This is a genomic window from Micromonospora sp. M42 (assembly GCF_000568915.1).
GTDB lineage: Bacteria > Actinomycetota > Actinomycetes > Mycobacteriales > Micromonosporaceae > Micromonospora > Micromonospora chalcea.
Window position 1 is genome coordinate 3,563,143 of record NZ_KK037233.1, and the last position, 113,164, is coordinate 3,676,306.

Annotated in this window: 107 protein-coding genes, 2 tRNA genes and 8 pseudogenes (1 of these 117 cut by a window edge); 47 read left to right on the top strand and 70 right to left on the bottom strand. The window is 72.1% G+C overall.

Annotated features, from left to right (window positions below; genetic code table 11):
- From MCBG_RS33035 to MCBG_RS16135, 4 genes and pseudogenes are all read left to right on the top strand, one after another.
- Window positions 1-219: pseudogene (locus MCBG_RS33035) on the top strand (cytochrome d ubiquinol oxidase subunit II); the annotation flags it as partial.
- A pseudogene (cydD, locus tag MCBG_RS16125) lies at window positions 216-1,662 on the top strand (thiol reductant ABC exporter subunit CydD); the annotation flags it as partial. The pseudogenes MCBG_RS33035 and cydD, both read left to right, overlap by 4 nt.
- Window positions 1,655-2,389: pseudogene (locus tag MCBG_RS32540) on the top strand (ATP-binding cassette domain-containing protein); the annotation flags it as partial. The pseudogenes cydD and MCBG_RS32540, both read left to right, overlap by 8 nt.
- A 68-nt stretch (window positions 2,390-2,457) precedes the next feature.
- The gene (locus tag MCBG_RS16135) at window positions 2,458-3,141 is read left to right on the top strand and encodes a permease prefix domain 1-containing protein (RefSeq protein WP_043326744.1); all 684 of its coding nucleotides are present in this window, start codon (window positions 2,458-2,460) and stop codon (window positions 3,139-3,141) included.
- Between the two features lie 48 nt (window positions 3,142-3,189).
- On the opposite strand, the gene MCBG_RS16140 is transcribed toward MCBG_RS16135, so the two are convergent.
- Window positions 3,190-3,531: a PadR family transcriptional regulator gene (locus tag MCBG_RS16140; RefSeq protein ID WP_043326746.1), complete on the bottom strand. Its 342-nt coding sequence runs from the start codon at window positions 3,529-3,531 to the stop codon at window positions 3,190-3,192.
- A gap of 115 nt (window positions 3,532-3,646) precedes the next feature.
- Here MCBG_RS16140 and MCBG_RS16145 point away from each other — a divergent pair, with 115 nt between their 5' ends.
- The 3 genes from MCBG_RS16145 (at window position 3,647) to MCBG_RS16155 (ending at window position 8,434) form a co-directional block, all read left to right on the top strand.
- Window positions 3,647-4,636 carry a hypothetical protein gene (locus MCBG_RS16145; protein WP_043326748.1) on the top strand — a complete coding sequence of 330 codons (990 nt, stop codon included), beginning with the start codon at window positions 3,647-3,649 and terminating at the stop codon, window positions 4,634-4,636.
- A 40-nt stretch (window positions 4,637-4,676) separates the two neighbouring features.
- A complete protein-coding gene (locus MCBG_RS16150; RefSeq protein WP_043326750.1) occupies window positions 4,677-7,079 on the top strand; it encodes a hypothetical protein in 2,403 nt (800 codons plus the stop codon).
- A gap of 134 nt (window positions 7,080-7,213) precedes the next feature.
- On the top strand, window positions 7,214-8,434 hold the full coding sequence (locus MCBG_RS16155) for an ABC transporter substrate-binding protein (protein ID WP_043326752.1): 1,221 nt from the start codon (window positions 7,214-7,216) through the stop codon (window positions 8,432-8,434).
- Between the two features lie 120 nt (window positions 8,435-8,554).
- On the opposite strand, the gene MCBG_RS16160 is transcribed toward MCBG_RS16155, so the two are convergent.
- From MCBG_RS16160 to MCBG_RS16175, 4 genes and pseudogenes are all read right to left on the bottom strand, one after another.
- Entirely contained in the window at window positions 8,555-9,148 is a 594-nt protein-coding gene (locus tag MCBG_RS16160; protein WP_030501201.1) for a GTP-binding protein, read from the bottom strand.
- Window position 9,149: 1 nt separating this feature from the next.
- Window positions 9,150-9,527, bottom strand: coding sequence for a DUF742 domain-containing protein (locus MCBG_RS16165; RefSeq protein ID WP_030501200.1), 378 nt, complete (start codon window positions 9,525-9,527; stop codon window positions 9,150-9,152).
- A gap of 100 nt (window positions 9,528-9,627) precedes the next feature.
- The gene (locus tag MCBG_RS16170) at window positions 9,628-10,032 is read right to left on the bottom strand and encodes a roadblock/LC7 domain-containing protein (RefSeq protein WP_013283992.1); all 405 of its coding nucleotides are present in this window, start codon (window positions 10,030-10,032) and stop codon (window positions 9,628-9,630) included.
- Window positions 10,029-13,690 (bottom strand): annotated as a pseudogene (locus MCBG_RS16175) (nitrate- and nitrite sensing domain-containing protein). The gene MCBG_RS16170 and the pseudogene MCBG_RS16175 overlap by 4 nt, the downstream one beginning before the upstream one ends.
- A gap of 459 nt (window positions 13,691-14,149) precedes the next feature.
- Between MCBG_RS16175 and MCBG_RS34120 the strand changes: the two are divergent.
- A complete protein-coding gene (locus MCBG_RS34120; RefSeq protein WP_223201242.1) occupies window positions 14,150-14,488 on the top strand; it encodes a hypothetical protein in 339 nt (112 codons plus the stop codon).
- Here the strand turns inward: MCBG_RS34120 and MCBG_RS16185 are convergent, their stop codons facing one another.
- The 4 genes and pseudogenes from MCBG_RS16185 to MCBG_RS16200 form a co-directional block, all read right to left on the bottom strand.
- Window positions 14,489-15,565, bottom strand: coding sequence for an adenosine deaminase (locus tag MCBG_RS16185; protein ID WP_043326756.1), 1,077 nt, complete (start codon window positions 15,563-15,565; stop codon window positions 14,489-14,491). It lies immediately after the preceding gene.
- Between the two features lie 51 nt (window positions 15,566-15,616).
- Window positions 15,617-16,030: a PPOX class F420-dependent oxidoreductase gene (locus MCBG_RS16190; RefSeq protein ID WP_043326758.1), complete on the bottom strand. Its 414-nt coding sequence runs from the start codon at window positions 16,028-16,030 to the stop codon at window positions 15,617-15,619.
- Window positions 16,027-16,596, bottom strand: coding sequence for an NADPH-dependent FMN reductase (locus tag MCBG_RS16195; protein ID WP_043326759.1), 570 nt, complete (start codon window positions 16,594-16,596; stop codon window positions 16,027-16,029). Before MCBG_RS16195 ends, MCBG_RS16190 begins: the two co-directional genes overlap by 4 nt.
- Window positions 16,584-17,211, bottom strand: a pseudogene (locus MCBG_RS16200) (YitT family protein). The gene MCBG_RS16195 and the pseudogene MCBG_RS16200 overlap by 13 nt, the downstream one beginning before the upstream one ends.
- Before the next feature lie 57 nt (window positions 17,212-17,268).
- On the opposite strand from MCBG_RS16200, the gene MCBG_RS16205 reads away from it, so the two are divergent.
- Window positions 17,269-17,754 carry a MarR family winged helix-turn-helix transcriptional regulator gene (locus MCBG_RS16205; protein ID WP_043326762.1) on the top strand — a complete coding sequence of 162 codons (486 nt, stop codon included), beginning with the start codon at window positions 17,269-17,271 and terminating at the stop codon, window positions 17,752-17,754.
- A gap of 3 nt (window positions 17,755-17,757) precedes the next feature.
- Window positions 17,758-18,609: a putative RNA methyltransferase gene (locus MCBG_RS16210; protein ID WP_043326764.1), complete on the top strand. Its 852-nt coding sequence runs from the start codon at window positions 17,758-17,760 to the stop codon at window positions 18,607-18,609.
- Window positions 18,610-18,615: 6 nt separating this feature from the next.
- Here MCBG_RS16210 and MCBG_RS16215 read toward each other — a convergent pair whose 3' ends face one another.
- The 12 genes from MCBG_RS16215 to MCBG_RS16270 form a co-directional block, all read right to left on the bottom strand.
- Entirely contained in the window at window positions 18,616-19,296 is a 681-nt protein-coding gene (locus MCBG_RS16215) for a DUF4272 domain-containing protein (RefSeq protein WP_043326765.1), read from the bottom strand.
- An 88-nt stretch (window positions 19,297-19,384) separates the two neighbouring features.
- On the bottom strand, window positions 19,385-20,665 hold the full coding sequence (locus MCBG_RS16220) for a thymidine phosphorylase (protein ID WP_043326767.1): 1,281 nt from the start codon (window positions 20,663-20,665) through the stop codon (window positions 19,385-19,387).
- Window positions 20,666-20,806: 141 nt separating this feature from the next.
- Complete coding sequence (locus MCBG_RS16225; RefSeq protein ID WP_223201243.1) at window positions 20,807-21,520, bottom strand: cytidine deaminase; 714 nt, start codon at window positions 21,518-21,520, stop codon at window positions 20,807-20,809.
- A 91-nt stretch (window positions 21,521-21,611) separates the two neighbouring features.
- Window positions 21,612-22,892, bottom strand: coding sequence for an ABC transporter permease (locus MCBG_RS16230; RefSeq protein ID WP_043326769.1), 1,281 nt, complete (start codon window positions 22,890-22,892; stop codon window positions 21,612-21,614).
- A 2-nt stretch (window positions 22,893-22,894) separates the two neighbouring features.
- Window positions 22,895-24,082: an ABC transporter permease gene (locus MCBG_RS16235; RefSeq protein ID WP_369799364.1), complete on the bottom strand. Its 1,188-nt coding sequence runs from the start codon at window positions 24,080-24,082 to the stop codon at window positions 22,895-22,897.
- 173 nt (window positions 24,083-24,255) lie between these two features.
- A complete protein-coding gene (locus MCBG_RS16240) occupies window positions 24,256-25,911 on the bottom strand; it encodes an ABC transporter ATP-binding protein (RefSeq protein ID WP_043326773.1) in 1,656 nt (551 codons plus the stop codon).
- A gap of 122 nt (window positions 25,912-26,033) precedes the next feature.
- Window positions 26,034-27,104, bottom strand: coding sequence for a BMP family lipoprotein (locus MCBG_RS16245; protein WP_043326775.1), 1,071 nt, complete (start codon window positions 27,102-27,104; stop codon window positions 26,034-26,036).
- A 277-nt stretch (window positions 27,105-27,381) separates the two neighbouring features.
- Window positions 27,382-27,723, bottom strand: a complete 342-nt coding sequence (locus MCBG_RS16250; RefSeq protein WP_043330653.1) for a hypothetical protein — start codon at window positions 27,721-27,723, stop codon at window positions 27,382-27,384.
- A gap of 162 nt (window positions 27,724-27,885) precedes the next feature.
- Window positions 27,886-29,697, bottom strand: a complete 1,812-nt coding sequence (locus tag MCBG_RS16255) for a glycoside hydrolase family 13 protein (RefSeq protein ID WP_043326777.1) — start codon at window positions 29,695-29,697, stop codon at window positions 27,886-27,888.
- Window positions 29,698-29,839: 142 nt separating this feature from the next.
- Window positions 29,840-30,739, bottom strand: a complete 900-nt coding sequence (locus MCBG_RS16260; RefSeq protein WP_043326779.1) for a sugar ABC transporter permease — start codon at window positions 30,737-30,739, stop codon at window positions 29,840-29,842.
- Window positions 30,736-32,379, bottom strand: coding sequence for an ABC transporter permease subunit (locus MCBG_RS16265; protein WP_043326781.1), 1,644 nt, complete (start codon window positions 32,377-32,379; stop codon window positions 30,736-30,738). Before MCBG_RS16265 ends, MCBG_RS16260 begins: the two co-directional genes overlap by 4 nt.
- On the bottom strand, window positions 32,379-33,632 hold the full coding sequence (locus tag MCBG_RS16270) for a sugar ABC transporter substrate-binding protein (protein ID WP_043326783.1): 1,254 nt from the start codon (window positions 33,630-33,632) through the stop codon (window positions 32,379-32,381). The genes MCBG_RS16265 and MCBG_RS16270 overlap by 1 nt, the downstream gene beginning before the upstream one ends.
- A gap of 199 nt (window positions 33,633-33,831) precedes the next feature.
- Between MCBG_RS16270 and MCBG_RS16275 the strand changes: the two genes are divergently transcribed.
- The 3 genes from MCBG_RS16275 (at window position 33,832) to MCBG_RS16285 (ending at window position 37,360) form a co-directional block, all read left to right on the top strand.
- Complete coding sequence (locus MCBG_RS16275; protein WP_043326785.1) at window positions 33,832-34,911, top strand: LacI family DNA-binding transcriptional regulator; 1,080 nt, start codon at window positions 33,832-33,834, stop codon at window positions 34,909-34,911.
- 289 nt (window positions 34,912-35,200) lie between these two features.
- A complete protein-coding gene (locus MCBG_RS16280; protein WP_043326786.1) occupies window positions 35,201-36,835 on the top strand; it encodes a glycoside hydrolase family 13 protein in 1,635 nt (544 codons plus the stop codon).
- Window positions 36,836-36,997: 162 nt separating this feature from the next.
- A complete protein-coding gene (locus MCBG_RS16285) occupies window positions 36,998-37,360 on the top strand; it encodes a VOC family protein (RefSeq protein ID WP_043326789.1) in 363 nt (120 codons plus the stop codon).
- A 6-nt stretch (window positions 37,361-37,366) separates the two neighbouring features.
- Here the strand turns inward: MCBG_RS16285 and MCBG_RS16290 are convergent, their stop codons facing one another.
- From MCBG_RS16290 to MCBG_RS16315, 6 genes are all read right to left on the bottom strand, one after another.
- Window positions 37,367-37,810, bottom strand: a complete 444-nt coding sequence (locus MCBG_RS16290) for a hypothetical protein (RefSeq protein ID WP_043326791.1) — start codon at window positions 37,808-37,810, stop codon at window positions 37,367-37,369.
- A gap of 73 nt (window positions 37,811-37,883) precedes the next feature.
- Entirely contained in the window at window positions 37,884-38,258 is a 375-nt protein-coding gene (locus tag MCBG_RS16295; RefSeq protein ID WP_043326793.1) for a GntR family transcriptional regulator, read from the bottom strand.
- Complete coding sequence (locus MCBG_RS16300) at window positions 38,255-39,196, bottom strand: YhjD/YihY/BrkB family envelope integrity protein (RefSeq protein ID WP_043326794.1); 942 nt, start codon at window positions 39,194-39,196, stop codon at window positions 38,255-38,257. The genes MCBG_RS16295 and MCBG_RS16300 overlap by 4 nt, the downstream gene beginning before the upstream one ends.
- A gap of 56 nt (window positions 39,197-39,252) precedes the next feature.
- Complete coding sequence (locus tag MCBG_RS16305; RefSeq protein WP_043326796.1) at window positions 39,253-39,840, bottom strand: 2'-5' RNA ligase family protein; 588 nt, start codon at window positions 39,838-39,840, stop codon at window positions 39,253-39,255.
- Window positions 39,841-39,857: 17 nt separating this feature from the next.
- The gene (trpS, locus tag MCBG_RS16310; RefSeq protein ID WP_043326798.1) at window positions 39,858-40,883 is read right to left on the bottom strand and encodes a tryptophan--tRNA ligase; all 1,026 of its coding nucleotides are present in this window, start codon (window positions 40,881-40,883) and stop codon (window positions 39,858-39,860) included.
- A gap of 33 nt (window positions 40,884-40,916) precedes the next feature.
- The gene (locus tag MCBG_RS16315; RefSeq protein WP_223201244.1) at window positions 40,917-41,933 is read right to left on the bottom strand and encodes a hemolysin family protein; all 1,017 of its coding nucleotides are present in this window, start codon (window positions 41,931-41,933) and stop codon (window positions 40,917-40,919) included.
- A gap of 177 nt (window positions 41,934-42,110) precedes the next feature.
- Here MCBG_RS16315 and galE point away from each other — a divergent pair, with 177 nt between their 5' ends.
- Window positions 42,111-43,097 (top strand): UDP-glucose 4-epimerase GalE, encoded by a 987-nt coding sequence (gene galE / locus MCBG_RS16320; protein WP_043326801.1) that lies wholly within the window; start codon window positions 42,111-42,113, stop codon window positions 43,095-43,097.
- Complete coding sequence (galK, locus tag MCBG_RS16325; RefSeq protein WP_043326802.1) at window positions 43,094-44,248, top strand: galactokinase; 1,155 nt, start codon at window positions 43,094-43,096, stop codon at window positions 44,246-44,248. Before galE ends, galK begins: the two co-directional genes overlap by 4 nt.
- Window positions 44,249-44,347: 99 nt before the next feature.
- Here galK and MCBG_RS16330 read toward each other — a convergent pair whose 3' ends face one another.
- From MCBG_RS16330 to MCBG_RS16370, 9 genes and pseudogenes are all read right to left on the bottom strand, one after another.
- Window positions 44,348-45,649, bottom strand: coding sequence for a sulfate adenylyltransferase subunit 1 (locus MCBG_RS16330; protein ID WP_030501168.1), 1,302 nt, complete (start codon window positions 45,647-45,649; stop codon window positions 44,348-44,350).
- Window positions 45,649-46,560, bottom strand: coding sequence for a sulfate adenylyltransferase subunit CysD (cysD, locus tag MCBG_RS16335; RefSeq protein ID WP_030501167.1), 912 nt, complete (start codon window positions 46,558-46,560; stop codon window positions 45,649-45,651). The genes MCBG_RS16330 and cysD overlap by 1 nt, the downstream gene beginning before the upstream one ends.
- Window positions 46,561-46,639: 79 nt before the next feature.
- Window positions 46,640-47,473: an inositol monophosphatase family protein gene (locus MCBG_RS16340; RefSeq protein WP_043326804.1), complete on the bottom strand. Its 834-nt coding sequence runs from the start codon at window positions 47,471-47,473 to the stop codon at window positions 46,640-46,642.
- A gap of 39 nt (window positions 47,474-47,512) precedes the next feature.
- Window positions 47,513-48,103, bottom strand: coding sequence for an aminoacyl-tRNA hydrolase (gene pth, locus MCBG_RS16345; RefSeq protein WP_043326805.1), 591 nt, complete (start codon window positions 48,101-48,103; stop codon window positions 47,513-47,515).
- 100 nt (window positions 48,104-48,203) lie between these two features.
- The gene (locus tag MCBG_RS16350) at window positions 48,204-48,899 is read right to left on the bottom strand and encodes a 50S ribosomal protein L25/general stress protein Ctc (RefSeq protein ID WP_013283957.1); all 696 of its coding nucleotides are present in this window, start codon (window positions 48,897-48,899) and stop codon (window positions 48,204-48,206) included.
- Between the two features lie 284 nt (window positions 48,900-49,183).
- Complete coding sequence (locus MCBG_RS16355; protein ID WP_030501163.1) at window positions 49,184-50,164, bottom strand: ribose-phosphate diphosphokinase; 981 nt, start codon at window positions 50,162-50,164, stop codon at window positions 49,184-49,186.
- A 56-nt stretch (window positions 50,165-50,220) separates the two neighbouring features.
- Window positions 50,221-51,786: pseudogene (gene glmU / locus MCBG_RS16360) on the bottom strand (bifunctional UDP-N-acetylglucosamine diphosphorylase/glucosamine-1-phosphate N-acetyltransferase GlmU); the annotation flags it as partial.
- Window positions 51,787-51,819: 33 nt separating this feature from the next.
- Window positions 51,820-51,890, bottom strand: a tRNA-Gln gene (locus tag MCBG_RS16365).
- A 47-nt stretch (window positions 51,891-51,937) separates the two neighbouring features.
- Window positions 51,938-52,675: a helix-turn-helix domain-containing protein gene (locus tag MCBG_RS16370; protein WP_051611235.1), complete on the bottom strand. Its 738-nt coding sequence runs from the start codon at window positions 52,673-52,675 to the stop codon at window positions 51,938-51,940.
- Between the two features lie 69 nt (window positions 52,676-52,744).
- Between MCBG_RS16370 and MCBG_RS16375 the strand changes: the two genes are divergently transcribed.
- Window positions 52,745-53,422, top strand: a complete 678-nt coding sequence (locus tag MCBG_RS16375; protein WP_174534858.1) for a TetR/AcrR family transcriptional regulator — start codon at window positions 52,745-52,747, stop codon at window positions 53,420-53,422.
- Between the two features lie 24 nt (window positions 53,423-53,446).
- On the opposite strand, the gene MCBG_RS16380 is transcribed toward MCBG_RS16375, so the two are convergent.
- From MCBG_RS16380 to MCBG_RS16405, 6 genes are all read right to left on the bottom strand, one after another.
- A complete protein-coding gene (locus MCBG_RS16380; protein WP_043326810.1) occupies window positions 53,447-53,914 on the bottom strand; it encodes a DUF4383 domain-containing protein in 468 nt (155 codons plus the stop codon).
- 116 nt (window positions 53,915-54,030) lie between these two features.
- A complete protein-coding gene (locus tag MCBG_RS16385; RefSeq protein WP_043326811.1) occupies window positions 54,031-54,486 on the bottom strand; it encodes a DUF4383 domain-containing protein in 456 nt (151 codons plus the stop codon).
- Window positions 54,487-54,583: 97 nt separating this feature from the next.
- The gene (locus MCBG_RS16390) at window positions 54,584-56,383 is read right to left on the bottom strand and encodes an ABC-F family ATP-binding cassette domain-containing protein (RefSeq protein ID WP_043326813.1); all 1,800 of its coding nucleotides are present in this window, start codon (window positions 56,381-56,383) and stop codon (window positions 54,584-54,586) included.
- A 63-nt stretch (window positions 56,384-56,446) separates the two neighbouring features.
- Window positions 56,447-57,400: a 4-(cytidine 5'-diphospho)-2-C-methyl-D-erythritol kinase gene (locus MCBG_RS16395; protein WP_043326815.1), complete on the bottom strand. Its 954-nt coding sequence runs from the start codon at window positions 57,398-57,400 to the stop codon at window positions 56,447-56,449.
- An 84-nt stretch (window positions 57,401-57,484) separates the two neighbouring features.
- Complete coding sequence (rsmA, locus tag MCBG_RS16400; protein WP_030501155.1) at window positions 57,485-58,354, bottom strand: 16S rRNA (adenine(1518)-N(6)/adenine(1519)-N(6))-dimethyltransferase RsmA; 870 nt, start codon at window positions 58,352-58,354, stop codon at window positions 57,485-57,487.
- 79 nt (window positions 58,355-58,433) lie between these two features.
- On the bottom strand, window positions 58,434-59,339 hold the full coding sequence (locus MCBG_RS16405) for a TatD family hydrolase (RefSeq protein WP_043330656.1): 906 nt from the start codon (window positions 59,337-59,339) through the stop codon (window positions 58,434-58,436).
- A gap of 81 nt (window positions 59,340-59,420) precedes the next feature.
- On the opposite strand from MCBG_RS16405, the gene MCBG_RS16410 reads away from it, so the two are divergent.
- Together MCBG_RS16410 and MCBG_RS16415 are read left to right on the top strand one after the other, a co-directional pair.
- Window positions 59,421-60,665 (top strand): hypothetical protein, encoded by a 1,245-nt coding sequence (locus tag MCBG_RS16410; RefSeq protein ID WP_043326818.1) that lies wholly within the window; start codon window positions 59,421-59,423, stop codon window positions 60,663-60,665.
- 61 nt (window positions 60,666-60,726) lie between these two features.
- Window positions 60,727-61,578, top strand: coding sequence for an alpha/beta fold hydrolase (locus MCBG_RS16415; RefSeq protein WP_043326820.1), 852 nt, complete (start codon window positions 60,727-60,729; stop codon window positions 61,576-61,578).
- A gap of 57 nt (window positions 61,579-61,635) precedes the next feature.
- Here the strand turns inward: MCBG_RS16415 and metG are convergent, their stop codons facing one another.
- Complete coding sequence (metG, locus tag MCBG_RS16420) at window positions 61,636-63,438, bottom strand: methionine--tRNA ligase (RefSeq protein WP_043330658.1); 1,803 nt, start codon at window positions 63,436-63,438, stop codon at window positions 61,636-61,638.
- A 127-nt stretch (window positions 63,439-63,565) separates the two neighbouring features.
- On the opposite strand from metG, the gene MCBG_RS16425 reads away from it, so the two are divergent.
- On the top strand, window positions 63,566-64,393 hold the full coding sequence (locus tag MCBG_RS16425; protein WP_223201245.1) for a hypothetical protein: 828 nt from the start codon (window positions 63,566-63,568) through the stop codon (window positions 64,391-64,393).
- A gap of 60 nt (window positions 64,394-64,453) precedes the next feature.
- On the opposite strand, the gene rsmI is transcribed toward MCBG_RS16425, so the two are convergent.
- Window positions 64,454-65,293, bottom strand: coding sequence for a 16S rRNA (cytidine(1402)-2'-O)-methyltransferase (gene rsmI, locus MCBG_RS16430; RefSeq protein WP_043326822.1), 840 nt, complete (start codon window positions 65,291-65,293; stop codon window positions 64,454-64,456).
- 92 nt (window positions 65,294-65,385) lie between these two features.
- Here rsmI and MCBG_RS16435 point away from each other — a divergent pair, with 92 nt between their 5' ends.
- The 3 genes from MCBG_RS16435 (at window position 65,386) to MCBG_RS16445 (ending at window position 69,423) form a co-directional block, all read left to right on the top strand.
- The gene (locus MCBG_RS16435; RefSeq protein WP_043326824.1) at window positions 65,386-67,065 is read left to right on the top strand and encodes a dolichyl-phosphate-mannose--protein mannosyltransferase; all 1,680 of its coding nucleotides are present in this window, start codon (window positions 65,386-65,388) and stop codon (window positions 67,063-67,065) included.
- 286 nt (window positions 67,066-67,351) lie between these two features.
- Window positions 67,352-68,647, top strand: coding sequence for a VWA domain-containing protein (locus MCBG_RS16440; RefSeq protein ID WP_043326826.1), 1,296 nt, complete (start codon window positions 67,352-67,354; stop codon window positions 68,645-68,647).
- A gap of 2 nt (window positions 68,648-68,649) precedes the next feature.
- Window positions 68,650-69,423, top strand: coding sequence for a hypothetical protein (locus MCBG_RS16445; RefSeq protein WP_043326828.1), 774 nt, complete (start codon window positions 68,650-68,652; stop codon window positions 69,421-69,423).
- Window positions 69,424-69,474: 51 nt separating this feature from the next.
- On the opposite strand, the gene MCBG_RS16450 is transcribed toward MCBG_RS16445, so the two are convergent.
- Entirely contained in the window at window positions 69,475-69,744 is a 270-nt protein-coding gene (locus MCBG_RS16450; RefSeq protein WP_043326829.1) for a hypothetical protein, read from the bottom strand.
- 129 nt (window positions 69,745-69,873) lie between these two features.
- On the opposite strand from MCBG_RS16450, the gene MCBG_RS16455 reads away from it, so the two are divergent.
- The 4 genes from MCBG_RS16455 to MCBG_RS16470 all read left to right on the top strand — a co-directional run bounded on the left by MCBG_RS16455 (window position 69,874) and on the right by MCBG_RS16470 (window position 72,995).
- Window positions 69,874-70,530 carry a 4'-phosphopantetheinyl transferase family protein gene (locus tag MCBG_RS16455; protein ID WP_043326831.1) on the top strand — a complete coding sequence of 219 codons (657 nt, stop codon included), beginning with the start codon at window positions 69,874-69,876 and terminating at the stop codon, window positions 70,528-70,530.
- A 75-nt stretch (window positions 70,531-70,605) separates the two neighbouring features.
- Window positions 70,606-71,838: a DUF4352 domain-containing protein gene (locus MCBG_RS16460; RefSeq protein WP_084789546.1), complete on the top strand. Its 1,233-nt coding sequence runs from the start codon at window positions 70,606-70,608 to the stop codon at window positions 71,836-71,838.
- Window positions 71,839-71,966: 128 nt separating this feature from the next.
- The gene (locus MCBG_RS16465) at window positions 71,967-72,686 is read left to right on the top strand and encodes a VOC family protein (protein ID WP_043326833.1); all 720 of its coding nucleotides are present in this window, start codon (window positions 71,967-71,969) and stop codon (window positions 72,684-72,686) included.
- Window positions 72,687-72,803: 117 nt separating this feature from the next.
- Window positions 72,804-72,995: a hypothetical protein gene (locus MCBG_RS16470; protein ID WP_043326835.1), complete on the top strand. Its 192-nt coding sequence runs from the start codon at window positions 72,804-72,806 to the stop codon at window positions 72,993-72,995.
- Window positions 72,996-73,220: 225 nt separating this feature from the next.
- Here MCBG_RS16470 and MCBG_RS16475 read toward each other — a convergent pair whose 3' ends face one another.
- Entirely contained in the window at window positions 73,221-73,676 is a 456-nt protein-coding gene (locus tag MCBG_RS16475) for a hypothetical protein (protein WP_140946430.1), read from the bottom strand.
- A gap of 103 nt (window positions 73,677-73,779) precedes the next feature.
- Here MCBG_RS16475 and MCBG_RS16480 point away from each other — a divergent pair, with 103 nt between their 5' ends.
- Window positions 73,780-74,244: a DUF1579 domain-containing protein gene (locus tag MCBG_RS16480; RefSeq protein WP_043326839.1), complete on the top strand. Its 465-nt coding sequence runs from the start codon at window positions 73,780-73,782 to the stop codon at window positions 74,242-74,244.
- A 6-nt stretch (window positions 74,245-74,250) separates the two neighbouring features.
- On the opposite strand, the gene MCBG_RS16485 is transcribed toward MCBG_RS16480, so the two are convergent.
- Window positions 74,251-75,120, bottom strand: a complete 870-nt coding sequence (locus tag MCBG_RS16485; protein WP_043326841.1) for an alpha/beta fold hydrolase — start codon at window positions 75,118-75,120, stop codon at window positions 74,251-74,253.
- 110 nt (window positions 75,121-75,230) lie between these two features.
- Window positions 75,231-77,321 carry a cellulase family glycosylhydrolase gene (locus MCBG_RS16490; protein WP_043326843.1) on the bottom strand — a complete coding sequence of 697 codons (2,091 nt, stop codon included), beginning with the start codon at window positions 77,319-77,321 and terminating at the stop codon, window positions 75,231-75,233.
- A 289-nt stretch (window positions 77,322-77,610) separates the two neighbouring features.
- Between MCBG_RS16490 and MCBG_RS16495 the strand changes: the two genes are divergently transcribed.
- Entirely contained in the window at window positions 77,611-78,069 is a 459-nt protein-coding gene (locus MCBG_RS16495) for a lamin tail domain-containing protein (RefSeq protein WP_051611237.1), read from the top strand.
- A 55-nt stretch (window positions 78,070-78,124) separates the two neighbouring features.
- Here MCBG_RS16495 and MCBG_RS16500 read toward each other — a convergent pair whose 3' ends face one another.
- Complete coding sequence (locus MCBG_RS16500; protein WP_043326845.1) at window positions 78,125-79,132, bottom strand: saccharopine dehydrogenase family protein; 1,008 nt, start codon at window positions 79,130-79,132, stop codon at window positions 78,125-78,127.
- 93 nt (window positions 79,133-79,225) lie between these two features.
- On the opposite strand from MCBG_RS16500, the gene MCBG_RS16505 reads away from it, so the two are divergent.
- The 9 genes from MCBG_RS16505 (at window position 79,226) to MCBG_RS16540 (ending at window position 89,932) form a co-directional block, all read left to right on the top strand.
- Window positions 79,226-80,164 carry a helix-turn-helix domain-containing protein gene (locus tag MCBG_RS16505; protein ID WP_043326847.1) on the top strand — a complete coding sequence of 313 codons (939 nt, stop codon included), beginning with the start codon at window positions 79,226-79,228 and terminating at the stop codon, window positions 80,162-80,164.
- A gap of 72 nt (window positions 80,165-80,236) precedes the next feature.
- Window positions 80,237-81,670, top strand: coding sequence for a rifampin monooxygenase (gene rox / locus MCBG_RS16510; RefSeq protein ID WP_043326849.1), 1,434 nt, complete (start codon window positions 80,237-80,239; stop codon window positions 81,668-81,670).
- Window positions 81,671-81,703: 33 nt separating this feature from the next.
- On the top strand, window positions 81,704-82,087 hold the full coding sequence (locus MCBG_RS16515) for a hypothetical protein (protein WP_181373821.1): 384 nt from the start codon (window positions 81,704-81,706) through the stop codon (window positions 82,085-82,087).
- Window positions 82,088-82,139: 52 nt separating this feature from the next.
- Entirely contained in the window at window positions 82,140-82,940 is an 801-nt protein-coding gene (locus tag MCBG_RS16520; protein ID WP_043326851.1) for a methyltransferase domain-containing protein, read from the top strand.
- A gap of 36 nt (window positions 82,941-82,976) precedes the next feature.
- The gene (locus MCBG_RS16525; protein WP_140946572.1) at window positions 82,977-83,420 is read left to right on the top strand and encodes a DUF3592 domain-containing protein; all 444 of its coding nucleotides are present in this window, start codon (window positions 82,977-82,979) and stop codon (window positions 83,418-83,420) included.
- A 122-nt stretch (window positions 83,421-83,542) separates the two neighbouring features.
- Window positions 83,543-84,238 (top strand): Ntn hydrolase family protein, encoded by a 696-nt coding sequence (locus tag MCBG_RS16530; protein ID WP_043326855.1) that lies wholly within the window; start codon window positions 83,543-83,545, stop codon window positions 84,236-84,238.
- A 901-nt stretch (window positions 84,239-85,139) separates the two neighbouring features.
- The gene (locus MCBG_RS32545) at window positions 85,140-86,177 is read left to right on the top strand and encodes a hypothetical protein (protein WP_140946573.1); all 1,038 of its coding nucleotides are present in this window, start codon (window positions 85,140-85,142) and stop codon (window positions 86,175-86,177) included.
- A 391-nt stretch (window positions 86,178-86,568) separates the two neighbouring features.
- Entirely contained in the window at window positions 86,569-89,034 is a 2,466-nt protein-coding gene (locus tag MCBG_RS32550) for a hypothetical protein (protein ID WP_140946574.1), read from the top strand.
- A gap of 286 nt (window positions 89,035-89,320) precedes the next feature.
- Entirely contained in the window at window positions 89,321-89,932 is a 612-nt protein-coding gene (locus tag MCBG_RS16540; protein WP_223201246.1) for a tyrosine-type recombinase/integrase, read from the top strand.
- A gap of 62 nt (window positions 89,933-89,994) precedes the next feature.
- Here the strand turns inward: MCBG_RS16540 and MCBG_RS16545 are convergent.
- The 6 genes and pseudogenes from MCBG_RS16545 to MCBG_RS16570 all read right to left on the bottom strand — a co-directional run bounded on the left by MCBG_RS16545 (window position 89,995) and on the right by MCBG_RS16570 (window position 96,456).
- A tRNA-Ala gene (locus MCBG_RS16545) sits at window positions 89,995-90,071 on the bottom strand.
- 185 nt (window positions 90,072-90,256) lie between these two features.
- The gene (locus tag MCBG_RS16550; protein ID WP_181373822.1) at window positions 90,257-91,039 is read right to left on the bottom strand and encodes a divisome protein SepX/GlpR; all 783 of its coding nucleotides are present in this window, start codon (window positions 91,037-91,039) and stop codon (window positions 90,257-90,259) included.
- 169 nt (window positions 91,040-91,208) lie between these two features.
- Window positions 91,209-91,850 (bottom strand): GNAT family N-acetyltransferase, encoded by a 642-nt coding sequence (locus MCBG_RS16555; protein ID WP_030501124.1) that lies wholly within the window; start codon window positions 91,848-91,850, stop codon window positions 91,209-91,211.
- A 108-nt stretch (window positions 91,851-91,958) separates the two neighbouring features.
- Window positions 91,959-93,272, bottom strand: a complete 1,314-nt coding sequence (gene glp / locus MCBG_RS16560) for a molybdopterin molybdotransferase MoeA (protein WP_043326858.1) — start codon at window positions 93,270-93,272, stop codon at window positions 91,959-91,961.
- Window positions 93,269-94,258, bottom strand: coding sequence for a UTP--glucose-1-phosphate uridylyltransferase (locus tag MCBG_RS16565; protein WP_043326860.1), 990 nt, complete (start codon window positions 94,256-94,258; stop codon window positions 93,269-93,271). The genes glp and MCBG_RS16565 overlap by 4 nt, the downstream gene beginning before the upstream one ends.
- A 9-nt stretch (window positions 94,259-94,267) precedes the next feature.
- Window positions 94,268-96,456, bottom strand: a pseudogene (locus MCBG_RS16570) (diguanylate cyclase).
- A gap of 83 nt (window positions 96,457-96,539) precedes the next feature.
- On the opposite strand from MCBG_RS16570, the gene MCBG_RS16575 reads away from it, so the two are divergent.
- Window positions 96,540-97,187, top strand: a complete 648-nt coding sequence (locus MCBG_RS16575) for a 5-formyltetrahydrofolate cyclo-ligase (RefSeq protein WP_043326862.1) — start codon at window positions 96,540-96,542, stop codon at window positions 97,185-97,187.
- A pseudogene (locus tag MCBG_RS34125) lies at window positions 97,184-97,390 on the top strand (FmdB family zinc ribbon protein); the annotation flags it as partial. The gene MCBG_RS16575 and the pseudogene MCBG_RS34125, both read left to right, overlap by 4 nt.
- A gap of 14 nt (window positions 97,391-97,404) precedes the next feature.
- On the opposite strand, the gene MCBG_RS34130 reads toward MCBG_RS34125, so the two are convergent.
- Complete coding sequence (locus tag MCBG_RS34130) at window positions 97,405-97,734, bottom strand: hypothetical protein (RefSeq protein ID WP_223201476.1); 330 nt, start codon at window positions 97,732-97,734, stop codon at window positions 97,405-97,407.
- 304 nt (window positions 97,735-98,038) lie between these two features.
- Here MCBG_RS34130 and MCBG_RS16585 point away from each other — a divergent pair, with 304 nt between their 5' ends.
- Window positions 98,039-98,446 (top strand): flagellar biosynthesis protein FlgA, encoded by a 408-nt coding sequence (locus MCBG_RS16585; protein WP_223201247.1) that lies wholly within the window; start codon window positions 98,039-98,041, stop codon window positions 98,444-98,446.
- Window positions 98,447-98,459: 13 nt separating this feature from the next.
- Here MCBG_RS16585 and MCBG_RS33040 read toward each other — a convergent pair whose 3' ends face one another.
- Window positions 98,460-98,636 carry a hypothetical protein gene (locus tag MCBG_RS33040; protein WP_166455806.1) on the bottom strand — a complete coding sequence of 59 codons (177 nt, stop codon included), beginning with the start codon at window positions 98,634-98,636 and terminating at the stop codon, window positions 98,460-98,462.
- A 464-nt stretch (window positions 98,637-99,100) separates the two neighbouring features.
- Here MCBG_RS33040 and MCBG_RS16595 point away from each other — a divergent pair, with 464 nt between their 5' ends.
- Complete coding sequence (locus MCBG_RS16595) at window positions 99,101-99,571, top strand: hypothetical protein (RefSeq protein WP_083296906.1); 471 nt, start codon at window positions 99,101-99,103, stop codon at window positions 99,569-99,571.
- 10 nt (window positions 99,572-99,581) lie between these two features.
- On the opposite strand, the gene MCBG_RS16600 is transcribed toward MCBG_RS16595, so the two are convergent.
- Window positions 99,582-100,064, bottom strand: coding sequence for a DUF2231 domain-containing protein (locus MCBG_RS16600; RefSeq protein WP_043330667.1), 483 nt, complete (start codon window positions 100,062-100,064; stop codon window positions 99,582-99,584).
- 161 nt (window positions 100,065-100,225) lie between these two features.
- On the opposite strand from MCBG_RS16600, the gene MCBG_RS16605 reads away from it, so the two are divergent.
- Window positions 100,226-100,654: a Fur family transcriptional regulator gene (locus MCBG_RS16605; protein WP_030501115.1), complete on the top strand. Its 429-nt coding sequence runs from the start codon at window positions 100,226-100,228 to the stop codon at window positions 100,652-100,654.
- 73 nt (window positions 100,655-100,727) lie between these two features.
- The gene (locus MCBG_RS16610; protein WP_043326868.1) at window positions 100,728-101,579 is read left to right on the top strand and encodes an oxygenase MpaB family protein; all 852 of its coding nucleotides are present in this window, start codon (window positions 100,728-100,730) and stop codon (window positions 101,577-101,579) included.
- A gap of 13 nt (window positions 101,580-101,592) precedes the next feature.
- Here MCBG_RS16610 and MCBG_RS16615 read toward each other — a convergent pair whose 3' ends face one another.
- The 11 genes from MCBG_RS16615 to MCBG_RS16660 form a co-directional block, all read right to left on the bottom strand.
- Window positions 101,593-102,426 (bottom strand): RecB family exonuclease, encoded by an 834-nt coding sequence (locus MCBG_RS16615; RefSeq protein WP_223201448.1) that lies wholly within the window; start codon window positions 102,424-102,426, stop codon window positions 101,593-101,595.
- 123 nt (window positions 102,427-102,549) lie between these two features.
- A complete protein-coding gene (locus MCBG_RS16620; RefSeq protein ID WP_043326872.1) occupies window positions 102,550-103,164 on the bottom strand; it encodes a MarC family protein in 615 nt (204 codons plus the stop codon).
- Window positions 103,165-103,195: 31 nt separating this feature from the next.
- Window positions 103,196-104,062, bottom strand: coding sequence for a PHP domain-containing protein (locus MCBG_RS16625; RefSeq protein ID WP_043326874.1), 867 nt, complete (start codon window positions 104,060-104,062; stop codon window positions 103,196-103,198).
- 10 nt (window positions 104,063-104,072) lie between these two features.
- A complete protein-coding gene (locus tag MCBG_RS16630; protein ID WP_223201248.1) occupies window positions 104,073-105,290 on the bottom strand; it encodes a TolB-like translocation protein in 1,218 nt (405 codons plus the stop codon).
- Window positions 105,291-105,346: 56 nt separating this feature from the next.
- On the bottom strand, window positions 105,347-106,039 hold the full coding sequence (locus MCBG_RS16635) for a SigE family RNA polymerase sigma factor (RefSeq protein WP_043326878.1): 693 nt from the start codon (window positions 106,037-106,039) through the stop codon (window positions 105,347-105,349).
- Between the two features lie 93 nt (window positions 106,040-106,132).
- Window positions 106,133-106,987, bottom strand: a complete 855-nt coding sequence (locus MCBG_RS16640; RefSeq protein WP_043326880.1) for a PH domain-containing protein — start codon at window positions 106,985-106,987, stop codon at window positions 106,133-106,135.
- A 6-nt stretch (window positions 106,988-106,993) separates the two neighbouring features.
- Window positions 106,994-107,152: a hypothetical protein gene (locus tag MCBG_RS34135; protein ID WP_013283898.1), complete on the bottom strand. Its 159-nt coding sequence runs from the start codon at window positions 107,150-107,152 to the stop codon at window positions 106,994-106,996.
- A gap of 117 nt (window positions 107,153-107,269) precedes the next feature.
- Window positions 107,270-107,956, bottom strand: a complete 687-nt coding sequence (locus tag MCBG_RS16645; RefSeq protein WP_307189064.1) for a TFIIB-type zinc ribbon-containing protein — start codon at window positions 107,954-107,956, stop codon at window positions 107,270-107,272.
- Window positions 107,957-108,055: 99 nt separating this feature from the next.
- On the bottom strand, window positions 108,056-108,679 hold the full coding sequence (locus MCBG_RS16650) for a TrmH family RNA methyltransferase (RefSeq protein WP_043326883.1): 624 nt from the start codon (window positions 108,677-108,679) through the stop codon (window positions 108,056-108,058).
- A 34-nt stretch (window positions 108,680-108,713) separates the two neighbouring features.
- Entirely contained in the window at window positions 108,714-109,205 is a 492-nt protein-coding gene (locus MCBG_RS16655) for a hypothetical protein (RefSeq protein ID WP_043330668.1), read from the bottom strand.
- Window positions 109,206-109,300: 95 nt separating this feature from the next.
- On the bottom strand, window positions 109,301-109,834 hold the full coding sequence (locus tag MCBG_RS16660; protein ID WP_338013367.1) for a MaoC family dehydratase: 534 nt from the start codon (window positions 109,832-109,834) through the stop codon (window positions 109,301-109,303).
- 528 nt (window positions 109,835-110,362) lie between these two features.
- On the opposite strand from MCBG_RS16660, the gene trxA reads away from it, so the two are divergent.
- The 3 genes from trxA to MCBG_RS16675 all read left to right on the top strand — a co-directional run bounded on the left by trxA (window position 110,363) and on the right by MCBG_RS16675 (window position 112,211).
- Complete coding sequence (gene trxA / locus MCBG_RS16665; protein WP_018789069.1) at window positions 110,363-110,725, top strand: thioredoxin; 363 nt, start codon at window positions 110,363-110,365, stop codon at window positions 110,723-110,725.
- A gap of 140 nt (window positions 110,726-110,865) precedes the next feature.
- Window positions 110,866-111,306, top strand: a complete 441-nt coding sequence (locus MCBG_RS16670) for a hypothetical protein (RefSeq protein ID WP_043326886.1) — start codon at window positions 110,866-110,868, stop codon at window positions 111,304-111,306.
- Window positions 111,303-112,211, top strand: a complete 909-nt coding sequence (locus tag MCBG_RS16675; RefSeq protein WP_043326888.1) for an HTTM domain-containing protein — start codon at window positions 111,303-111,305, stop codon at window positions 112,209-112,211. The genes MCBG_RS16670 and MCBG_RS16675 overlap by 4 nt, the downstream gene beginning before the upstream one ends.
- Window positions 112,212-112,229: 18 nt before the next feature.
- Here the strand turns inward: MCBG_RS16675 and MCBG_RS16680 are convergent, their stop codons facing one another.
- Window positions 112,230-112,649, bottom strand: a complete 420-nt coding sequence (locus MCBG_RS16680) for a thiol-disulfide oxidoreductase DCC family protein (protein WP_043326890.1) — start codon at window positions 112,647-112,649, stop codon at window positions 112,230-112,232.
- Window positions 112,650-112,740: 91 nt separating this feature from the next.
- Between MCBG_RS16680 and MCBG_RS16685 the strand changes: the two genes are divergently transcribed.
- Window positions 112,741-113,164 carry the 5' end (the start) of an intein-containing Rv2578c family radical SAM protein gene (locus MCBG_RS16685; RefSeq protein ID WP_043330669.1) on the top strand. Its footprint extends 1,610 nt past the window's final position, so the window shows 424 of its 2,034 coding nt (coding positions 1-424); it begins with the start codon at window positions 112,741-112,743; its stop codon lies off the right edge, out of view.

Consider the following 113,164-nt stretch of genomic DNA (forward strand, 5'->3'; position numbering starts at 1 on the left):
GCGCCGCTGGTCGGGGCCGCGCTCTGGCCCCGGATCCTGGTCTCCACGGCCGACCCGGCAGCCTCGCTGACGGTGGCCGAGGCGGCCGCCGGCCGTCCGACGCTGGCACTGTTGGGATGGCTCGCGTTACCGCTCGTGCCGGCCCTACTAGGCTTTCAGGCGATGTGCTGGTGGGTGTTCCGGGGACGGATCGACGGCAGGGCACCGGTGTACTGGTGAACCGCCGCCCGTTCGACCCGCGTCTGCTGCGTCGGGTCCCCGCGGCCCGGCGCGACCTCGCCGTGCTCGCGGCGCTGGGCGGGCTGACCGCGCTGCTGGTGATCGCCCAGGCGACCGCGCTGGCGACGCTGCTGGCCACCGCGTTCGACGGGCGGCTGCACCGGCCGGCGCTGGCCGGTCTCGTGGCGGCGGTCGCCGGGCGGGCGCTGGTGAGCTGGGCGCAGGGCACAGTGGCGGCGCGGGCCGCCGCGACGGTCAAGGCGGCGCTGCGCGCCGACCTGCTGGGCGCGGTCGGCCGGCACGGACCCACCTGGGTCGCCGGGCAGCGGGCCGGGCAGCTCGCCACGCTGGCCGGGCGCGGGCTGGACGCGCTGGACCCCTACTTCACCGGCTACCTGCCGCAGCTCGTGCTGAGCGTCACGGTGCCGGTGGCGGTGCTGGCCCGGATCGTGTTCGCCGACTGGAGCTCGGCGCTGATCATCGCGCTCACCATCCCGCTCATCCCGATCTTCGGCGCGCTGCTCGGCTGGCAGGCGCAGGCCGCCACCGAACGGCAGTGGCGCCGGTTGTCGCTGCTCGGCGGGCACTTCCTCGACATGGTGGCCGGGCTGCCCACGCTGCGCGCGTTCGGCCGGTCCAAGGGGCAGGTCGACGTGGTACGCCGGATGGCCGACGGCCACCGCCAGGCCACCATGAAGACGCTGCGCATCGCGTTCCTGTCCGCGCTGGTGCTGGAACTGGTCGCCACGCTCTCCGTCGCGCTCGTCGCGGTGCCGGTCGGCATCCGGCTGCTCGGCGGCGGCCTCACGCTCTCCACCGCGCTGCTGGTGCTGCTGCTCACCCCGGAGGCGTACCTGCCGTTGCGTGCGGCGGGCAGCCGGTTCCACGCCAGCATGGAGGGACTCACCGCGCTGGACGAGGCGCTCACGCTCTCCGCCACCGACGCGCCCGCCACCGCCGAACCCCGCCGTCCCACGCCGCGCGGCCGGGGCGAGATCCGCTTCGAGGGCGTGAGCGTCGCGTACGACCGGACCACAGCGCTGCGCGACGTCACGCTGACCATCCGGCCCGGCGACCGGATCGCCGTCATCGGGCCCAGCGGCGCGGGCAAGAGCACGCTGCTCAACCTGCTGCTCGGCTTCGTCGCACCGACCTCCGGCCGGGTCACCGTCGACGGCGTGGACCTGGCCGGGGCCGACCTGGACGCCTGGCGGCGCGAACTGGCGTGGGTGCCGCAGCGGGCGCACCTGTTCGCCGGGTCGCTCGCCGACAACATCCGCCTCGGCGCGCCGGACACCCCGGACGACGTGCCAGCGCGCCCAGCTCCGGACCGGGCTGGCCCGGGTGGCCGACCTGCTGGCCGACGGGCTGGACACCCGCCTCGGTGAACGCGGCCACGGCCTGTCCAGCGGTCAGCGGCAGCGGGTCGCGCTCGCCCGCGCGTTACCGGACCGGGGCCGCCCCCGCGCTGGCCGATTTCGACCTCGACCTGCCGGCCGGCCGGCGGGTGGCGGTGGTCGGGCCGAGCGGCGCCGGCAAGAGCACGCTCGCCGCCGTGCTCACCGGCGCGGTACGCCCCGACACCGGCCGGGTCACCGTCGGCGGCGTGCCGGTGGCCGGGATCCCGGACGAGCACCTGCCCCGGGTGGTCGGCGGCCTGCTCGCCGAGGCATACGTCTTCCACGCCACGGTCAAGGAGAACCTGCTCCTCGGCCGTCCGGACGCCACCGAGGCGGACCTGGTCGCCGCGACCCGGGCGGCCGGCCTGCTCGACTGGGTACGCGAACAGCCCGACGGCTGGGACACAGTGGTCGGCGAGCAGGGCGGGCAGCTCTCCGGCGGGCAGCGGCAGCGCCTCGCGCTGGCCCGCGCGCTGCTGGCCGCCCCGCCGGTGCTGGTGCTCGACGAGCCGACCGAAGGGCTCGACCCGTCCGCCGCCGACGCGGTGCTGGACTCCACGCTCGCCGCCACCCCGGCCGGGCACTCGGTGCTGCTGATCAGCCACCGGCTCAGCGGCCTGGCCGGGCTGGACGAGATCGTGGTGCTCGACGGCGGCCGGGTGGTACAGCGCGGCCGGCACGACGAGCTGGTGGCACGCCCCGGGTGGTACCGGGAGCAGTGGCTGCGGCAGCAGACGGCCGAACGCGGCTACCTGGCGGTCACGCCGTAGCGCGCACTGAATCCGATCGGGGTTTTCCCTGACGCGGTAGCCCGTCCCCCGATGGCAGGCTTGTGCGCATGCGGGTCCATGACGAGGCGGTGGTCGACCGCCGGCTGCGCGAGCTGTCCGGACGCCTGTACGGGCCGGACCGGCTCAAGGCCGACCTGCTGACCGAGACGCGGCACGCGCTGGAGGACGCCGTCGAGGCGTACCGGGAGGAGGGCCTGCCGCGCGCGGAGGCGGAGCGGCGGGCGGTCGCCGAGTTCGGCAGCGACCGGCAGCTCGTGCCGGAGTTCCAGGCCGAGCTGGCCACCGGCGCGCTGCGCGGGCTGGCGCTGCGCACGCTCCTGATCTCGGTGGTGCTGATCGCCGCCGGTGACCTGACCTGGCAGGGGTCGAGCTGGAGCGGCGGTCCCCCGCCGCCGGCGAGCTACCTGCTGCTCTCCGCCGGGCTGAACGTCATCTGGGGCGTGATCGCCGCGCTGGCGCTGGCCGCGTTGCTCGTCGGCCCGCTCACCGCCCGGTGGGGGTCGCCCCGGCTCGTCCGTCCGGCCCGACTGATCGGTTTCGGTCTGACCGGCGCCCTGGCGCTCGGCGTGACCGCCGGCGGCGCGCTGTTCGGCTGGTCGGTCGGGCTGTGGGACGCCGCGCTCACCTGGCCCCCGATGATCATCGGGGCGACGGTGGTGTCCGCGGCCTGGTTCGCACTGGTCCGGGCCGCCCGCTGCTGGGTGCTCGCCGAGCGGCGGTTGGCCGGCTGAGCCGGTCGGCCGCCTGAGCGGCCGGCCCACCGGTCCGGCCGGCGGGGTTCAGGCCGGGGCCGTGGGCGGTTCGTCCGCCCCGAGGAACCGGCCGACGGTGGCGCTGAACTCGCGCCAGCCGGCCCGCTCCCCCACCAGCGCCCGGCCACCGGCCTCGGTCAGCTCGTAGGTGCGGCGTTCCCGGCCGTTGACTGTGCTCCACGTGCTCGCCACCAGCCCGGCCCGCTCCAGCCGGCGCAGCGCCGGATAGATGGTGCCGGTGGGCAGATCCAGCGTCCCGCCGCTGCGGGCACGCAACGCCTCGATGATCGCGTAGCCGTGTCTCGGGCCCTGTTCCAGCACGGCGAGCAGCAGCGCGTCGAGGTGGCCGTGCAGCGCCTGCGCCTTCATGCGTAGCAACGCTACTTGTCGATCCTCCGGAACGCCAAGGGGTGCGGCTCCCGGCCGCAACGGTTCGCCCACTAGGGTATGTGCGCAGAGTCACTCGGCGGCGCGACGCCGCCGGGTGGGCAACCGAACGCACACGGAGGTCAGCGTGGCCCGCCAGTCGCCCCAACGGCCCGACGCCGACGAGCCCGAGCTCGACGACACCGACGCGCCCGCCGCAGCCGACGAGGTCGAGGCGGACCGCCCGCCGGCGGACCGCGCGCTCTGGGACGAGGTGGGGATCGACCCGGTGGAGATCGCGCTGCCCGCCGGCACCGGCTTCACGCTGCGGGCGTACCGGCCGGCGCGCGAGCTGACCCCGACCGACGTCGCCGAGCGCGACCAGGACGACCCCTTCCTGGCCCGCCGCCAGGTCGTCGAGACCGAGGACGACGAGGAGGTGGTGATCCTCGACGAGGAGTTCGCCGCCCTCTCCGCCGAGGAGGACGACGAGGACGACGACAAGGCCGAGAAGGCCGCCAAGGGGCGCCGCAAGGGCGAGGCGGACGACGACGCGACCGAGGACAAGGCCGAGTCCGAGGACGAAGAGGACGACGACGAGGACGAGGACGCCGCGGGCGACGAGGAGGTGCCGGTCTTCCTCACCCACAAGGGCCGGCTCCTGCTGTTCAAGACCCCGGAGTCATTGGTCTCTTTCATCCGTTCCGGCGCGCCCAACGACCTGTCCCAACTGGACAGCTGGAATGAATTGTCCGAACGGCTGGAACCGGCCGACATCGCCCCGCTGGACGAGGACACCTACGAACTCGACCTGGTGGTGGAGAACCTGCGCGGCGGCCACGACGCATGGGACCACGAGCTACTCATCGAAGCTGGTGAGATCGCCCGTGACCTGGCGTACGCGCTGCGGCTACCGGCCGTGCTGGACATGCTCTCCGCCGGCTCGAGCCTGGACGATCTGGACGAGGCGCTGCGGGCTTCCGTCAACGGCGGAATCGGTGGTTTCCTGGGTCGGCGCCGGCTGAAGAAAATCGGGGCACAAACCGCAAGTTTGGGTTGGCGCACCATTGTCGGCAAGATCTCTGCGGTTGTGGACTGGCGCGACTGACCCGGAGCGGGGAGCATCAGTCTCTGGCAGAGCAAGACCTGTGTCCCGGGAGGAGGACGACGCCGTGGCGCTCGTGCGCGTGTACTGCGGTCTGGCCTCGGCAGATCCGGCCGACCGAACGGCTTCGGCCGGAACGACGCTGACGTCCGCTGTGGTCGACGACGCAGGCCGTCTGCTGCACGTCTGTGAGATCGCCGACGAGGCCGCCGGGTACGCCCAGCTGGTCGCGCTGCTGGTGGAGCGGTCCGGCGGTCCGAGCGGCGCGGCCATCGCCGCGGACAGCGACGACCACATCGTCACCTCGCTGCTGAGCGCCGCCGGCCGTCCGCTGGCGATCGCCGACGACGACTCGGTCGACGACTTCGCCGAGCGCTTCGCCGACGACGACTCCCTGGAGGAGATGCAGTCCCCGCCCGCCGAGCGCCGCGCGGTCGGGCTGGCCCGCGCGCTGCAGGCCGGCGCGCTCTCCGCGGTGACCCTCCCGGCGCCGCGTGAGCTAGCCGGATACACGCAGGTCCTGGCCGCGCACGCGGCGCTGGCGAGCGGCCGGCACTCGGCCGCGGTGACGCTGCGCGAGGTGCTCCGCGAGCTCTACCCGGCCGCGCTGCGCGCGTATCCGGACCCGGCGGACCGGGTCGCCCTCGCGGTTCTCGACGCGCTGCCCGAGCCGGGGATGCTCACCGGTTCCGCGGCCCGTGGCCGCGACGGCGGGCTGACCGCCGACGCGGTGGTCGCGCAGCTGGCCGCCGAGGGTCTGGCGGACGCGGGCGACATCTCCGACGCGGTGACCGCGCTGCGGGTCGCCATCTCCGAGACACCCCGGCGGGCCACCGTCAACCGGACGCTCACCGCCGCCGTCGCCGAGACGGTACGGCAGGCGGTCGCCTCGGTCCGGACCTGTGACGCCGGATGCGACGCGCTCGTGGGCGCGCTCGCCGAACGCACCGCTCCCGCGCCCGCCACCGGCCGCCGGGCCGCCGCCCGACGCGGTGAGCAGGTCGACGAGCTGGCCCCGGCCACCGACCTGCGCGCGGTGCGGCCGGTCCAGCCGGAGCCGGCCGCCGAGCCGGCACACCGTGGTCGTCCCGAGCCGGCCGGCGCACCCGAGCCGGCCGGACGGCGCAGCCGCCCGGAGCCGATTCCCGGCGGGCGCCGCGGCCGGCCCGAGCCGGTCTCCGGCCCGGCCGCCACGACGACGCCCCGGCCGCTCGCCCCGCCACCCGTCGCTCCCGCCCCGGTCACGCCTCCGCCGGTCGCTCCGGCCCCGGTGACTCCCGTGGCTCCGGCTGCCTCGCTGGGCCGTCCGGCCTCCGCGCCGCCGTCCCGGCCCGAGCCGACCGGCGCGCCGCTGCCGTCGCGGGTGGACGGACCCACCAACCGGCCCATCTCCGCGCCGCCTCCGCCGCCGCCCGGCATCACCCCGATCGCCCCGTCGCCGCGCGGCGCCGTGCCGCCGGCCGAGGCCGGCGAGCCGTTCCGGCCGACGCTGACCACCGCGGCGATCAACAAGGCGCGGGCGGAGCGGCAGCGCACCGTCATCCCGCCCCGCCCGAAGACCAATCCGCACCAGGAACCGCCGACCGGCGGGTTCAGCGCCACCGACCTGAGCATCCCGGTGCCGGCCCCGCGCCCACCGGCGCCGGAGGCAGCCCCGCCGGGTTCCCGGGCGAACTGGCCGCTCGTGAACAACGAGGACGACACCGCCCGGGAGCGGGAGGGCACCACCTACCCGTACGGACGGGGCGTGGACGCGCCGAGCGACCCGGGCCGGGTCACGCCGCCGTGGCTCGCCGACGACCTTCCGCAGGAGCCGCCGATGCTGCGGCTGGTGGAGCCTCCGCCGCTGGCCGACCGGGCGCTGCGCGACGAGATGAGCCGGCAGGCCGATCCCGGGCTGGACACGCCGCCGCTGCGTCTGGTCGACCAGGGCGACCCGGGCCGCGTGCCCATGACCGCCCCGCCCGAGCGGCGTCCGGCGCCGAAGGAGCACCGCCCGCCGCCGGTCTCCGACGACGGCGACGGTGACCTGCTGATCTTCGCGCAGGCCAAGTCCGCCTGGTTCGTCGGGCACGGGGACGAGGCCGACCTGGAGTGGTCCAGCACCGCTGACACCGGCTGGCAGGCGGCCGAACAGGCCGCCCGCCCGTCCGTCGGCGCGGAGACCAAGGCCGGCCTGCCGAAGCGGGTGCCGCAGGCCAACCTGGTGCCGGGCTCCCCGCTGCGCGAGGAGCGTCCCCTGCGGATCGTCCGGAACGCGGCGAGCCTGGCCGAGAACACCACCGGATACTTCCGGGGCTGGCGACGCGGCCAGGAGATCGGCGGCTTCGCCGTGGGCGGCCGTCCGGGCCGCGAGGCGGCCGGCGGCTGGGACTTCACCCGCGACACCGGGGACCGCGAGGACGACCGGGAGTACGAGTACCGCTCGGCCGGTTACCGCTCCTGATCAGAGTCCGCCAGGCCCACGAGTGGGGTGTTTCATCCCACACCTGGGCGATTTGACGCTGGGCTGGACCGGCCGGGAACATACCCGGCGGACCAGCGGCGGCGCCTGTTCGCCGGGGTGGGAAGGCGATTCCAATGGCGACACCGGCGTTCGACTCCACTGTGCTCACCCGGCGGGGCGTCCTCGCCGCCGCAGCCGGGAGCGTGCTGCTGGCAGGCTGCGCGCCGCAGGGCCAGCGGCCGGAGGACGGCCCGTCCAGCAGCGCGCCGAGCGACCAGGATCTGATCGTCGGGGCGAGCCTGGAGCTGACCGGCGCGGGGTCGGTGCTCGGCGTCGCCCAGCGGCAGGCCCTGCAGCTCACCGCCGACTCGCTCAACCGCACCGGCCTCCCGGTCGGGAACCTGGTCCGGTCGGTCCGGCTCCAGATCCTGGACAACGGCAGCAATCCTGAGGTCGCGGCCCGCCACGCCGCCGAGCTGACCCGGGCCGGGGCGCAGGCCCTGATCGGCGGCGTGCTCGGCGAGACCTCCGTGGCCCTGGCGACGGCCGCCCAGCAGGTCAAGACGCCCTTCCTTTCGCTCGGCTACGGTGACCGCATCGTGCTGCCGCTCGACGAGCGCACGTTCACCTACAAGCTCACGCCGGACGCCGTGGACATGGCACGCCGCCTGGTGGAGCTGTTCGAGTCCATGAAGGTCCGGAAGGTGTCCCTGCTGGCCGCCGACGGGCTGCACGGCGACTCGGGTGTGCGGGCGATGCGGGAGGCGCTCGCGGACAGCAGCACCGACCTGGCCCGCACGGTGCGCCTGCCGGCGACCGGCCGGCGCTTCCGTGCCGCCGCCGAGCGCGTCGCGGGTGGCGAGCGGGACGGCGTGGTCGTCTGGGCCACCGCGCCGGACTCCGGTGCCGCGGCACGGGAGCTGCGCGCCGCCGGGCACCGCGGCCCGATCTTCTTCGACGCCGGCGCGGTCGCCGACGACACCGTGCAGGGGGCCAACGCCGCCGCCGTGGAGGGCGCATACGCCGTGCACCCGGCCTGCCTGGACATCTCCGCGGTGACCGCCACCACCACGGCGCAGCTGGCCCGGCGGGACTTCGCCACCCGCTACACCCAGCGGCACGGCGGCAGCCCCGGCTTCGCCCCGTACGCCTCGGACGCCCTCCAGCTCCTCGCGTGGTCGGCGCGGATGGCGACGAGCCTGGACCGGGGCCGCCTGCGGGCGCTGCTCCAGGCGCAGGCGGTCCAGGGCATCGCGGGCGGGTACGCGTTCACCGCCGCGCGGCACGGTGGCATGGAACCCGACTCGCTCGCCGTCTACCAGGTCTACCGGGGCGGCTGGACGCGTCTCGGCTGACCCGGAGCGCCGCCCGGCGATTCCTTCCTGGAGGTCACCGGGCGACCGCGTACCGTGTCCGTCCCCGGACGGCAAGAAGCGCCCGGTGGCCTCAGGCCGCCGGGCGCTTCCGCGCGTCGGTCAGGCGGGTGCGACGGCCCGCGAGCGCCGCATGGTGAGCACGTACTCGACCAGCGAGATCAGCACGTGCTTCGTGGACTCCCGGTTACGGGCGTCGCACGGCACCACCGGCACGTCGCGGGAGATCGCCAGCGCGTCCCGGACGTCCTGCGGATCGTGGTACTGCATGCCGTCGAAGCAGTTGATGGCCACCAGGTACGGCAGCCGCCGGTGCTCGAAGAAGTCGATGGCGGCGAAGCAGTCGGCGAGCCGCCGGGTGTCGACCAGCACCACAGCGCCGATCGCACCCCGAACCAACTCGTCCCACATGAACCAGAACCGCGTCTGACCCGGCGTACCGAACAGGTACAGGATCAGATCCCGGTCGATCGAGATACGACCGAAGTCCATCGCCACCGTGGTCGTCGTCTTGCCCGGCACCTGCCGGGTGTCGTCGACGCCGACACCGGCGGAGGTCATGATCGCCTCGGTGGTCAGCGGCGTGATCTCGGAGACCGAGCCGACCAGCGTCGTCTTGCCGACGCCGAACCCACCGGCGATAACGATCTTCGCCGACGTCACTCGGCCGCTCGGGGCCGGCGGCCGGTGCGACATGTCAGAGCCTGCGAAGTCCACTCAGCACCCTCTCCAGCAGTTCAGTGCCCACCGCGTCGTCGGAGTCGTCCAAAATGGTCGGCTCGTGGACCGCGACCAGGCCGTCCGTCGCCATGTCGGCGATGAGCACCCGGGCCACGCCGAGCGGAAGCTGCATCCGCGCCGCGATTTCGGCGAGCGACTGCACACGTCCGTCACACAACGCGGCGATGTACTGGTGTTCACGACCGTGGCCACCATTGCCAGTGGCAACCGCTCGGCCGCGCACCGTCGTCTCGACGAGCGCCTCCAGGGCGATGTCGAGCCGGGGACGGGTACGACCACGGGTGACGGCGTACGGCCGGACCAATGCGCCGGTCGGCTCGTCACGATCCGCCATGTCGCCGCTCACCTCCCTCGTACCCGGCACCGGCTCGCCCCGGTGACATCCGTCGCTGTCGTTGTTGTTCCCGCACCTGACCCACCGGCCAGCGCGTCATTCAGCCCATCATCCCCACAGCCGTGCGCGGCTGCGGCGTCAGGGCATCGCCCACCCGGTCCACGAGCAGGGCCATCTCGTACCCGACCTGACCCACGTCGCAGCTCCGCGCCGCCAGCACCGCGAACGACGAACCGTCGGAGATGGACATCAGGAACAGGAATCCGTTGTCCATCTCGACGACTGTCTGCAACACCGCTCCGCCCTCGAAGCAGCGGGCCGCGCCCTGGGTCAGGCTGACCAGACCGGACGCGATCGCGGCGAGCTGGTCGGCGCGGTCCCGCGGAAGGTCACGGGACGAGGCGAGAAGCAGGCCGTCGGCCGAGACCGCGACCGCGTGCGCCACACCGGGCACCCGGTCGGCGAAGTTGGCGAGCAGCCATCCGAGATCCTGCGTAGTAGTCATCCTTGTTGCTCCTTCTGCCCGCTCCCGGCCACCGGGCCTGAGCCAGACTGCGAGGACTGCTGCCCGCCCGGAGTGCCCTCCGGGCCGGTCGTGTTGCTGTCGGTGTTACGCCCGCGCTGCACGCCCCGATGGTAGGCCGACAGCAGGCCCCGGACGCCTTCCGGCGTCCGCCGCTGCACCGAGGCAGAAGGCTTGTCGATGCTGCCGGGCACGAGCTGCGCCATCGGCTTCCGCTTCGGCAGGCCCTTCTGGGTGGTCTCCGCGACCGGCACCTCGGTGGCCGCCGAGGCGGCGCGCCAGCCGTCGTCGGCCGCGGTCTGCCAGGGCGAGGACTGCGGCGACGCGGTCGGCTGCCGGGTGGGCAGCCCTCCGCCGTACGCGGGACGGGTGTTCCCGTTCGCCGCGCCGTTGTCACGCGGTGCTCCGCCGGCCGTCGGAGTGTGTGCCATCGGTGCGTTACCTGTCGTTGCGGGTGTCGGCTGCGGCACGGGCCGGCCGGCGGTGTCCACCTTGGCGAACTGCTGGGTGGCGTCGCCGCCGTTCGTCGTCGGGGCCGGGGCCGCCCCTCCTCGTGGGGCCCGGGCCGGCGGGTACGGAACCACGCCGACTCGAGCTCCCGGAAGATCGGCAGCCCAAGTCTCGTCGGCGTACGCTGGCGGTTGCCCTGCTGAATGCACTGCCGGGCCCGGTCGCGCCGCCGGGGCGGCACCGGCCGGTTGGTCGCCGGGGTGGTAGCCGGCTGGTTCGTCGCCGGGCCGGCGGCCGACGGCTGGCCGGTCGCGGGCTGCGCGGTGGCCGGCATCTCCGTGCGCGGCACCCGGGGCAGCTCGGTGGTCATGTCCATGCCGCTGGTGGGCCGTTCCGGCGCCGCGGGGGCCGGGGCCGGAGTGACCGGCGGCCAGACCGGCGGCGCACCGACGCCCGGCCCGGGCGTCACCGGTCGCGCCGGCAGCTGGTTCGCCGGCGGCGCGGAGACCTGGTAACCGGCGGCCGGCTGGCCGGAGACCGGCGCGGCCGACGTGGGCTGCCCGGAGACCGGCGTGGCGGAGACCGGACGGCCCGTGTACGGGTCGCCGGAGACCGGCGCCGCGGAGACCGGACGGCCGGAGAACGGGTCGCCGGAGACCGGAGCGGCCGAGACCGGACGGTACGGCAGCGGGTTGCCGGCGGCCGGGGCGCCGGAGACCGGCGGCAGCGGCGGCGCCGACACCGGCGGGACCGGCGGCGCGGAGACCGGCGGCGGGCTGTAGGGCCGCGCCTCGGGGCTGCTCGGCAGCTGGCGCGGGATCGCCGGCTGCTGGCCGCTGGTGCCCGGGTCGCCCTCGGACGGGTTGCGCCGCTGGGGCAGCGGCTCGAATCCGGAGCCGGACGAGGGCCGGGAGCCGAACCCGCCGTCCCCGTCGCCCGGGTTGGAGCCGGTCAGGTCGGACCAGGCCGGCATGGCGCGAGCGCCACCGGCGTTCGCCGGGGTGCCCGAGCCGTTGCGCGGCGCCGGGTCGAAGGCGCGTCCGCCGAGCGTGACCTGGTTGCCGGAGGCGCCCGGGTGCGGGGCCGGCGGCAGGCTCTGCGGGTTGTTGTTGCCGAAAGCGGCCAGGGCGCCGAAGGCGGGCGTCGGTCCGCTCTGCTGCGGGGCGGCGGGCGGCAGGGCCGGCGCGCCCGGACCACGGCCGGCCAGGGCACGCGGCACCAGGACCGTGGTGGGCAGCGTCACGTCGGCGACGGTGCCCCGGTCGGTGCCCGGTCGCAGCTCGACCCGGACGCCGTGGCGGGCGGCCAGCCGCGCCACCACGACCAGGCCCATCATCCGGGAGACCGCGACGTCCACCTGCGGCGGCGTGGCCAGCCGCTCGTTGAGGTCCCGGAGCTGCTCCGGGCTGATGCCGATGCCCCGGTCCTCCACGTAGAGGGAGGCACGGTCGCCGACCCGGCGGGCCTCCACCATGACCTGGGAGTCGGGCGGGGAGAACGCGGTCGCGTTGTCGAACAGCTCGGCGACCAGGTGCACGAGGTCGTTCACCGCGTGGGCGGCGACCTCGATGTCCCGGTCGATCACCCCGAACTCGATCCGGGTGTAGTGCTCGACCTCGGACTGGGCGGCGCGGAGCACGTCGATCAGGGCGGCGGGCTCGCGCTGCACACGCGTGGAGTCCGCGCCGGCGAGCACCAGCAGGTTCTCGTCGTTGCGGCGCATCCGGGTGGCGAGGTGGTCGAGCTGGAACAGCTCGGCCAGCCGGTCCGGGTCCTCCTCGCCGCGCTCCAGCCGGTCGAGGTGGCCGATCAGCCGGTCGACCAGGATCTGCGAGCGGCGGGCCAGGTTGACGAACATGGTCGCGACGGACGCCCGCAGGGCGGCCTGCTCGGCGGCGGTCCGGACGGCCTCCAGGTGGACGGCGTTGAACGCCTCGGTCACCTGGCCGAACTCGTCCTTGCTACGCACCGGCAGCGGCTCGGCGATCTGGTTGGCCAGCTGCACCGGGGTGAGCTGGCCGGTCACCTGCGGGTCACGCAGCCGGGCGACGGCCTGCGGCAGCCCGTACTGGGCCACCGCCAGGGCGCCCTGGCGCAGGTCGCGCAGCGAGCGGGCCATCGAGCGGGCGACCAGGTACGCGAACAGGATGGCCAGCAGCAGCATGGTGAGCAGCAGGCCGGTCTCCAGGAACACCTGGCGCTGGGTGTCCGAGCGCAGCGCGTCGGCCTGCCGGACCACGTTGCCGTCGAGGCGGGACTCCACCGTCCGCATCAGCTTCGCGTTGGCGACCATGGCCTGGTCCCACTGGTCCGCGCCGAACTGGGCGTTCTCCATCGAGCCGCTGTTGTTGCCCGAGATGAAACTCGTGTAGAGCTCCGCCCGGCGCAGGTCCGGCCCGGAGACGGTCTGGTCGTAGAACAGCTTGTCCGGGTCGGTGGCTACCGCCTGGAACGTCGCGAACGCCTGCGACTGGCCGGTGCCGCTGGCGATGAACTGCTCGCGCAGCGCGGGGGTGTACTGGTTCTGGGTGATCGCCTGGTGGACGACCACGCGGCGCTGGGTCAGGAATTCCTTCTGCCGGGCGACAGCGGCCGCCGCGCGCATCCGGTCACTCAGGTCGTTGTCGCCGGCGAGCTGGGTGGCGGAGTCGCGGATCGCGAGCAGGTCCTCGATCAGCTGCCGGTAGGTCAGGTCGGCGTCATTGATCTTGAGCTTGCCGTTCAGCACCTGGCTGCGCGTCGCCGGGAGGTCCTTCAGCTGGGTGTCGATCGCGTCCAGCAGCCCGACGAAGTTGCGCGGCAGGTCGTCGATCTCGCCACGCTGCCGCAGGTACGGCGACTTCGCCTGGTCCACCCGCTGGTTGGCCCGGTTGTAGCCCTCCTGGTACTGCGCCCGGGTCTGGAACTCCTTCGCGCCGAGGAAGAGCACGGCGCCGACCCGCTCGTCCTGCACCGTGTCGATCAGGTCACCCGAGTAGCCGATCAGATTGGCCAGGTCCCCCGCACGGTTGGCATTGTTGAGCGTCTCCAGGTGGTCGACCAGACCACTGGTGCCCACCACGACCGTGGCGATGGTCGGCACGATCATGATCAGACCGAGCTTGGACCAGATCGGCATGTCGCGCAGCCGACTCATCGGCCGGCGCAGCCGCGACAGGAAGGAGCCCGCCGTCGTTGGCCGTTTGCTCACGTCACCGCCCTCGCATTACCGCGCCCGACGTCACCTGAGGGCAACGCCGAGCGACCGACCCGGCGGGTCGGACCTCCGAGATTCCATCACGCCGCCCCGCAAAGAGAAAGACCAGGTTGTCCCTCACCGGAGGTGTGATGAGATGTTGATGCAATTTGATAGCTATCCGTCTGGCCGGAGTCACTGAAGGTAATGGAACACCCGCATCGCGTTGTCCTGCTCGCTGGCCCCTCCGGGTCAGGAAAGTCATACATAGCGCAGCGAACCGGACTTCCGGTGCTCTGCCTGGACGACTTCTACAAGGACGGCGACGACCCTACGTGTCCGCGTCGGAACGGACAGGTGGATTGGGAGTCCCCACTGTCCTGGGATGCGGACATGGCGGTGCAAACAATCACCCGACTGGCTCGGGAGGGCAAGGCCGAAGTGCCGGTTTATGCGATCGGCGCGGACCGCAGGGTGGCCACCCGGCCATTCGACATCGACGGATCGCCAATCTTTGTCGCCGAGGGGATCTTCGCCGCCGAGATCGTGGCCGAGTGCCGCCGGCAGGGCGTGCTCGCCGGCGCGTACGCGCTACGCCGCCCACGCGGCGCGACGTTCCTGCGCCGCCTCGCCCGGGACCTCGCCGAGCAGCGCAAGGCGCCCCGGGTGCTGCTCCGGCGCGGGGTCGCGCTGCTGCGCGCCGAGCCGGCCGTGCTGCGCCGGCAGACCGGGCTCGGCGCCGAGGCGGCCCGGGCCGGTCAGGTGCTGCGCGGGGTGGCCGCGCTGCTCTCCGGCCACCCCCGCCAGTCGTGATCAGCCGATCAGCTCGGCGTACGCCGGCTTGATCACCTCGTCGATGATCCGCAGCCGCTCGTCGAACGGGATGAACGCGCTCTTCATCGCGTTGATGGTGAACCACTGGAGTTCCTTCCAGCCGTAGCCGAAGGCCTCCACCAGCAGCGCCATCTCCCGCGACATCGAGGTGCCGCTCATCAGCCGGTTGTCGGTGTTCACAGTCACCCGGAACCGCAGGTCGCGCAGCAGCCCGATCGGGTGGTCGGCGATCGAGGCCGCGGCACCGGTCTGCACGTTCGACGACGGGCACAGCTCCAGCGGGATGCGCTTGTCCCGCACGTACGCGGCCAGCCGGCCCAGCACCGGCGGGTTGCCGGGGGTGATGTCGTCGACGATGCGTACGCCGTGGCCGAGCCGGTCGGCGCCGCACCACTGGATCGCCTGCCAGATGGACGGCAGGCCGAACGCCTCACCGGCGTGGATGGTGAAGTGGAAGTTCTCCCGCTGGAGGTACTCGAACGCGTCCAGGTGCCGGGTGGGCGGGAAGCCCGCCTCGGCGCCGGCGATGTCGAAGCCGACCACCCCGGTGTCGCGGTGCCGCACGGCCAGCTCGGCGATCTCCTGCGACCGGGCGGCGTGCCGCATCGCGGTGAGCAGCGTGCCGATCCGGATCGGGGTGCCCGCCTCGGCGGCCAGCGCGCTGCCCTCCCGGAACCCGGTGACCACCGCGTCGACCACCTCGTCCAGCGTCAGGTTCTGCTCCAGGTGCTGTTCCGGGGCGAACCGCACCTCGGCGTAGACCACGCCGTCGGCGGCCAGGTCCAGCGCGCACTCGCGGGCGACCCGGCGCAACGCGCCGGCGGTCTGCATGACCGCCACCGTGTGCGCGAACGTCTCCAGGTAGCGCTCCAGCGAGCCGGAGTTCGCCGCCTCGGTGAACCAGACGCCGAGCGCCGCCGGGTCGGTGGTGGGCAGTTCGTGGCCGACCTCGGCGGCCAGCTCGACGATCGTCGCGGGCCGCAGGCCGCCGTCGAGGTGATCGTGCAGCAGCGCCTTCGGGACCTTGACGATGTCCTCGTACGAGATTGCGACCATGCTCCGACCCTAGTCACCCCCGGTACGGGCGCGACGGTGGACCGGGCCGGTTCAGGGCCGCCAGCCGTACACCCGCTCCACCGCCAGCCGCAGGACCACCCGCCCGTCGGCCACCATGGCGGCCCGGTAGTCGGCCCAGTCCGGGTGCTCGCCGCGGATGCGCCGGTACACCTCGACCAGCTCGTCGACCGTCGCGTCGTCGATGGCGGCGGCCGGCGGGGTGAGCGTCACGGTGCCCTCGGCCACGGCGTACGCCCCGCCGTCGGCGGTGGTCACGTGGAAGCTGGCCCGGGGATCGCGGCGCAGGTTGCGCACCTTCGCCCGGCCGTCGGTGGTGGAGCAGCGGATCAGGCCGGGCTCGGCCAGGTAGTCGAGGTTGGACAGCTGGGGCCGGCCGTCGCGGCGCAGGGTGACGAGCACCCCGCGCCCGCGCTCGCCGAACAGCTCCCACAGCCGGGCGCTCATGCGGTCACCCGCAGCGGGGCGAGCGCGGCGGCCAGCCGGGCGAGCTGATCCAGCATGAGCGCGGCGGCCTCCTCGCGGCCGGGGTCGGGTCGCAGCTCGCCCGACTCGTCCAGCGCCTGCCGGAGGAAGACGACCACCTGGTCGTTGACCGGGGTCATGTTCAGCGTGGTCACCACCTGCTTGATCATCTGCACCGCGCGCAGGCCCCCGGAGGTCATGCCGTAGCTGACGAAGCCCACCGGCTTGTGCTGCCACTCGTGGTAGAGGTAGTCGATCGCGTTCTTCAGCGGCGCGCTGAAGCCGTAGTTGTACTCCGGCATCACCAGCACGAAGGCGTCCCCGGCGTCGATCTCGGCGCTCCAGGCGCGGGTGTGCTCGTGCACGTAGTTCCGCTCGGACGGGTGGTGCGGCTCGTCGTGGAAGGGCAGCCCGACCTCGGCCAGGTCGAGCAGGCGCACCTCGTCGAAGCCGGCGTGGCGGACGGCGGCGGCGGTGAACCAGTCACCGATGCGACGGCCGACCCGGCCGGGGCGGGTGCTGGCGACGACGACGTTCAGGCGGGGCATGGTGAGGTCACTCCTGTCGGGGCGGCGGCCGGGGCCGGCGCGGTGAGCCGGGGAACGAGCCAGGCGACGATCGGCCCGATGCCGATCGCATAGAGCAGGGTGCCGGGGCCGACGGCGCCGCCGAGCAGCCAGCCGACGGCCAGCACAGTCACCTCGATCGCGGTGCGGGCCGGGGCCGAGCGGCAGGCCGCGGGCGGCCAGGCCGGTCATCAGCCCGTCCCGCGGGCCGGGGCCGAGGCGGGCGCCGAGGTAGAGCGCGGTGGCGAGGCCGTTGAGCAGGACGCCCGCGACCAGCAGGCCGATCCGGCCGGCGAGCGGGGCGACCGGCGGCAGGAGCGCCAGCGTCGCGTCGAGGGCCAGGCCGACGAGCGCGACGTTCGCCACGGTGCCGACGCCCGGGCGCTGCCGCAGCGGGATCCACAGCAGCAGCACCAGCAGCGCCACGCCGTTGACCAGCACGCCCATCGGCAGGCCGGTGCGCTCGGCGAGCCCCTGGTGCAGCACGTCCCAGGACGCGAGCCCGAGGTCGGCGCGGACCATCAGCGCGACGCTGACGCCGAACAGGGCCAGGCCGGCGAACAGCCGCACCAGCCGCGACGGCAGTTTGGTTGACATGTCATCAAGCTAGACCGCAACTTGGTGACATGTCAACAACACCGGTAGGATCGGCCCGTGGACGAACCGCGTTGGCTGGACGAGCAGGAGGACCGCGCGTGGCGCGGCTACCGCCGCATGCGCCGCCTGCTCGACCTGGAACTGGCCCGGGAACTGATGCAGGACGCCGGCCTCTCCGAGCCGGACTACGACGTCCTGAGCGACCTGTCCGAGACCCCGGAGCAGCGGCTGCGGCTCAGCGAGCTGGCCGACCGCATGCTCTGGTCCCGCAGCCGCCTGTCCCACCACATCTCCCGGATGCAGCAGCGTGGCCTGGTCACCCGGGAGGAGTGCGCCACCGACGGCCGCGGCTCGGTCGTCACGCTCACCCCGGCCGGGCGCCAGGCCGTCGAAGCCGCCGCGCCCGGGCACGTCGCCGCCGTACGCCGGCACCTGATCGACCTGCTCACCCCGGCGGAGCTGGCCGCGCTCGGCACGCTCAGCCACCGGGTGGTCGACCACCTCACCGGCCGCCCCACCGGCCGCCCGGAAGCGAAGGACTGAGGCGTGGACGACCGCATCCTCGCCCGGCTGCGCTGCCCGGTCTGCGCCGAACCGCTGACCGCCGCCACCGCCGGCACCACCCGCGCCCTGCGCTGCCCCCGCGGGCACAGCTTCGACACCGCCCGGCAGGGGTACGTCAACCTGCTCGCCGGCCGCTCCCCGCACACCGGGGACAGCTCCGAGATGGTCGCCGCCCGCGCCGACTTCCTCGCCGCCGGCCACTACGACGCCGTCGCCGCCGCGCTCGCGACCACAGCGGTACGCGTCGCGGGCGTCGACCCGTACCCGCTGGTGGTCGATGCCGGCGCCGGGACCGGGCATTACCTCGCGGCGGTGCTGGCGGCGCTGCCGGAGGCCGCCGGCCTGGCCCTGGACGTCTCCAAGCCGGCGCTGCGCCGCGCGGCCCGCGCCCACCCGCGGGCCGCCGCCGCGCTCGCCGACACCTGGCAGCGCCTGCCGCTGGCCGACCGGTCGGTGGCCGTGCTGCTGAACGTGTTCGCGCCGCGCAACGGCCCGGAGTTCCACCGGGTGCTCGACCCCGGCGGCGCGTTGCTCGTCGTCACCCCGGCCGCCGACCACCTGGCCGAACTGGTCGAGGCGCTGGACCTGCTGCGGGTGGACCCGGACAAGGCCGACCGGGTCGCCGGCAGCCTCGGCGCCCACTTCGCCGAGGAGTCCGCGACCGGGCACCGGGCCCGCCTCGCGCTGACCCGCGCCGAGGTCACCACGCTCGTCGGGATGGGACCGAGCGCCTGGCACGCCGAACCGGAACGGCTCGCCGCGCGCATCGCCGCGCTGCCCGAGCCGGTCCCGGTCACGCTCTCGGTCCGGCTCGGCGTGCACCGCCCGCGCTGACCCGGCTCAGGTGGAGAGGTCGACCTCTTCCCAGCCCGGCGGCTCGTCGTGGTACGGCCCGCGCAGCACCACCGCCCACTCCAGCGCCCACCGGCGCTGACCGATCGCGTTGGCGTCCACCAGGCCCGGCAGCGCGCCGCCGGCCTTCTCCGTCTCCAGGTACGCCCAGTCCAGGCAGTAGTGCAGGTCGAGCAGCGCGGCGGCGTCCCCGGGGTGCTGCGGCGCGGCCAGGATCCGGGCCTGCCACTGGGCGAACGTCTCCCCCGCCACCAGGTTCGGCATCCGCTCGACCAGCCGCTCGTCCACCGGCACCGTCGGGTCCAGCTCCTTGGCCAGCCCGAGCACCCAGGCCAGCGAGAACAGCGCGTCGTGGTGCAGCACGAACGACCTGTGGTCACCCCGGCCGCCCATCACGAACTGCCACTCCGGCGGCGTCACCGAGTCGACCAGGTGCGACTCCAGCAGCCAGCTCATCGCCGCCTGCGCGGGCATGCCGAAGCAGCGGGCCAGGATCACGTGCAGAACCGCGATCCGGGCCTCGACCTCCGGCGTCGGACGCAGCTCGATCTCGTCGCCCGGCTCCCAGACCAGCGGGAACTGCGGCGGGGGCAGCGGCAGGCCCAGCCGGGACAGCTCGTCCAGGCTCGCCTCCCGGACGGCCCGGGGGTCGGGGGCGGATACTCGCACGGTCAGTCCCTGTCTGTTCGGGTCCTCGCCGGTCGGTCCCCCCTGGCCTGGGAGGATAGCGACTCCGACCGGCCCGGCACCATGGCCCTCAGCCGATCCGCTCGATGACGAGCGGCGTCGCCTCCGGCGCGTCCGGCGCGATCCGCACCGCCTCGCGCGCCTCGGCCAGCGCGGCCGGGATCCGCTCGGCGTGCTCGGCGCGCAGCTCGAACAACGGGTCGCCGACACGTACCCGGTCACCCCGTCGCTTGTGCAGCACCACGCCGGACGGGATGCTCACCGGGTCCTCCTTGCGGGCCCGGCCCGCGCCGAGCCGCCAGGCGGCCACCCCGATCGCGTACGCGTCCAGTTCCGCGACCCAGCCGTCCTCGGCCGCGGTGACCACCTCGACCTCGTTCGCGGTGGGCATCGGCGCGTCCGGGTCGCCGCCCTGCGCCCGGATCATCGTCCGCCAGGCGTCCATCGCCCGGCCGTCGCGCAGCGCCGCCTCCGGGTCGGCGTCGGGCAGCCCGGCCGCGTGGAGCATCTCCCGGGCCAGCGCCAGCGTCAGCTCCACCACGTCGGCCGGGCCGCCACCGGCCAGCACCTCCACCGACTCGGTCACCTCGACCGCGTTGCCGACGGCCAGGCCGAGCGGCGTGGACATGTCGGTGAGCAGGGCGACGGTCCGTACGCCGTGCGCGCCGCCCAGCTCGACCATGGTGCGGGCCAGTTCGCGGGCGTCGTCGGCGTTCTTCATGAACGCGCCGGAGCCGACCTTCACGTCGAGCACCAGCGCGCCCGTGCCCTCGGCGATCTTCTTGCTCATGATCGAGCTGGCGATCAACGGGATCGCCTCGACGGTGCCGGTGACGTCGCGCAGCGCGTACAGCTTGCGGTCGGCCGGGGCGAGCCCGTCGCCGGCCGCGCAGATCACCGCGCCCACGTCGCGGAGCTGCGCGATGAACTCGTCGTTCGTGAGCGCCGCCCGCCAGCCCGGGATCGACTCCAGCTTGTCCAGCGTGCCGCCGGTGTGGCCCAGGCCCCGGCCGGACAGTTGCGGGACGGCCGCGCCGCAGGCGGCGACCAGCGGGGTCAGCGGCAGGGTGATCTTGTCACCGACACCGCCGGTGGAGTGCTTGTCCACTGTCGGGCGGGCCACCGGCGACAGGTCGAGCCGTTCGCCGCTGGCGATCATGGCGGCGGTCCACCGGGCGATCTCCGGCGCGGTCATGCCGCGCAGCAGGATCGCCATGGCCAGCGCGGACATCTGCTCGTCTGCGACCAGACCCTTCGTGTACGCGTCGACCACCCAGTCGATCTGCCCCTCGCTCAGCACACCCCCGTCCCGCTTGGCCCGAATGACGTCAACCGCCGTAAAAGCACTCACTTACAAGATCCAATCAGTAATCGCGCTTGGCCGCACCCACCAGCGAACGGTGACCGTCGAGGAATCGGGCCGAGGGTGACCGGCGGAGGGATCAAGCCTGACCGCCCGGAGCCGGGCACCCTCGGCCCGATTCCCCCCAGCTCAACCCCAACGAACCGGAATCTCCGAGGGAGGCTCACCCTCACCGGCCCAGAAGACAGTGCCCGAAGCATCCACCACCACCACGCGCGGCGTACGCGCCAACCCCCACTCGATCGCGCTCGCCGGGTCGTCCCAGGTGGAGCCCTCCTCCAGCACGCCGGTCTCGGCGTCCTCGGCGCCGCCGGAGGACCGCTCCCAGTACGCCGTCCAGACCTGCTGCCCGGCCGAGAGGTCGGGGTGCACGAACACGGTGCCCCGGCCCCGCCAGGCGGCCAGCCGGTCCGGCACCACCGGCACCGGGTGCTCGCCGGTCACCGCCTCGATGTCGGCCACGTCGAAGGCGTGCGGCAGCAGCTCGGCCATCCGCAGCGGCCCGCCCTTCGACTCGACCAGGCACTCCGGCCCGCCCTGCTCCCACAGCAACTGCCGGCACCTGCCGCACGGCATCAGCGGCTCGCCGGTGGCGTCGACGCAGGACAGCGCCACGATCCGGCCCCCGCCGGTCGCGTGCAGCTGCGACACCACGCCGCACTCGGCGCAGAGCGTCACGCCGTATCCGGCGTTCTCCACGTTGCAGCCGACCACGACGCGGCCGTCGTCGACGAGCGCGGCGGCGCCCACCGGGAACTTCGAGTACGGCACGTAGGCGTGCCGCATGACCTCGGTGGCGGCGGCCCGCAGCCGCTCCCAGTCGATCTCCATCACGACTCCCATTCTGCCCAATTTGCGCCGATCGGTCGCGGCGCGGCCGGAGACGACGATGCCCGGCGGGTCGCCCCGCCGGGCACGGTGTCGCGGCGGGCGGTCAGCCCTTGATGTACGGCTTGCCGTCGGCGGCCGGCGCCCGGACCTTGCCGACCAGCCCGGCCACGGCCAGGATCGTCGCCAGGTACGGCAGCATCGCCAGGAACTGGCTCGGGATGCTGCTGCCGATCGCGCCCAGGTAGGTGGCGAGCTGGTCGGCGAAGCCGAAGAAGAGCGCCGCGAGCAGCGCGCCGGTCGGGCTCCACCGGCCGAAGATCAGCGCGGCCAGGGCGATGAAGCCCTTACCGCCGATCATGTTCTTGGTGAACGAGTAGAGCGCCAGCGTGTACGAGGCGCCGCCGACACCGGCCACCAGACCGGCCAGGATCACGTTGCGGTAGCGCAGCCGCAGCACCTTCACGCCCAGCGTGTCGGCGGCGGTCGGGTGCTCGCCGACCGAGCGGGTCCGCAGGCCCCACCGGGTACGGAACAGCGCCAGGTGGATGACCAGCACCAGCAGCAGGCCGAGGTAGAGGAAGATGTTGCCCCGGAACAGCGCCGGACCGATCAGCGGGATGTCGGACAGCAGCGGGATCTCCCAGTTGCCGAACCGGGGCGCGCTGTTGTACTTCGCCGCGTCGGTCTGCATCAGCCGCTCGTAGAGGAAGCCGGTGATGCCGACCGCGAGCAGGTTGAGCACGATGCCCATGACCACCTGGTCGACCAGGTAGCGGATGGAGAACACGGCCAGCAGGAACGAGATGAACGCGCCACCGATGGCGGCGGCCACCAGGCCGACCCAGACGCTGCCGGACATGCTGCCGAACAGCGCGCCGGAGAACGCGCCCATCAGGAGCTGGCCCTCGATCGCCACGTTCACCACGCCGGAGCGCTCGCAGAGCACACCGGCGAGCGCGCCGAAGATCAGCGGCAGGGCCAGGATGAACGTGCCGCGCACGACGTTCACCAGCGGCATGAAGTTGCGGCCCTCGGGCGCGGCGGAGACCTGCCAGCACAGGAAGCTCAGCACGAAGGCGACCAGCCCGGCGCCGAGCAGCAGCGCGAACCAGCGCTTCGGCACACCGGCCAGCAGCGCGCCTCCGGCCGCGGCGGTGATCAGCCCGAACAGGATCGCGCCGACCGTACCGTTGATCTCCAGGGCGGCGCCGCCCTCGGTCTCGCTGAGCGTGAACCGGGCGTGCTGGTCGGTCGCGAGCGCGCCGAACAGCACCGCCGCGAGCACGCCGAGCGCCAGCAGGACCACGCCGATCTTCCGGTTACGGGTCCAGAAACCCTCGTCGACCGCGGTAACGGCGACCTCGGGGACAGCGGTGGTGGACATGCTCACCAGCCCTTCGCGAGGCTCGTCTGCAACCGGGCGGCGCGGGCCGCCCGGAGCTGGAAGATCGTCTTCACCAGGGCAGGCGCGGCGATGAAGATGACGATGAGCGCCTGGAGCACGGTGACCAGTTCCAGCGAGATGCCGGAGTACGACTGCATCCGGTTGCCACCGGCCTGGAGCGCGCCGAACAGCAGCGCGGCCAGCAGCACACCCCACGGCTTCACGCGGCCGAGCAGCGCGACCAGGATGCCGTCGAAGCCGATCTGAGCGATCACCAGCGGGGTCAGCGCGGTAGCGGTGGTGCCGAGCACCATGGTCGAGCCGCCCAGGCCGGCCAGCATGCCCGCGAACACCATCACCAGCACGTACGTCTTGGTCACGCTGATGCCGGCGGTGCGGGCCGCGTCCGGGTTCGCGCCCACGGCCCGCAGCTCGAAGCCGAGCGTGGAGCGGTTGAGCAGCCAGGCGATGAACCAGGTGGCCGCCACCGCGAGCAGGATGCCGGCGTGCACCCGCAGGTCGTCGCCGAGCAGGCGGGGCAACTGCGCGGAGGAGTCGACCGGCTTGCTGATGGCGTCCGACCGGTTCGGGTTCTGCACCCCGTTCTGCACGATGATCCAGGACAGGAAGTAGACCGCCACGTAGTTGAGCATGATCGTGTTGATCACCTCGTGCGCCCCGGCCCGGGCCTTGAGGATGCCGGGGATGAAACCCCAGAGCGCGCCGCCGAGCGCGCCGGCGATCAGCGCCACCAGCAGGTGCACGACGGGCGGCAGCGGCAGCGCGAAGCCGGCCACGGCGGCCAGGATGACGGCGATCGTCGCCTGGCCCTGGGCGCCGATGTTGAACAGGCCGCCGCGGAAGGCCAGCGCCACCGACAGGCCGGTGAAGACGAGCGGCGCGGCGTAGGTGAGCGTCTCCGAGATCGGGCTCATGACGGCGGTGAAGCCGACCGCGTCCGGGTCGAAGATCGCGCCCTTGAACAGGTTCGCGTACGCCTCGCTGACCACAGTCCAGCTGGCGTTCAGCGCGTCCGTGGGGCGAGCCGTGATGTAGCTGTAGGTGGCCAGCACCTCCGGGTCGGACACGATGATCAGCACCGCGCCGACCACCATGGCCAGCAGCACCGCGAGCACCGTCACGGTGACCGTGTTTGCCGCCCAGAGGTTGTCCAGGAACATCCGGCCCATGCCGGGACGGGACTCCCCGGCCGGGTCCGGCCTCTTCGCGGTCGCGGTGGCGGGCACCGTCTGCTCGGTGTCACCGGCCGGCTGCGTCGGCGTCGCCCGGGCCTCGCTCAGCGACTCCTGCGCCTCGGTCGCCGGTTCCTTGTCCGGCGAGCCCGAGACGGGGTTCGGGTTGGTCATGCCTCGTCCTCGTTGCCAGGGCCGCCCTCGGTCGCGGTGGCGGCGTCCGGGGTGGCGGCGTCCGGGGTGATGCCGGCCATCAGCAGGCCGATCTCCTCGCGCGGGGTGTCCGGGCCGACGATGCCGATGATCCGGCCGCGGTACATGACCGCGATCCGGTCGGCCAGGCCGATCACCTCGTCCAGTTCGCTGGAGACCACCATCACCGCGGTGCCGATGTCCCGCTCGCGGATGACCCGGCTGTGGATGAACTCGATCGAGCCGACGTCCACGCCCCGGGTGGGCTGGGCGGCGATGAAGAGCTTCAGCGGCCGGGACAGCTCCCGGGCCACGATCACCTTCTGCTGGTTGCCGCCGGAGAGCGTGCCGACCGCGGCGTCGGCCGAGGAGGTACGGACGTCGAACTGCTCGATCCGCTCCCGGGCCGATTTCGCGATGGCCTCGGGCTTCAGCGACAGGCCCTTGCCGAAGGGCGGCCGGTCGTAGATGTCCAGCACCAGGTTCTCCGCCACGGAGAACTCCTTGACCAGGCCGTCCACGCTGCGGTCCTCCGGCACGTAGCCGACGCCGGCGTGGAGCACCTTCTTGGTCGACCAGCCGTGCGTCGGCTCGCCGTCCAGGCTGATCGTGCCGGCGAGCACCGGGCGCAGGCCCATGATCGCCTCGATCAGCTCGGTCTGGCCGTTGCCCTGCACGCCCGCGACACCGAGCACCTCACCGGCGTGCACGGTCAGGTCGACGCCGTCGACCGCGCGTACCTGCCGGTCGTCGTCCACGACCAGGCCGGAGACCTCCAGGACCGGCTTGCCGGGGGTGGCCGGCTTCTTGTCCACGGTCAGCCGGACGCTGCGGCCCACCATCAGCGCGGCCAGTTCGTCCCGGCTGGCGCTCGGCTCGGCGGTGCCGACCGTCTTCCCGCGCCGGATCACGGTGATCCGGTCGGCGATGGCCTTCACCTCGCCCAGCTTGTGGGTGATGAACACGATCGACTTGCCGGCGGCCTTGAGCGACCGCATGACCGCGAGCAGCTCCTCGGTCTCCTGCGGGGTGAGCACGGCGGTCGGCTCGTCGAGGATCAGCAGGTCGACGTCGCGGGTGAGGGCCTTGACGATCTCCACCCGCTGCTGGATGCCGACCGGCAGGTCCTCGATCACCGCGTCCGGGTCGACCCGCAGGTTGTACCGCTCGGACACCTCGGCGACCTCGCGGCGGGCCCGTCGCCGGTCGAGGATGCCGGCGAACGGCCCCCGGACCTGCTCGGCGCCGAGCATCACGTTCTCCGCCACGGTGAAGACCGGCACCAGCATGAAGTGCTGGTGCACCATGCCGATCCCGGCGGCGATCGCGTCCGACGGGCCCTTCAGCTTCAGCGGCTTGCCGTCGACCAGGATCTCGCCCTCGTCCGGCTGGTAGAGGCCGTAGAGCACGTTCATCAGGGTCGACTTGCCGGCACCGTTCTCGCCGAGCAGGGCGTGGATCTCTCCAGGCTCCACCGTCAGGTCGATGTGGTCGTTGGCGACCAGATCACCGAACCGTTTGGTGATGCCGCGCAGTTCGAGTCTCAGCGCAACCTCCTGGAGTGCGAGCGATGGTGCAGCGTAGCGACCTGCCGCGCCGCCACCACGCCGGGTGGGGATGTCGGGGGGAGTCAAGCTGATCGGCCGCCCCGGCGCTCGGGGTACCTTCCCCGTTGCGCCGGGACGGCCGGATCGTCAAACCTGGTGCCCGCCGGCCCCCGCTGCCGATGATCGCATCGCGGCGGCCGGCGGAACCGTCACTTGGTCGGCTGGGCCTTCGAGGTGACGGTGATGGTGCCCGCGGCGATGTCCGCCTTGATCTTGTCGACCTCGGCCTTCAGGTCCGCCGGGACCTTGCTGTCGAAGTCGTGGTACGGGGCGATCGAGACGCCGTTGTTGGCGAGCGTGCCCACGAAGCCCGGCGTGGCCTGGAGCTTCTCGCCACTGGCGGCCTTCAGCGCGGCCTCCTTGACGGCGTCCGGGATGTTCTTGACGACGGTGGTCAGGATCGCCGAGCAGTCCGGGGTGCTCTCGCAGCCGTCGATGTCCACCCAGACGACCGAGTACTTGCCGCCCGAGGCCTTGGCCGCGGAGGTGGTGCCGAGACCGGCGCCACCGGCGACCGGCATCACGATGTCGGCGCCCTGCGCGACGAGCGCGTCGGAGACCTTCTTGCCCTCGTCCTGCTTCTCGAACGAGTTGGCGAAGGAGCCCTTCTGGGTGGCCTTGTCCCAGCCCAGCACCTGGACGTTCTTGCTCTTGGCCTTGTTGAAGTACGCCACGCCGTCGGCGAAGCCGTCCATGAAGATGGTGACCGGCGGGATCGGCAGGCCGCCGTAGGTGCCGACCTTGCCGGACTTGCTCATCCCGGCGGCCAGGTAGCCGGCCTGGAACCCGGCCTGCGCGGTGTCGAACTGCATCGGGTAGACGTTCGACACACCCGGGTTGGCGTCGACGATCGCGAACTGCTGGTTCGGGTTCTTCTCAGCCGCCGCCTTGGTGGCGTCCGACATCAGGCCACCGACGGCCAGGATGAAGTCGCACTTCTGGTTGACGAACCCGGTCAGGTTGACCTCGTAGTCCGCCTCGGCCTTCGACTGGACGTACTTGATGTCGATCTTGTCGTTCTCCTTCTTCGCCTCCTGCAGGCCCTTCCAGGCCGAGGCGTTGAAGGACTTGTCGTCGACGCCGCCGACGTCGGTCACCATGCAGGCGCTGAACTTCTTGCCGCCGTCGCCGCCGGCGTTGTTGTCGTCGTCCGGAGCCTCACCACACGCGGCAGCGCCCAGCACGAGTCCACCCGCCGCAATGACGGAGGCAATCCGCATCCCACGCACAGAGCGCAAGACGTCTCCTTCCCCTTGCACACCGCGTTGTGCGCGGTGCGCAGCCCTTGCGCCGGCCTGCGATGTGCGGCCGGCGTCCCACGTTACGGACGGGAGCGTACGCCCGCGCCCACCCACCGGCCGACAATCGTGCACGACTGTTGAGCGTCCGTTACCCCGGTGTAACCCTTGGGTGGGGCAGGTCACTTATCCGGCCGGTGGGCGTGCGCGATGGTGTCGCGAACGTCCGTTTCCCGCAGCTTCCCCGACTGGCGGCGAACTAACGCCAGAACACCGCGACGGCAGCGTTGACCAGCGTCAACCCGACGATCGCGAGGAAGTGGCCGCGGTTGACGGTCTCCCGCTTACGGGAGAAGAAGACCATGACGAAGATGAGCAGCGCGAGCACCAACTTGGTAACAAGTTTCGCCGGGGCCGGCTCGTCCCCGTCCCGCAGCGGGGCGGACAGCCCGATGCCGGTGAGGATCTGGATGATCGCGCCCCAGAGCATGGCCGCGTTGATGCGCAGCTTGCCGGAGACGTACTGGGCGATCGCGCCGCCGAGCAGCAGCGCGAAACCGATCAGATGGACGTAGAGAAGAATCAGTCGAAGAGCTTCCACGCGGCCCATCCTCCCCCATCAACGACGCTTTGTAGTAATGACCCGGCCGACCTGCCGTCATACCGTGACCCCTCCCCCGCGATCTTGCAGTTTCCGCCCCGGCACAACGGGACGAAAGGCGCGGCACACGGGCCGAAACCGCAAGATCGCGAGGGCCCGGGGTCAGCGGAGGCGCCAGACCTGGAACGTGGGGCCCTCGGCGGGGAGGGTCACCTTGTTGTCGGCGTCGGGGTGGAGAGCTGGGGCGTTGCCGTAGACGTTCTCTGCGGCGCCCACGCCTTGCAGGCGTACCGGGGTGCCTGCGGCTCGCCTTGCCAGCACCAGCACCGTCGACGTGGGCGCCTCGCGCAGGAAGACGAGCGTGTCCGCGTCCGCGTACACCCAGCGCAGGCCGCCGTGCCGCAGCGCCGGCTCGTCGCGGCGCAGCGTCAGCAACGACCGGTACGCCTCGAACGTGCGCCGGTCCCAGCTCTGGCGCCGGTGCCACGGCATCGGCGTACGCGAGCCCTCCCCGTTGGTGCCGGTCAGGCCCAGCTCGTCCCCGGCGAAGACCACGGGCGTGCCGGGCATGGTGGCGAGCAGTCCGGCCGCCACCTCCTGCCGGGCCGCGTCGCCGACCACGGTGCGGATCCGGGCCGAGTCGTGCGAGCCGAGCAGCTGCCACGAGTGCGTGTACGAGCGCCACGACACCAGCGACCGGTACGTGTTCATGGTGGCGAGCACCGCGCCCGCGTCGCGCCGCCGTACCCCGCCCGGGGTGCCGAGGAAGTTCGGCACCGGGTCGTCGCCGTGCCGCAGCCAGGACCAGACCGGGTCGGTGAAGCCGACGTAGTTCATCGTCCCGTGCCAGCCGTCGCGGTCCAGGTCACCGGTGTGGTCGTGGCCGTGCTCGGCCAGCAGCAGCCCGTCCGGCCGGGTTTCGGCCACCACCTCGCGCAGCAGCCGCGCCACCTCGTGGGTGTACGCGTCAGCGCCCCGCCGCCCGGTCATGTTCGCCACGTCGACCCGCCAGCCGTCCAGCCCGTACGGCGGGCGCAGCCAGCGGCGCAGCAGCGAGTCCTCGGCGGTGGCGAACCGGCGGCGCAGTTCGGCGCTGCCCCAGTTCAGCTTCGGCAGCGACTTCACCCCGTTCCACGACTCGTAGTCCGAGCCGGGCAGGTCGAAGTAGTACAGCTCGCGTTCCGGCGCGTTGACGTCGGAGACGGCGGCGGTGAACCAGTCGTGGGCGTCGCCGGTGTGGTTGCTGGTGATGTCGCCGAGCAGCCGCCAGCCCCGGGCGTGCACCGCGTCGGCGAGCCGGGCCAGCGCCGCGTCGCCGCCGAGCAGCGGGTCGACGGTGTCGAAGCTCGACGCGTCGTACCTGTGGTTGGAGCGCGCCGGGAACACCGGCGTCAGGTAGACGGTGTTGACGCCGAGCCGGTCCAGGTGGTCCAGGTGTTCGGTGACGCCGTCGAGGTCGCCGCCGTAGAACTGGCGGGGCGTCTCCGGGCCGCGGCCGACGACCGGGGTGTCCCAGTCACACGGGATGGCCCAGTCCGGCACGGTCCGGCCGTCGGCGGCGGCCGAGCGGGCGAACCGGTCCGGGAAGATCTGGTAGATCACCGCGTCCCGGGCCCAGGCCGGCGGCGGGGCGTAGCTGACCAGCTTGAAGTCGCCGTTGTCCGGCACGTCGTGCCCGGCCAGGCCGGCGGCGTTGAGCCAGCGGGCGCCGCGTTCGCCGTCGAGCAGGAAGCGGTAGTTGCTGACCGGGTTGCGGACCTCGACATCGGCCCGCCACCACACGTCGCCGTCGTCGGTGCGGTCGACCCGCGCCTCGGCGAAGCGCGGCTCGCCGTCGCCGGTGGTGCGCACGTGCACCTGGGAGACGCCGGATCCGGCCGGCACCCGGACGAAGACGGGGACGGTCTGCCCGAGCGCGGGCTCCTGCTCCGGGACGTAGGTGGCGGAGCCGTCGTGGTGCGGCTGAAGGGACATGGTGCTGCCTTTCGCGTCGTACCGACAGGGAGAGGGGCGGGCACCCGCCGCGATCGGTTTCACCCGACCGCGGCGGTCCGCCCGAGAACCGCTCCGGTGTACGCCGACACGACGCCCTTGCCGCAGCGTGAGCCGAGGAGGCTCAGCCCTTTACCGCTCCGGAGGTGAGTCCGGAGACGATGTAGCGCTGGAGCAGTTGGAACACCAGCACCGTCGGGATCGCGGTGAGCAGGGTGCCCGCCGCGAACATCCCGAAGTTGTTGTTGCGCTCGCCGGCCACCAGGCCGTACATGCCGACCGCGAGCGTCTTCGCCTCGGGTTCGGTGAGGAACACGTTGGCGATGATGAACTCGTTGATCGATCCGATGAAGGCGAGCAGGCCGGTCACCGCCAGGATCGGCGCCACCAGCGGCAGCATGATCCGGAAGAAGACCTGCACGTGCGACGCGCCGTCCATGGTCGCCGACTCGTCCAGCTCCTTCGGCAGCGTGTCGAAGAAGCCCTTCATCAGCCAGGTGTTCGCGCCGAGCGCGCCACCCATGTAGAGCAGGAACAGGCCCCACGGGGTGTTGAACCCGATCGCCGGGTAGAGGTCGGTGAGCGTGGTGAAGATCAGGAAGATCGCCACGATCGCCAGGAACTGCGGGAACATCTGGATCAGCAGCAGCGCGAGCAGGCCGACCCGGCGCCCGGCGAAGCGCATCCGGGAGAACGCGTACGCCGCGAGCGACGACAGGAAGATCGACGCGAAGCTGGCCACGCCCGCCAGCAGCAGCGAGTTGAGGAACCAGTGGCCGAACGCGGTCCGGTCGAACAGGTTCGTGAAGTTCTCCAGCGACGCGCCGGTCGGCAGCAACTCGGTGGAGGAGAGCGTGCCGAGCGGGTTGAGCGCCGCCGAGATCACGAACAGGATCGGGAAGAGGCTGAACGCCACCGCCAGCACGCCCACCACGTGCCGCCAGCCGACCTGCGCGAACCAGCGTCCACGCGAGCGGCGGGCCGGCGTGCGGGTGGCCGTGGGCTTCCGCGCGATTGTGGTCACGAGTACACCTCCTCCTGCTTACGGGTCCGCCGGAAGCTGATCGCCGACACCGTCGCCACGATCGCGAAGATGAAGATCGAGACGGTGGCGGCCAGGCCGAACTCGGCGCCCTGCGCGCCGAACGCGAGCCGGTACGTGTAGGTGATCAGCAGGTCGGTGGCGCCGTTCGTCGGGTTGTCCGGCGCGAACGGGCCGCCCTCGGTGGTGAACAGGATCGCGTTGACGTTGTTGAAGTTGTACGCGAACGACGCGATCAGCAGCGGCGAGAGCGCCACCAGCAGCAGCGGCAGGGTGACCGACCGGAACGACTGCCAGGGCGACGCGCCGTCGACCGAGGTCGCCTCGGTCAGCTCCCGCGGAATGGCCTGCAACGCGCCGGTGGCCACCAGGAACATGTACGGGTAGCCGAGCCAGAGCTGCACCAGCAGCACCGCGATCCGGGCCGACCAGTTGCCGCCGAACCAGTCGACGTCCAGCCCGAACAGGTTGTTGAGCAGGCCGAAGTCGGTGTTGAACATGTCCCGCCAGATCAGCAGCATCGCGAACGACGGCATGGCGTACGGCAGGATCAGCAGCACCCGGTAGAAGTTGGTACCCCGCATCCGAGGTGAGTGCAGCGCGAGCGCGATGGCCATGCCGAGCAGGAACGTCAGGCCGGTGGAGCCGATCGCGAACGCGAAGTTCCAGGCCAGCGTGCCGAAGAACGGGCCGGAGATGTTCGGGTCGGTGAGCACGGTGCTGAAGTTCTTCAGCCCGACGTCGACCTTCCAGCCCTGGGCGAGACGCTCGCCGTCGGCGGCGACGAAGGAGCCGGACTCCTCGTCTGCGGTCCACGTCTTGCCCGTCTCGCTGTCCTTGACGCAGTCGCAGCCGGCGTCGTACGCCCGGATCGCCTTGCCCTCGTAGGCCCGGGTGAGGCCGTTGGAGCGGATGGCGCCCTCGTCGGTGGGCACGATGAGCGCGGTGACGGCGTCGCTGCGGCTGCTGGCCTGCCCGATGTTCAGCAGGGTGTAGCCGTCCGCGGCGGTGATCTTGCCGCTGAGGCTGCTCACCTCGACGTCGGCGGCGTCCAGCTTGCGCAGCCCGTCCGCGTCGCCGGCGAAGACGTCCTTGGTCTTCGGGTCGCTGAGCAGGAAGACCAGGGGGCCGCTCGCCGGGTCGCCCTTCGTGGCGATGGTGAGGTTGTACTCGGTCGAGCCGGGGACCTGCTTCACCGAGGAGGTCTGCACGGCGACGATCGCGTCGTCCTTGCTGCCGCGGTGGCCGTCGCCGAAGTTCGTGAACGCGGTGCTCGCGGTGTAGAGCACCGGGAAGACCTGGAAGGCGATCAGGAAGAGCGTGCCGGGGACCAGGTACTTGGCCGGAATGTGCCGGCGGCTCAGGTAGAGGTAGAACAGGCCGGCGGTGGTGGCCACCAGGATGCCCAGCCCGATCCAGTGTTCGGCCTCGATGAGCGGGAAGGCCGCCCAGATCGCGATCCCGGCCACCAGGCCGAGCAGGACCACCTTGACGACGAGGCCGGTCGCGGTGATCGGCGCGTGTTGCCGCGCGGTACGGGACGTGCGCGGGAGCCCGGGGCGTGCGGGCTCCCGGCCCGGGGCCTGCGGTGCAGACCCCGGGCCGGACAGCGGCGCGCTCATTACTTGATCTGACCCTGGATGGTCTTGCCGGCGGCCGTGATCGTCTTGGCCGGGTCGGCGCCGCCGATGATGGCGGCCTCCGCCTTGCCGAACGGGTCCCAGATCGCGGCCATGGCCGGGATCGCCGGGAGCACCTGGCCGTTCTTGCCGGCCTCGGAGAACTTGGCCAGGTCCGGGTCCTCGCCCTTGACCTGGTCGAAGGCGGCGGTCAGCGCCGGCGGGCGCGGCTCGGCCTTGTACAGCGCGACGGCCAGCTCGGGCTTGGTCACGTAGTTGGTGACGAACTCCTGGGCCAGGGCCTTGTTCTTGCCCTTGGCGGCCACGTAGAACGCCTGGACGCCGACGAACGGCTGGGCCTCCTGGCCACCGGCGAAGCCGGGGACCGGGGAGATGTCGTAGGAGATGTTGGCCTTCTTGGCGTCGGCCACTGCCCACGGGCCGGAGACCAGGAACGCGCACTTCTTGCCGGTGAAGGTGGCGATGGAGTTCTCGCCGGTGATGGAGCGCTTCAGCGCACCCTCGCCCTTCTCACCCAGCTTGGCGATCTTCTGGAAGGCAGCGATCGACTCCGGCTTGCCCACGCCCAGGTCCTTCGGGTCGTAGTCGCCGTTCGCCGTGGTGCCGAACAGGTAGCCGCCGCCGGAGGTGTAGAGCGGGTAGATGTGGTAGGCGTCGCCGTTCTGGCCGGACTGCAGGCACAGGATCTCGCTGGCCTTCTTCTCGGCCTTGAGCTTCTTGCCGGTGGCGACCAGGTCCTCGATCGTCTTCGGCGCCTCGGGGGCCAGCTCGGTGTTGCGGATCAGCGCGACGTTCTCGGTGGCGTAGGGCACGCCGTAGAGCTGGCCGTTGAACGTGACGGCCTTGATCGCGGTCTCGTTGAAGCCGCTCTTCTGCTCGGCCGGGAGCTGCACCGGGTCGATGGCGCCGTTCTGGACCAGGTTGCCGATCCAGTCGTGCGCGCCGACCACGACGTCCGGGCCGCTGCCCTGCTGCGAGGCGGTGACGAAGTTGGTCTGCAGGTCCTTGGAGACGGCCTGGACCTCGACGGTCACGCCGTTCTCCTTGCCGAACTCCTCGGCGAACGGCTTGAGGGCGGCCGTGCGCTTGTCGTCGGCCCAGATGACCAGCTTGCCGCCGGTCGCCTTGGCGGACTCGCCGGCGGCCGGCTTGTCGTCGCTGCCGCTGTCACCACAGCCGGAGGCGGCGAGCGCCAGGCCGAGGACGGCGACCACACCCGCGGTACGGATGCGCATCGGTACTCCTGTCGTCATGGCGGCCCGCCGGGGGAGGGGCGGCCCGCCAGTGGAAACCTCTGAAATTTCTTGCTGACCGGCACAGGGGTGCTGCGCCGCTGCTCTCGCATGTTGCGGGGACGTTAGCAAGAGGTTGCAGAGAATGGAAGGGCTTGCAGAAGTGTACGCAAGACTTTGCCGTTGGGCTAAAGTGCCGCACATGCGCGCTCGACTGTCCGACATCGCCCAACAGGCCGAAGTCAGCGAGGCCACGGTGTCGCGGGTGCTCAACGACCGCCCCGGCGTGGCCCCCGAGACCCGGCAGGCCGTCCTCACCGCCCTCGATGTGCTCGGGTACGAACGTCCGGCCCGGTTGCGCAAGCGCAGCGCCGGGCTGGTCGGCCTGGTCGTGCCGGAGCTGGACAATCCGATCTTCCCGGCGTTCGCCCAGATCATCGAGTCCGCGCTCGCCCCCACCGGCTACACACCGGTGCTCTGCACGCAGACCCCAGGCGGCGTCCGCGAGGACGAGTACGTGGAGATGCTGCTGGACCGGCAGGTCTCCGGCATCGTCTTCGTCTCCGGCCTGCACGCCGACACCGCCGCGGACCACGACCGCTACCGCACGCTGCTGGCCCGGCCGCTGCCGATCGTCATGATCAACGGGTACGCGCCGGGCATCCCCGCGCCGTTCGTCTCCTGCGACGACCGGGAGTCCGCCGAACTGGCGGTCGCCCACCTGGTCGCGCTCGGGCACCGCCGGATCGGCCTGATCACCGGCCCGGACCGGTTCGTGCCGGTGCAGCGCAAGGTCGCCGGCTACAAGGCCGCGATGGGGCGCCTCACCGACATCACCTCCGACGAGCTGACCGAGCTGACCGAGCTGTCGCTGTTCGGCGTCGAGGGCGGCGAGGCCGCCGCCGGCCGGCTCATCGAACGCGGCGTGACCGGACTGGTCTGCGGCTCGGACCTGATGGCGCTCGGCGCGATCCGGGCCGCCCGCCAGCGCGGCCTGTCGGTGCCCGACGACGTCTCCGTGGTCGGGTACGACGACTCCCCGCTGATGGCGTTCACCGACCCGCCGCTGACCACAGTGCGCCAGCCGGTGGCCGCCATGGCGGTGGCGGCGGTGCGGGCCCTGGTCGACGAGATCAACGGCCACCCCTCCCCGAACTCCGAGTACCTGTTCCGGCCCGAGCTGGTGGTACGCGGCTCGACCGCGGTGACCCGCCCCGCCGACCCCCCGAAGCGCCAGCGCCCCGCCAGCCCGTCCTCCCCCTCCCTCCCCATCCCCGCCTGACGCCCCGCACTCCCCTCCCCCTCCCTCCCGCCCGGCTCAGGGCGCGGCGATCATGAAGTTGGCGGGGACAAAGCGGGCAGAGACTGCCGTCAACCTCATGATCGACCGGATCGGCGGCAGTGGGGGTGGGTGGGTGGGTGGGTGGGCGTCCCGGGATTCGGGAGACGGGGGCAGGGTCGGCGCGGGTGATGGCTGTCATTTCTTGCGCAAGGAATGCTTGACTCTTGCAGGGCTGTGGCGGCATTCTGCTCTGACACCCTGCGCCACCACAGAACGGGAATCGACAGCGATGACCTCCGCCACCACCCCCACGCCACGGACCGCCGACGACGACTGGTGGCGGTCCGCGGTCGTCTACCAGGTGTACGTCCGCAGCTTCGCCGACGCGAACGCCGACGGGGTCGGTGACCTCCAGGGCATCCGGCAGCGCCTTCCCTACCTGCGCGACCTCGGCGTGGACGCGCTCTGGCTGACGCCGTTCTACACCTCGCCGCAGGTCGACGCCGGCTACGACGTGGCCGACTACCGCGACGTCGACCCGCTGTTCGGCAACCTGACCGACTTCGACGAGATGATCACCGACGCGCACGCGCTCGGCCTGCGGATCATCGTCGACATGGTGCCCAACCACACCTCCAGCGCGCACCCGTGGTTCGCCGCCGCGCTCGCCGCCGGCCCCGGTTCGCCGGAGCGTGAGCGCTACCTGTTCGCCGACGGCAAGGGCGAGCAGGGCGAGCTGCCCCCGAACGACTGGGAGAGCATCTTCGGCGGCCCGGCCTGGACGCGCGTGGTCGACGGCCAGTGGTACCTGCACCTGTTCGACCCTGCCCAGCCCGACCTGAACTGGCGCCACCCCGAGGTACGGGCCGAGTTCGAGGACGTCCTGCGCTTCTGGCTGGACCGGGGCGTGGACGGCTTCCGGATCGACGTGGCCCACGGAATGATCAAGGCCGAGGGCCTGCCGGACGTCGGTTTCAACTCGATGACCACCGGCCGGCGCCAGTCCGAGCTGCTGGGCAAGGGCCGGCTGCCGTACTTCGACCAGGACGAGGTGCACGACATCTACCGCGCCTGGCGGCCGATCCTGGACAGCTACCCGGGCGGCCGGATGGCGGTGGCCGAGGCGTGGGCCGAGACCCCGCAGCGGCTGGCCCGTTACATCGGCCCGGACGAGCTGCACCAGGCGTTCAGCTTCGACTTCCTCGACGCCACCTGGTCGGCCGACTCGTTCCGCAAGGTGATCGACACGGCGCTGGCCGAGTCCACGATCGTGGGCGCGCCGACCACCTGGGTGCTGTCCAACCACGACCGGCAGCGGCACGTCACCCGGTACGGCGACGGCGAGGTCGGCCTGCGCCGCGCCCGCGCCGCCGCGCTGCTGATGTTCGCGCTGCCCGGCTGCGCGTACGTCTACCAGGGCGAGGAACTGGGCCTGCCGGAGGTGCTGGACCTCCCCGACGAGCTGCGCCAGGACCCGGCGTTCCGGCGTACCGGGGAGAGCCGCGACGGCTGCCGGGTGCCGATCCCGTGGGGCGGCGACCTGCCCCCGTACGGCTTCGGGCCCGACGGCAGCGAGCTGAGCTGGCTGCCGGCGCCGGCGACCTGGCGGGAGCTGTCGGTGGCCGCCCAGGCCGGTGCGCCCGGCTCGACGCTGGAGCTGTACCGGACCGCGCTGCGGATCCGGCACGAGCACCCGGCGCTCGCCGGGGTCGGCGGCATCACCTGGCTGGAGACCGAGCCCGGCGTACTCGCGTTCCGCCGCGCCGCCGGGGACGCCGAGCTGACCTGTGTGGTCAACATCAGCGGCGCCGACGTGACGGTGAGCGGCCACGGCCGCCCGCTCGTCGCGAGCGCCGACCTCACCGAGCGGGGCGACGGGCACGTCCTGCCGGTGGACGCGGCTGCGTGGTTCGAACGGCGCTGAGCCGGGTAACCCGCCAACGACCTGGCCGTCCGTTGTGCTCCGCGCCGACGGGCGGCTGGGCTGCCGACCCCTTGTGGTGGGGGGTGAGGTGGTCCCGGCCCCTCGGGAGTCCGCTCCCGGGGGGCCGGTGTCCATCCCGGCAGCCCGGGGTACCACCAGGGGATGACCGCACGCGTGGCGCAGTACACCCTCGATGTCAGCGACCTGGACCGGATGGCCCGGTTCTGGTCCGCCGCCCTCGGCTACACCGTCTCGCAGGGCGACGACGGCAACGCGAAGCTCTACCCGCCGCCCGGCCGGCCCGGCCCGACCGTCTGGTTGCAGGGCAGCGGCACCCCGAAGCGCGGCAAGAACCGGCTCCACCTGGACCTGGTCGCCGACGAGGGGCAGACGGCGGAGGTCGAGCGACTGATCGGGCTCGGCGCCCGGCGCGCCGACGTCGGGCAGACCGGCGCGGAGGGCTTCGTGGTGCTCGTCGACCCGGAGGACAACGAGTTCTGCGTGCTCGACGGGCCGCCGCGCTGAGCGTCCTCAGCCGCCCTTGGCGGTGAGCAGCGCGGCGATCCGGGCGAACCCGGCCCGGATCTCCTCCCGGTCGGGCGCCTTCGCCGGCTCGGGCTCCGGCTCGCGCTCGGCGGCCCGTTCCAGCTCCTCGTCGATGACGTCCTCGAAGTCGCCGTACAGGTCAGCCTGGTCGATCTCGGCCGCCTCGTCCTCGGCGGCGATCTGCGCGGCGGCGATCTCACCCCGGATCTCCTCCGGCGTGAGCGCGGGCAGCAGCGGCTCCACCACCGCCATCAACTGCTCCTCGGCCACCACCGCCTCGGCCAGCGCCAGCGCGTGCGCCCGCTCGTACGGGCCGCAGACCACCGGCTCCCACTCGTCGTCCGCGCCGAGCGGGCCGAACGTGATGATCCACGGCAGGCCGAGCATCGGCGAGTCGTCCGGCAGGTCGAGTGTCACGAGTGCGCCCACCGGCCCATCATCGTCGGACGGGATCCGCCCGGGGAACGCATCGGCTCGACTCTCCCCGCTCAGGGGACCACGCTCAGCCACGCGTGCCGGCGTCCAGCGCCGCGCGGACCAGGGCGACCGCCCGCTCCGGCGGGACGCCCAGGCGGCGCGCCTCGGCGGCGTACCCGGCGGCGGCCTGCTGCAACCGGTCGACGGCGTCGTCCCGCCCCGGCGCGACCACCGTGCCGTGCCGGCCGCGCGTCTGGACCAGCCCGGCGGCCTCCAGCTCCCGGTAGGCCCGCGCCACCGTGTTCACCGCCAGCCCCAGGTCCGCCGCGAGCTGCCGGACCGCGGGCAGCCGGGTCCCCACCGGCAGCCGCCCGTCGCCGATCCGCGCCGCGAACTGCGCGCGCACCTGCTCGTACGGCGGCACCGCCGACGCCGCGTCGATCCGGATCCGCGCGCTCATCCCGCCCCTCCCGGCGTTCCCGGTTCGGTTTCCTCGTCGAGCACGTCCGCCTCCACGTCCACCTCCCGGGCGCCGCCCTCGGCCAGGTCCACCACCCGGCCGTACGGGCTGGTGGCGGCGAGCGCCGCGCCGAAGAGCACCAACTGGTTGAGCAGGTAGAGGTAGAGCAGCAGGCCCACGGCGGTGGCGACCACCGTGTACGCCGGGTTCCGCTCGGTGCGTACCACGTAGTAGCGCCCCACCGTGTTGAGCAGGGTGATGCCGATCGCGACGGCGAGCACCGCCGGTCGCAGCCGGCGCCGGCTCATCCGCAGCCGGGGCACTGCGAGCAGCAGCGCGGCGGCCAGCACGGCGTTGACGAGCACGCTCAGCACCGCGCTGACCGTGGTCAGGCCCACCGAGCCGGTGCTGCGCAGCAGGAAACGCAGCAGCGACTCCAGCGCGTCCACGGCGGCGACCGAGACGAACAGCAGCACGAAGACCGCGACCAGCACGCCCAGGTCGACCAGCCGCCGCATCACCAGGTTGCCGGGCTGCTGGTTGAAGCCGTACATCAGCCGCTGCGAGGAGCGGATCGCCTCCACCCAGCCGATGCCGGTGAACACCAGGATGACCAGGCCGACCACGCCGACGGTGTTGCTGCTCTCGGCGATCTGCGCCGGGTCGAGAAAGGGCAGGTTCTCTTCGAGGAAGTGGGCGGCCGCGCGGCTGACCTCCTCGTTGTCGCGCAGCACCGCGCCGAAGACCCAGTACGCGACGAGCGCGAGCGCGAACACGGCGAAGAAGCCGTAGTACGCGATGGCGGCGGCGAGCCGCCCGGCGAGCAGGTCGGCGTAGAGCGTCCCGGCGCGCCACACGTGGTCGAAGACCGACGACCGGCCCCGGGCCGCGTCGATGCGGCGCCCGACCGCCGCCTCGATCCGGCCGAAGACGTTCACCCCGTCATCCTCGCTGATCTCCGCCCGTGGCGGAGGAGCCCCGGCCGGTCGAATGTTCAGCTCGCCCCGCCGAGCCGGAAGTCGCGCCGGGGCTGCCACCGGGTAGCCCCGCTGTGCGAGAACAGCGTGAACGCCTCCACCTGGAACAGCGCGGAGAAGTCGGCCAGATCCTCGTACGCCTTGTCGAGCACCTCGGGTGGCACGTCCTGTGCCACTGTGACGTGCGGGTGGTACGGGAAACGCAGCTCGCGGCGCAGCTCGGGAGCGGAGTTGATGGCGGCGGCCAGCAGTTCGCACTCGCTGATCCCGGCCGCCACCGCCACGAAGACCACCTGGGTGACCGGGCGGAACGTGCCGGTGCCGCGCAGGTGCAGCGTGAACGGCAGGTGCGCGGCGGCGACCCGGTCCAGGTGCTCCTCGACGGCGGGCAGCGCGCGTACCGGAATCTCGGTGGGCCCGAGCAGGGTGACGTGCGCGGGGACGGCCGCCGGGTCGCCGGCCTCGACCCGGCGGCGGGTGAGCATCCCGCCCCACGGCTCGGGGATGTCGACGGCGATCCCGATCTGGATCGTGTCCGCGCCGCCCGGCGCCGCGTCATTGCCCGCCACGTCGCGCGCCACCCCTCCGGCCTCCGGCTGCGTCACCCGTTCCGCCCGGGCCGCTACTCGAACCGCACCGGCGGGAAGAAACCGACCCGCTCGTACGCCGCACGCAGCGTCGCGTCGGCCACCACGCGGGCTTTCTCCGCGCCCCGCGCGAGCAGCTTGTCCAGTTGGGCCGGGTCGTTCAGGTAGCCGTTCGTGCGTTCCTGGATCGGGGTGACGAACTCGCGCACCACCTCGGCCAGGTCCTTCTTGAGGTCGCCGTAGCCCTTGCCGTCGTACGCGGCCACCAGGTCGTCGATGGACCGGCCGGACAGCGCCGAGTAGATGGTGAGCAGGTTGCTGATGCCCGGTTTGCCCTCGGCGTCGAAGACGATCTCGCGGCCGGTGTCGGTGACCGCCGAGCGGATCTTCTTGGCCGAGCGGGCCGGGTCCTCCAGCAGGTCGATGATGCCGGCCGGGGAGGACGACGACTTCGACATCTTCGCCGTCGGGTCCTGCAGGTCGGTGATCTTCGCGGTGTCCTTCACGATGTGCGGCGCGGGCACCGTGAAGGTGCGCCCGAACAGCGAGTTGAACCGCTGCGCCAGGTCGCGGGACAGCTCCAGGTGCTGCCGCTGGTCCTCGCCCACCGGCACCGCGTTCGCCTGGTAGAGCAGGATGTCGGCGGCCTGCAGGATCGGGTACGTGAACAGGCCGACGCTGGCCCGCTCGCTGCCCTGCTTCTGCGACTTGTCCTTGAACTGGGTCATCCGGCCGGCCTCGCCGAACCCGGTGATGCAGCCGAGCACCCAGGCCAGCTGCGGGTGCTCGGGCACCTGCGACTGGACGAACAGCGTGCTGCGCTCCGGGTCGAGGCCGAGCGCGAACAGCTGCGCGGCGGCCACCCGGCTGCGGTGCTTGAGCACCTTGGGGTCGTGCCCGGCGGTGATCGCGTGCAGGTCGACCACGCAGTAGTAGGCGTCGTGGCTGTCCTGCAACGCCACCCAGTGCCGCAGCGCGCCCAGGTAGTTGCCGAGGTGGAACGAGTCGGCCGTCGGCTGGATGCCGGAGAAGACGCGCGGGCGGGCGGGTACGTCGGACATGGCGGCAATTCTGTCAGCAAGCCCCGGCGTCCGTCATGACGGGCCGGTGGATCGGGCGGGTACGGGCGGAAGCGGACTGTTCACCTCACGCCGGGGCTCGGGCAGCCGCGCGGCGGAGACCGCCAGGCGGGACACCCGCCGGCCGTCGAGCGCCAGCACCCGCAGCAGCCAGCCGGCCGGATCGGCGGGGACCGATCCGCCTTCCGGGTCGAGCGCCACCGGCACCTCGTCCCCGGCCACCGGCAGCCGGCCCAGCGCGGCCATCACGAACCCGCCCACCGTCTCGTACGGGCCGGCGGGCAGCGGCACCCCGGTACGTTCGGCGAAGTCGGTCAGGTTGAGCCGGCCGTCCACGACGGCGGGCAGCCCGGTGGATTCCGGCTCGGGCGGGCCGTGCTCCTCGTCGCGGATCTCCCCGACCAGTTCCTCGACCAGGTCCTCGCAGGTGACGATGCCGGCGGTGCCGCCGTACTCGTCGATGACCACGGCCAGGTGGTGGCCCTCCCGGCGCATCTCGGTCAGCGCCGCGAGCACGCGCTTGCTGTCCGGCAGGCGTTTCACCTCGCGGGTCAGCTCGCCGACCACCAGCGGCCGGTCGGGTTCCGGGCGCAGCAGCACGTCCCGCAGGTGCACCATGCCGACCACGTCGTCGTGGGTGCCGTCGACCACCGGGTAGCGGGTGTGCGGGTCGTCCCGGACCAGTCGCCGCGCCTGGGCCAGCGGCAGCGCCGCGCTGAGGAAGACCACCTCGGTGCGGGGCACCATGACCTCGCGGACGAGCCGGGCGCCGGCCAGCAGCACCTCGTCGATGATCCGGCGCTCGTCGGCGTCGAGCAGCGTGTTCGCCGCGACCAGGTCCCGCAGCTCGGCCTCGCTGATCCGCTCCCGGCCGGCGACCGGGCTGGCGCCGAGCAGGTCGGTCACCAGGCGGGTGGCGCCGTCGGCGGCCCGCACCACGAGGCGGGCCACGGTGCGGGCCAGCGGGCCGGGTTCGCGTCGGAGCCGCCCCGGCGGACGCCGCCGGGGCCCGGGACCACCACCCTCCCGCATGAGAAGGATGGTAGACAGCGGCCACCGTACGCTCGGGCCGATGTTCGGATCTGTTCAGTCATGAAGGATTGTGATGGAATGGAGGCGGGCTCAACTCGACAGCCGCGACACCGCCCCCGGCCGTAGGGTGATCGCGGGAAGGCCGCGGGACGCGGCCCAGGCAGGAGGACGACCGACGTGAAACTGCTCGTCACCGGCGGCGCCGGCTACATCGGCAGCGTGGTGACCCGGATGCTGCTCGACCACGGCCACCAGGTGACCGTGCTGGACGACCTGCGCACCGGTCACCGGGAAGCCCTCGCCCCCGAGGCGACCCACGTCGACCTGCCGGTGCACGAGGCCGCCCGGGTGCTCACCCCCGACGCCGGGTACGACGGCGTGCTGCACTTCGCGGCCCTCATCGCCGCCGGCGAGTCGATGATCCGGCCCGAGCTGTACTGGCACACCAACACCGTCGGCTCGATCGCGCTCATCGACGCGGTCCGCGCCGCCCGGGTGCCCCGGATGGTCTTCTCCTCCACCGCCGCCGTCTACGGCAACCCCACCGAACTACCCATCCCGGAAACGGCCGTCAAGGCCCCCACCAGCACCTACGGCGCGACCAAGCTGGCCGTCGACATGGCGCTCACCTCCGAGGCGATCGCGCACGACCTGGCCGCCGTCTCGCTGCGCTACTTCAACGTCGCCGGGGCGTACCTGCGCGACGGGCTGGCCATCGGCGAACGGCACGACCCGGAGACGCACCTCATCCCGATCGCGCTCGACGTGGCCGCCGGGCGGCGGGAGAAGCTCCAGCTCTTCGGCGACGACTACCCCACTGTCGACGGCACCTGCGTACGCGACTACATCCACGTGGAGGACCTGGCCCGCGCCCACCTGCTCGCGCTCGACGCCGCCACCCCGGGTCGGCACCGCATCTACAACCTGGGCAACGGCAACGGCTTCACCAACCGGCAGGTGGTCGACGTGGTCCGCGAGGTCACCGGCCACCCGGTGCCGGTCGAGGTGGCCCCCCGCCGCGAGGGCGACCCGGCCGAGCTGGTCGCGTCCTCCGCGCTGGCCCGCGACGAGCTGGGCTGGACGCCGGCCAAGCCCACCCTGCACGACATGGTCGGCGACGCCTGGGCGTTCTACCGGGCCCACGTCGCGGGGCAGCCCTCATGACCGTTGCCGACCGCGCCGCCGCCGGCTTCCGGCAGCGGTACGGCACCGAGCCGGCCGGCCGCTGGGCGGCACCCGGACGGGTCAACCTGATCGGCGAGCACACCGACTACAACGACGGCTTCGTGCTGCCCTTCGCGCTGCCGCTGCGTACCGTGGTCGCCGCCGCGCCCGCCCCCGACGGACGCTGGACGGTCTGGTCGGAGCTGGACGACGAGCCGGTCGAGTTCGGCACGGCGGAGGCCGACGAGCCCGGCGGCGTCGACGGCTGGGCCGCCTACGTGGCCGGGGTGGTGTGGGCGCTGCGCGCCGCCGGCCACGACGTGCCGGGCGCGCGGCTCGCCGTCGCCTCCGACGTGCCGGTCGGCTCCGGGCTCTCCTCGTCGGCCGCGATCGAGTCGGCGGTGCTGGCCGCGCTGGTCGACCTCGGCGGCCTCGACCTGCCCGCGCAGGCGTGGCCCCGGCTGGCCCAGCGGGCCGAGAACGACTACGTCGGCGCGCCCACCGGGATCATGGACCAGTCCGCCGTGATCCGCGGCCGGGCCGGGCACGCCCTGTTCCTCGACTGCCGCACCGAGGAGGTCGAGCAGATCCCGTTCGACCTGGACGCCGCCGGGCTGGCCGTGCTGGTGATCGACAGCCGGGCGCCGCACCGGCACGCGGACGGCGAGTACGCGGCCCGGCGCCGCAGCTGCGAGCGGGCCGCCGCGACGCTCGGGGTGACCGCGCTGCGCGACGTCGACGTGGCCGACCTCGACGCCGCGCTGGCCCGCCTCGACGACGACGAGACCCGCCGCCGGGTCCGGCACGTCGTCACCGAGAACCAGCGGGTGCTCGACACCGTCGCGCTGCTGCGCGCCGGCCGGGTCCGCGACACCGGTCCGCTGCTGACCGCCTCGCACGCCTCCATGCGCGACGACTTCGAGATCACCGTGCCGGAGATCGACACCGCGGTCGAGGCGGCGCTGTCCGCCGGGGCGTACGGCGCCCGGATGACCGGCGGCGGCTTCGGCGGCTGCGTGCTCGCCCTGGTCGACGCCGAGGCCGCCGACCCGGTGGCCGCCGCCGTCACCGAGGCGTACGCGAAGCGCGGCTTCACCGCCCCCGGCACGCTCACGGTCCTCCCGGCCGACGGCGTCACCCGCCTGGGCTGAGGGTGTAAGGAAGGGCCCCTTATTAACGCCTGCGGTAGAGGAAGGGCCCCTTGTTAACAGCGCGCTGTTAACAAGGGGCCCTTCCTTACGAAGCAGGGGTCAGCCGGCCTCGACGATCATGCCGGCGCCGACCGTACGGTTGGTGGCCTCGTCGATGATCACGAAGCCGCCGGTGGTGCGGTTGCGGCGGTACTCGTCGGCCAGCAGCGGCACCGTGGTGCGCAGCCGGACCCGGCCGATCTCGTTGAGCTTCAACTCGCCCACCGTCTCGTCCCGGTGCAGCGAGTTGATGTCCAGCCGGTAGTGCAGGCCACGCACGATCGCCCGCGCCGAGCGGGTGGTGTGCTTGATCGCGTACCTGCCGCCGACCTGCAACGGGCGGGTCTCGTCCATCCAGCAGACCATCGCCTCGATGTCCTGCACGGCCATCGGGGCGTTGTTCGGCCGGCAGATCATGTCGCCGCGGGAGATGTCCAGCTCGTCGGTCAGCCGGACCGTCACCGACATCGGCGGGAACGCCTCGTCCACCGGGCCGTCGGCGGTCTCCACCGCCGCGATCCGGCTGGTGAAGCCGGACGGCAGCACCATGATCTCGTCGCCCGGCTTGAGCACACCGGAGGCCACCTGCCCGGCGTAGCCCCGGTAGTCGGTGACGGTGGTGGACTGCGGCCGGATCACGTACTGCACCGGGAACCGCACGTCGACCAGGTTGCGGTCGGAGGCGATGTGCACCCGCTCCAGGTGGTGCAGCAGCGACGGACCCTCGTACCACGGCATGTTCTCCGAGCGGGTGACGATGTTGTCGCCCTTGAGCGCGGAGACCGGCACCACAGTCAGGTCCGGCACGTCGAGCTTCGCCGCGAACGCGGTGAACTCGTCGGCGATCCGCTCGTAGACCTCCTGCGACCAGTCGACCAGGTCCATCTTGTTCACACAGAGAACCAGGTGCGGCACCCGCAGCAGCGAGCAGAGGAACGCGTGCCGGCGGGACTGCTCCACCAGGCCCTTACGCGCGTCCACCAGGATCAGCGCCAGGTCGGCGGTGGAGGCGCCGGTGACCATGTTCCGGGTGTACTGGATGTGCCCGGGGGTGTCGGCGATGATGAACTTGCGCCGCGGCGTGGCGAAGTAGCGGTACGCCACGTCGATGGTGATGCCCTGCTCCCGCTCGGCGCGCAGGCCGTCGGTGAGCAGCGCCAGGTTGGTGTACTCGTCGCCACGCGCCGCGCTGACCGCCTCGACGGCGGCGAGCTGGTCGGTGAACAGCGACTTGGTGTCGTAGAGCAGACGGCCGATGAGCGTCGACTTGCCGTCGTCGACGCTGCCCGCGGTGGCGAACCGCAGCAGGTCCATCGGCCGCGCGGTGTCGCTCTCGGCCGGCGCCAAGGTCTCGACGCTCATCAGAAGTAGCCCTCTCGCTTGCGGTCCTCCATGGCGGCCTCGCTGACCCGGTCGTCACCACGGGTCGCGCCGCGCTCGGTGATCCGCGTGGCGGCCACCTCCTCGATCACCTTCTCCACCGTGTCGGCGTCCGAGCGGACCGCCGCGGTGCAGGAGGCGTCACCCACGGTCCGGTACCGCACCTGGGCCTTGAACGGCTGCTCACCGGCGCGGGCCCGGAAGAACTCGTTCACCGCGTAGAGCATGCCGTCGCGCTCGATCACCTCGCGCTCGTGCGCGTAGTAGATCGACGGCAGCGGAATCCGCTCCCGCGCGATGTAGTGCCACACGTCCAGCTCGGTCCAGTTCGACAGCGGGAACACCCGGATCGACTCGCCCGGGTGGTGCCGGCCGTTGTACAGCGCCCACAGCTCCGGACGCTGGTTCTTCGGGTCCCACTGGCCGAACTCGTCGCGGAAGCTGAACACCCGCTCCTTGGCCCGCGCCTTCTCCTCGTCGCGCCGGGCGCCGCCGAACAGCGCGTCGAAGCGGTGCTTCTCCACCGCCTCCAGCAGCACCGGCGTCTGGATCCGGTTGCGCATGCCGTCGGCGGACTCGCGGACCAGGCCCTTGTTCAGCGCCTCCGGCACGCTCGCCACGATCAACTGCAGGCCCAGCTCGGCCACCCGCTGGTCGCGGTAGTCGAGCACCTCGGGGAAGTTGTGCCCGGTGTCCACGTGCATCACCGGGAAGGGGATGTTGGCCGGCGCGAACGCCTTCTGGGCCAACCGGAGCATCACGATCGAGTCCTTGCCGCCGGAGAAGAGCAGCACCGGCCGCTCCATCTCGGCGACCACCTCGCGCATCACGAAGATGCTCTCCGCCTCAAGGGCGTCGAGGTGCGACACCTGGTACGCGGCGGGGGACGTCATGACACGAACTCGATTCGCACGGATCCGTACATCGGATTCCAGACCTTTCAGGTCGGACTCGTGAAGAAGAACGCTCAGGTTACCCGGAATGCCGCTGCAACGCTGCAAGCAACCGACTCGCGAGATCCTTGCGGCAGACCAGCAGATCCGGTAGACGCGGGTCGGCCCCGTTGTATTTCAGCGCAGAACCGTCGATCCGGGAAGCATGCAGACCGGTGGCCGTCGCCACAGCGACCGGAGCGGCCGAATCCCACTCGTACTGACCGCCCGCGTGGATGTACGCGTCGACCTCACCGGTGACCACGGCGGCGATCTTCGCGCCCGCCGAGCCCATCGGGACCAGATGAGCGCCGACGTCCTCTGCCAGATCGGTCAGGAAAACCGGCGGACGGCTACGACTGGCCGCCAACCGGATGACCCGCCGGCCGCCGCCCACGGCCGCCTCCACTGTCATCGGCGGATACGCCGGCGGATGGTCCGTGCCGAGCACCCGGTGCTGGGCCGGCAGGCCCACCGCGCCCGCGACCAGACCGTGCGGCGTCGACGCGTGACGCGACCAGAGCGCCACGTGCACCGCCCAGTCCGAGCGCCCCTCCTCCGCGTACTCCCGGGTGCCGTCCAGCGGATCGACGATCCAGACCCGGTCGGCGTTCAGGCGCGACAACGCCGCGTCCGTCACCTCCGCCGTCCAGGCCAGCCGCGAACCCTCGTCCTCCTCCGACAGCACCGCGTCCGCCGGCCGCCACTTCGCCAGCTCGGTGCGGATCAGATCGTGCGAGACCTTGTCCCCGGCCGACCGGAGCGCGCCCGCGTCGGCGAACCCCATCTCCGTCCGCAACGCCGTCAGCGCCTGACCGGCCCGCGACGCCAGCCACCGGGCGAAGCCGCCGTCGATCATCGGAGGACTGCCCATGATGCTCCCGTCGCCCGCCCTTCGGTCCCCGGCCACTGCTCAGCCCCCGTGGTACAGGTTCTGCGTCGGCTCCACGCCCTTGAGAACCACCGACTCCACCACGTCCGCCGCGCGGTCCACCAGGAACTCCAGCTCCTTGCGCTCCGACGGGGAGAAATCCGAGAGTACGTAGTCAGCCGGGTCCTGCCGGCCCGGCGGCCGGCCGATGCCGAACCGCACCCGCACGTAGTCCTTCGTGCCGAGCGACTTCGACATCGAACGCAGACCGTTGTGGCCGCCCTCGCCGCCGCCGCACTTCACCCGCACCTGCCCGTACGGGATGTCCAGCTCGTCGTGCACCGCGATCACGTGCGCCGGCGGGATCTTGTGGAACTGCGCCAACCCGGCCACCGGGCCGCCGGAGAGGTTCATGTACGTCAACGGCTTGAGCAGCACCAGCTTCGGCCCGCCGAACCCCAGCCGCCCCTCCGCGGCCTCGGCCATCGCGCGCTTGTGCCGCCCGAACTTCGCGCCCACCCGGGCCGCCAGCAGGTCGGCCACCATGAACCCGACGTTGTGCCTGTTGCCCGCGTACTCCCGGCCGGGGTTGCCCAGGCCGACCACCAGCCACGGCCCCGCCTCGTCCGTCACCCGACGCCCCTTCCCGCTCGCTTCCCCGACCAGCCGTCCCGATACGCCGACAGGCGCCCCCGGGAACCGGGGACGCCTGTCGCACAGCCTTGCGGACCGGTCAGGCCTCGGTCTTCGCCTCGGCCGGGGCCTCCTCGCCCTCGGCGGCCGGAGCGCCCTCGGCACCCTCGGCGGTCTCCTCGCCGACCTCGGCCTCGGCCTCCTCGGTGGCCTCCTCGACCTCGGGGAGGGTGGCCTCGAGCTGCTCGGCGGTCGGAGCGGCGGTCACCGAGGCGACAGCGGTCTCCTCGTCGGTGGCCAGCTCGACGCCGGCCGGCAGCTCGACGTCGGCGGCGGTGATCGTGGTGCCCGGCTCGGCGCCCTCGATCGACGCCTCCAGGTGGTCCGGCACCTTGGTCGCGTCGGCGGTCACCGACAGCGTGTCGTGGTCGTGCACGATCAGCGTGTCCTTGGCGGCCTCACCGGTCAGCTGGACCGGGACCTCGACGGTGACCTTCTCGCCCCGGCGGACCAGCAGCAGGTCCACGTGCTCGAAGGTGTCCTTGATCGGGTCACGCTGGATCGCCTTCGGCAGCGCCAGCACCTGGGTGCCGTCGCTGACCTCGATCGCGAAGAGCTGGTTCGCGCCGCCCTTACGGATCGCGGCGGCGAACTCCCGCGCCGGAAGCGCGATGTGCTTGGGCTTCTCGCCGTGGCCGTACAGCACGGCGGGCACCTTGCCGGCCCGGCGGGTACGACGGGCACCACCCTTGCCGAACTCGGTACGGGGCTCGGCGCTGATCTTTACCTCGGACACGGGGAAACTCCTGATGCTTCGCTGCGGCGGCTTGTCGTCTGGCGGTGCTGGGGCGAGGGGCTCGCTGGGGCTAGGGTCATGAACGACCGCCCGGAGCACCGCGTCGATGACGGCGCCTCCGTGCGGTGCTTGTCAGCAGCCCGCCGGGCACCCTCGCCGTGGCAACCGCACCAGTCTACCCGAGGGAATTCCCGGCTCTCCGGCAGTCCCCCATATCACCGCGCCGCCGGTTCCGCAGGGCATCGGCCCGGCCGCCGGAACACCGGCGACCGGACCGGCACTCCTCAGCTCAGGCCACCGAACAGGGTGGTCACCGAACCGTCGTCGAAGACCTCCCGGATCGCCCGCGCCAGCAGCGGGGCGATCGACAGCACGGTCAGCTTGTCCAACTGCTTCTCCGACGGCAGCGGCAGCGTGTTCGTCACCACGACCTCGCTGATCGGGCTGTTCTTCAGCCGCTCCGTCGCCGGGTCGGACAGCAGCGCGTGGGTCGAGGCGACCACGATCTCCGCCGCGCCCTGCTCCTTGAGGATGTCCGCCGCCTTGGTGATCGTGCCGCCGGTGTCGATCATGTCGTCCACGATCAGGCACACCCGGCCCTCGACCTCACCGACCACCCGGTTCGCCACGACCTGGTTCGGCTTGAGCGGATCGCGGGTCTTGTGGATGAACGCCAGCGGGCAGCCGCCCAGCCGGTCGGTCCAGCGCTCCGCCACACGTACCCGGCCCGAGTCCGGCGCCACCACAGTCATCGGGCGGCCCGCGTACTTGTGCTCCACGTACTCGGCCAGCACGTCCATGGCGAACAGGTGGTCCACCGGGCCGTCGAAGAAGCCCTGGATCTGCGCGGTGTGCAGGTCGACGGTCAGGATGCGGTTCGCGCCCGCCGTCTTGAGCAGGTCGGCGATCAGCCGCGCCGAGATCGGCTCCCGGCCGCGGTGCTTCTTGTCCTGCCGCGCGTACGGGTAGAACGGCAGCACCACGGTGATCCGCTTGGCCGAACCGCGCTTCAGCGCGTCGACCATGATCAGGGTCTCCATGACCCAGGTGTTCACGCCGTGCGTCACGGACTGCACCACGAAGGCGTCCGAACCACGAACCGAGTCCTTGTACCGGACGAAGATCTCGCCGTTGGCGAAGTCGTACGCGTCGGCCGGCGTCGGCGCGACGCCGAGCACCTCACCGATCTCCTTGGCCAGCTCCGGAAAACCCCTCCCGGAGAAGAGCATCAGGCTCTTGCGGTTTTCGGCGACGATGCTGCCCATGGGCCCGTCTGCTCCCGTATGTCGGTGGTGCCCGGCGGCGGTGAGGCCGGGGAGTGTTCGGTTGCAGTATGCCCCCGGTTCAGCGATCCACCCACGGCCCGCCGATCCCCGTGGAGTCAGTCACCTTCCCTTGCGGCTGCGCCCGACTCCGGCGCATCCTCACCGGCCCGCCGCGCCGCCTCCGCGGCCTCCGTGCCGGCCCGCTTGCGCAGCACCCAGCCCTCCACGTTGCGCTGCTGGCCCCGCGCCACCGCCATCGCGCCCGGCGGCACGTCCCCGGTGATCACCGAACCCGCAGCCGTGTACGCGCCGTCGCCGACCCGCACCGGCGCCACGAACATGTTGTCCGCTCCGGTACGCGCATGGCTGCCGATGGTGGTGTGGTGCTTGCGTACCCCGTCGTAGTTGACGAAGACGGTGGCCGCGCCGATGTTGCTGTGGTCGCCGATCGTCGCGTCCCCCACGTACGACAGGTGCGGCACCTTCGAGCCCTCACCGATCGACGTCTTCTTGGTCTCCACGAACGTGCCGACCTTCGCCTTGCGGCCCAGCCGCGACTCCGGCCGCAGGTACGCGTACGGCCCCACGCTGGCCTCCGGCCCCACCTCGGCGCCGAGCGCGTGGGAGCGCACCACGCTCGCGCCCGCGCCCACCACCGTGTCCACGAGCGTGGTGTCCGGGCCGACGAGCGCGCCCGCGCCGACCACGGTGGCGCCCTGGAGCTGCGTGTTCTGGTCGATCACCGCGTCCCGTTCCACGGTCACCGTCACGTCGATCCACGTCGTGTGCGGGTCGAGGATGCTGACCCCGGTACGCATCCAGCCCTCGTTCACCCGGTCCCGCAGCAGCCGCCGCAGCGCGGACAGCTCCACCCGGTCGTTGCAGCCGAGCGTCTCCACGTAGTCGGCGGCGCAGTGCACCGCCACCGGCTCCCCGGCGTCGCGCAGCAGCGCGAAGACGTCGGTCAGGTACTCCTCGCCCTGGTCGTTGTCGGTGGAGAGCTTGCCCAGCGCCTCCCGCAGGCGGGCCGCGTCGAACGCGTAGATGCCCGCGTTGATCTCCCGCAGCGCGCGCTGCTGGGGCGAGGCGTCCCGCTCCTCCACGATCTGCTCCAGGTGCCCCTGCACGTCCCGCACGATCCGGCCCAGGCCGGTCGGGTCCGGCACCTCGGCCGCCAGCACCGTCGCCGCCGCGGCGGCTTCCTCGTGCGCCTCGACGAGCGCCCGAACCGTCTCCGGCCGCAGCAGCGGCACATCCCCGTTGATCACCACGACGGTGCCGGTCGCGTCCGGCACCGCGTCCAGCGCGATGCGGACGGCGTGCCCGGTGCCGAGCTGGCGCTCCTGGAGCACCGGCGTCGCCGCCGGGGCCACGTCGGTCAGGTGCGCCCGGACCTGGTCGGCGCCGTGGCCGACCACCACCACGGTGCGGTCCGCGCGCAGCGGCCCGGCCGCGGCGAGGACGTGACCGAGCAGGGTACGGCCGAGCAGTGGGTGCAGCACCTTGGGCAGGGACGACTTCATCCGCTTGCCCTCACCGGCGGCGAGCACGACAACGGTGCGGAGGTGGGGCTGGGACACGACGTGGCTCTCCCGTCGGGACGGCGACAGTCTCGCGGTCATGCTAACCACCCGCGGGAGGGCAAACAGCAGAAGCTCCCGGGAGAGGATTCGAACCCCTATAATCAGGACCAAAACCTGACGTCCTGCCATTAGACGACCCGGGATGGTCGAAAACGGGCAAAAGGCAAGCTGCCCGCCGGCTGCCTACACCTTACCGGTCACGTGGTGGATCTTCATTGCTCATTCCTTTCATGATCCCCTCGATCCTCCAGTAGAGCCGGCTCCCGCCCACCACATGGATGGTCAGGCAGCCGTGATAGTCGGTTCCGACGTTCTTCCGTGTCGTCTGTGGACGATGCCTCTTGATGGTGGTGGCCTGAAAGCGATCAGCGGGCACACCCACCCGCGCCGCCCACCACCGGACCGCCGCCGCGTCGTCAGCCGTCTCATGGATGCTGACCCGGAAGCGTCGATCCTCCGGCGGCACCTCGACGGCATCCAGGAAGCGCAGGAACAGGGCCACGAGCATCGGATCGCTGTTGACGAACTTGATCCTGCAGTCGTGCGGGCGCCACGGCTTGGCCTTGCCGCCTTCGCACCAGTAGATGGCCGCCCCGATCAGCAGCAGTTCGCGCAAGCCCAGCCCTCGCACCCACTCGGCGGACGCGGCGACCGTCTCCGCCCTGGCCGCGTCGCGTGCCGCCCGGTGCGCGCCCCACTGCGCATCAGATCGGGCCCGCTGCGCGGCCTGACGACGCCGCCGCACCAACGCCGGGTCGAGCGGCAGGTGCCGAGTCCAGAGATAAGCCGTCGACTTGGAGACGTCGAGCCGCGCGGCGATCTCCCCGACGGGACAACCGGCGCGCCGCAGAGCCAGCGCCTGGGCGTGCAGTTCCGGCTTTCGACCACGGTACGAGCCGTGCGCGTTCGAATGATCACCGAGAGCCACCCTCGGAGGGTAGAACGTACGTACGACAACGAGGCGTCCGGTCGGACCGCGTACGCCTCGCCTGGCAGGATGGGGCGGGTGACCGACGTTCCCGGCAGTGACCGCGCCCGGCGGCGGCCCGCGCCGGCGGCGAAGCCGTCCCGGGTGCGGATGTCCGCGACGCAGCGGCGCGAGCAGTTGATCTCGATCGCCCGGCAGATCTTCGCCGAGCGCGGCTTCGACGCGACCTCCATCGAGGAGGTGGCGGCGCGCGCCAAGGTGTCCAAGCCGGTGGTCTACGAGCACTTCGGCGGCAAGGAAGGGCTCTACGCGGTGGTGGTGGACCGGGAGGTCCGGGCCCTGCTGGACCGGATCACCACGGCGCTGACCGCGGGCAATCCGCGGGAGCTGCTGGAGCAGGCCGCGTTGACGCTGCTGACCTACATCGAGGAGGAGACCAGCGGGTTCCGGGTGCTGGTCCGGGAGTCGCCGCTGATGTCGGCGACCGGCAATTTCAGCAGCGTGATGAACGACGTGGCGCACCAGGTGGAGCACATCCTGGCGGGCGAGTTCTCCATCCGGGGGTACGACCCGAAGCTCGCCGAGCTCTACTCCCAGGCTCTCGTGGGCATGGTGGCGTTGACCGGGCGCTGGTGGCTGGAGGTGCGCAAGCCGCGCAAGGAGACGGTGGCGGCGCACCTGGTGAACCTGGCCTGGAACGGGTTGTCGCACCTGGAGTCGAAGCCCGGGCCGATCCCCCGGGGCTGACGCCGCGTCAGCGCAACAGCCGCGTCAGCGCTCGCCGATCGGGTGGTAGCGGCGCTGCCGTTCCTCCTCGGCGTGCTCGGCGGTGCCGACCTTGTCGTACAGGCCGGTGGCGAGCAGGATCAGCCCGAACAGCAGCGACACGATGACCGTGGACATCGAGAAGTTGAGGAAGTTCGCCGAGGTCTGCAGCACCGACATCATCAGGATGCCGGTGACCAGGAAGACCACGCCGGCGGTGAGGTTCATGTAGTGGCCGAGATTGGTGCGGCGGGACGCGCCGACCAGCAGGACCGCGCCGAAGACGACCGAGACCAGCGAGAAGGCCAGGTTGGTGCGCAGGCCCAGCGCCCAGTTGCTGCCCCGGCCGAACAGCCCTTCGCCCCAGGTCAGGAAGACGCCGTAGACGCCGAAGACGAGGATGTAGAGGCCGATGAGCCCGGACAGCACCCGGTAGAGGGGCCGCGCGGGGTGGTTCACCGGGAAGTGCGCCATGGTGCCCTCCAGTCGTGCGACTGATTCGGGGCAATTGTCGCCTGGGTTGTCCGTTCGCGTCCGGAAAACACCGAAGGCCCGGCGCGCGGCGCGCCGGGCCTTCGTACGAGGAGGGATCAGAGCACCAGGCGGGCCTTCTGCCATGCCTCGTGCTCCTCGTCGGAGCCGACCTTGCTGTACATGCCGGCCATCAGGAGCACCAGCGCCAGGGTCAGGACCACGACGTCGGTCATGATCGAGAAGTTGAAGATGTTGACGTCGGTCTGCAGGAACGCCAGCGAGCCCAGGCCGATCACCATCAGGGTGTAGGCCAGCCACTGGTTGATCGCCACGTCGAGGTTGCGGCCGATCGCGGTGCCGACCAGGATCACGACGCCGACGAGCACCGACACCAGCGAGAACGCCATGTTGGTGCCCTGGCCGAGAACCTTGGTGTCGTCCTGGGCGAAGAAATCGCCACCGGCGCTGGCGATGACGCCGAGGCCGCCGAAGACGACGAAGTACAGACCAACGATCCCGCCGATCGCCCGGTAGATCGGCCGCGCGGGGTGGTTGACGGGGGTGTGGGCCATCTCTGCGTCTCCAAAAGACCGTTCGGACGAGGGTTCCACCGGTGATTGTCCCGTACGCCGGTCAGTGACGCCGCACACCCCCCACCCCGGCGGCAGGTCAGCCGCCCGGCAGCTCCTCGGCCAGGGCCAGCCAGGTCTCCTCGGTGCGGTCCCGCTCGGCCCGTACCTCCTTGAGCTGTGCGTCCAGCTCGGCGACCCGGGCGTAGTCGGTGGCGTTCGCGGCGAGCTGCTCGTGCAGGGCCGCCTCCTTCTGTTCCAGCTTGGCGATCTGCCGTTCCAGCCGGTTGAGTTCCTTCTTCGCGGTGCGTACCTCGGCGGCGGACATGCCCTCGCGTTCCGGCGCCGCGGTGGCCGGGGTGAGGTCGGCGGGCGCCGGGCCGCCGGCCGCGGCGGCGCGCGCCAGGTACTCGTCGACGCCGCCGGGCAGGTGCATCAGCCGGCCGTCGCCGAACATGCCGTACGCGACGTCGGTGACCCGCTCGATCAGGTAGCGGTCGTGGCTGGCCACCACGATCGTGCCGGGCCAGGAGTCGAGCAGGTCCTCCAGCGCGGCGAGCGTGTCGGTGTCCAGGTCGTTGGTGGGCTCGTCGAGCAGGAGCACGTTGGGTTCCCCGGCGAGCAGCCGCAGCATCTGCAGGCGGCGACGTTCCCCGCCGGACAGGTCGCTCACCGGGGTCCAGAGCCGCCGGTCGTCGAAGCCGAAGATCTCGGCGAGCTGGGCGGCGCTGATCTCCCGGTCGCCGAACTGCACGCGCCGGGCCACCTCTTCGACGGCTTCCAGCACGCGCAGGTGGCCGGGGAGTTCGGCGAGTTCCTGGGAGAGGAACGCGGGCCGGACGGTCTGCCCGGCGGCGAAGCGCCCGCCGTCGGGGCCGGTCACCCCGGCGAGCATCCGCAGCAGGGTGGTCTTGCCGGCGCCGTTGCGGCCGAGGATCGCGACCCGGTCGCCGGGCCCGACCTGCCAGGTGGTGTCGTGCAGGATCTCCTTCGGGCCGGCGTGCAGCCGCACGTGTTCGAGGTCGTACACCTGCTTGCCGAGCCGGGCGGTGGCGAGCCGTTGCAGCGACATGGTGTCGCGGGGTTCCGGGACGTCGGCGATGAGCGCGTTCGCCGCGTCGATGCGGAACTTGGGCTTCGAGGTGCGCGCCGGGGCACCGCGGCGCAGCCAGGCGATCTCCTTGCGGAGCAGGTTCTGCCGGCGGGCCTCGGTGGCGGCGGCCACGCGCTGCCGTTCGACGCGGGCCAGCGTCCACGCGGCGAAGCCGCCCTCGTACGCCCGGACGGTCTGGTCGGCGACCTCCCAGGTGGTGGTGCAGACGGCGTCGAGGAACCAGCGGTCGTGGGTGACCACGACGAGCGCGCCCTTGCGGGTGACGAGGTGGCGGGCCAGCCAGTCGACGCCACCGACGTCGAGGTGGTTGGTGGGCTCGTCGAGGACGAGCAGGTCGGCGTCGCGGACCAGCAGCGCGGCGAGCGCGACCCGGCGGCGTTCCCCGCCGGACATCGGGCCGACCGGCGTGTCCAGGCCGAGGTGGGGCATGCCGAGGCCGTCGAGGATGGCGCGCACGCCCGCGTCGCCGGCCCACTCGTGCTCGGCGCCCATGCTCTCGCCGAGCCAGGCGGTGCCGAGCACGACGTCCCGCACGGTGAGGTCGGGGGCCAGGTCCAGGCGCTGCGGCAGCCAGGCGACGCGCAGGTCGCGGCGGTGGGTGACGCGGCCGTCGTCGGGTTCCTCGGTGCGGGTGAGCAGCCGCAGCAGCGTCGACTTGCCGGCGCCGTTGAGGCCCACCACGCCGACCCGGTCGGCGTCGTCGAGGCCGAGCGAGACGTCGGTGAGCAGCGGCCCGGCGGCGCCGTACCCCTTGGACACCCGGTCCAGGTTGACGATGTTGGCCATTCCCCACCTTTCACGACTCAGGCGTCCCGGGGCCCGGGACGCCTGAGTCAAGGGTACGGGGCGTCAGACCACGCGGGCGCCGGCGACCGGTCCGTGCGCGACGCGGGCCTCCCGGCACACCCCGGCGGCGGTCAGCTCGGCGGCGATCCGCCCCGCGTCGGACTCGCCGGCGGCGAGGAAGACGCAGGTGGGTCCGGAGCCGGAGACGATGCCGGCGAGCGCGCCGGCGGCCTCGCCGGCCTTGAGCGTCTCGGCCAGCGACGGGCGCATGGTCAGCGCGGCGGCCTGGAGGTCGTTGCCGAGCGTGGCGGCGAGGACCCGCGGGTCGCGTTGGCGCAGCGCGGCGAGCAGCGCGTCGGTGCTGCCCAGCGGCGTCCCGGCGGCCCCGGCGTCGCGTAGCCGGTCCAGTTCCCGGTAGGCGGCCGGGGTGGACAGGCCGCCGTCGGCGATCGCCACCACCCAGTGCCAGGAGGTGGGGCGGGCGAGCACCGGGCTGACCGTCTCGCCGCGGCCGGTGCCGAGCGCGGTGCCGCCGTGGATGAGGAACGGCACGTCGGAGCCGAGGTCGGCGGCGATGCCGGCCAGTTCGTCGCGGGACAGCCCGGTGCCCCAGAGCGTGTCGCAGGCGACGAGCGCGGCGGCGGCGTCGGCGCTGCCGCCGGCGAGCCCGCCGGCGAGCGGGATCTGCTTGCGCAGGTGCAGCCGGGCGTGCGGGGCGACGCCCGCGTAGCCGGCGAGCGCGTGCGCGGCGCGCAGCGCCAGGTTGGTGTCGTCCAGCGCCAGCTCCCCGGCGCCCTCGCCCTCCATGGTGAGGGTGAGGGTGTCGCCGCGCCGGGCGGTCAGCTCGTCGTAGATGGAGATCGCGTGGTAGACGGTGTTCAGCTCGTGGTAGCCGTCACGGCGCAGCGGTCCCACCCCGAGATGCAGGTTGACCTTGGCGGGCACCCGCACCTTGACCGGGCCGCTGGCCCCGCGCCGCTGCCCGTCCTCGTCCTCCGGTCGCCATGCCTCGGTCACCGGGTGCGCTCCCCTGGACGCGGGCGGATGTCGAACGGCTTCTGCACGGTCAGCTCCTCGGCGGGGTCGGGCAACGGCGCCAGCCTACTGCTCGGCGGCGGAGCCGTCGGGGGCCGACGCGGCGATGGCGGCGAACTGCTCCACGGTGAGCGATTCGCCGCGTGCGGACGGGTCCACGCCGGCCGCGGCGAGCGCCGCGGCGGCCCGGTCCGCGCCGCCGGCCCAGCCGGCCAGGGCGGCGCGCAGCGTCTTGCGGCGCTGCGCGAACGCGGCGTCGACGACGGCGAAGACGGCCTTCCGGGGTACGTCCGGCCGGGGCGGTTCGCGCCTGGTGAACGCGACCAGACCGGAGTCGACGTTCGGCACCGGCCAGAACACGTTCGGCGGGACCTTGCCGGCGGCCCGGGAGCGGGCGTACCAGGCGAGTTTGACCGACGGGATGCCGTACACCTTGGAGCCGGGACCGGCGACGAGCCGGTCGGCGACCTCCTTCTGCACCATCACCAGGCCGTGCCGCAGTGTGGGCAGCTCGGCGAGCAGGTGCAGCACGACCGGCACGGCGACGTTGTAGGGCAGGTTCGCCACCAGCGCGGTCGGCGCCGGGTCGGCCAGGTCGGCGGCGGTGACCCGCAGCGCGTCGGCCGGGTGGACGGTGAGCCGCCCGGCGGCCTCGCCGGCGAAGCGGGCGGCGGTCTCCGGCAGCGCGGCGGCGAGCGCCGGGTCGAGTTCCACGGCGTGCACGTGCGCGGCGACCGGGAGCAGGGCGAGCGTGAGCGAGCCGAGGCCGGGGCCGACCTCCAGTGCCACGTCGTCCGGGGTCAGCCCGGCGGTGGTGACGATGCGGCGCACCGTGTTCGGGTCGTGCACGAAGTTCTGGCCGAGCTTCTTGGTCGGCGTGACGCCGAGGCGCGCGGCGAGTTCCCGGATCTCCGCCGGGCCGAGGAGTCCGGTCACGCCCCGTAGCGTAAGCGCCCCCGCCCGAGGGGAAGGAAGGGCCCCTTCTTAACGCCTCGCGATATGGAGGGGGCCCTTCTTAACGCCACGGGCCGAACGCGCGCTCACCGTTGGTGGAGATGGCGGCGCAGAGGGTGTCCAGGTCGGCGCCGGTGGTCTCGGCGAGGAAGCGGACGGTCAGCGGGATCAGGTACGAGGCGTTGGGCCGTCCCCGGTGCGGCATCGGGGTCAGGTACGGCGCGTCGGTCTCCACCAGCATCTGCTCGGGCGGGGTGACGGCGGCGGCCTCGCGCAGCGCGGCGGCGCTGCCGAACGTGACGGTGCCGGCGAAGCTGAGCAGGAAGCCGCGCCGGACGCACTCGCGGGCGAAGTCGGCGTCGCCGGAGAAGCAGTGCATGACCACGGTGTCCGGGGCGCCCTCGTCGTCGACGACGCGCAGCACGTCGGCGTGCGCGTCCCGGTCGTGGATGACCAGCGCCTTGCCGTGCCGCTTCGCGATGGCGATGTGTGCCCGGAAGCTCTCCTCCTGCGCGGCCCGCCCCTCCTCGCCGGTACGGAAGAAGTCCATCCCGGTCTCGCCGACGCCCCGGACCCGGTCCCGGCCGGCGAGCGTCTCGATCTCGCGCAGCGCCTCGTCCAGGTCGGCCAGCTGGGGCGCCTCGTTCGGGTGCAGCGCGACGGTGGCGAGCACCGCTGCGTACCGGTCGGCGACGTCGGCGCCCCACCGGGACGAGTCGACGTCCACGCCGACCTGGACCAGCCGGTCCACACCGGCCCGGGCGGCGACGGCGATCGCGGCGGCCACCGGGTCGTCGCCGGAGGCGCCGCCCGGCGGTGTGCCGAACTCGCCGACGGTGATGTCGAGGTGGGTGTGGCTGTCCGGCACGGGTACGGGCAGCGGCTCGGGTGCGGGCGGGAACTCCCCGGCCCGGCGGGCGGCGCGCTGCTTGCGGGTCTCGGTCTGCTCGGTCATCGCGGCCAGCATCACACACCGGCCCGGTGCGGCGTTCCCGGACCGCCACCGGCCGTTCACACGCCCCACATCTGGCGGGCTTAGCGTCCCGGAGTGACAGTCACCGACCATGCCGGTGGGCCCGCCTCCGACCGGGCCGGGTTGCGCGTGACGTACGCCGGCCGGGTGCACCCGGCCGAGGAGATCGCCCGGGGCGCGGCGTACGAGCTGTTCAGCGCCGACGAGGCGCCCGGGTTCGAGTGGTGTCCCCGGCCCGGGGGCGGCTATCCGTGGCGCCGGTTCGTGCACGCGACCGAGGTGGACGCGGTGCACGGGGGCTCAGGGACGGCCGACGAGACGGACGCGCCGCTGCTGATGCCGGTGCACCGGGACCGGGGTTGGGCGTACGTACACCGGCTCAGCCAGCAGCCGGGGGCGGCGGGTGACCCGACGTTGGCCGCGGTGCGGGCCTCGGCGGTGATCCGGCCGGGCACCCGGATGGTGAAGGTGCTCTCCGCCCGGCAGCTCGCCGGCTACGTGCGGGGGTGGCTGCCGCACGGCTTCTGCTACCGGGAGCACGACGTGGCGCACCTGCGGACGCCGGCCGGGATGGCGGTGCTGCGGGGCGACTCCGAGGGCGGTGACGTGGCGTACGCGCTGCGCTGGCGGGCCGCCGACCCGGCCGACTACGACGTGCCGGTGGGCGAGGCGCACCGGGGGCTCATGGCGTTGCCGCCCCGGGACCGGCTCGGGCCGCCGGTGCTGGGCACCGGGTTCGTGCCGAGCAGCGCGCAGCTCGTGCCGGAGTTCGTCACCCGGGAGTTCGCCGACCTGCCGATGCCGGCGAACGCCACGCTGCTGGCCTATCCGGCCGAGGGGGTGGAGGTGGTGCTCTACACCTACCAGGCGGAGCAGCGGGGATGGCTGCGCCTGGCGGGTCCGCAGTGGCGGCACCTGCTCGCCGCGGTGCCCGGCCTGGCCGCCGATCAGGAGTACGTGCCGACCGGCGAGGCGCCGCGCTCGACCCGGCTCGTCGGCACGTACGCGGGTTCGGAGTACGAGGCGGTGGCCGACCAGCCGGGCGGGTTCCGGGTGCTGGCGATGACCCGGGCGGCCCGCTACCCGGTGGACACGGCGGCCCGGCGGCTGCGCACGGCGACCTGGCGCGGGACGCCGTGCCTGGTGCTGCGGGAGGAGGGTGGCTGGCTGCGGTTGCGGCTGCGCCGCCCGGATCCGGACGCGGTGGCCGCGACCGGCGCGCAGTGTCTGGAACGCGGCGTGTACGAGGTCTGGGCGCCGGGCGGCGAGCTGACCGACGACCGGGTGGTGGACCTGCCCTATCCGGCCCGGCACGCATAGACGGGGGCAGGTCGGGAAGCCGTTGGGGTCCGAGAAGCCCGCGCTGAGGGGGAATCCCGACATGCCTTTCGTCACCGTCGGTACGGAGAACTCCGCACCCATCGACCTGTACTACGAGGATCACGGTTCCGGTCAGCCGATCGTGCTGATCCACGGTTTCCCGTTCAACGGGGCGACCTGGGAGAAGATGAGCGGTCCGCTGCTGAACGCCGGGTACCGGGTGATCACGTACGACCGGCGTGGGTTCGGCAACTCCGCGCAGCCGGCCATGGGCTACGACTACGACACGTTCGCCGCCGACCTGGACGTGTTGATGACCGAGCTGGACCTGCGCAACGCGATCCTGGTCGGGCACTCCATGGGCACCGGTGAGGTGACCCGCTACCTGGGCGCGTACGGGTCGGACCGGGTGGACCGGGCGGTCCTGCTGGCCCCGTTGGCGCCGTACCTGCTGAAGACGCCCGACGACCCGGAGGGCGTCGACAAGAGCATGTTCGAGGGGTTCCAGAAGGCGATCATCCAGGACCGGTTCGCCTACCTGACCCAGTTCTGCGACGCGTTCTTCAACGCCAGCGAGAACCGGGGGAAGCTGGTCAGCGACGAGGCGTACCACGCGCACTGGCAGATCGGCGCGCAGGCGTCGGCCAAGGGCACCCACGACTCGGTGGACGCCTGGCAGACCGACTTCCGCGGTGACCTGCCGAACATCGACGTGCCGGTGCTGATCATCCAGGGCGACAAGGACAACGTGCTGCCGTTCCCGGTGACGGGCCAGCGGCTGGTGAACATGCTGTCCGACGCCAAGCTGGTCACGTTGAAGGGTGCGCCGCACGGCACGCCGTGGACCCATCCCACCGAGGTCAACAAGGCCATCATGGAGTTCATCGGCAAGCCGAGCATGGCGACCGCCTGACCCGGCGGACGATCGCGGCCCCGGGGAGATCCCCGGGGCCGCGGTTCGCGCGCGTGCTCAGCCGGCCAGCCGGGCCAGCTCCTCCTCGACGATGGACGGGTCGAGCTTGCGGAACACCGGCTTCGGCGCCGCGAGCGGCCGGCCCACCTCCAGGGGTACGGACTCCCAGCGCGCCCCGACCGTGTAGTCACCGGTCAGCACCGGGTACGACGGCCCGCCGTCGAGGTCGTCGACCTCCTCGATCACCGGCATCGGGGCGTGCGTGCCGGTGCCGCCGAGCAGCTCGTGGATCTTCTGGGCGGAGTGCGGCAGGAACGGGGTGAGCAGCGTGTTGGCGTCGCTGACCACCTGGAGCGCGACGTGCAGGATGGTGCCCATGCGGGGCTTGTCGTCCTCGCCCTTGAGCTTCCAGGGCGCCTGCTCGGAGAGGTACTTGTTGGCCTCGGCGACGACCTTCATGGCCTCGCCGATGGCCTGCTTCTGCCGGTGCCGGGCGATCAGGTCGCCGACGGTGGCGAAGCCCGCCTTCGCGGTGTCCAGCAGCGCCTGGTCGGCCTCGGTGAGCCCGGCCGGGTCGACCGGCGGGACGGCGCCGAAGTTCTTCGCCGCCATCGACACCGACCGGTTGACCAGGTTGCCCCAGCCGGCGACCAGTTCGTCGTTGTTGCGGCGCAGGAACTCGGCCCAGGTGAAGTCGGTGTCGTTGCTCTCCGGGCCGGCCACCGCGATGAAGTAGCGCAGCGCGTCGGCGTCGTAGCGCTCCAGGAAGTCCCGGACGTAGATGACCACCTTGCGGGAGGAGGAGAACTTCCGCCCCTCCATGGTGAGGTATTCGCTGGAGACGACCTCGGTGGGCAGGTTGAGCCGGCCCAGCTCGCCCGGCTCGCCGTCGCGGGCCCCCTCACCGGAGTAGCCGCCGAGCAGCGCCGGCCAGATCACCGAGTGGAAGACGATGTTGTCCTTGCCCATGAAGTAGTAGGAGCGGGCGTCCTTCCCTTCCCCGTCCGCCGACCACCACTTGCGCCAGGCCTCCGGGTCGCCGGTGCGGCGGGCCCACTCGATGGACGCGGACAGGTAGCCGATGACCGCGTCGAACCAGACGTAGATCCGCTTGTCCGGCCGGTCCCGCCAGTCGTCCAGCGGGATCGGCACGCCCCACTCCAGGTCGCGGGTGATGGCCCGGGGCTGGAGGTCGTCGAGCAGGTTGCGGGAGAACCGCAGCACGTTGGGGCGCCAGCCCTCGCGGTTGTCCAGCCACTGCCGCAGCGCGTCGGCCAGGGCGGGCAGGTCGAGGAAGAAGTGCTCGGTCTCGACGAACTCCGGCGTCTCCCCGTTGATCTTCGACTTGGGGTCGATCAGGTCGATCGGGTCGAGCTGGTTGCCGCAGTTGTCGCACTGGTCGCCGCGCGCGCTGTCGTAGCCGCAGATCGGGCAGGTGCCCTCGATGTAGCGGTCGGGCAGCGTCCGGCCGGTGGACGGGGAGATCGCGCCGGTGGTGACCTTCGGGACGATGTAGCCGTTGCGGTACAGGCCGGTGAACAGCTCCTGCACCACCGCGTAGTGGTTGCGCGTGGTGGTGCGGGTGAACAGGTCGTACGACAGGCCCAGCGCCCGCAGGTCCTCGGCGATCACCCGGTTGTAGCGGTCGGCCAGTTCGCGCGGGGTGACTCCCTCGGCGTCGGCCTGCACCTGGATCGGGGTGCCGTGTTCGTCGGTGCCGGAGACCATGAGCACGTCGTGGCCGGCCATCCGCATGTACCGGGCGAAGACGTCGGAGGGAACGCCGAATCCGGATACGTGGCCGATGTGGCGCGGGCCGTTGGCGTAGGGCCAGGCGACCGCGGCGAGAACGTGACTCATGAGCAGCAAGCCTAGTGATTGCGGTGGGCGGGCCGCGAACCAATGGGCGGCAGGCGCCGGCCGTACGTCCGATTTGTCGCCGACACGCGGCGTGAGCTTCACCGCAAGCCGGGCGTACCGGTGTGAAATGAACATCGTGACCAACAGACCAGCGGCGCCGGAGCCGTCGGCGGCCACCACCCGGCGGGCGCGACCCGCCCCGGCGGGCGCGCCCGTCGCGCCGCAGCCCCGGCTCGACCCGGCGGACCCGCCGGTCGAGGTGGAGCCGACCACCGGCGCGCCGGTGGACGCGGTGCCGAGCCGGGTGCCGGTGCGGCAGCCCCGCTGGCAGCGCAGGGCCGCGCAGGCGGGCGGCTGGGCGCCGATCGAGGAGGTGCACTGGGACGGCACGCCGCTGCGCGACGAGCCGCACCCGCTCCCCGCCCGGCCACCGGGCCGGCGGGCGCCGGCCCGCCCGGTCCTCCCGCCGACCCCGCCCGTCGGCCTCGCCGTGCTGCTGGCGTTGAGCCTGCTCGCCGCGTTCTTCGCCTGGGTGAGCGCGGGGCCGTTCTGGCTGGCCGCGGGGCATTCGACAGGCGGCACCGTGATGATCACCGAGTGCGCGGGCGGCGGGCTCACCCAACGTTGCCGGGGGATCTTCCTGGCCGACGGCGACCGGTTCCAGGCCCACGGCGTACGGGTCAGTGGCGTACCGGCCGGGCGGACCGCCACCGGCACCCTGCTGCCGGCCCGGATGACCGGGCCGGACGGGTCGACCGCCTACACGGACACCGGCCCCGGACAGCACCTGCGCTGGCTGCTCGGGCTGGCGCTGGTGGCCGGGTGCGCCGCCGGGATCGCCCGGTGGACCGGCGCGACCCGGCTCGCGGACGAGCGGCAGCGGCGCTGGGCGGTCGGCCTGGGGCTGGCCGGGCCGGCGCTGATCACCGTCGGGTTCCTGGCCGCCGCCTGGTGAGGTGAGGTGTTAAGAGGGGGCCCTTCCTCTACCGCAGGCGTTAAGAAGGGGCCCTTCCTTTCAGCTGTGCACCACCGCGTACACCTCGCGCCGTCGCAGCCCGTACGCGGTGGCGACCTCGGTGATCGCGTCGCGCCGGGACAGCCCGGCCGCCTCGCGCTCGGCCACCGCGGCGCGCAGCGTGTCGTCGTCGGGCCGGACCGCGGGCATGGCCGGCGCGCCCGCCACGACGAGCGTGATCTCACCCCGGGGATCGCCGTCGGCGGCCCACTCGGCCAGCTCGCCGAGCGGACGGCGGACCACCTCCTCGTACGTCTTGGTCAGCTCGCGGCAGAGCGCGGCGGGCCGGTCGGCGCCGAACGCCTCGGCCAGGTCGGCCAGCGCGCCGGCGATGCGGTGCGGCGCCTCGAAGAACACCAGCGTGCGGTCCTCGGCGGCGAGCGCCCGCAGGCGGGAGCGGCGGGCGCCGGGGGTACGGGGCAGGAAGCCCTCGAAGCAGAACCTGTCGCAGGGCAGCCCGGACAGCGCCAGCGCGGTGGTGACGGCGCTCGGTCCGGGCGCGGCGGTGACCGGCACGCCCGCGTCCAGGGCGGCCCGGACCAGCCGGTATCCGGGGTCGGAGACGCTCGGCATGCCTCCGTCGGTGACCAGCGCGACCGTGTAGCCGGCGACGAGCACCTCGGCCAGCTCCGGGGTGCGCCGCTCCTCGTTGCCCTCGAAGTAGGAGACGATCCGGCCGGGCACCGTCACGTCGAGGTCGCGGGCGAGCCGGGTGAGCCGCCGGGTGTCCTCGGCGGCGACCACGTCGGCGACGGCCAGCACCTCCCGGAACCGGGCGGACGCGTCGGCCGGGTTGCCCAGCGGCGCGCCGAGCAACACCAGCCGTCCGACCTCGGACATTTCCCCCACGGCGCGTGCTCCCTCATCGATGGTCGTACCAATTTCGGAGACGATGGACGCCACCGGGCACCCTCGCAGCCTACGATCGCCGGGTGACGAGTGCGTCGACAGCACAGAGCGCGAACCCGGACCCTTCCACCGCCGAGCGCGGCGACGGCAGCGGGGGCGGGCTGCCCGCCGCCGTGCGGCGCCGGCTCGCCACCGTCGACGACCGCATCGGTCGGGGGCAGGCGTGGCTGGCCACAGCCGTGGTGGTGGCGATCGCGGCGATCCTGCGCTTCGTGGGGCTCAGTTTCCCGCCCGGCAAGGTCTTCGACGAGACCTACTACGCCAAGGACGCGTACGGGCTGATCGACCGCGGCGTCGAGTGGAACTACAAGGACAACGGCCCCTCGTACGTGGTGCATCCACCGCTGGGCAAGTGGATGATCGGGATCGGCGAGTGGGCCTTCGGCTACCAGGACGCGGACAGCGGCGTCTCGGTGCCGGGCCACCTGATCACGACGTCGCCGGAGTTCGGCTGGCGGTTCGGCGCGGCGGTGGCCGGCACACTGTCGGTGCTGCTGCTGGTCCGCATCGGCCGGCGGATGTTCCGGTCCACGGTGCTGGGCTGCGCGGCGGGCCTGCTGCTCGCGCTCGACGGGTTCCACCTGGTGCTGTCCCGCACGGCCATCCTCGACATCTTCCTGCTGCTGTTCGTGCTGGCCGCGTTCGGCGCGCTGGTGCTCGACCGGGACGCCCGGCGACGGCGCTGGACGCGGGCCCTGGAGGCCGGGCTCGACCCGACCCGGCCGGGGCGGGCCGGGCGGCCTCCGTCCGGTTGGCGGAACTGGCCGTGGTGGCGGCTGGCGGCCGGGGTGCTGCTCGGCTGTGCCTGCTCGGTCAAGTGGAGCGCGATCTACTTCGTGCCGGCGTTCGCGCTGCTGGTGCTGTTCTGGGAGGTGGGCGTCCGCCGTTCGGCAGGGGTTCGCCGTCCGTGGCGTGACGCGGTGCTGGACGAGCTGCCCTGGCTGCTCGCGGCCGGCGTGCTGATGGTGGTCACCTACGTCGCGACCTGGTCGGGCTGGCTGCTCAGCGACGAGGGCTACTACCGCCTGGCCGAGCGCTACCCGAACAACCCGGAGCTGAGCGACACCCCGTTCATCGGGGCGCTGAACAACCTGTGGGAATACCACAAGGCCTCGTACGGCTTCCACACCCAGCTCGACGACCCGCACAAGTACCAGTCCTGGCCGTGGCAGTGGCTGCTGCTCGGCCGCCCGGTGGCGTTCCACTGGTCCGGGGACGGCAGTTGTGGCGCGCCGAGCTGCGCGTCGGAGGTGCTGCTGCTGGGCACGCCGCTGCTGTGGTGGTCGTTCCTGCCGGCGATCGCCGCGACCGCCTGGCTCGGCCTGGCCCGGCGGGACTGGCGGGCGGGCGCGATCCTGCTCAGCATCGCCGCCGGCCTGCTGCCGTGGTTCTGGTTCGCGCTCGACGGCCGGACGATGTTCTCCTTCTACGCCGCGCCCGCGGTGCCGTTCCTGGTGCTGGCGGTGGTCTATGTGCTCGGCGCGATCACCACTCCGGCGCCGGTAACCGCGACGACCGCTACGGCCGCGCCGCCCGATCCGCAGCAGCTACGGGATCGGCGGATGGTGGGCGGGATCATCGCGGGCGCCTACGTGTTGCTGGTGGCGCTCTGTTTCGCGTACTTCTACCCGATCTTCGTGGGCCGGGTGCTGCCGTACGCGGAGTGGTCGGCGCGGATGTGGCTGGACGGCCGCTGGATCTAGAGGCGCGGGCGCCGGCACAAAGAAGCGCGCCCCGATCGCCTGCCACGGGGGAAGCGGGCGATTGGGGCGCGCAAGACAGAGCTTAACCACACTCCGGCACGGGCACAACGGGTGCGGGCCGGTCAGATTTGCGACGGGCACGCCACTGCCGAAAGGTTCACCTCCGGCATCTAACAGTGGGTCATCCTGCGGGAACATAACGGGTTCGATCTCCGGCACCAGGCAGGAGCAGAGGGACGCCGGACCCGGATGATCTTCCAAAGTGGATCTCACTACACTTCGCCCGGTGATCAACAAGAGACGATCGACGATTGTCCTCTTCGGACTGCTGACGGCCGCCGCGCTGATCGGACCGAGCCCCGCCGGGGCCGACGACGAGACCTCCGAGCCCGTCGCCGAGCCACCCAAGGTGGAGCTGGTCCTCGACGTCAGTGGCTCGATGCGGGCCCGGGACATCGACGGGCGCAGCCGGATCTCCGTCGCGCAGCAGGCGTTCAACGAGGTGGTCGACGCCCTGCCGGACGAGACACAGCTCGGCATCCGGGTGCTCGGCGCCACCTACCAGGGCAAGGACAAGAAGCAGGGCTGCCTGGACACCCAGCAGATCGTGCCGGTCGGCCCGGTGGACCGTACCCAGGCCAAGGCCGCCGTCGCCGGGCTGCGACCGACCGGTTTCACACCGGTCGGGCTGGCGCTGCGCTCCGCCGCGCAGGACCTGGGCACCGGCAGCACCGCCCGCCGGATCGTGCTGATCACCGACGGTGAGGACACCTGCGCCCCGCCCGACCCGTGCGAGGTGGCGCGCGAGCTGGCCGCCCAGGGCACCCGGCTCGTCGTGGACACGCTCGGCCTCGCCCCGGACGAGAAGGTACGCAAGCAGTTGCTCTGCATCGCCGGCGCGACCGGCGGCACCTACACGGCGGCGCAGAGCGCCGACGAGCTGACCGGCCGGATCAAGCAGCTCGTCGACCGGGCCCGGGACACGTACACGGCCACCCCGGCGGTGGTCGGCGGCGGCGCGGCGTGCCAGGGCGCGCCGCTGCTCGCCCCCGGCGTCTACAGCGACCGGGAGGCGTTCTCCGAGCACCGTTGGTACCGGGTGCCGGTGCGGCCCGGCCAGGAGCTGCGCGCCTCGGTGAGCGTCGCGCTGGACCGGCCGGTCAACCCGGACTACGGCGTGCTGCTGCGCGCCACTGCGCCGGACGGGCGGGAACTGGTCCGCGGCGTCGACGCCGGAAGCGGGCGCACCGACGTGGTCTCCGCCGGACTGCGCTGGTCGGCCGCCGAGGAGGAGGACGACGACGGCCCGAGCCCGGAGCCGAGCCCCGGCGCGGAGCAGGCCGTGCGAACCGTCTGCCTGGTGGTCAGCAACTCCTTCGCGGCCAAGCCCGGCACGCAGACCCAGCCGGGTATGCCGGTGGAGCTCACGGTCGACGTGGTCGCCGCCTCCCCCGCCCCGGACGGGCCGGACCTCGGCCGCGGCTGGGTGCTGCTGCTCCTGCTCACGCTGGCCGGACTGCTCACCGGGCTGGTCGCCGGACTGCTCACCCGCTGGTGGGTGCACACGTGGAGGGTGAACTGAGCATGCGTACGCTGATCCGCGCCGCGGCGGCGACCACCGCCGTCGGTCTCGCGCTCACCCCGGCGGCGGCCCTGGCCGCGCCCAGTCCGTCACCGGGCGCGACCACTGTGACCAAGGCCGGCACCTCGTTCCTCACCGCCACCACCGTCACCGCCGGGCAGCCGGTGCAGGTGGGCGCGTCGACCGGCGACCACCTGTACTGGTCGTTCCGGGCCGACGCCGGGCAGGTGCACGAGATCACCGCCACCGTCACGTTCCCGAAGCGACGCACCGGCGCGTCCACCTGGACCGTCGACGTCTTCGACGGGCTGCGCCGCCGGCAGGCGTGCACGGCCGGCGCGCAGACGCCGACAGCGGACGCGGCGGCCACGAGCGTGGCGCTCGGCTGCACGCTGCGCCGGGTACGGCCGTGGGCCGAGCCGTGGTCGGGCGACCCGCTGCCCGGCACCTACTACGTCCGGCTCTCCGTCACCGACCTGCCCGAGCCCGACCTCGGCCTGCCGGTCGAGGTGGAGATGCTCGTCGGCGCCACCGACGAGGGCGGCGCGTCCGGCGACGACGGCGAGCTGGCCGCGCCGCTGGTGCCGAACACCAGGGCCGGCACGGTGCTGGCCGCCGAGCCGACCCCCGAGCCGGTGGCCGAGGAGGAGACCGACCTGACCGGCTGGCTCCCCGACGCGGGCTCGCGCTGGGTGTGGACCGGCGTGGGCGGCGTGCTCGCCGCCGTGGCCGGCGTGGTCGGCTTCGCGCTCACCCGGCGGCCCCGCCGCGGCTGAAGGACCACTCCCGGTGGCCGTCGTGAACCCGACACGACGGCCACCGGGAGCTCAGATCGTCCTCGAGCCGCGCGGCACCCAGCCGATGAACCGGTCCTGGAGCGCGGTGACCGGCACGGAGCGCAGATCCTGCGTGGCCGCGGCCAGGCAGGAGCCGAGATAGACGCTCAACGACGCCCGATCCACCTGGTACTCGCTGAGCAGGTGGTGACGTTTCGTGGCGCAGGGCCATTCGTCACCGCACGAGCCGCAGGTCCAGTCGGGGGTCACCGGCACGTGCTCGCCGTCCCGCCTCCCCGGTGCCTCCGCGCCACGCGTCATCCGCCGCTCCTTCCCTGTTCGGAATCGTGGTCGTGATGGGCCGGTTGCCTCCCCGCAACACACCTTCAGCGCCACCGCACGCCCCAGCGTTACGGTACGTTCACCGCGTGCCTCCGTCATCCGTCGCACGTGCGTGATCTGCTGCCGGCCGTGGTCGCCGTGTCGGTGGCCGGCCCGGCCGACTGGTCCGGCGAGCTGCTCCCGGCCGAACGAGCCGCCCTGGGCGAGCGCGCGGTGCTCCACCGCCGCCGCGACTTCACCGCCGGCCGGGTCTGCGCCCGCCGGGCACTCGCCACGCTCGGCCTGACCGGCACGCCGGTGCCGGCCGGCGCGGACCGGGCCCCGGTCTGGCCGCCCGGCGTCGTCGGCGCGATCACCCACACCCGGGACTACTGCGCGGCCGCCGCCGCCCGCGCCGCCGACGTGCGCGCCGTCGGCATCGACGCCGAGCGGCACCGCCCGCTCTCCCCCGGGGTACGGCGGAAGGTGTGCCGCCCCGACGAGGAGGCGGACCTGGCCCGGCTGCCGGCCGGGATGCCCTGGCCGACCGTGTTGTTCAGCGCCAAGGAAACCGTCTACAAGGTCTGGCACCCGCTCGTCGGGACCTGGCTGGGCTTCGCCGACGCGCGCGTCACGCTGGACCCGCAGGCGGGCACGTTCCACGCCGAGATCGAGCCGGCCCGGCTCGCCGCCGCTCCGGTGGCCGACCCGCCGTCGCGCGTGACCGGACGGTTCGCGGTGGACGACGATCTGGTCCGCACCGCCGCCGTCCTGCCACATCGATGACGCCCTGTCGGCCGGGTTGACCCCGGCTTGTACCGTCGTTCCGACTGAAATCCCGAAGGCGCCCCAAGGAGTACGGTGAGCCACCCTCAGCCTCCGTCCGGGTCACCGGACCCGAACCAGCAGCCGCCGGAACCGCCGACGCAGGCGTTCCCCACCGCGCCGATGCCGCCGAGCGACCCCTACGAGCCGCCGCCCGCCCCGGACGCGCCGACGGCCCCGATCTCGGGCGCGCCCTACCCACCGCCTCCGGGCACGCCGCAGCCGCCGGTGTCGGGGCCGCCGCAGCCGCCGGTGTCGGGAGCACCGTATCCGCCGGCCTCCGGGGCGCCGTACCCGCCGCAGCCGGGGCCGGGTGAGCAGTACCCGCCGCCCGCTCCCACCCAGGCGTTCCCGCCGGCGCCGCCGACCTCGGGCGCGCCGTACCCGCCGCCCGGCAGTGAGTATCAGCCCCCGGGCGCGGCGTATCAGCCGCCGGGAGGCGAGTACCAGCAGCCGGGCGCCGCGTACCCGCCCCCGGGCAGTGAGTACCAGCCGCCGGGCGCCGCGTACCCGCCCCCGGGCGGTGAGTACCAGCAGCCGGGCGCGGCGTATCAGCAGCCGGGGGGCTACCCGCCGCCGGGCGGTGGGCAGCCGTACCCGCCCGCAGGCGCGCCGTATCAGCCGGGAGCGCCGTTCGGACCGCCGGCCAAGAAGTCGAACAAGAACGTCTGGATCACGATCGGCATCGTCGCGGCGCTCCTGCTGCTGCTCTGCTGCGGTGGCGGCATCTTCGCCGTCTACAGCGGCGTGAACAAGGCCCAGGAGGCGGTTGACTCGCTGCCCACGCCGGGCGTCACCTACGGCGTCCCGGACGAGCAGACCCCGACCGGCGGCCCCACCGGCACGCCGCAGCCGGGCACCACCGACGACAAGACCTTCAACATGCCGGCCGGCGACAAGCTGATCGTCAACGACACCGACGGCACCATCGAGATCACCGTCGGCAACTTCCGGACCCGGAACTCCGCCTGCAACGAGATCATGCCCGGCCCGAAGAAGGGCATGTTCCTGATCGCCGACGTGACCGCCGAGATCACCAAGGGCACCGGTTCGATCAACCCGTTCTACTTCTCCTGGGTGGCCGAGGACGGCACCGAGGAGAACGGCATCGGTGGCGCCTTCTCGGGGTGCGGCAAGCTGATGACCTCGGGCAACAACCTGCCCGCCGGCTCCAAGCGCAGCGGTCAGCTCATCTTCGACGTCAAGGACCAGAACGGCGTCGTCGAGTACAAGCACCGCTTCCGTACCGCCGGGTCCTGGAAGCCCTGACCCGCGCCTGACCCCGCACCGGGGCCGGTCCGTCTCGGACCGGCCCCGGTGCCCGTTCGGACAATGCCCGTCGGCCGTTCGGGCCTTTCCATGTGCGCGTGGGCGCTCCCGGTGGCCAGGCTCGGAGCATGGCGAACGAGACGACCATCCCGCTGCTGCCCTGCCGCTCACTTGACGACGTGGCGCCCTTCTACCAGGCGCTCGGCTTCGAGGTGACGCACCGGCAGGAGCGCCCCAACCCGTACCTGGCCCTGCGCCGGGAGGACCTCAACCTGCACTTCTTCGGGATGCCCGGGTTCGACCCCGCCGACTCGTACGGCTCCTGCCTGGTGGTGGTCGACGACCTGACCGTCCTGCACCGCGCCTTCGCCGACGGCATGCGCGCCACGTACGGCAAGGTGCTGGTCGCCGGCGTACCCCGGATGACCCGGCCCCGGCCCCGCCGCAACCAGGACGGGCATTCCGGGTTCAGCATCGTCGATCCGGGCGGCAACTGGATCCGGTTCGTGGCCCGGGCCTCGACGCCCGACGCCGACGACGACCGGGGCGGGCTCGCCCGTACGCTCGGCAACGCCGTGGTGCAGGGCGACTCGCGCGGTAATCCCGCTCAGGCCGCGCGCATCCTCGACGGCGCGCTGGCCCGGCCCGACGCGGCCGACGACCCCGCCGTCCTGGTGGAGGCGCTGGTCTACCGGGCCGAGATGGCGCTGCAACTCGGGGAGCCGGAGGCCGCCCGGGAACGGGTACGGCAGGCCCGGTCGGTCCCACTGGACGACGAGTCGCGCGTCCGGCTGGGCGACACGCTGCGGCACGCCGAGGAGCTGCTCACGGCCCTGCCGACCGCATGACCGGCCGGCCGGATGCGGGCTGACGCCGATCCGGTGGCGGCGGTTTGCCGTGCGGGTCAGCGGGGACGCGACGTGGCAGGCGGCGAGGGCCGCCACGCGACGATCCGGGGAGGCGGCATGAGCGTCGAACGGGCGAACAACGACCTGGAGAACCTGGCCGGTCCGGCCCGGGCCCGTCTGGGTGACCTTAACCAGGACGAACACGCCGAGGCCGACCGGGTGCGGGAACTGGACGAGATCCGCGGCAAGCGCCCCGGCGAGCACATCCAGGAGGACGCCCGCGACGCCGACGACAACTTCACCGCCTAGCCAGATCTTGGAAGCAAACGGCTGCCATAGGGGCCGAAATCTTCCAAGATCTCTCGGCGTCCGGTCATCCACGATGATCGGCTTGTGTGTCTCGACGGATCGGCGGCACGGGTCGCCGAGCGTCGATGCGAAACGCGCCAGTTGACCAATCGCAATCATTGATGACGCAAGCAGACTGAGTTGCGTGACCAAGCCATCACCGCAGAGATCATGGCCGATACCGAATCAGTCCTGGTGGCGCCGGCTTTCCGGCGGCACGAAAGCCGTGCTCGTGTCCGGCGGCGTGCTGGTGCTGTGCTGCTGCGGCGGCGGGATCGCCGCCGTCGGCGGCGCGACGGACGAGAAGCCCGCGTCGATCAGCGCCGCCTCGACCGCGACCGCGCGCAGCGCCGATCCGCCCCCTGCCGCCCACTCGTCCGGCTCGCCCTCGAACGTCGCCGCACCGACCGACTCGCCGCCCGCTCCGCCGACGACGCGGGCCGCCGAGCCGTCGCCGCAGACCGCGACCGCGCGTCCGGCGCCCCGGCCGAAGCCGAAGCGGACCACGCCCAAGCCGACACCGAAGCGGACCACGAGCGCGCCCCGGACCACCAGGCCGTCCACCGGCACCGTCCAGGGCGCCGTCCACCCTGGCGCTTTCTGCTCGCCGGTCGGCGCGACCGGCCGTACCGCCAAGGGCACGCTGATGCGGTGCACGCGCAAGGCCGGCGAGGACCGGGCCCGGTGGCGCGCCGCGTGATCCGCATCGGCGGGCGGTGTCGGGGGTGGTTCCTATCCTGGGGCGATGGTTCTCACTGACGTCACCGGGTCCTGGGCCGGCACCAGCGGTTTCCGTCTGATGCCCGCCGATCCGCTCGCCGAGTCGCCGGCCACCGCCACCGTCGCGACCGCCGCCGGTGGCCACCTGACCACCGTTTCGTACTCGTGGGCCCATCCGGGCGACGGGCCGCAGGACGGTCTGCTGGTGATCGCCGCCAGCGAGCAGCCGGGCTCGCTCGTCGCCTGGTGGGGCGACTCGTGGCACCAGCAGCCGACGCCGATGACGCTGACCGGCACGGCGGGCGGCGCGGCGGCGGTCGAGCTGAGCGCCGGGTACGGCGACGGATGGGAGTGGCGGATCACGGTGGACACCGCCGACCCGGCCACCCTGCGGCTGCGGATGGAGAACGTGGTTCCCGCCGACCAGGCGGGGGCTGACATGCCGGCCGGCCCCTACCCGGTCATGGTCACCGACGTGCGCCGCGCCTGAGTCCGGTCAGGCGGCGCCGTCGAGGATCTCCCGCAGCCGGCGCGCGAACGCCTCCGGCTGCCCGGCGTGGCCCATCTCCTCACCCAGGAATCCGCCGTGGTGGCTGGGGAAGACCGCGGCCTTGCCGCCGAGCAGCTCGGCCGCGGCCACCGACGTGCGTCCGGTGAAGGTGTCCGCCGACTCCTCGCCCACCGCGACGACGACCCGGGTACGCGCCGCGCGCAGCGCGTCCACGTCCGGCCGGAAGCGGGTGACCGCCGCGGCGCGGTCGGAGAGCAGCGGGTCGTCCCGGCTGCCGTCGTCCTCGGTCGGCATGCCGAACGCGGCGGGGTCGGGCAGCGGCTGGGCCAAGTACTCGTCGGTGAACTCGCCCCGCCACGACGTCATGGCGATGAACGCCGCCATACCCGCGCCCCAGCCGCTCTTCTGGTACGCCTCCTGGCAGGCGGCCATGGCCCGCCGGGCTGCCTCGGCGTCGGGAAGCACCTGGACCAGCGGCGGCTCGTGCGCCACGAGCGTGGCCACCGCGTCCGGGTACGCGGCCACCAGGGCGAGCGCGGTCACCGCGCCGCCGCTGCTGGCGAACATGTCCACCGGTCCCGTGCCGAGGGCGTCGATGATGTCGCGTACGTCCCGGGCCTGGACCTCGGGCACGTCGTCGCCGCGGCCGTCCTTGCGGACGCTGCGCCCGAGCCCGCGCGGGTCGTACGTGACGACGGTCCGGTCCGGGAAGTACGAGGCCAGCGTGGCGAAGCCGTCGGCGCACATGGGCTGGCCGATCATGAACAGCGGGCGGTGTCCGGCGTCGGCGGCGCTCGGCGTGCGAATGTCGTAGACGAGGTCGACCTCGGGCGTCTGCAGAGTAAGCGTGTTCATGCCTCTGTCGACCGTCGCCGGCCCGGGAACTCATCGGTCCGGCGGGGAACTCCGCCGGGACCGGCTCGCGGCGGTGTCGACGCCCACCGCCGCGAGCCGTGCCGTCGCCGTCAGCTCACCGTGCCGGTGACGGTGCTGCCGGACTTCGTCACGTAGTAGGTCAGCTTCGTGCCGCTCCAGAAGTGGAACGTCAGGGTGACCCGCTGACCGTCGTTGACCTCGGCGAAGAACTCCGGCTTCAGCGCGATCGTGTTGCCGGTGTAGTTCGGCGAGAACGTCACGTCGAACTCCTTGTACGAGGTCCAGTTGTGCGGGCCGGCGTTGCTGCCGTCCGCGTACTGGGCCTCCATGGTGGCGAGCTGGTCGCCGCGGAACTGCGCCGGGAGCGTGAACGCGGCGGTGGTGCCGGTCGCGTTGGAGAGCACCGGCGGGTCGTACGTGATGATGCTGATCCGCCACGGCACGCCCGCGGAGAAGCGTGCCTGGAGGTTGGCGTTCACGCCGTACGCGCGGGAGCCGACCAGCCGGGTGAGCGCCGACGCGGTGAGCGTCAGCGTGCTGCCGGAGACCGTGTAGTCGGTGCCGTTGACCAGGTCGGTGGTGCCCTGGCGCAGCCCCTGGAACGTGGTGCCGTTCAGGTTGAGCGTCAGGCTCTTGGCGGTGATCGTGCCGGTGCGCGGCACGTACACCTGGTCGCTGGACGCGGTGCCGGAGCGGGTGGTCCAGCTCGACTTGATCTGCGCGAACAGCTCGGGGTCCTTCCACACGAACGACGTGCGGTCGAAGTGCTGGCCGTTGTCCCAGAGCTGGGTGGTCAGCTTGCGGCTGCGCGCGTAGTGGCCGAGGAACTCGAAGAACTTCAGCTTCTCGCCCTGCTCGATGGTGCCGGTGTGCCGGTCGAAGCCGAGCAGCCCGTATTCGCCGATGATCACCGGGATGTTGCGGGTGACGAAGGCGTTGTAGACGCGGTCGAACTGGTCGGTCAGGTCCTGCTGGACCGTCGCGTCGAACTTGGTGCCGCCGGCGACGTTCACGCTGAACGGCCAGTACCCGTAGAAGTGCACGGTGGCGATCAGGTTCGGGTCGTTGAGCGTGTTGAACGTGCTGACCAGCTCGTCCACCCGGGCCTGCTCGGCGGAGGTGTGCAGGGTCGGCAGGACGAGCAGCCGGGTGGCGTTGTTTCCGCCGGACTGGCGGACGATGCGGTGGAACGACGTGTTCAGCTCGTTGAGCAGCGTGGCGTTCTGCGCGTCGCCGGAGCTGCCGGTGAACTGCGGCTCGTTGACGCTCTCGAAGGTCAGCTTCGGCGAGGAGTCCTTGAACGCGGCGGCGATCTGGGTCCAGAGCGCGTTGTAGCGGTTCAGCACGCCTGTGCGGTCGGTGGGCATCGTGTTGATCCACTGCCACGAGTCGTGGTGGATGTTGAGCACCACGTAGAAGCCGTCGGCGAGCGCCCAGCCGACCACCTCGCGTACGCGGTTGAGCCAGGCGGAGTCGATCGTGTAGTTCGGCGCGGCGCCGTGGTGGTTGCTCCAGGTCACCGGGATGCGGATGCTGTTGAAGCCCTGCGCCCGGACGTTGTCCAGCAGCGCCTCGGTGACCCGCGGGTTGCCCCAGGCGGTCTCGTCCGCGCCGACCGCGTCGAAGGAGTTGCCGAGGTTCCAGCCGGGTTGCATGGCGGCGACGGCGGCCATCGCGTTGCCCGCCGGCGGCGGGGTCGTGGGCGGTGGCGTGGTGGGCGGCGGGGTGGTCGGCGGGGGCGGGGTGGTTCCGCCGACGCCGCCGGTGCAGGCCACGCCGTTGAGCGTGAACGCGGTGGGCGCGGTGTTCGCGCCGGTCCAGGAGCCGTTGAAGCCGAACGAGACGGTGCCGTTCGTGGCGATCGCGCCGTTGTAACCGACGTTCGTGGCGGTGACGTCGGCGCCGGAGGAGGTGACCGTGGCGCTCCACGCCTGGGTGACCCGCTGGCCGGACGGGAACGTCCAGCGCAGGGTCCAGCCGCTTACCGGGTCACCGAGGTTCGTCACGTCGACGTTCGCGGTGAAGCCGCCGGGCCACTGGCTGGCGGTCGTGTAGGTGACGCGGCAGCCGGCCGCCGCCTGGGCGTTCGTCGCCAGCAGTGCGGTGCCGGCCACGAGTGTGGCGGCGGTCGCCGCGACCAGGCCGACCCGCAATCGGGCGGTACGGAAAGAGCGGAACATGGTGGTTCCTTCGTGGTGGGGTGGGCGCGTGGACGGGGAGGGCGGGGCGCGCACCCGCCCAGCGCGAGAATAAGTTTGGATTCCAAACATTGTCAATCGGCGTATGTGGATGCGCAACCGTTCCGGCGTCCCGGCCTCACCCCACCGACCGGGCCGGTTCGACGACCGGCCACACCGGACCCGCCAGCCGGTCCGAAACCCGCCGGACACGCCTCGTGGGAACAATTTCGGCCGGGAATCCTCGCTACGCTCTCGCCCGCCAACACCGCTCTGACCTCAAGGGGACATCGTGCGCAGAAGGCTTCTCGGCATCGCGTCGGCGATCACCATCGCCCTCGCCGGCACGTTCGCCGCCGCCGCTCCGGCCCAGGCCGCCACGCCGCCTTTCATGATCACCAAGGTGTACTACGACTCCCCCGGCAAGGACACCCGCTCGAACGCGAGCCTGAACGCCGAGTACGTCCAGCTGACCAACAAGCGCAAGACGGTCCAGAACCTCAAGGGCTACTACGTGCGCGACAAGGCCGGCCACGTCTACTCGTTCACCGGCGACTTCAAGGTGGCCGCCGGGAACAGCATCGTCATCCACACCGGCAAGGGCACCAACAAGGGCACCCACCGCTACTGGGGCCGCGCCGCGTACGTCTGGAACAACGACGGCGACACCGCCTACCTGCGCAACCCCTCCGGCAGCCTGGTCGACAGCTGCAGCTGGGGCAAGGGCGGCCGCGGCTACACCAGCTGCTGACCACGCCGCGAAACGGCCGGCCCACCCGATCCGGGGGGCCGGCCGTCTCCGTCCGTCACGCCGCGAGCGACCGCACGGTGAGGTGGTCCGACAGCGCGCGCAGGAAGTCCGGCGCGTCGAAGATCCGGCCGGCCGAGGCGACACCCTTGACCCGGGTACGCCCGGTGAGCAAACGGTGCACCGCCTCGACCGCGAGCGGCGCGCTGATCGCGTAGATGTCCCGCCCGTGGGCTACCACCCGCCGCCGGACGTCACCGGCACGCACGACCACGTCGACGGTGAACGTCTGCGCGGACCGGCCCCGCTCGTCCACACCGGCCGGAGCGTCCCCCGCCGCCAGGTCGCGGGCCGCGTCGGCGGTCATGTACGTGCACACCTCCGGGATGTCCAGGTGACTCGGCACCGTCACCACGTCGGCCATGGTGAACTCGCCGAGCACCGGCCGCACGCCCAGCGGCGCCGGGAACTCCCAGTCCAGCCGGGGCAGGTCGCCGTCGGCGTACACCAGTCGCCCGTCGGTGAAGCGGACCCGCCGGCCGTCGCGGCGCTCGCGCGAGACGACGCCGGAGGCGACCGTCCCGGCCGTCGGGTGCCAGCTGCTCAGCCCGTACGCGACGTGCGCCTCGTCGGCCGCCGTCCAGTCCCGCATCGCGGCGGTGACCAGCAGGTCACCGAGTCCGCCGAAGAACGCCATGGCGGGCACCACCGCGACACCGGCCGCCTCGGCACGCTCGGCGTAGTGCGCGAACGTGTCCCGGTTGGCCTCGATCTCGGCCGCCACGTCGACGTAGGGAATCCCGGCGCGCAGCGCGGCCTCGATCAGCGGGCCCGCGGTCGAGGCGAACGGCCCGGCGCAGTTGACCACCGCCGCCGCCCCGGCCAGCGCCCGGTCCAGCGAACCCGGATCGTCCACCGACGCCACCCGGTGCTCCCCCGCCGGGAACGCGACCGCCAGCTTCCCGGCGTCGCGCCCGAGCGGCAGCGGCTCGTACCCCCGCTCGCGCAGCTCCGCCACCACGAACCGCCCGGTGTGCCCGTACGCCCCGAACACCGCCACCCGCATGACGCCCCCTCAGAAGATCGACTGGAATGATCCTCGCCGGGCGCCGAGCGCCGAGCCAGTGTCGCAAACGCCAATGCCCGTACAGTTTCGGACATGGCCACCATCGCGCTCGCCGCCACCGACGGGATGCTGCACTTCGAACTGGCCGCGGCCTGCGAGATCTTCGTCCGCGACCCGACCGGGCTGGCCGACCCCTGGTACGACCTGGTGGTCTGCGGCCCCGGCCCGGTCGGCGTCGGCCGGTTCGCCATCACGCCCGACCACGGACTGGACCACCTGGCCCGCGCCGACACGGTGATCGTCCCGGCGATCGAGGACACCGACGCCGACCCGCCGTCCGATCTGGTCGAGGCGGTCCGCGCCGCCCACGCGGCAGGTGCCCGGATGGTTTCCCTCTGCACCGGCGCGTTCGTGCTCGCCGCCGCCGGCATCCTCGACGGGCTGCGCGCCACCACCCACTGGGCGCACACCGAGGCGCTCGCCGCCCGCTACCCCCGCGTGCACGTCGACCCGGACGTGCTCTACGTCGACAACGGCACCGTGCTCGCCTCCGCCGGCAAGGCCGCCGCGATCGACCTCTGCCTGCACCTGATCCGCCGCGACCACGGCTCCACAGTCGCCAACGCGGTCGCCCGCCGCCTGGTCGTGCCGCCGCACCGCGCCGGCGGCCAGGCCCAGTACGTCACCACCCCGGTCCCGGCCCGCGAGGACCACCCGCTCGCCGCGCTGCTCCCATGGGCGATGGCGCGGCTGGACCGCCCGCTCACCGTCGCCGACCTGGCCCGCCAGGCGAACATGAGCACCCGCAACCTGGTCCGGCACTTCACCGCCGCGACCGGCGCCACACCGTCGCAGTGGCTGGCCATGCAGCGCATCCGGCGGGCGCAGGAACTGCTGGAGAACACCGACGACAGCATCGACGCCGTCGCGGAGGCGTCAGGCATGGGTACGGCGACGACGCTGCGCCGGCACTTCCACCGCACAGTTGGCGTGCCGCCGGACACCTACCGCCGGACGTTCCGCCGAGGCTGACCGGCACAACGGCTATGGTCGGTTCGTGCCGCCCGAGGGGACGGTCGCCTGACAATCGGCACGGGGGAAGCTGTGTTCGACGTGATCGTGGTCGGCGGCGGGCCGACCGGCATGATGCTGGCGAGCGAGTTGCGCCTCCAGGGCATCGGCGTGCTCGTGCTGGAGCGCGACGCCGAGCCGCCGCCGTACGTGCGCTCGCTCGGACTGCACGTCCGCAGCATCGAGGTGATGGACCAGCGGGGGCTCCTGGAGCGGTTCCTCGACAACGGCGGCAAGCACCCGATCCGGGGCTTCTTCGCCGGCATCGACAAGCCCGCCCCCGCCGATCTGGACACCGCCCACCCGTACGTGCTCGGCATCCCGCAGACGCTCACCGACCGGCTGCTCGCCGACCACGCGGCCGAGGTCGGGGCCGAGATCCGGCGCGGCAGTGCGGTGACCGGGCTGGAGCAGGACGACGACGGCGTGACGGTCCACCTCGACTCCGCGAGTGCGCCGCCGCTTCGGGCGCGGTTCGTCGTCGGCTGCGACGGTGGGCGCAGCACCGTCCGGAAGCTGCTCGGCGTCGGATTCCCCGGCGAGCCGTCGACAGTCGACACGCTGCTGGGCGAGATGGAGGTGACCGCCTCCCCGGACGAGATCACCACGATCATGACCGAGGTACGCCGCACCGAGAAGCGGTTCGGGCTCGGGCCGTCGGGCACGCCCGGCGTGTTCCGGGTGGTCGTGCCGGCGGCCGACGTGACCTCGGCGCCGCCGGCGCTCGACGACTTCAAACGGCAACTGACCGCGTACGCCGGCACCGACTTCGGCGTGCACTCGCCCCGCTGGCTGTCCCGCTTCGGCGACGCGACCCGGCTGGCCGAGCGCTACCGGGTCGGGCGGGTGTTCCTGGCCGGCGACGCCGCGCACGTCCACCCGCCGCTGGGCGGGCAGGGGCTCAACCTGGGCATCCAGGACGCGTTCAACCTGGGCTGGAAGCTGGCAGCGGCGGTGAACGGGTGGGCGCCGGACGATCTGCTCGACACCTACGAGTCCGAGCGGCGCCCGGTGGCCGCCGACGTGCTGACGAACACACGCGCGCAGATGCTGCTGACCACGAACGAGCCCGGACCGCAGGCGGTACGGCAGGTGCTGACGCAGCTCATGGACTTCGACGAGGTCAACCGCTACCTGATCGAGAAGGTCACCGCGATCAGCGTCAGGTACGACGTCGGCGAGGGTCATCCTCTGCTCGGGCGGCGGCTACGCGACGTACCGCTGCCGCAGGGACGCCTGTACGAGCTGATGCGTACCGGCGGCGGGTTGTTGCTGGACGGGACCGGGAAGCTGTCGGTGGACGGCTGGGCCGACCGGGTCGGGCTCGTCGCCGGCACCGGCGACGAGCTGGACGTGCCGGCGGCGCTGCTGCGGCCGGACGGTCACGTGGTCTGGGTGGGCGACGACCAGCGGACGTTGGAGGGCGCGCTGACCAGATGGTTCGGCGGCGGGACGGTTCGCGGGTAGCGACGGCGCACGGACTCGGCAATGATCAGCTTCATGTCCGACGACAACCTGGCCGACACCTGGCGTCGCATCATCCTGGGAGACGGCAAGTCCTGGGTCGTGTTCGCGCACGGCACGTGCGTCGTCCTGCCGGACCCCGCGCCGGGCGTCGACCTCGCCGCACAGGCCGTCGAGATCCTGCGCGAGTACGGCCCCGTCCACGTCGGCTCGCCGTCCGCGGACTTCGGTACCGTCACGCTCGATCCCGGCCCCGGCTGGGCGGTCTACGGCCATCACCACGACGTGTTGACCTACGTCGGCCCGGACGAGGTCTCGGACGACAGCGACCTTGCTGTCGGTCTGTACGGGCGCCACAAGCGAGATCGAGACGGCCATGAGCTGACCGTCGTCCACGTCGAGGACAAGCGGCCCCGCTGACGCGCGTCGGCGCTGCGGGTTCAACCGACAGCGGCGAAATAGGCTCCAGTCCGTGCACGGATTCACCGATGTCGACCGGCAGCCGGACCCGAAATCGTGGGTGGGCGTGCTCGACCGCCTGAGCGGCGAGCCCTTCTACCAGGCATACCAGCAGCGGGTACGCGAGTTGCTCCGCCCGTCGCCCGGCCGGCGCTACCTCGACGTCGGTGCGGGCACCGGGGCGAGCGCGGTCCGCCTGAGGGACGATCACGACGTCACCGTGCTGACGGTGGATCGTTCCCTGACCATGGCCGTCGCCATGCGAGCCCGTGGCCTGACCCGGTGCGCCGTCGCCGACGCCCACCGGCTGCCGTTCCTCGACGACTCGATCGACGGTGCCTGGGCCGACCGCACCGTGCAGCACCTCGCCGATCCCCGCGCCGCGATCAGGGAGCTCGCCAGGGTCGTCCGCCCGGGTGGCCGGATCGTTCTCGCGGATCCCGACTACGACACGCAGGTGCTCGACATCGCCGACCAGGATCTGGCCCGGCGCGTGCTGAGGTTCCGGGCTGACTGCCTGCTCCGCAACGGCACCCTGGCTCACCAGCACGCCGGCATTCTCGCCACGCTCGGCCTGGCCGAGGTCACCGTCGAGCCCCGCACGCTGCTGGTTCGGGACCCGAACGCCGCCGACAACGTTCTCGGCCTGCGCAGCTGGGCCGGTACGGCGGCTCAGCGCGGCGTACTCGACCCCGCCGAAGCTCGCGCGTTCGAGGAGCAGTTCGACGAGGCGGTCGAGGCAGGCCGGTTCACGTACGCGGTCACGTTCTTCCTCACCGCGGCCACCGTCTACTTCCACGAGCCGTCGCCGTAGCGCATCCCCGTTGACGTCGGTGCTTAGCATCGCGACGTGGACGAAAGTTGGGAACAACTTCACCCGCGACAACGCAAGCTGATTGGCGCGTTGATCATCCTCACCGCTTCTTCCGCCTTCATGTGCTGCGCCGCCTTCTATAACGGCACGACCGCGATTGGCCTCGCGAACCGCGGCCTCACCACAGACGCCACAGTCGTCGACGTCGACCGTCATGGACGCGCCAGCAAGGTCACCGTGGAGTTCACACCTCGTAGCGGCGAACCCCTGAGCGCGGAGTGCACGAGCTGCAGCCCCGAGCTCGACGAGGGCGATCGAGTACGCATCCGATACAACCCCGACGACCTCGCGCCGGGGGTGGAGGACGCCGAGAACCACGGCGCGCAGCGCGTCGCGGTATTCAACCTCGTGGCCGCCACCGCCCTGCTGTCGGGCGCTGGGTTTGCCGGGTGGCGCCTTCACCGAGACCGCCCAGTCTGATTCCGGGCACCGCCGGCTTGTGACCGGTGTCAGCCGCCACACGGACGTCCCTGCCGGGTGTAGGCAGGCGGGATGCCGGGTACCTCGCGCCCCAACCCCGCACCCCTGCACAGGAGGACCCCATGACCGTCGTACTCGCCGTTGTCTGCAGCGACGGGGTGGTGATCGGCGCGGACTCCCAGATCACCGAGAGCGACCGCGGTCTGAGCTTCCCCGCGCAGAAGCTGCACCCGCTCGGCGACTGCGCCGCCTGGGGCGGCAGCGGCGCGCGCGGAGTGCTGAACGACCTGCGCCCTCTCCTCCAGGACTCGGCCACCGCCATCCTCGAAGCGCCGGACATCGGCGGCGAGCTGCAGGAGCGCGTCCTGCCCGTCTTCAAGAAGCACTACGAGAACTACATCCCGGACGTGCCCGGCGAGGGCTCCGGCGGCGGGGTGTCGGCGTACCTGCTCGCGGCCGGCTTCAGCCAGGGCGGGCCGTGGATCGTGGAGATCAACCCGAACGGGCTCATCGGCCGCTACGAGGACGTGGGCTTCCACGCCATCGGCTCCGGCGCGCCGATGGCCCAGCAGGCCGGCGCGCTGCTGTCCCACTTCCGGATGACCGCGCGCACCGTCGAGTACGGCGTGGTGGGCGTGGTACGGGTGCTGGAGGCGCTGGAGCAGACCTCGCCGTCGGTCGGCCGGCCGTTCAGCGTCGCGTGCATCCGGGAGGAGGGCGCCCACCATCTCGACGAGAAGGAGATCGCCAAGGCGCTGAAGGACGTCCAGCGCTGGCGTGACCTCGAACAGAAAGCGCTCGACCGGCTGTTCGACTGACAGCGCGTACGAGATCGAGAAAGGCCGTTTCCGACTGGCGGAAGCGGCCTTTGATCTGTGTGGAGCTCAGGGAATTTGAACCCCTTACACCTCCGCTTGCGATAGATCATCTGCTATCGGGCGGAACGTCATACTGACCTGCGCAACCCTCGCCAGCACCTCTCGACGTTTGACACGGCTTGTCGCTCCCGGTTGTGCCGGATCTGTGCCCGATGATCTTCGACTCCGGCGCGACCTTTGACCCCCAGAGATCGGCAAGCGGCCCCGTTCGACTCGCACTGCTGGTCGAGGGTTCGATGGTGGATCATGGTCCACTCGGCACCGCCGGTTGCTGTACATCGCTGCCGTACAGCTCGGCCACTTCCAGCGGTACTGACCGCATTGGCACCTCCACCTTAAGCGGGCTCGGTGAAGGTAATGATCTTGGCCAGCCCTTGCCGGAGACTGCAGGTCTACAACTCCTTACACCCACAGCAGCGAAGGAACGTGCACATGGCGGCCCACCTTGGCTCGTCGGCTTCTCGCTGTTGGGCCAAGTGTCGGGCCCATGACAGTCGCGGTGTCGGGCTCCCGCAAGTCACCTAGCGTGGAGATTCCGCCGCGACGCTTTCTACCCCTCCCCCACCTGCAGCCCATTCTTGAGGTTGAAATGACTACACAGGCGAATCCGGGAAAGCATTGGCTCTATCAGTGGATGGACGAGTATGACGCGACAAGCGAGGATGCCGTCGCAGATCGGTTGAAATACCCGGGGCCTGTGAGCCGACTACAAGAACTAGCAACTCAGCACAAAACCCTGGACTACTCCAATGTCCCACTGAGCAGCACTGTGGTAGCTGGGCCGTGGATGGACCCGGGTGGAAGCCTCATGTGTGGCAGCTACGTCTGCCAAAGCAGGCACGTGGATCTGAACTTCGGAAACGCCCTGCACTATTTTGACTTCATCATGATCGAGGGCCCGTCTGCTAGCTCCTATACACGCAGAATTAACAAAGTTTCGAGCCGGGATGACTTTAACCGCTTCGCCCATGATCTAACTCAAGACGTATTGCTGCTCCATCATATGCGGCGAATAGGACTTGATCAGCATGTGGTATTCGCAGATAAGCTCTGTTCTTGCCGACCACATCTTCTAGAAAGCGCCGACCAGCTCGGAATTCAGGAACTCACAGACGAAGGGTCTATTGATAGCCTCGCCCGCCAGATCAGCAAGGAGGGCGGCGTGGAGCTGGAACAGGACGGCCCCAAGAGCTGGTATGGCGCCATAACTCATCCGCTTTTCCAAGGGGCGGCTGGCCGCACCTTCCGCCAAAAGACCCGGCCAAAGAAGCACCAAGTGGCTAAGCGCCTACTGGAATCATGGTTATATTCGGCGGCATACGACGCTGCTACCGCTCAGCGTCTTGGAGTCCCGCTTGCGTCTCTCGCCCCAGCGCCGCTATTCGACCGAACTCCTACCCGCGATAAGCTCACCGTAGACGACGTAGGTGCCCAGATCCGCATTCCCGTATTAGAGGGATTGCTGACAAAGGAATTGATTGCCCTTCGCAATCAGGAGTACCACCACTTCGAACAGTATCGGGCAGTGCTGCGCGAGGCGATCGCCGAAACAATCGACAAGGCGGATTCCGACTCGCCGAGCATCGTCGCGGAACAAGTATGGCAGAACAAGGTTCGACCCGCAGTTGCCAACATCGAGAGAAAGATTGCGGCCAGCAATAGATCCTTGAGGTCCAACCTCGTGACCGCTGGCACATTCGGCGCAATAGCAGGCACCGTCGGAGCGGTTGCCGGATTGCCCTGGCTGGTGGGAATTGGTCTTCTCGCTGCGAGCACGCCGTTGCCACAGTTCTTCAAGTCTAGGGAGAATCGAGAGAAGATCGAGCTAGAAGAAATGTACTTCTTATGGAAAGTCAAGCAGCATCACGGCCGGCGCTAGTTTCTTCTCAAGCGCGCAGCGCGCCGGGTCCCCTCCGCCCAGCCATCCCAGAGCGCCCGAGCGCCCCGCCGGAGGCACTGCCTGTGTCTCGATCAACGTGAAGCCCCGGAGCTGCCACTGATCATGGCGGCCCGGGGCTTCTTCGTATGTCGCGCCGTCGGCGGGCTGCCACCGTCGCGCTGGCGGCCGAAGGCCAGAGGCGCGGCGGCGGGCCATCGGCCCGGCCCAGGTTCGGCGGCGCGAGCGGCCTGCGAAGCGGGCCGCCTTGATCCCGTACAGAAACTTCTCACAGTTGCGTGTTCGACAGCGTGTTCGACTAGTTGTCCGACTAGTTCGACTAGTGTCGAAGCTCATCCGTGCGACACGCTCGATGACACAGGGGGCCCGGACCGTGCCGAAGAATCTGGGAGCGGGCAAACGTGCTACCCCGCAGCAGCGCCGTCGCCTCCTTACGGACGGGGATGAGGGCGCTCTCAAGCTGTCAGAAGAGATCTCCAGGCTGGCCGGCAAGCTAGAGCCTGCCGAGCGGTGGGAGGATCTTCGCCACCAAGCGACATCCATTATTAGGTATCATGTCGCGGAAATAGAGAAGCTTTTCCACGGGCAGGACGAATTCGATATCATCGAGCTGACTCGGCAGCACGAAATTCCCTTCACGCTGGAGGGATATCGGGAAAGTCAGTCAAATGGATTGGCCACTGTAGTCGATATTGTTGCGCTTGTCGCATTGGCCAGGCATCGACGAACCGAAGAAGAAGAGCACCCCGGTATCCCTTACCCCAATACGGTGATCGAAGAGATTTGCACCCACGCTCGGGCGATAGTTGACCTTGCGGGCATGCTCAGTTTCACCGTTGAGGGGCCAGCCGCCGACGCCGCACTTACTCCGCTGGCTGCTCAGCTCCGCTTGGCGGAAACTATGATCCGGAACAGGCACTACCTTTCGGTGGGACGAGGGCTGAATGAAGGTGTACTCGGTCCGCCCAGCAACGACAAACTCCTAGCGCTCAAGTTGGGCTTCACCTACGCAGAGATCCTACAGGTGTCAGAAGCGATAACTGATCGCTATCTTGAGACCAAGTCTGTTGACTTCGATGCGCTCGGTCGCGCTGCCAAGTTGACCTCGGAGGGATTTGAGCCTCACGCCGACCAGATTGAGGCGGCGCGTCAATCGTTCGACAGATTGTTTGTCCATCCCGGCCCGCCGGCAGCATTTACAGTTGCTGAGATCGCGACCACGTCCGGTCTTGCGCCTGCCACAGTGAGCGCCGTCTTGGACGCGTTCAGCGTCTCAATGCCCCTGGGCGAATCGGTTCCTTTGGTCGAATCGTTCTGCAGTGGCCGAAACCCCCTGCGAGCAAAAGACTTGGTTCACGACGGCCAAGGAAACTACCTGATGCTTCAGAGCGGGATTCCCGACGATCAAATCCGTCGCGTTGTCGACTCGAATATGAAGGCTCTAGGCGACAGCAAAGCTTGGGATCGATACAGCAAGCAGCGGGATGCATTTGCGGAGAAAAGGGCAGCCGAACTAATGGCGAAAGTCCTCGGCGTGCCTTCTCCGCAGCACGTAGGACTGAAATATTTCGCCCCTCCAGAGGGTGCCCCCGACTTTGATTTAAGCGGGCACGCACGCAACCTTAAGAAGTCTGCTCGCCTCGTAGAAGGCGATTCCCTCTTCATCATTGACGACGTTGCCATCTGTGTCGAAGTAAAAGCGGGATCGATCACAGACAAGGCGCGTTCGGGAAACGTTCAACGCGTCGCTCAAGACCTAAGAAAGACGATTGGCGAAGCCACTTCTCAGGCCCAGCGCCTTGAGCAACTTATATTGGCACACGGTGGGCTGTGGCAGGCGAACGGCAAGTGGCTGAACTTATCTGGAGTCCGAGAGGTCCGAACCGTAGTTGCGTGCCTTGATGATTTTGGGCCGCTAGCGGTCGCTGCCGATACCCTCGTGCGGGCAGATCTAATCGGCGGCGCGACTTTACCCTGGCTTGTGTCGCTTCATGACTTAGAGGTGACAACCAAACTCCTTGAGACCCCCGAATTGTTTCTTCTTTACCTCCGCCGACGCACCGAGCCGCAAGCCGCAAGGTTGTTTGAGGCAGTGGACGAGCTGGATGTACTAATGTGGTTCATACAAGGGGGATTGTACTTTGATCCAGATCCCGACGAGTTGTACCGGCGCTATCCGACAGGGCCAAGACCGACGGGGGCAACCCGCGCCCGCTACAGGAAAGAAGCCTTCACAACCATCGGCACCCTTACAGACAGCCTTGACGCATGGATGTATCACGAAGATGGGGTCACGTACACTGCCGCGGAGAAGCCGCGGAGAAGCGATAATGCACTACTCCTTTCAATCATTGCTGAGCTTCGAACCAGAAGATCCCCGGGCTGGCTGAGGATCGGCGCCGACCTCCTCAACCTCTCTGAGGATTCGCAATCCGAATTGGCCAGTCAGATCACAGGACTGATCGAGCGGACGAAAATCGACAAGACCTTCCATAGCTTGGCGCAGGTACTTGTCACACCTTGGGGCTACTCCGCAATTTTCCTCGGAACCCAGCCATTTGGAAATCTGGGTGCTCGCGGGAAGCTGGAGATATACGCCGCCGTCAAAAAGCATCAACTTCGAGCCGATCGCGCTCTCGCAGTTCTAGTCAGTGAGGATGGGGCAATAGCGTGGTCTGGCTACAACAACCTTCCTTGGTCGCCAAATGAAGAATTGGACCGCCTTGGGTCGGAAATGGGCCTTGTCCCAGTCGAGCAAATGACTCGTAACCCTCCGCCGTCGGCACGCCGAGCCACCCGCCGCCTGAACCCTGGGAAGAAGCCCAGTCGCAAGAAGTAGGAGTTGTCGCTGCTGGCCGACACCTGCGAGTTCGCAACAAGCCTCGGCCAGATCTGGTGGGATGACTGGACGAAGCCTAGGCTTTTGGGTATAGCAAGCACGGTTGAGCATACAGCGGACGTGGCAGAGCAGTTCTTGCCGCTGCCCTGCCACGTCGTTGGCGTCACGTCCGAGCAGTCGCAACGAAAGCTCGGGGGCTAAGCGGGCTAGCGGCTGTTGATTCGGATGCGCTCGTGGCCAGCGCCTGGCTCCACGATCTGCCATTTGGGCCGGTGCGGGTGAGGGATTGCGGCTCGGGGAAGTCCTCGGCCTGGAGGACAGCACCCGGTGCATCGACCCGCAGCGGCAGGAACTGCACGTGGTGCAGCAATTGCGGCTCCACAAGGTCGCCTACGGTGGCTTCTACCTCGCTCCGCCGAAGGCCGGTTCGGTCGGTGATGTGGACCTGGACGACCACGTCGCGGCCGTCTTCGCCCGGCACGTCCGTACCTACCCGCCCGCCCTGGTCGAGCTGCCGGACGTCACCGCTGGCACTCCCGACCCGGGCAGGGAGCCCAAGCGCCGATTGGTCCCGCTGCTGTTCACCGACGAGTTCGGCCGGCCAATCCATGACCAGCGCTGGTCCACGATGTGGCGGGGGTGGTGCCGGGCGGCTGGTTGGCCCGATGAGGGCACCTTCCACTCGCTGCGGCACTACTTCGCCACCCGTCTGATCACCTCGGGTGCCGACCCGACGGACGTGCAGAACGCGCTGCGGCATTCCAGCCTGCGGATCACGCTGGAGACCTACGTCCATTGGTGGCCGAAGAAGGACCGCCGCCGCAACATCATCAGCGGCGCGCTGCGTGAGGCGAGCGCCAAACGAAAGCGGGGCCCGAAGGCCCCGGATTCTCGCTGAGTTGTGCCGGATCTGTGCCCGCTGATCTTGCTAGCGACATTTCCCCTGGTCAACGGTGTTACTGGTGGAGCTGAGGGGATTTGAACCCCTGACCCCCTCGATGCGAACGAGGTGCGCTACCGGTCTGCGCCACAGCCCCTCCGCCGGCGAACCAGCGTCGGTCCCACCCGGCTTTCACCGGGCGGGCCGACGACAAGGCTAACAGGTCGTGCCCCCGCGACGCGAACCGCCCCGCCGCCCCGTAGATCTTGGAAGGAAAGGGCCCTCAGAGGGGCCGAAATCTTCCAAGATCGCCGTCGGACCCCCACGCGGCGGGCAAGGGAGTCAGGCGCCTCGGCCGGACTGGTAGGGGCGTCCGCGCAGGCCACCCGCCCGCCGGTAGGACACCGAGCCGCCGCTCGCCGCGGGCGGCAGGTCCGCGGGACGGTCCAGCCCCATCGCCGTACGCCGGACCGCCTCGCGCTGGGCGGCCAGCCGGCGCTGCGCCTCCCGCCGGGCCGCCGCGCGCCGGGCCTGCTCGCGGCGCACCTCGGCCTGGCGGGCGGCCAGCCAGGCCGCCTCCCGGGCGTCCGCGCGCCGCCGCCGACGTTCGGCGAGGGCACGCTGCCGCAGGTGTACGACGTACGCCACGAGCAGCGTGCCGGTGACCGAGACGCTGATCCAGAACCCGGGTCCGACAAGTACCACGCCGCCCAGTTCCACCAGGTTGAGCAGCAGCAGCGCGGCGAGCACCCGGCGCCGGCGGTAGACCGCCGGGGTGTGCCGCCGCCGGGGCGAGTTCCGTCGGCGGGACTGGGCCGGGACGGCGGAGACGGGCCGGAGCCGGCCGGAACGGCGGCGCAGCGGTGGCGCGGAGACCGGGCGGGCGAGACTACCCGTGTCGGAGTCTTCACTGAGGGTCACCACGAGGGAGCGCGGCGGGTGCAGCGGCCGTCGCCCGGGCACGGTGCGCCGTCGACGCTGGCGCTGGAGCACCCGCGCCGTCGACTGCGCCCGCTCCGCCACCAGCCGCTCGGTGGCGTCGTACCGGCGGACCAGCGCCGGAGCGAGGGCGAGCAGACCGGCGGCGGCGAGGACGGCGAGGAGCACCGACGTGGGCACCCTCACCCCTCCCGTCACCAAAGTTCTCCGGCGAGCGCCGCCCGCCGCAACTTGTTCCGTCGACCGTCGTTTACGGCGCACTTCATGCGGGCGGGCAGCGCTTGCCGCAGCTTGCAGTTACTTGAGGTTACGGGCCGTCGACCCAGTTCACAGTGCGCCGCGCCGTGCGGGCGCGTCAGCGGCGGTTGTCACGTACGCGGTGCCACCGCGCCAGCAAGCCGCCCTCGGCGACTACTTCCTCGCCGGTCATCGCGTATCCGATGTGGTCGCGCCACGCGCCGTCGATGTGCATGTAGCGCACGTGATAGGCCTCCTCGCGGAAGCCGAGCTTCTCCACCACCCGGCGGGACGGCATGTTCTCCGGCCGGATGTTCACCTCGATCCGGTGCAGGCCACCGGGACCGAAGGCGTGGTCCACGGCGAGCGCGACAGCGGTCGGGATCACGCCCCGGCCGGCCACCCGGGAGTCCACCCAGTAGCCCACGTACCCGGAACAGAACGCCCGCCGCACGATGCTGCCGATGTTGACGTGACCGACCAGGCGCTCCCGGCCGTCCTCACGCAGGCACACCGCGAACGGCATGCCCTCACCGCTGCGCGCGGACTTGCGCTGGTCCGCGTGGACCAGCCGGAACGCCGCCGGCGAGTTGGTCTCGTACCAGCCGCCGGGCACGTGCGACTCCCACGGCGCCAGCCACTCGCGGTTCGCGCGCCGGATCTCCGACCAGGCGCCGGCGTCCGATCGCCGGTACGGCCGCAGCACCACCGGGCCGTCCACGAGCACCGCCGGCCACCCCGGAGCCCGCCAGAACCTCACCGAGCTTGCCTTTCGCTCGCGACTGCGGGGCTCGCAAGCTCACTCCTCGCGCTCACCGAGCTTGCCTTTCGCTCGCGACTGCGGGGCTCGCAAGCTCACTCCTCGCGCTCACCGGCGCCGGTCCAGCAGGAGCACGTCGACGGTGGACCCCGCGGCGGCGGTGGTGACCCGCTCGCCCAGCACCAGCAGACCGTTCGCGTCGGACAGGCCGGAGAGCGTGTACGGGCCACCGGCGAGCGGCTGCACCGTGTAGCCGCCGCCACGCCGCTCGGCCACGTGCGCGGGCCGGAACTCGCGCAGCCCCACCGGGGACGAGACCGTCTCCAGCAGGTGCGCGCGGACGCTCGGCCGGAACACCGGCTCGGCGCCGGCCAGCAGCTGGATCGCCGGGCGGGCCAGCACCTCGAAGCCGATCAGCGCCGCGCCGGGCTCACCGGGAAGACACACCACCGGCACCTCCTCGGCGCCGACCGTACCGAACCCGAGAGCCGTTCCCGGATAGAGGGCCACCTCTGTGAAGGTGACCGGTCCGGCCCGGCCGCCCTCGCGGCGGGACAGGATGCGGCGCACCATGTCGCCCGGGCCGGTGCCGGTGCCGCCGGTGGTGATGATCAGGTCGGCCCGCAGCGTCTGGTCGTCCAGCAGGCCGCGCAGCGCCTCCGGGTCGTCGTCGCAGATCCCCACCCGGTACGCGAGCCCGCCCGCCTCGGCCGCCGCAGCGGTGAGCGCGTGCGAGTTGGTGTCCACCACCTGCCCGGGCTGGCTGCCCCGGCCCACGTCGACCAGCTCGTCGCCGGTGGCCACGATGACCACGCGCGGACTGGGCCGCACCACGACGTGCCCGATGCCGGTGGCGGCGAACACCGCCACCAGCGCCGGTGAGACGTACGCGCCGGCGCGGGCGAGCAGTGTGCCGGCGACCAGTTCCTCCCCGGCGCGGCGCAGCCCGTACCCCCGTTTGGGGGCGCGGAAGATCTCGACGGCGGCCATGCCCTGGTCGGTCCACTCCACCGGGACGACCACGTCGGCGCCGATCGGCAGCGGCGCGCCGGCCGCGACCGAGAAGCACGAGCCGGGGGTGAGCCGAACCGGCCGCCAGCTCGCCGCGCCCAGGTCACCGACGACGTTGAGCCGGATGCTGCGGCCACCGGGCATACCGGAGGGGGCCGGGACGTAGCCCGGCCCCCGACTCCCACCGGAGATGTCCTCCCAGCGCGCGGCGTACCCGTCCACCGCCGCCTGGTCGAAGGCGGGGTACGAGTGCGGGGCGACCACGTCCTCGGCGAGCACGTTGCCGTACGCCTGGGTCAGGTCGAGGTCGAGTGGAGGCAGCGCGCGTAACCTGCGCAGCACACTGCCCAGGTAGTCGGCGAGCGGCGTCAACTCGTTCGCGGCCGCCTCGGCGTCGGCCGTCGCGGTCATGTATCGGCACCGCCGGACGCGTCACGCATGCCGTTGAGGACCGCCGCGGTGACCGTCTCGTCGCCGTTGTTGACGAACTCGGCCAGCCACTTGCGGAACTCGGCGCCCAGGTCCTCCCGCTCGGCCGCGATCTGCACCACGGTCTGCAGGTAGCCCAGCGGCATGCCGGTGTCGTAGCGGGTGCCCCGGTAGACGATGGCGTGCACCGGCACCCCCTCGGTACGCAGCAGCTCCATCGCGTCGGTCAGCTGGATCTCGCCGCCGCTGCCCGGGTCGGTACGCCGGATCGCGTCGAAGATCTTCCCCGGGAGCACGTACCGCCCGAGGACCGCCAGGTTGCTGGGCGCTTCCTCCGGACTGGGCTTCTCCACCATGCCGGTGACCTTGACGACCTCGGCGATGTCGCCGTATTCCGACTCGGCGGGCTCGACCGACGCGATGCCGTAACGGCTGGTCTCGGCCGGGTCGACCTCGAAGAAGGCGAGCACCACGCCACCGGTGCGGGCCTGGAGCTCCAGCATGGCCGGCAGCAGCGGCTCGGAGGGCTTGACGAACTCGTCGCCGAGCAGCACCGCGAAGGGCGCGTCGCCGACGTGCGACTCGGCGTACCCGACGGCGTGGCCGAGGCCGAGCTGCTCCGGCTGGCGGACCGTGTAGATCGCTGCGAGTTCCTCGGTGCGCTTGACCTCGGCCAGCAGCTCGGGCTTCTTGGCGAGCCGTTCCTCCAGGTCGGGCCGGCGGTCGAAGTGGTCGACCATCGAGGTCTTGCCGCGACCGGTGATCAGCAGGATGTCGTCGATGCCGGCCTGCGCGGCCTCCTCGACGATGTACTGCAGCACCGGCCGGTCGACGACCGGCAGCAGTTCCTTGGGAACCGCCTTGGTGGCCGGCAGGAACCGGGTGGCCAGGCCGGCGGCCGGGATCACGGCCTTGACCGCGCGGGAGCGACCGCGGGTCGCTGAGGGGTTCGCTGAGTGCTCCGACATGTCGCGAGACTATCGGCCACGGCTCTGCCGCGGCGGGTGAGGACCGGAAGACGCGCCGCCCTGGACGGTGCCCGGCGCGTCCGCCGTGCCCGCCCGGGGCAGCCCGTCCGGCGGGCTGACGGTCACGGCCACCACCGGGATCTCCTGGGTGGGAACCGGATCGGGTGCGGGGGCCAGCCGGTAGCCGTCGCGTCCGGCGGCCTTCGCCGCGTACAGCGCGTCGTCGGCGGCGTCGAGCACCTGCTGGCCGTCGGCGGCGTGGTCCGGGTAGACGGCGATGCCGATGGAGACGGTCACCGGCACGTGCACCGGTTCATCGGTGCTTCCCTCGACAGTCACCGGCTGGTCCCGTACGACCGCGCCGAGCCGCTCGGCGACGATCGTGGCGCCCCGCGCGTCGGTCTCCGGCAGCAGCACCACGAACTCCTCGCCGCCCTGCCGGAACGCGAGGTCCACCTCGCGGATCACGCCGCGTACCCGGCGCGCGAACTCGACCAGCACGGCGTCCCCGGCGGCGTGCCCCCAGGTGTCGTTGACGCGCTTGAACCGGTCCAGGTCGAGCGCGAGCACGCTGAGCATCCGGCCGAACCGGTTCGCCCGCTCCACCTCCCGGCGGATCGACTCGCGCAGGTAGCGGTAGTTCCACAACCCGGTCAGCGGGTCGGTGAGGGAGAGCCGCTGCGCCTCCTCGTGCACCCGGACGTTCTCCACCGCCACCGCCGCGTGCCCGGCGAACGTCCGCAGCGTCACCACGTCGTCGTCGTGGAACTCGGGACCGCCGAGCCGGTCGTAGAGCACGAGCACGCCGAGCGCGGCGCAGGCCGAGCCGGGCGGGTCGCCGTCGGCGGGCGGGTGGCCGGGACGGTCCGGGCCGCGCGACTCGGCGCCGCCGGGCGTGGCGAACGGCACCGCCACGTACGTCTCGCAGGACGGTTCCCCGGTCGGGGCGTCGGGTGGGGTCCACCGGCCGCGCAGCGGCTCACCGGTGGCGGCGACCGCGCCGAGCACCCCGGCGCCGACCGCGACCCGCAGCGTCGCCGGGTCGGCCGGGTCGCTCGTGGGCCAGCGTCCGGTCAGCCCTTCGACGCACCGGCCGACGAGCACGCCCTCGGCGTCGACGAGCAGCACCGCGCCGGCCCGGGCGCCGGTGGCGGCGATCGCGCTGTCCAGGATCACCCGCAGGATGCGTTGCAGGTCGTGCGTGCTGGCGAGCGTGTCGCCGAGCACGGCGAGGTGGTTGCGCAGCTGGTCCCGGCTGCTGGTCAGCGCCGCCACGTAGCTGCCGGTCTCCCGGGCCATCCGGTTGAACGCGCTGGCCAGCCGCCCGATCTCGTCCCGGCTGCGCACCGGCACCCGGGCGCTCAGGTCGCCCTGCGCCACCCGGTCCACCGCCCCGGCCAGCTCGCCCAGCGGCCGGGTGGTCACCCGGGCGAGCCGCCACGCGGTCAGCACGGCCAGCAGGGCGGCCAGCGCCACCGCCGCGATCAGCGCGCCGTACAGGCCGGGTGGGCGCTCGCCGGGAATCGAGAGCACCAGCGGCAGCGGTTGACCGGGCATCGGGCCCACCCGGCGCACGTACCGGCCGTCGCCCGTCCCGGCCACGCCGTTCCCGCGCGCCTTGCCGGCGGCGGCCAGCACCGCTGCGCGTACCCCCTGATCTTCGGTCGTGTGGGTGATCTGCCCGGGGGCGTCGAGGAGGGTGACCGCGACGCCGGTGACGGCGGCGAGCCGCGCCACGAAGGCCCGGTCGACGGGTGCGCGGCGGCGACCGCGCCGAGGTCGGCGCCGGCCGGGTCGCGCAGCCGCACCTGGGCGGAGAGCGCGCCGATCGGGGTGGCGGGGGCGCCCGCGCAGTCCTGCCAGCGCCCGGGCGGACCGCCCGCCGTGGCGTAGCTGGTGCGGCCGGCGGCGTCGGCGATCAGCACGCCGGCGGCGAGCCCCCGGCCGACCACCTGGTCGGCCGCACGCGGCCGGGCGACCGGGTCGGCCACCAGCGCGACCGCGTCGGCCGCCGCGCGCAGTTGCTGGCAGAGCGCGTCGATCGAGGTACGCACACCGGCCGCGGCCAGACCCAGTCGCTCGGTGGCGCGGCTCCGGTCGACGGCGCTCAACGTCGCCCCGACGAAGAGCGCGCCGAGCAGGACGGGGCCGAGCACCACCGCGAGGAAGGCTGCCGTCAACCGCCCGCGTAGCGTCAAGCTTCCCCCCGGAAGTTCCGCGCCCCTTGGTGCGATGCTGACACAGAGCGACCATTAGGCAAGCGTTGCGTCAGGAGTGTTGCGTGCCGGAATTTTCGGATGAAGCGCACGATGCGAAGCAGAAGATGCGCGTCGCGCTGCTCGCCGCCCGCCGGTCGCTGTCCGCGCCCGAGCGCGCGGTCGCGGCGGCCGCCGTCCAGGCCGAGCTGGTGACCCTGGTACGCCGGCTGCGACCGGCCAGGATGAGCGCGTACGTGCCGGTCGCCTCCGAGCCCGGCGGGGACGACCTGCCCGAGGTGCTGCGGGCCGCGCTGCCGCCCGACGCCGAGCTGCTGCTGCCGGTGCTCTGCGACGACTTGGACCTGGACTGGGCCCCCTACACCGGGCGGGAGTCGCTGCGCGCCGCCGGCCGGGGCATGCGCGAGCCGACCGCGCCGACCCGGGGCCGCGCCGCAGTGGCCGCGGCGGGACTCGTAGTGGTGCCGGCGGTAGCAGTGGACCGCCGGGGCATCCGGCTGGGCCGCGGCGGCGGCTCGTACGACCGGGCGCTCGCCCGGGTGCCCGCCACCGTGCCGACGGTGGCTCTCCTGCACGACGGCGAGCTGGTCGAGGCGGTCCCCGCCCAGCCGCACGACCGCCCGGTGCACTGTGTGATCACTCCGGCGGACGGGTTGGTGGCCGTCCCGGGTGTGGGCCCGGGCGCTTCCGCTGGACGAACCCGGGGGTCATGACGCACCATTGGCACTCGAATACCACGAGTGCCAACAGGCCGTGCCAAGATCCGGAGGAGAACGTGCCCACGTACCAGTACGCCTGCACCGCGTGCGGCCACCAGCTCGAGGCGGTGCAGTCCTTCTCGGACGACCCGCTGACCGAGTGCCCGGCGTGTGAGGGGCGGCTGCGAAAGCTCTTCAACTCGGTGGGCATCGTGTTCAAGGGCTCCGGCTTCTACCGCACGGACTCCCGTACGTCCGGGTCCGACAACGGGAGCAGCGCCGCGAACAAGCCGGCCAAGTCCGAGTCGTCCTCGTCGTCCGGTTCGACGTCGTCTGGTTCGACCTCGTCCTCCTCATCGGGGTCGTCCGGTTCCGGCCCTGGTTCGGGTTCCGGCTCTGGTTCGGGTTCCGGGTCGACGGCGAGCAAGGCGCCGGCGGCGTCCAGTTCCTCCTGACCAACGCTTTCGCGCTCGTGGCCGTCCCTTCGGGGGCGGCCACGTTGCGTATGGCCGCCCCGCACGATGGAGCGCCCGCTCCCGACCACTCGCGCGCTGCTCACCACCTCGGCGAGGTTGCTGCATCAGCTCGCCCGGAGAGCGCCACTTCCCCGAACTGGCGGCCCCGGCCACTCCGGATGTGACCACCTCCCCGAAGTGGTGGCGCCGAACCCCGCCCGGGCAGCGGTTGTGCACAGGACGGCGGGTTATCCACAGGGGCAAGCGGTGGGGCCGCGGGCGACGATGGCTCGGCCCTAGCCTGCGGGTCGGATGGTCGGCTGACAGCGGGAGGCAGCGGTGGCGGGTGGCGAGGCGACGTTGCGTCCGGTCCGCTGGCGCGGATTGCCGCGACGCCGGACGCTACTGCGGGTGGCACTCGTCGCGGTGCTGCTGGGACTGGCCGCGGCGGTGCTCCAGACACCTCCGTCCTGCCAACCCGGGGCTCCCCCGGCCGCCTCGACGACGCCGGCCGGTCCGCCGCCCGACGGGCCACGCGCGTTGCCGGCCGGTGCGGTCGGTGTGCCGATCCGGCTGGCCGAGCCGGCCGCCCTCGCGGTGCTGCGTCCAGGTGCCCGGGTCGATCTGATGGTGGTGCCCGCCGGCGGGTCGGCTGACCCTACGCTGCTGGCGCCGCGTGCGCTGGTGCTCGACGTGGTCGGCGCCGCCGGGGCGGTCGACGGGTCCTCCGCGCTCTACCTGGCGCTGCCGCCCGAGCAGGCGCGCCGGGCGGTCGGGTTGCCGGAGGGCAGCCGCTTCGCCGTGGTCGTACGCGGGTGACGCGGAGCCGCGGTCAGTCCCAGTGCGGCGGGCGCTCGGCGAGCAGCCAGTCGTCGTTGCCGCCGGGGCGCTCGCCCCAGCCGCGGTCGGTGTCGTCGGTGGTCTGTTCGGGCAGCACCACGAAGTCTTCGCTGAGGTCGACCACGCGGTCGTCGTCGCCGCGCGGTGCCCGGATGCCGGGGTCGGTCACGAGCAGCAACGATACCGCCGGAACGGCGGCCACCTCGACCCCGCGACGTCCGGCGCCGCCAGGGCTGCGATCGGGAACAGCCCGGCGCGGACTGCACCGTGATCCCGAACAGCCAGACAAAGACCGGGCGCGACCCTGAACGGCCACTCGATCCCGTCGGGCCCGGCAGCGGGTCGGAGCCCCGCCGCCAAGAGGTACGCGCCGAGGTGTCGGTGTCGGGCGGCCGACCGGCCGGGGCGTTGGTAGCGTCGGACGGCGTGACGACGCCGAGCGGTGGCAGCCCCGACGACGAGACCTGGCGACGCCCGGAGCAACAGGCCACGGGCGAGGAGAACGACGCCGGGGCGTCCCGCCCGGGCGGGTCGGGCTCCGGCCAGGCCGACCCAGGGCCTGTGGGCGACCCAGGGCCTGTGGGCGACCCCGCCGATTCCGGACCCGTGGGCCGCCCGGCCGACCACGGACCCGTGAGCCACCCCGCCGACCACGCCGGGTGGGACGCGCCCGGACCCGGCGAAGCCGGGAGCCAGCCGACCGGGGTCGGCGCCGCTGGAACGGGAGTCACCGCCGCCGACACCTCCGGGGCGTCCGGGCCGAACAGCCCGTGGTCGCGCGAGGCGGCCACCGAGAGCCCGTGGGCCAAGCCGGAGTCGGCCGGCGGCTGGACGGTGGCCGGCGGGCCCTGGCCGGGCCGGTCCGCCGGTGACCCGGCTGCCGGTGGCTACGCCGGACCGCCGCCGAGCACGCCTCCGCCGCCCGGCTGGCGGCCACCGGTGCACGTCCAGCCGGCGCCGCCCCGCCGGCTTCCGCCGCAGGACATGGCCGCGATGGATCAGGCGGAGCAGCGCGCGCAGCGGCTCACCTACGGCGTCGGGGCAGTCGTCGCCGTGGTGCTGGTGCTGCTCACCTGCCTGCTCTGCTCGCGGCTGCTGTTCTGAGCGGCAACGCTCAGACGATGCCGTCCCACACCATCTTGGCGCCGCTGTCACCGGTCAGGTAGACGTACACGAGCGCGAAGCCCGCCAGCACCGCCACCGCGACGGTGAGCACGATCGGCAGCCAGCGGGGCAGGTTCCGGGCGCGGGCGAACCTGCTCGCCGACAGCACCAGCAGCAGCGCCGCGGCGCCGAGACCGAGCGAGAACCAGAACAGGGTGTCGCCGTACTCGGCGTGCTCACTGATCTGCTGGAGCCGGTCCGGCGGGTAGCCCTTCGCGCGCAGGATCCCCTCCAGCTCCTCGCCGGACTCGGTCGCGACCCAGGCGACCGCCGGGGTGATCACGGCCAGCGCGGCGACCGCCCAGTCCAGCCGGTGCCGCCAGCGCGGCAGCAATCCGTACGCGATGGCGAACAGCGCCAGCAGCGGCACGAGCACCACCACCGCGTGAATGACGAGCACGTGCAGCGGCAGACCGTTGAATTCCCTGAACACCGACACCTCCGGCGAGTGGGTGGTTAGGCGCGCACAGCGTACGTCGCGAGGCTGTGTACCTACGACACACGCAGGCGCGGCCCCGCCGGTTCACCTGTGGCCCCGGCCACCCGCGAGCACGCTCGCTTGTCGGCCTGTCACCTGCGTGCTGTCATGGATTCATGTCCACGGGTGAGGAACTGCTCCGGTCGAGGGGCCTACGGGTCACGCGACCGCGTCTCGCCGTGCTGGACGTGCTCTCCGCCGGTGGGCACCTGGAGGTCGACGAGATCACCCGCCGGGTCCGTCAGCGGATCGACTCCGTGTCCACCCAGGCCGTCTACGACGTGCTCGGCGCGCTGTCCCGAGCCGGGCTGTCCCGCCGGATCGAGCCGGCCGGCAGCCCCGCGCGGTACGAGGCTCGGGTCGGCGACAACCACCACCACGTGGTGTGCCGGGGCTGCGGCGAGATCGCCGACGTCGACTGCGCGGTGGGCAGCGCGCCCTGCCTCGACCCGAACGTGGCGCACGGCTTCGAGCTGGACGAGGCCGAGGTGACCTTCTGGGGTCTCTGCCCGGCCTGCCAGTCGCGCCGCTCCGCCGACGACTGAGCGAGCACCGAGGGCGCCGCACCGAGGACACCGACCCGGGGGTTACCGGCGAAGACCGTGGCACTCTTGATCGGTGGACACTGACGACCTCGGCCTGTTCGGTCCGGGTTCGGTCACGTGGAAGGTGCACGAGGAACCGATCCTGATCGTCGCCGGCCTGCGCTCGCTCTACCTCCAGGCGCTGCATCCGCGTGCGATGGCGGGCGTCGCGCAGAACAGCAACTACCGCTCGGACGCCTGGGGCCGGCTGGTCCGCACGGCGACGTACGTGGGGACGACGATCTACGGCACCACGGCCGAGGCGCAGGCGGCCGGGCGGCGGGTGCGTGCGCGGCACGCCCGGATGCGCGCAACCGACCCGTTCACCGGCGAGGAGTTCCGCGTCGACGAGCCGGAGCTGCTGCGCTGGGTGCACGTCACCGAGGTCGAGTCGTTCGTGAGCACCGCCCGGCGTGCCGGTCTGGCGCTCACCGACGACGAGGTGGACGGCTACTACACCGAGCAGCGCCGGTCGGCGGCCCTGGTGGGGCTGGACCCGGACGACGTGCCGGGCACCGCCGCCGAGGTGGCCGACTACTACCGGGACGTACGCCCGCAGTTGCGGATGACCCGGGAGGCGGCCGAGACGGCGCTGTTCCTGACCGCGCCGCCGATCCCGTGGAAGGTCAGCCTGCCGGCGCGGGTCGGTCTGAACCTGGGGCCGCCGCGCTGGGCGTACCTGGGGATCGCCGCCACCGCGCTGGGGATGCTGCCGCCGTGGGCGTTGCGGCTCTACGGCGGGCTGGGCCTGCCCACCACCGCGCTGTCGGCGGACCTGAGCGCGCGGGCGCTGCGGCTGGCGCTGGCCGCGGTGCCCCGGCGCTACCGGGAGGGCCCGTTGCAGCAGGCCGCCAAGGAACGCGCCGCCCGCCTGACCGCGGCCTGACGGCGACGCGCGCTCAGTCCTGGTCGGCGAATCGCTCGACGGCGGACCAGGGCTCCTTGCCGGGGGTCTGCGCGCCGGTCGGGCAGGTACGCCGGTAGTCGCACCAGCCGCACCGCGGCCCCGGCTCGGTGGGGAACGCCGCGTCGGGGTCGGTGCCGTCGGCCACCGCGCGTTCGGCGGCCATGATGTCGCGGGCGGTGTCCTCGGCGCGGGTGAGCTGCCGGTGCAGGGACTCCGGCGTGTGCTCGTGCGCGGCGACGGTGCCGGTGGGCAGGTGGTGCAGCTCGACCCGGCGGCACGGCTTGCGGAACACCCGCTCGGCCGCGTACGCGTAGAGCGCGAGCGCCTGCGAGCCGCGCGCGTCGTCGGTGTCGAGGCCGGTGCGACCGGTCTTGTAGTCGACGATGACCAGCTCGGGCCGCCCGTCCGGGCCGGGACGCGAGTCGATCCGGTCGGTGCGGCCGTTGAACGCGAGCACCGCGGTCTTCACCGCGACGACCCGTTCCACGCCGACCGGCTCGTCGGCCGGGTCGAGGCCCGCCACGTAGCTCTCCAGCCAGGTCAGCGCCCGCCGGAAGGCGTCGCGTTCCTGCTCGTCGTCGCGGTAGCCCTCGCGGACCCAGGTGCCCTTGAGCAGCGTGCCGAGCACCTCGGGGCGGCGGCGGTCGGGGGCCAGCGCGTACCAGTTCTTCAGCGCGGTGTGGACGCTGGCGCCGAGCGAGTTGTGCGCCCACGGCGGGCCCTTGGGCGGCGCGGGCCGGTCCACGTAGGCGTAGCGGTAGCGGCGGGGACAGTCCGCGTACGCGCCGAGTTTGCTCGGTGTGCAGACGAACAGGCGCTCCGGCATGCCCTCGAAGCCGAGCTGCTCGGACTGCTCGGCGCGCGGTCGGGGAGCCCGGGAGCCACTGGCTGCTGACTGTCGTCGCACCCCTGAGATCCTGCCACCCCGGTACGACAGCGGACGAAGCGCTCAGGCGTTGTTGAGGTACTGGGTCACGAATGCGGCGATCGCGTCGGCGATGAGCTGCACGGCGATGGCGGCCAGCAGCAGGCCGGCGATGCGGGTCAGCACCTCGATGCCGCCGGGGCGCAGCACCTTGACGATCCCGCCGGAGAAGCGCAGCACCACCCAGACGGTGACCATCACGGCGACGATGGCCAGCCCGATGGCCAGGTAGTCGACGGCGCCGCCGGCCTGCTGGACGAAGAGCATGGTGGCCACGATGGCGCCCGGCCCGGCCAGCAGCGGGGTGCCGAGCGGCACCAGCGCGATGTTGGAGGTGACCTGCTGGCTCGGGTCGTCCGACTTGCCGGTCAGCAGTTCCAGCGCGACCAGGATCAGCAGCAGGCCGCCCGCGGCCTGGAGCGCGGGCAGGTCGACGTGCAGGTACGCCAGGATCGTCTGCCCCGCCACCGCGAAGATCACGATGACCCCGAGCGCCAGCGCCACGGCCTGCCAGGCGGCCCGGTTCCGGTCGCGCGCCGTCAACGGCCCGGTGAGCGCGAGGAAGATGGGCATCATTCCGGGCGGGTCGACGATCACCAGCAGGGTCACGAAGACCTCGCCGAAGAGCTTGAGATCCACGCGGACACGGTAGCCGTGCCGCCGGAGCGCTTCAGCTCGAAGCGACAGGGGTCACCCCGCGGGCCAGCGCGACGATCCGCTCGTACGCCTCGGGTCCGGTGGTGTGCGCGCCGAGCCGGACGGTCTTGTGCGTGCCGTGGAAGTCGGACGAGCCGGTGACCAGCAGCCCGAGCTCGGCGGCGAGTCGGCGGACGTGCTCCCGCTCGGCCGCGTCGTGGTCCTCGTGGTCGGCCTCCAGGCCGGCCAGGCCGGCCGCGGCCAGGTCCGCGATCAGCTCGTCGGGCACGATCCGGCCGCGCCGGCTGGCTCTCGGGTGGGCGAAGACGGGCACGCCGCCGGCCGCCCGCACCAGCGCCACCGCGCGGAACACCTCGATGTCGTCCTTGGGCAGCCGGTACCGCTCGCCGAGCCAGTCCGGCCCGAACGCCTCGCTCGTGGTGGCGACCAGTCCGGCCCGGATCAGCGCCTGCGCGATGTGCGGGCGGCCCACGGTGCCGCCGTCCGCGCCGGCCAGGATCTCCGTCCAGCTCACCTGGATGCCGTCGGCCTGGAGCAGCCGCACGATGCGCTCGCCGCGTTCCTCGCGGGCCTGCCGGACCCGGGCCAGCTCCGCGGCCAGTTCCGGCTCGGCCGGGTCGAAGAGGTACGCGAGCAGGTGCAGCGGGATCGCCGGCTCGACGCCGAACCAGCGGCAGGAGATCTCCGCGCCGCGGATCAGGGTGAGGCCGGGCGGCAGCGCGGCGACAGCCGGCGCCCAGCCGGCGGTGGTGTCGTGGTCGGTGAGCGCCACCACGTCGAGCCCGGCGCCGGCGGCGGCCCGGACCAGCTCGGGCGGGGTCAGCGTGCCGTCGCTGGCGGTGGAGTGGGTGTGCAGGTCGATGCGGGCCGGATCGCTCACCCGCCCGACGCTACGCGCCTTCCGGAGCGGCGGGGACGTCGGCCACCACCACCGGCCGGTCCCCCGGCGCCAGCCCTTCGACAGGCGACGCCGTGGGCCGGTCCCCGGCCAGCACCCGCTCCGGCTTGACCCGGACCAGCCCGCCGGTCGCGTCCACGTGCAGCGCCACGCCCGCGTGGGTCCAGGCCACGTCGCCGGCCAGCACCGGGCCGGCCGGGTGCGCGGCCGGGGAGGCGCCCGGGTCGGCCAGGTCGACCAGCAGGGCGGAGCGGGCGTTGCCGTTCGCGAGCAGCCACCGGCCGTCGGCGGACACCCCGCCGAGTCCGTCGGCGGCCAGCTTCACCCCGCATCCGGTACGCACCGGCGCGAGGTCGCGGGCCGGGTCGAGCAGGGCCAGGCAGTGCTGCCCGGGCCGGTCGGCGGTGATCAGGCCGACCAGGCGGCCGTCGGGCCGGGTGCCGTAGACGGCGCGCACGTCCGGGTTCGCGGGCGCCGGCTGCCCACCGAGCGCGCGTTCCCAGACGCTCACCCCGCCCTCGCCGGGCTGCTGGATCAGCACGGCGTCGCCGGCGAACCCGACCGGCACGGCGCCGTCGGGCGCGGGGGTCCGGACCGGCGCGATGAGCTGCCCGGCGACCACCCCGGCGGCGATCACCTCGGGGCCGTCCCGCCAGGCGACCTGCCGCCCGTCCGGGGAGATCGCGACCGCCTCCGCGGCGGCGAGCATGACCTGCGGCGCGGTGCCGTTGGCCGGCACCCACCAGAGGGTACGACCGGCGGCGGTGGCGGCCGAGGTCATCAGCCAGCCCTCGCGGTCGTGGACGCGCTGCGCCCGTTCGACGCCGCTGACCCCGGTCAGCTGCCGCCGTTCGCCGCCGCTGGTGTCCAGCCGGTCGCCGACGAGCAGGTCGAGTTCGGCGCGGACCGGCCCGAAGCGGGTGATCGGGGGCCCAGAGGCCAGCGGGGACGGGGTGAGCCCGGGCGGGTCGCCGAGCACGACTGTGGGGGTGCCGCCGTCGCCGCCGGAGGCGCTGAACTGGGCCACGCCGGTGGTGACGAACACGGTGGCGACGCCGGCCAGGGCCAGGCCGGTGAGCGTACGCCGCCGGCCGGTGCGGCGCGCCCGGCGCAGCACCTCTCCGGCCGGGTCGACTGGTAGCGGCCGGGACGTGGCGACGCGGCGGGACAGCGTCTCCCGCAGCGCCCGTTCCAGCTCGTCGTCGCTCACGGCCAATGGACGCTCCGGGCCACCGGTCCGGTTGTCACAGTCGTGCCGGATGCCGGTCATCGGCTCTCCGCCGGGATCGGAACGGCGGGGCGGACCGGGGCCGCCGGTGGCGGTACCGGCTGCGGCACCCGGGCTGCGGGTCGCGGCGCCGGGGTCCGGGGCACGGACTGCTCGTTTCCGCGCGCGGGCGGCCCCGGCCGGCCGGCCGGGGCGGGCGGCGGAGACGCGGGCTCGGGCAGGCTCAGGGCCGCCTCGGAGCCCAGGCGGCGACGCAGCGTGTTGAGCGCCCGGGAGGTCTGGCTCTTGACGGTGCCCGGGGAGATCTCCAGCAGCGCGGCGGTCTGCGCCTCGGACATGTCCTCGTAGAAGCGCAGCACCAGTACGGCCCGCTGCCGGGCGGGCAGCGCCTGCAGGTGCCGCCAGAGCGCGTCCCGGTCGAGTTGCTGCTCGATCTCGTCGACGCCGGCGTGCTCCGGCAGCACCTCGGTGGGGCGCTCGCCGTGCCAGCGGCGCCGCCACCAGCTGGTGGACGTGTTGACCAGGACCCGGCGGGCGTACGGCTCGATGGCCTCGATCCCGCCGAGCCGCTTCCAGGCCAGGTAGGTCTTCGTGAGCGCGGTCTGGAGCAGGTCCTCGGCGGTGGCCCAGTCACCGGCGAGCAGGTAGGCGGTGCGCAGCAGCGCGCCGGACCGGGCCGCGACGAATTCGCGGAACTCCTCCTCCAGCGGATCTCTGCTCACCACGCTCATCTCCCCCCGTCCTGCCTGGCAGGATGCCACGGCCCGGTCGGTCAGGTCGATGGCGGAAGGTGTGCAGTTCATCCGATGTTCGGACGAAAACTTTCAAGCTCCGTCGTCGGCCTTCGCCTCGTCGGCCTCCTTGCCCAGCCGTGCCTCGACCGCCTGCGGCTCGTACATCTCCTCGACCACGCGCAGGTAGAGCTCGTTCGGGTTGGGCAAGTTCTTGATCACCCGGAGTGCCTGTTCCTGGCCGGCGGACTCCAGCACGAACGTGCCGTAGTTGAGCGCGCGGCCGGTCGGGCTCTGCTCGTACTTCATGTCGGTGACCCGGGTGAGCGGCATCATCGCGACCTGGCGGGTGATGATCCCGTTGACCACCATCACCCGCTTGTTGGTGAGGATGAACCGGTCGTACCACCAGTCGGCGACCTTCCAGGCGACCCAGCCCATCACGCCGAACCAGAGCAGCACGGCGACGGTGGTCAGCGCGCCGACGTCCCGCCCGGCGAGGAAGCCGGAGAGGTAGCCGAGCACGAACGTGGCCGCCACGCCGACGATGATCGGGGTGGTGAGGTGGATCCAGTGCCGCTTCCACTCGCCCCGGTAGCGCTCGGTGGGGAAGAGGTAACGCGCCACGAGCGAGCTGGGCTCGTCCTCCAACGGCAGCACCCGGCGGGGTGCCATGCCGGTGGCGTCGGACCGCAGCCCGGCCAGCTCCTCCTCGGAGATCGGCTGGTCCGGGAAGCCGTCCGGATCCCGTGCCCAGGCCCGGCCGGACCGCCCCTCACCGGTGTACGCGCTGCCGTAGCCGGCGTCGTCCGCGTCCGCGTACGGGCCGGGGCCGTAGGCGCTGGGCGGCTCGTCCGGGTCGATCCGGGGGATCGGCTCGGTGTCGCGCTCCCGGCGTGCCCGGTCGGGGTCGTCCGGGTCGAAGGGTGGACCGGAGGGGCTTCCCATGGGCGGCTAGGCGACGAGGTTGGTGAAGAAGTCGCCGAAGCCCTGCGCGATGTCCATGATGCCGCCGCCGAGAGACTTGAAGACGTCGGCGGCGGAGTTGGGCCGGTACGCAACGAAGAAGATCAAGAATGCGATGCCGGCCCAGGTGAGGACCTTCTTGACCATAGCGGGCCATCCTCTCGCGCGGCGCCGGGTCCGTTTACCGCAGCGGCACCCAGAGTATCAGCATGGTGTCTTACCGTGAATATCTGCGTCCGCTCTCCGACTCACCGGTGCGGGCGGTCAGGCCCGTCCGTGCAGGTACGGAGACGGTGCGCCGTACACGAGTTCGGGCGGTGTCCACTCGGTGAGGTCGTGCAGCACGACTTCTTCCGCGAGGAGGTGACCCGCACTCGCCGGCCAGGCTATCGCATGGAGCCACATTCCCCGAGCCTCGCCGGCGTACGCGCTTCGATCCGTTTCGGAGCGTACGAGCCACAGTGGAGTCGGATGGCCGCCCACGCGGATCTTCGCGTGCGGCAGCCGCTCGGGATGACCAGGGCCGGGATCGGTCAACGCCTCCTCCACCTGGGGACCGGGATCGGGGCCGGGCAGTCCCGCGAAGCGGGAACCGAGACCGATGCCGGGTTCCTCGGCGACGAAGATCAGGTCGGCCGGTCCACCGTCCAGCGGGGCCGGTCCGGCGCAGGCGACCAGCGTGGCCCGGACTCCAGCGCGTTCGTCGCCCGCCCAGGCCACGCCGGTGAGCGTCCAACCCGGTGGGAGCGGCCACGGGCACCACAGCGGCATCCGGAGCCGGCCGGTCGGGTCGGGGTCGGCCGCCATCCGCTCGACCACGCTGGCCATGATCTCGTCGTTGATGCGCTCGGGCACGTGCAGCGGCGCGACCGGGCCGCAGCGCAGGCACCGGTGCTCGGCGTGCATCAGGTCCGGCTCGCGTACCGGCCCGGCGCATCTCGGACAACTCACCGCGACAGTCACACCCTCACCGTCGCCCCCGCACGGCGGGGCGTCAAGCGGGGCGGGCCGACCGGCGTGGGATTTCCGTCCGGTGGTGGAACCGCGGCGTCAGTCCGGCGGCGGCCCGGCGTACGACCGGATCCAGGCGTGCATGGCGATGCCGCTGGCCACGCCCGCGTTGATGGACCGGGTCGAGCCGTACTGGGCGATCGAGAAGAGCGCGTCGCAGGCCGACCGCGCCACCGGGGACAGGCCGGGTCCCTCCTGACCGAAGAGGAGCACGCAGCGGCGCGGCAGCACGGCGGTCTCCATCGGCCGTGAGCCGGGCAGGTTGTCGATCCCGACCACCGGCAGGCTCTCGTCCCGCGCCCAGGCGACGAACTCCTCGATCGTCGGATGGTGCCGGACGTGCTGGTAGCGGTCGGTCACCATGGCGCCCCGGCGGTTCCACCGCCGCCGCCCGACGATGTGCACCTCGGCGGCGAGGAAGGCGTTGGCGTTGCGGACCACGGTCCCGATGTTGAAGTCGTGCTGCCAGTTCTCGATCGCCACGTGGAACTCGTGCCGCCGCCGGTCCAGATCGGCCACGACCGCCTCGCGCCGCCAGTAGCGGTACCGGTCCACCACGTTGCGCCGGTCACCGGCGACGAGCAGCTCCGGGTCGTAGCGCGGGTCGTCCGGCGGGTCACCGGGCCACGGTCCCACACCCACGTCGAGCTGGTCGTCGGTCACGGTTGCCGAGGGTACGGCCCGGCGGCGCCGCGCGTCAGCGCAGGTCGAGCGCGCCGCCCAGCCGGTCGAGGAAACGCCGGTCGGCGGGACTCGGCGTGGTCTGCCCGGCGCGGCACACGCGGGCGGCGACCGACTCCACCCACTGCCGGTACGCCGCCGAGTCGGCCGGATCGGCGCGGCGGCGCAGCACCCGTACCGCGGCCCGGGCGGCGGCCAGCAGGTCGACCAGGTCGGTCAGGCGCTCGTCCCGCTCGGTTGCGCCGTCGTGGCGGGCGTAGATGGCGGCCACCACGGCGCGGACGAGATCACTGTCGAAGGCGCGTCCGGCGGCCACCGCGTCCAGACCGGCGAGGCCGGCGGCGACACCGCGCGGCGGACGCCCGGGCCCGGGCGCCGCGGCGGCGACCAGCACGCGGCCGGGCAGGTCGGTGAGCAGGTCCCACTCCGTCGCGGAGTACGCGGCGGTGGTGAGCGGCGCGGCGCGGCGACCGGCGGAAGGCGGCTCTACGGCTTCGGAGTGGCTCATGGGCACCTCCAGCCCGAGCATATGCCTCCGGACGAGATCCGGGCCCCGTCCCCGCCGAACGGAGAACGAGGCCCGGTGAGCCGGACGGACGCGGGTCAGCGCGGCTCGGGGAAGCTGGGACGCTCCGGGTCGACGCCGTCCGGGACGGCGGCGGCCGCGTACTCCTTCTTGGGGACCATGACCTTGCGGCGGAACACGCAGACCAGCGTGCCGTCCTGGTTGTAGCCGCGGGTCTCGACGGCGACCACGCCCCGGTCGGGCTTGGAGGCCGACTCCCGCTTGTCCAGGACCGTCGTCTCGCCGTAGATGGTGTCGCCGTGGAACGTCGGCGCGACGTGCCGCAGCGACTCGATCTCCAGGTTGGCGATCGCCTTGCCGCTGACGTCCGGCACGGACATGCCGAGCAGCAGCGAGTAGATGTAGTTGCCGACCACCACGTTGCGCTTGAACTGCGAGGCGGACTCGGCGTAGTGCGCGTCCATGTGCAGCGGGTGGTGGTTCATGGTGAGCAGGCAGAAGAGGTGGTCGTCGTACTCGGTGACCGTCTTGCCCGGCCAGTGCCGGTAGACCGCGCCGACCTCGAACTCCTCGTAGTAGCGGCCGAACTGCATCCTTGTCCCCTTCGACAGGCGGCGATGGAGTTCGGCACAGCATGCCTTATCGCTTGTTAAGGCGAGGTGCGGGGCGCTCACGCGGCGGAAATGTCACACCGGGGGCCACCGAGGTCCGGACGCAATGAGCGGCGGGGCCCTCCCCGGCACCCGCCGCCCACGCTCTGATGCGAAGAATTCTGCCGTACGACGCACCACATCAACAGAGACGGAGGTCACATTTACCTTTTCGTAACACTACGGAAAGTCACCGACGCACTGTCGGTAAGCGATCTCCGCAGGCTGGATAGATGCTCGTCAAGCCCGAAGTTACTGATTCGTAGCCAGAACTGTGCGTGATCTCCTTGGAAACGCTCCCATCACGTCCCGTCACGCAAGTGCGGCATGCATTTGCGTTCCGCACGAGCGGCCCGCACAGATAGAGTTCGATGTGCCCAGGGTCACCGTCCGGGCGCTGTGCGTTTCGCCCCCACCGTGCCGGGAATTCGGACGGACTGACCCTGGTTCCACCGGGCGTACGACAATCCGCGGTGATCGGAGAGAGCAATGGCAACGGTTGAGCTGACCACGGCCAACTTTGACGAGGTGACCGGCCAGGACGGGATCGTCCTGCTCGACTTCTGGGCGGACTGGTGCGGCCCGTGCAAGCGCTTCGCCCCGGTCTACGAGCGGTCCTCGGAGAAGCACCCGGACATCGCCTTCGGCAAGGTCGACACCGAGGCGCAGCAGGAGCTGGCGGCGAAGTTCAACATCAGCTCCATCCCGACGATCATGGCGATCCGTGACGGCGTGATCGTGTTCGCCCAGCCGGGCGCGCTGCCGGAGTCCGCGCTGGAGAACCTGATCGAGCAGGTCCAGGCGCTGGACATGGACGACGTCCGCAAGAAGCTGGCCGAGCACAACCACTGACGTACCCGACGCCGCCGGACGACCCCGCCAGGGGCCGGCCGGCGGCGTTTCCACGCCCGCCGCACCGCCGGGACGGACAGTGAGGAATGGCCGACTGAGGGACACTTTCGGCCGCTTCACTCCCGTATCGTCACCATGCGATGGAGACCTTGACCGCCCGCGGGCGCGCGGTCCGAGTGGGCGCCACCCTGCTCGGCCTGGCGCTGCTGCTCCTGGGCACCGTGCGCGGCACCGACGACGACTTCCCGTTCGGGCCGTTCCGGATGTACTCCACCTCCGACCCGCCGAACGCGCCCGCCCCGGACACCCGGGTCGAGGGCGTGGACCGCACCGGCGCGGTGGTCCCGCTCGGCCAGGACGCCACCGGCATCCGCCGCGCCGAGATCGAGGGCCAGCAGAACCGCTACGCCGCCGACCCGAGCCTGCTGCGGACCGTCGCCGACGCGTACGCCGAACGCCACCCCGGCGCCCCCGACCTGGTCGAGGTGCGCATCGTGGTCCGCTGGTTCGACATCCAGGGCGGCCGCCCGACCGGCAGGTGGACCGACGAGACGGCCGTGCGCTGGGAGACCGGCGGATGACCGCCTGGCTGACCGAGGCGGTCCCGCGCGGCCGGATCGCCGCGTTCCGCACCCTGGTCTACCTCTTCGTCGCCGCCGACCTGGTGGTGTTCACACCCTGGGTACGCACCCGGGTCGACGTACCCGGCGACCTCTACCAGCCGCTGCTCGTCGGCCGGCTGCTCCCGCTGCCCACCCCCACCCCCGCCCTGGTCGGCGTGGTGTTCTGGGCGCTGCTGGTCACCGCGCTGCTCGCCGCCACCGGCCGGGCGCACCGGCTGCTCGGCTGGACGGTCTTCGCGCTGTACTTCGAGTGGATGATCGTGGCGATGAGCTACGGCAAGGTCGACCACGACCGCTTCGCGCTCCTCGTGGCGCTGGCCGTGCTGCCCACCGCCGGCCGCGCCCGGCACGGCGACCCGACCCGTACCGAGGCGGGCGGCTGGGCGCTGCGGGTCACCCAGATCTCGGTCATCTGCACGTACTTCCTCGCCGCCTGGGCCAAGTTCCGCTTCGGCGGCCTGGACTGGGCGAACGGTTCGGTGCTGGCCCGCGCGATCATCCGGCGCGGCACCGACCTCGCCGACCTGATCGCGCAGGTGCCGCACCTGCTGATCGTGGCGCAGTTCGGCATCCTGGCGTTCGAGCTGCTCAGCCCGCTGGTGTTCGTGCTGCCGGCGCGGTGGCGGACGATGACCGTCGGCTTCTTCTACTCGTTCCACCTGGTGACCATCGCGACGATCACCATCTCGTTCGCGCCGCACCTGGTGGCGATGACCAGCTTCCTGGCGCTGGAGAAGGTCCGTCCGGTGGTGTTCGTCCGGCGTCTGCTCGGCCGTCCGCCGCCCGCCGCGCCGACGGCGCCCGCGACGGCGCCCCTCTCGCCGGCACCGGCCCCCGACCCGTCCTCGACCGCGCCCGCCTGACCACGGCCACCCGGCCGGTCAGGCGGTCGGGCCCGGGCGTCCGGTCGGGCCGTACAGCCGTTCCCGGGCCTCCTGCGGCAGCGCGCACGCGGCCGTGCCGCCCGGCAGCCGGTGCCGGTTGCGGGCCACCCAGCGGTACGCGGGCCAGGCCGCGGCGCGTACCGGGGGAAGGCGCAGTCCGGCCCCGGCGAACCGCCAGAGCGGGCCGCTGTCGCCGAGCAGCCGGGCGATGGCGTCCGGCCCGGCGGCGCGGGAGCCGTCGGCGCCCACCCACTGGACCGCCTCCTCGCACTCGGCCTCCGTCAGGCCCAGCGCCGCCAGGTCGGCGAACTGCCACGGGACCACCCGGGCGCCGGTCGGGATCCGACGCTCGATGAACTGCGCGCACCGGGTGCAGAAGGCGCAGTCGCCGTCGTAGACGAAGGTCGACGTCTCCATGCCCCCATCCTGCCCCGCCCCGGGGCACGGCGGCGCGCGGTGTCCGCAGCGTCACTTGCGCTTTGTTCGTACACATGTTCGAATGAGCTCCATGCGCTGGGACAACCTCTCCGCTCCCCCGGACGAGGGGACTCCCGATCGGGCGGCGCCGGCGGCTCCACCCCTGCCGCTGGCGCTGCCCGGCGCCGTCGCCCGCACCTTCGACACCCCGGGCTTCGCCGGCATGACGTTCTACGAGGTCCGCGCCAAGTCGATCATCAACCGGGTGCCCGGCCAGTCGCGTGTGCCGTTCGAGTGGACGATCAACCCCTACCGGGGCTGCTCACACGCCTGCGTCTACTGCCTGGGCGGGGACACGCCGATCCTGATGGCCGACGGGCGCACCAGGGCGATCAGCGAACTGGAGCCCGGCGACCGGATCTACGGCACCCGGCGGCGCGGCGCCTACCGCCACTACGTCGTCACCACGGTGCTCGACAAGTGGTCCACTGTGAAGCGCGCCTACCGGGTCACCC

What these genes read in the sequence shown, in the direction of transcription:
- MCBG_RS16265 (WP_043326781.1), bottom strand. Translation starts at nt 32,379, where the DNA reads ATGAGCGCGCCGCTGTCCGGCCCGGGGTCTGCACCGCAGGCCCCGGGC.
- MCBG_RS16280 (WP_043326786.1), top strand. Translation starts at nt 35,201, where the DNA reads ATGACCTCCGCCACCACCCCCACGCCACGGACCGCCGACGACGACTGG.
- MCBG_RS16405 (WP_043330656.1), bottom strand. Translation starts at nt 59,339, where the DNA reads ATGCTGGCCGCGATGACCGAGCAGACCGAGACCCGCAAGCAGCGCGCC.
- MCBG_RS16505 (WP_043326847.1), top strand. Translation starts at nt 79,226, where the DNA reads ATGGCCACCATCGCGCTCGCCGCCACCGACGGGATGCTGCACTTCGAA.
- cysD (WP_030501167.1), bottom strand. Translation starts at nt 46,560, where the DNA reads ATGACGTCCCCCGCCGCGTACCAGGTGTCGCACCTCGACGCCCTTGAG.
- MCBG_RS16425 (WP_223201245.1), top strand. Translation starts at nt 63,566, where the DNA reads ATGAACATCGTGACCAACAGACCAGCGGCGCCGGAGCCGTCGGCGGCC.
- MCBG_RS16380 (WP_043326810.1), bottom strand. Translation starts at nt 53,914, where the DNA reads ATGGCGCACTTCCCGGTGAACCACCCCGCGCGGCCCCTCTACCGGGTG.
- MCBG_RS16500 (WP_043326845.1), bottom strand. Translation starts at nt 79,132, where the DNA reads ATGCGGGTGGCGGTGTTCGGGGCGTACGGGCACACCGGGCGGTTCGTG.
- MCBG_RS16270 (WP_043326783.1), bottom strand. Translation starts at nt 33,632, where the DNA reads ATGCGCATCCGTACCGCGGGTGTGGTCGCCGTCCTCGGCCTGGCGCTC.
- MCBG_RS16195 (WP_043326759.1), bottom strand. Translation starts at nt 16,596, where the DNA reads ATGCCCCGCCTGAACGTCGTCGTCGCCAGCACCCGCCCCGGCCGGGTC.
- MCBG_RS16390 (WP_043326813.1), bottom strand. Translation starts at nt 56,383, where the DNA reads ATGGCCAACATCGTCAACCTGGACCGGGTGTCCAAGGGGTACGGCGCC.
- rsmI (WP_043326822.1), bottom strand. Translation starts at nt 65,293, where the DNA reads ATGTCCGAGGTCGGACGGCTGGTGTTGCTCGGCGCGCCGCTGGGCAAC.
- MCBG_RS16190 (WP_043326758.1), bottom strand. Translation starts at nt 16,030, where the DNA reads ATGAGCGCCCGGCTGTGGGAGCTGTTCGGCGAGCGCGGGCGCGGGGTG.
- MCBG_RS16670 (WP_043326886.1), top strand. Translation starts at nt 110,866, where the DNA reads ATGGAGACCTTGACCGCCCGCGGGCGCGCGGTCCGAGTGGGCGCCACC.
- MCBG_RS16135 (WP_043326744.1), top strand. Translation starts at nt 2,458, where the DNA reads ATGCGGGTCCATGACGAGGCGGTGGTCGACCGCCGGCTGCGCGAGCTG.
- MCBG_RS16255 (WP_043326777.1), bottom strand. Translation starts at nt 29,697, where the DNA reads ATGTCCCTTCAGCCGCACCACGACGGCTCCGCCACCTACGTCCCGGAG.
- trxA (WP_018789069.1), top strand. Translation starts at nt 110,363, where the DNA reads ATGGCAACGGTTGAGCTGACCACGGCCAACTTTGACGAGGTGACCGGC.
- MCBG_RS16340 (WP_043326804.1), bottom strand. Translation starts at nt 47,473, where the DNA reads ATGGGCAGTCCTCCGATGATCGACGGCGGCTTCGCCCGGTGGCTGGCG.
- MCBG_RS16375 (WP_174534858.1), top strand. Translation starts at nt 52,745, where the DNA reads ATGGGGCGGGTGACCGACGTTCCCGGCAGTGACCGCGCCCGGCGGCGG.
- MCBG_RS16485 (WP_043326841.1), bottom strand. Translation starts at nt 75,120, where the DNA reads ATGAACACGCTTACTCTGCAGACGCCCGAGGTCGACCTCGTCTACGAC.
- MCBG_RS16315 (WP_223201244.1), bottom strand. Translation starts at nt 41,933, where the DNA reads ATGCGGGAGGGTGGTGGTCCCGGGCCCCGGCGGCGTCCGCCGGGGCGG.
- MCBG_RS16245 (WP_043326775.1), bottom strand. Translation starts at nt 27,104, where the DNA reads ATGCGGATTGCCTCCGTCATTGCGGCGGGTGGACTCGTGCTGGGCGCT.
- MCBG_RS16295 (WP_043326793.1), bottom strand. Translation starts at nt 38,258, where the DNA reads ATGAGCGCGCGGATCCGGATCGACGCGGCGTCGGCGGTGCCGCCGTAC.
- MCBG_RS16675 (WP_043326888.1), top strand. Translation starts at nt 111,303, where the DNA reads ATGACCGCCTGGCTGACCGAGGCGGTCCCGCGCGGCCGGATCGCCGCG.
- galK (WP_043326802.1), top strand. Translation starts at nt 43,094, where the DNA reads ATGACCGTTGCCGACCGCGCCGCCGCCGGCTTCCGGCAGCGGTACGGC.
- MCBG_RS16480 (WP_043326839.1), top strand. Translation starts at nt 73,780, where the DNA reads ATGGTTCTCACTGACGTCACCGGGTCCTGGGCCGGCACCAGCGGTTTC.
- MCBG_RS16615 (WP_223201448.1), bottom strand. Translation starts at nt 102,426, where the DNA reads ATGCCGGAGCGCCTGTTCGTCTGCACACCGAGCAAACTCGGCGCGTAC.
- trpS (WP_043326798.1), bottom strand. Translation starts at nt 40,883, where the DNA reads ATGTCCGACGTACCCGCCCGCCCGCGCGTCTTCTCCGGCATCCAGCCG.
- MCBG_RS16640 (WP_043326880.1), bottom strand. Translation starts at nt 106,987, where the DNA reads ATGGGAAGCCCCTCCGGTCCACCCTTCGACCCGGACGACCCCGACCGG.
- MCBG_RS16530 (WP_043326855.1), top strand. Translation starts at nt 83,543, where the DNA reads ATGACCGTCGTACTCGCCGTTGTCTGCAGCGACGGGGTGGTGATCGGC.
- MCBG_RS16285 (WP_043326789.1), top strand. Translation starts at nt 36,998, where the DNA reads ATGACCGCACGCGTGGCGCAGTACACCCTCGATGTCAGCGACCTGGAC.
- metG (WP_043330658.1), bottom strand. Translation starts at nt 63,438, where the DNA reads ATGAGTCACGTTCTCGCCGCGGTCGCCTGGCCCTACGCCAACGGCCCG.
- MCBG_RS16450 (WP_043326829.1), bottom strand. Translation starts at nt 69,744, where the DNA reads ATGACGCGTGGCGCGGAGGCACCGGGGAGGCGGGACGGCGAGCACGTG.
- MCBG_RS16490 (WP_043326843.1), bottom strand. Translation starts at nt 77,321, where the DNA reads ATGTTCCGCTCTTTCCGTACCGCCCGATTGCGGGTCGGCCTGGTCGCG.
- MCBG_RS34135 (WP_013283898.1), bottom strand. Translation starts at nt 107,152, where the DNA reads ATGGTCAAGAAGGTCCTCACCTGGGCCGGCATCGCATTCTTGATCTTC.
- MCBG_RS16415 (WP_043326820.1), top strand. Translation starts at nt 60,727, where the DNA reads ATGCCTTTCGTCACCGTCGGTACGGAGAACTCCGCACCCATCGACCTG.
- MCBG_RS16330 (WP_030501168.1), bottom strand. Translation starts at nt 45,649, where the DNA reads ATGAGCGTCGAGACCTTGGCGCCGGCCGAGAGCGACACCGCGCGGCCG.
- MCBG_RS16515 (WP_181373821.1), top strand. Translation starts at nt 81,704, where the DNA reads ATGTCCGACGACAACCTGGCCGACACCTGGCGTCGCATCATCCTGGGA.
- MCBG_RS16165 (WP_030501200.1), bottom strand. Translation starts at nt 9,527, where the DNA reads ATGGCGGATCGTGACGAGCCGACCGGCGCATTGGTCCGGCCGTACGCC.
- MCBG_RS16170 (WP_013283992.1), bottom strand. Translation starts at nt 10,032, where the DNA reads ATGACTACTACGCAGGATCTCGGATGGCTGCTCGCCAACTTCGCCGAC.
- MCBG_RS16445 (WP_043326828.1), top strand. Translation starts at nt 68,650, where the DNA reads ATGCGTACGCTGATCCGCGCCGCGGCGGCGACCACCGCCGTCGGTCTC.
- MCBG_RS16470 (WP_043326835.1), top strand. Translation starts at nt 72,804, where the DNA reads ATGAGCGTCGAACGGGCGAACAACGACCTGGAGAACCTGGCCGGTCCG.
- MCBG_RS16230 (WP_043326769.1), bottom strand. Translation starts at nt 22,892, where the DNA reads ATGTCCACCACCGCTGTCCCCGAGGTCGCCGTTACCGCGGTCGACGAG.
- MCBG_RS16655 (WP_043330668.1), bottom strand. Translation starts at nt 109,205, where the DNA reads ATGAGCCACTCCGAAGCCGTAGAGCCGCCTTCCGCCGGTCGCCGCGCC.
- MCBG_RS16635 (WP_043326878.1), bottom strand. Translation starts at nt 106,039, where the DNA reads ATGAGCGTGGTGAGCAGAGATCCGCTGGAGGAGGAGTTCCGCGAATTC.
- MCBG_RS16275 (WP_043326785.1), top strand. Translation starts at nt 33,832, where the DNA reads ATGCGCGCTCGACTGTCCGACATCGCCCAACAGGCCGAAGTCAGCGAG.
- MCBG_RS16235 (WP_369799364.1), bottom strand. Translation starts at nt 24,082, where the DNA reads ATGGGCCGGATGTTCCTGGACAACCTCTGGGCGGCAAACACGGTCACC.
- MCBG_RS16140 (WP_043326746.1), bottom strand. Translation starts at nt 3,531, where the DNA reads ATGAAGGCGCAGGCGCTGCACGGCCACCTCGACGCGCTGCTGCTCGCC.
- MCBG_RS16185 (WP_043326756.1), bottom strand. Translation starts at nt 15,565, where the DNA reads ATGGTCGCAATCTCGTACGAGGACATCGTCAAGGTCCCGAAGGCGCTG.
- MCBG_RS16160 (WP_030501201.1), bottom strand. Translation starts at nt 9,148, where the DNA reads ATGTCGCACCGGCCGCCGGCCCCGAGCGGCCGAGTGACGTCGGCGAAG.
- MCBG_RS16155 (WP_043326752.1), top strand. Translation starts at nt 7,214, where the DNA reads ATGGCGACACCGGCGTTCGACTCCACTGTGCTCACCCGGCGGGGCGTC.
- MCBG_RS16225 (WP_223201243.1), bottom strand. Translation starts at nt 21,520, where the DNA reads ATGGGAGTCGTGATGGAGATCGACTGGGAGCGGCTGCGGGCCGCCGCC.
- MCBG_RS16680 (WP_043326890.1), bottom strand. Translation starts at nt 112,649, where the DNA reads ATGGAGACGTCGACCTTCGTCTACGACGGCGACTGCGCCTTCTGCACC.
- glp (WP_043326858.1), bottom strand. Translation starts at nt 93,272, where the DNA reads ATGACCGCGACGGCCGACGCCGAGGCGGCCGCGAACGAGTTGACGCCG.
- MCBG_RS16385 (WP_043326811.1), bottom strand. Translation starts at nt 54,486, where the DNA reads ATGGCCCACACCCCCGTCAACCACCCCGCGCGGCCGATCTACCGGGCG.
- MCBG_RS16465 (WP_043326833.1), top strand. Translation starts at nt 71,967, where the DNA reads ATGGCGAACGAGACGACCATCCCGCTGCTGCCCTGCCGCTCACTTGAC.
- MCBG_RS16605 (WP_030501115.1), top strand. Translation starts at nt 100,226, where the DNA reads ATGTCCACGGGTGAGGAACTGCTCCGGTCGAGGGGCCTACGGGTCACG.
- MCBG_RS16565 (WP_043326860.1), bottom strand. Translation starts at nt 94,258, where the DNA reads ATGTCGGAGCACTCAGCGAACCCCTCAGCGACCCGCGGTCGCTCCCGC.
- MCBG_RS16355 (WP_030501163.1), bottom strand. Translation starts at nt 50,164, where the DNA reads ATGGGCAGCATCGTCGCCGAAAACCGCAAGAGCCTGATGCTCTTCTCC.